The 113,873-nt window shown below is 69.3% G+C and carries 101 protein-coding genes and 4 pseudogenes (2 of these 105 cut by a window edge); 74 read left to right on the forward strand and 31 right to left on the reverse strand.

What is annotated here, in order from left to right; all coding sequences use genetic code 11:
* The 8 genes and pseudogenes from AC3ERS_RS25890 to polA form a co-directional block, all read left to right on the forward strand.
* Positions 1–570, forward strand: the 3' portion of a protein-coding gene (locus tag AC3ERS_RS25890; protein ID WP_431970823.1) for a branched-chain amino acid ABC transporter substrate-binding protein. The gene continues 507 nt to the left of window position 1, outside the view; the window shows 570 of its 1,077 coding nt (coding positions 508–1,077); its start codon lies beyond the left edge, outside the window; the stop codon is at positions 568–570.
* 86 nt (positions 571–656) lie between these two features.
* Positions 657–1,694 carry a branched-chain amino acid ABC transporter permease gene (locus AC3ERS_RS25895; RefSeq protein ID WP_431970689.1) on the forward strand — a complete coding sequence of 346 codons (1,038 nt, stop codon included), beginning with the start codon at positions 657–659 and terminating at the stop codon, positions 1,692–1,694.
* Positions 1,691–3,094 (forward strand): branched-chain amino acid ABC transporter permease, encoded by a 1,404-nt coding sequence (locus AC3ERS_RS25900; RefSeq protein ID WP_431970690.1) that lies wholly within the window; start codon positions 1,691–1,693, stop codon positions 3,092–3,094. Before AC3ERS_RS25895 ends, AC3ERS_RS25900 begins: the two co-directional genes overlap by 4 nt.
* Positions 3,091–4,116, forward strand: a pseudogene (locus tag AC3ERS_RS25905) (ABC transporter ATP-binding protein); the annotation flags it as partial. The gene AC3ERS_RS25900 and the pseudogene AC3ERS_RS25905, both read left to right, overlap by 4 nt.
* Before the next feature lie 174 nt (positions 4,117–4,290).
* Complete coding sequence (locus AC3ERS_RS25910; protein ID WP_431970824.1) at positions 4,291–4,986, forward strand: ABC transporter ATP-binding protein; 696 nt, start codon at positions 4,291–4,293, stop codon at positions 4,984–4,986.
* 504 nt (positions 4,987–5,490) lie between these two features.
* On the forward strand, positions 5,491–7,161 hold the full coding sequence (locus tag AC3ERS_RS25915) for a DUF885 domain-containing protein (RefSeq protein WP_431970691.1): 1,671 nt from the start codon (positions 5,491–5,493) through the stop codon (positions 7,159–7,161).
* A 99-nt stretch (positions 7,162–7,260) separates the two neighbouring features.
* Positions 7,261–8,220 carry a neutral zinc metallopeptidase gene (locus AC3ERS_RS25920; RefSeq protein WP_431970692.1) on the forward strand — a complete coding sequence of 320 codons (960 nt, stop codon included), beginning with the start codon at positions 7,261–7,263 and terminating at the stop codon, positions 8,218–8,220.
* Positions 8,221–8,337: 117 nt separating this feature from the next.
* Complete coding sequence (polA, locus tag AC3ERS_RS25925; protein WP_431970693.1) at positions 8,338–11,064, forward strand: DNA polymerase I; 2,727 nt, start codon at positions 8,338–8,340, stop codon at positions 11,062–11,064.
* Between the two features lie 90 nt (positions 11,065–11,154).
* Here the strand turns inward: polA and AC3ERS_RS25930 are convergent, their stop codons facing one another.
* Positions 11,155–11,754 carry a TetR/AcrR family transcriptional regulator gene (locus tag AC3ERS_RS25930; RefSeq protein WP_431970694.1) on the reverse strand — a complete coding sequence of 200 codons (600 nt, stop codon included), beginning with the start codon at positions 11,752–11,754 and terminating at the stop codon, positions 11,155–11,157.
* 65 nt (positions 11,755–11,819) lie between these two features.
* On the opposite strand from AC3ERS_RS25930, the gene AC3ERS_RS25935 reads away from it, so the two are divergent.
* The gene (locus AC3ERS_RS25935; protein ID WP_431970695.1) at positions 11,820–13,124 is read left to right on the forward strand and encodes a YhgE/Pip domain-containing protein; all 1,305 of its coding nucleotides are present in this window, start codon (positions 11,820–11,822) and stop codon (positions 13,122–13,124) included.
* A gap of 968 nt (positions 13,125–14,092) precedes the next feature.
* On the opposite strand, the gene AC3ERS_RS25940 is transcribed toward AC3ERS_RS25935, so the two are convergent.
* Entirely contained in the window at positions 14,093–14,407 is a 315-nt protein-coding gene (locus AC3ERS_RS25940) for a DUF6191 domain-containing protein (RefSeq protein ID WP_431970696.1), read from the reverse strand.
* A gap of 413 nt (positions 14,408–14,820) precedes the next feature.
* Here AC3ERS_RS25940 and AC3ERS_RS25945 point away from each other — a divergent pair, with 413 nt between their 5' ends.
* Entirely contained in the window at positions 14,821–15,246 is a 426-nt protein-coding gene (locus AC3ERS_RS25945; RefSeq protein ID WP_431970697.1) for a 2-isopropylmalate synthase, read from the forward strand.
* A gap of 69 nt (positions 15,247–15,315) precedes the next feature.
* On the opposite strand, the gene trxA is transcribed toward AC3ERS_RS25945, so the two are convergent.
* The gene (gene trxA, locus AC3ERS_RS25950) at positions 15,316–15,687 is read right to left on the reverse strand and encodes a thioredoxin (protein WP_431970698.1); all 372 of its coding nucleotides are present in this window, start codon (positions 15,685–15,687) and stop codon (positions 15,316–15,318) included.
* A gap of 49 nt (positions 15,688–15,736) precedes the next feature.
* Positions 15,737–16,258, reverse strand: coding sequence for a 2'-5' RNA ligase family protein (locus tag AC3ERS_RS25955; RefSeq protein WP_431970699.1), 522 nt, complete (start codon positions 16,256–16,258; stop codon positions 15,737–15,739).
* A gap of 79 nt (positions 16,259–16,337) precedes the next feature.
* Here AC3ERS_RS25955 and AC3ERS_RS25960 point away from each other — a divergent pair, with 79 nt between their 5' ends.
* On the forward strand, positions 16,338–17,423 hold the full coding sequence (locus AC3ERS_RS25960; RefSeq protein WP_431970700.1) for an isocitrate/isopropylmalate dehydrogenase family protein: 1,086 nt from the start codon (positions 16,338–16,340) through the stop codon (positions 17,421–17,423).
* A gap of 18 nt (positions 17,424–17,441) precedes the next feature.
* Here AC3ERS_RS25960 and AC3ERS_RS25965 read toward each other — a convergent pair whose 3' ends face one another.
* A complete protein-coding gene (locus AC3ERS_RS25965; protein WP_431970701.1) occupies positions 17,442–17,777 on the reverse strand; it encodes a hypothetical protein in 336 nt (111 codons plus the stop codon).
* 49 nt (positions 17,778–17,826) lie between these two features.
* Here AC3ERS_RS25965 and AC3ERS_RS25970 point away from each other — a divergent pair, with 49 nt between their 5' ends.
* From AC3ERS_RS25970 to AC3ERS_RS25990, 5 genes are all read left to right on the forward strand, one after another.
* On the forward strand, positions 17,827–18,666 hold the full coding sequence (locus AC3ERS_RS25970; protein WP_431970702.1) for a TetR/AcrR family transcriptional regulator: 840 nt from the start codon (positions 17,827–17,829) through the stop codon (positions 18,664–18,666).
* 79 nt (positions 18,667–18,745) lie between these two features.
* A complete protein-coding gene (locus AC3ERS_RS25975) occupies positions 18,746–21,193 on the forward strand; it encodes a molybdopterin oxidoreductase family protein (RefSeq protein WP_431970703.1) in 2,448 nt (815 codons plus the stop codon).
* A gap of 508 nt (positions 21,194–21,701) precedes the next feature.
* Positions 21,702–22,622, forward strand: coding sequence for an ABC transporter substrate-binding protein (locus AC3ERS_RS25980; RefSeq protein WP_488186286.1), 921 nt, complete (start codon positions 21,702–21,704; stop codon positions 22,620–22,622).
* A gap of 3 nt (positions 22,623–22,625) precedes the next feature.
* Positions 22,626–23,585 carry an amino acid ABC transporter permease gene (locus tag AC3ERS_RS25985; protein WP_431970704.1) on the forward strand — a complete coding sequence of 320 codons (960 nt, stop codon included), beginning with the start codon at positions 22,626–22,628 and terminating at the stop codon, positions 23,583–23,585.
* Between the two features lie 38 nt (positions 23,586–23,623).
* Positions 23,624–24,376: an amino acid ABC transporter ATP-binding protein gene (locus AC3ERS_RS25990; protein ID WP_431970826.1), complete on the forward strand. Its 753-nt coding sequence runs from the start codon at positions 23,624–23,626 to the stop codon at positions 24,374–24,376.
* A gap of 84 nt (positions 24,377–24,460) precedes the next feature.
* Here the strand turns inward: AC3ERS_RS25990 and AC3ERS_RS25995 are convergent, their stop codons facing one another.
* Together AC3ERS_RS25995 and AC3ERS_RS26000 are read right to left on the reverse strand one after the other, a co-directional pair.
* Positions 24,461–24,979 (reverse strand): DUF8020 domain-containing protein, encoded by a 519-nt coding sequence (locus AC3ERS_RS25995; protein ID WP_431970705.1) that lies wholly within the window; start codon positions 24,977–24,979, stop codon positions 24,461–24,463.
* 313 nt (positions 24,980–25,292) lie between these two features.
* Complete coding sequence (locus tag AC3ERS_RS26000; RefSeq protein WP_431970706.1) at positions 25,293–26,204, reverse strand: LysR family transcriptional regulator; 912 nt, start codon at positions 26,202–26,204, stop codon at positions 25,293–25,295.
* A gap of 71 nt (positions 26,205–26,275) precedes the next feature.
* Between AC3ERS_RS26000 and AC3ERS_RS26005 the strand changes: the two genes are divergently transcribed.
* The 3 genes from AC3ERS_RS26005 (at position 26,276) to AC3ERS_RS26015 (ending at position 28,787) form a co-directional block, all read left to right on the forward strand.
* The gene (locus AC3ERS_RS26005) at positions 26,276–27,649 is read left to right on the forward strand and encodes an FAD-binding oxidoreductase (RefSeq protein WP_431970707.1); all 1,374 of its coding nucleotides are present in this window, start codon (positions 26,276–26,278) and stop codon (positions 27,647–27,649) included.
* A gap of 85 nt (positions 27,650–27,734) precedes the next feature.
* On the forward strand, positions 27,735–28,619 hold the full coding sequence (locus tag AC3ERS_RS26010; protein WP_431970708.1) for an SPFH domain-containing protein: 885 nt from the start codon (positions 27,735–27,737) through the stop codon (positions 28,617–28,619).
* Between the two features lie 9 nt (positions 28,620–28,628).
* Positions 28,629–28,787 carry a type II toxin-antitoxin system antitoxin gene (locus AC3ERS_RS26015; protein WP_141812733.1) on the forward strand — a complete coding sequence of 53 codons (159 nt, stop codon included), beginning with the start codon at positions 28,629–28,631 and terminating at the stop codon, positions 28,785–28,787.
* Positions 28,788–28,842: 55 nt separating this feature from the next.
* Here AC3ERS_RS26015 and AC3ERS_RS26020 read toward each other — a convergent pair whose 3' ends face one another.
* The gene (locus AC3ERS_RS26020) at positions 28,843–29,739 is read right to left on the reverse strand and encodes an SDR family NAD(P)-dependent oxidoreductase (protein ID WP_431970709.1); all 897 of its coding nucleotides are present in this window, start codon (positions 29,737–29,739) and stop codon (positions 28,843–28,845) included.
* Between the two features lie 43 nt (positions 29,740–29,782).
* On the opposite strand from AC3ERS_RS26020, the gene AC3ERS_RS26025 reads away from it, so the two are divergent.
* On the forward strand, positions 29,783–30,373 hold the full coding sequence (locus AC3ERS_RS26025) for a TetR family transcriptional regulator (protein ID WP_431970710.1): 591 nt from the start codon (positions 29,783–29,785) through the stop codon (positions 30,371–30,373).
* Between the two features lie 46 nt (positions 30,374–30,419).
* Here the strand turns inward: AC3ERS_RS26025 and AC3ERS_RS26030 are convergent, their stop codons facing one another.
* The 3 genes and pseudogenes from AC3ERS_RS26030 to AC3ERS_RS26040 all read right to left on the reverse strand — a co-directional run bounded on the left by AC3ERS_RS26030 (position 30,420) and on the right by AC3ERS_RS26040 (position 33,178).
* Positions 30,420–31,466: a LuxR family transcriptional regulator gene (locus tag AC3ERS_RS26030; RefSeq protein WP_431970711.1), complete on the reverse strand. Its 1,047-nt coding sequence runs from the start codon at positions 31,464–31,466 to the stop codon at positions 30,420–30,422.
* 56 nt (positions 31,467–31,522) lie between these two features.
* Positions 31,523–32,298, reverse strand: a pseudogene (locus AC3ERS_RS26035) (aspartyl/asparaginyl beta-hydroxylase domain-containing protein).
* Positions 32,299–32,323: 25 nt separating this feature from the next.
* Positions 32,324–33,178: a class I SAM-dependent methyltransferase gene (locus tag AC3ERS_RS26040; protein ID WP_431970712.1), complete on the reverse strand. Its 855-nt coding sequence runs from the start codon at positions 33,176–33,178 to the stop codon at positions 32,324–32,326.
* Between the two features lie 313 nt (positions 33,179–33,491).
* On the opposite strand from AC3ERS_RS26040, the gene rpsA reads away from it, so the two are divergent.
* Positions 33,492–34,958, forward strand: a complete 1,467-nt coding sequence (rpsA, locus tag AC3ERS_RS26045) for a 30S ribosomal protein S1 (RefSeq protein ID WP_067793196.1) — start codon at positions 33,492–33,494, stop codon at positions 34,956–34,958.
* Positions 34,959–35,144: 186 nt separating this feature from the next.
* Here rpsA and AC3ERS_RS26050 read toward each other — a convergent pair whose 3' ends face one another.
* The gene (locus AC3ERS_RS26050) at positions 35,145–35,825 is read right to left on the reverse strand and encodes an NAD(P)-dependent oxidoreductase (protein ID WP_431970713.1); all 681 of its coding nucleotides are present in this window, start codon (positions 35,823–35,825) and stop codon (positions 35,145–35,147) included.
* A gap of 89 nt (positions 35,826–35,914) precedes the next feature.
* Here AC3ERS_RS26050 and AC3ERS_RS26055 point away from each other — a divergent pair, with 89 nt between their 5' ends.
* Complete coding sequence (locus AC3ERS_RS26055; RefSeq protein ID WP_431970714.1) at positions 35,915–36,613, forward strand: TetR/AcrR family transcriptional regulator; 699 nt, start codon at positions 35,915–35,917, stop codon at positions 36,611–36,613.
* A gap of 56 nt (positions 36,614–36,669) precedes the next feature.
* Positions 36,670–37,242: a TetR/AcrR family transcriptional regulator gene (locus tag AC3ERS_RS26060; RefSeq protein ID WP_431970715.1), complete on the forward strand. Its 573-nt coding sequence runs from the start codon at positions 36,670–36,672 to the stop codon at positions 37,240–37,242.
* Here AC3ERS_RS26060 and AC3ERS_RS26065 read toward each other — a convergent pair.
* Positions 37,188–39,455: an MMPL family transporter gene (locus tag AC3ERS_RS26065; protein WP_431970716.1), complete on the reverse strand. Its 2,268-nt coding sequence runs from the start codon at positions 39,453–39,455 to the stop codon at positions 37,188–37,190. The genes AC3ERS_RS26060 and AC3ERS_RS26065 overlap by 55 nt on opposite strands.
* 263 nt (positions 39,456–39,718) lie before the next feature.
* On the opposite strand from AC3ERS_RS26065, the gene AC3ERS_RS26070 reads away from it, so the two are divergent.
* The 3 genes from AC3ERS_RS26070 (at position 39,719) to AC3ERS_RS26080 (ending at position 42,780) form a co-directional block, all read left to right on the forward strand.
* On the forward strand, positions 39,719–41,131 hold the full coding sequence (locus AC3ERS_RS26070; RefSeq protein ID WP_431970717.1) for an SPFH domain-containing protein: 1,413 nt from the start codon (positions 39,719–39,721) through the stop codon (positions 41,129–41,131).
* A 160-nt stretch (positions 41,132–41,291) separates the two neighbouring features.
* The gene (locus AC3ERS_RS26075; RefSeq protein ID WP_431970718.1) at positions 41,292–42,287 is read left to right on the forward strand and encodes a zinc-binding dehydrogenase; all 996 of its coding nucleotides are present in this window, start codon (positions 41,292–41,294) and stop codon (positions 42,285–42,287) included.
* Between the two features lie 49 nt (positions 42,288–42,336).
* Positions 42,337–42,780: a MarR family winged helix-turn-helix transcriptional regulator gene (locus tag AC3ERS_RS26080; protein ID WP_431970719.1), complete on the forward strand. Its 444-nt coding sequence runs from the start codon at positions 42,337–42,339 to the stop codon at positions 42,778–42,780.
* A 61-nt stretch (positions 42,781–42,841) separates the two neighbouring features.
* Here the strand turns inward: AC3ERS_RS26080 and AC3ERS_RS26085 are convergent, their stop codons facing one another.
* Positions 42,842–43,054, reverse strand: a complete 213-nt coding sequence (locus tag AC3ERS_RS26085) for a hypothetical protein (protein WP_431970829.1) — start codon at positions 43,052–43,054, stop codon at positions 42,842–42,844.
* 303 nt (positions 43,055–43,357) lie between these two features.
* Here AC3ERS_RS26085 and coaE point away from each other — a divergent pair, with 303 nt between their 5' ends.
* Complete coding sequence (coaE, locus tag AC3ERS_RS26090; protein ID WP_431970720.1) at positions 43,358–44,548, forward strand: dephospho-CoA kinase; 1,191 nt, start codon at positions 43,358–43,360, stop codon at positions 44,546–44,548.
* A 175-nt stretch (positions 44,549–44,723) separates the two neighbouring features.
* Positions 44,724–45,005, forward strand: a complete 282-nt coding sequence (locus AC3ERS_RS26095; RefSeq protein WP_431970721.1) for a hypothetical protein — start codon at positions 44,724–44,726, stop codon at positions 45,003–45,005.
* 103 nt (positions 45,006–45,108) lie between these two features.
* Here AC3ERS_RS26095 and AC3ERS_RS26100 read toward each other — a convergent pair whose 3' ends face one another.
* Both AC3ERS_RS26100 and AC3ERS_RS26105 read right to left on the reverse strand, forming a co-directional pair.
* Positions 45,109–45,633, reverse strand: coding sequence for a ribonuclease FAU-1 family protein (locus AC3ERS_RS26100; protein WP_431970722.1), 525 nt, complete (start codon positions 45,631–45,633; stop codon positions 45,109–45,111).
* Between the two features lie 57 nt (positions 45,634–45,690).
* The gene (locus AC3ERS_RS26105) at positions 45,691–46,317 is read right to left on the reverse strand and encodes a ribonuclease FAU-1 family protein (protein WP_431970723.1); all 627 of its coding nucleotides are present in this window, start codon (positions 46,315–46,317) and stop codon (positions 45,691–45,693) included.
* 410 nt (positions 46,318–46,727) lie between these two features.
* Between AC3ERS_RS26105 and uvrB the strand changes: the two genes are divergently transcribed.
* Positions 46,728–48,893 (forward strand): excinuclease ABC subunit UvrB, encoded by a 2,166-nt coding sequence (uvrB, locus tag AC3ERS_RS26110; protein WP_431970724.1) that lies wholly within the window; start codon positions 46,728–46,730, stop codon positions 48,891–48,893.
* 24 nt (positions 48,894–48,917) lie between these two features.
* Here uvrB and AC3ERS_RS26115 read toward each other — a convergent pair whose 3' ends face one another.
* Complete coding sequence (locus AC3ERS_RS26115) at positions 48,918–49,388, reverse strand: VOC family protein (RefSeq protein WP_431970725.1); 471 nt, start codon at positions 49,386–49,388, stop codon at positions 48,918–48,920.
* A gap of 70 nt (positions 49,389–49,458) precedes the next feature.
* Here AC3ERS_RS26115 and AC3ERS_RS26120 point away from each other — a divergent pair, with 70 nt between their 5' ends.
* Together AC3ERS_RS26120 and AC3ERS_RS26125 are read left to right on the forward strand one after the other, a co-directional pair.
* Positions 49,459–50,319 (forward strand): DUF6597 domain-containing transcriptional factor, encoded by an 861-nt coding sequence (locus AC3ERS_RS26120; RefSeq protein ID WP_431970726.1) that lies wholly within the window; start codon positions 49,459–49,461, stop codon positions 50,317–50,319.
* A 535-nt stretch (positions 50,320–50,854) separates the two neighbouring features.
* Entirely contained in the window at positions 50,855–51,307 is a 453-nt protein-coding gene (locus tag AC3ERS_RS26125; RefSeq protein WP_431970727.1) for a universal stress protein, read from the forward strand.
* Positions 51,308–51,448: 141 nt separating this feature from the next.
* Here AC3ERS_RS26125 and AC3ERS_RS26130 read toward each other — a convergent pair whose 3' ends face one another.
* The 3 genes from AC3ERS_RS26130 to AC3ERS_RS26140 all read right to left on the reverse strand — a co-directional run bounded on the left by AC3ERS_RS26130 (position 51,449) and on the right by AC3ERS_RS26140 (position 55,534).
* Positions 51,449–53,758 carry a HelD family protein gene (locus AC3ERS_RS26130; protein WP_431970728.1) on the reverse strand — a complete coding sequence of 770 codons (2,310 nt, stop codon included), beginning with the start codon at positions 53,756–53,758 and terminating at the stop codon, positions 51,449–51,451.
* Positions 53,759–53,834: 76 nt separating this feature from the next.
* Positions 53,835–54,182, reverse strand: coding sequence for an antibiotic biosynthesis monooxygenase family protein (locus AC3ERS_RS26135; protein WP_431970729.1), 348 nt, complete (start codon positions 54,180–54,182; stop codon positions 53,835–53,837).
* Between the two features lie 14 nt (positions 54,183–54,196).
* Positions 54,197–55,534: a diguanylate cyclase domain-containing protein gene (locus tag AC3ERS_RS26140; RefSeq protein ID WP_431970730.1), complete on the reverse strand. Its 1,338-nt coding sequence runs from the start codon at positions 55,532–55,534 to the stop codon at positions 54,197–54,199.
* A gap of 261 nt (positions 55,535–55,795) precedes the next feature.
* Between AC3ERS_RS26140 and AC3ERS_RS26145 the strand changes: the two genes are divergently transcribed.
* Entirely contained in the window at positions 55,796–56,971 is a 1,176-nt protein-coding gene (locus tag AC3ERS_RS26145) for a beta-ketoacyl synthase N-terminal-like domain-containing protein (RefSeq protein ID WP_431970731.1), read from the forward strand.
* Between the two features lie 14 nt (positions 56,972–56,985).
* Here the strand turns inward: AC3ERS_RS26145 and AC3ERS_RS26150 are convergent, their stop codons facing one another.
* Positions 56,986–58,725, reverse strand: coding sequence for a sensor histidine kinase (locus tag AC3ERS_RS26150; RefSeq protein ID WP_431970732.1), 1,740 nt, complete (start codon positions 58,723–58,725; stop codon positions 56,986–56,988).
* A gap of 204 nt (positions 58,726–58,929) precedes the next feature.
* On the opposite strand from AC3ERS_RS26150, the gene AC3ERS_RS26155 reads away from it, so the two are divergent.
* Positions 58,930–59,658 (forward strand): sigma 54 modulation/S30EA ribosomal C-terminal domain-containing protein, encoded by a 729-nt coding sequence (locus AC3ERS_RS26155; protein ID WP_431970733.1) that lies wholly within the window; start codon positions 58,930–58,932, stop codon positions 59,656–59,658.
* 87 nt (positions 59,659–59,745) lie between these two features.
* Here AC3ERS_RS26155 and AC3ERS_RS26160 read toward each other — a convergent pair whose 3' ends face one another.
* A complete protein-coding gene (locus AC3ERS_RS26160) occupies positions 59,746–60,378 on the reverse strand; it encodes a response regulator (protein WP_431970734.1) in 633 nt (210 codons plus the stop codon).
* A gap of 226 nt (positions 60,379–60,604) precedes the next feature.
* Between AC3ERS_RS26160 and AC3ERS_RS26165 the strand changes: the two genes are divergently transcribed.
* Complete coding sequence (locus AC3ERS_RS26165) at positions 60,605–62,689, forward strand: amylo-alpha-1,6-glucosidase (RefSeq protein WP_431970735.1); 2,085 nt, start codon at positions 60,605–60,607, stop codon at positions 62,687–62,689.
* 124 nt (positions 62,690–62,813) lie between these two features.
* Positions 62,814–65,867 (forward strand): excinuclease ABC subunit UvrA, encoded by a 3,054-nt coding sequence (uvrA, locus tag AC3ERS_RS26170; RefSeq protein WP_431970736.1) that lies wholly within the window; start codon positions 62,814–62,816, stop codon positions 65,865–65,867.
* 566 nt (positions 65,868–66,433) lie between these two features.
* On the opposite strand, the gene AC3ERS_RS26175 is transcribed toward uvrA, so the two are convergent.
* Positions 66,434–67,141, reverse strand: coding sequence for an alpha/beta fold hydrolase (locus tag AC3ERS_RS26175; protein WP_431970737.1), 708 nt, complete (start codon positions 67,139–67,141; stop codon positions 66,434–66,436).
* 126 nt (positions 67,142–67,267) lie between these two features.
* Positions 67,268–67,609, reverse strand: coding sequence for a DUF1844 domain-containing protein (locus AC3ERS_RS26180; RefSeq protein WP_431970738.1), 342 nt, complete (start codon positions 67,607–67,609; stop codon positions 67,268–67,270).
* Positions 67,610–67,982: 373 nt separating this feature from the next.
* Between AC3ERS_RS26180 and infC the strand changes: the two genes are divergently transcribed.
* From infC to AC3ERS_RS26260, 16 genes are all read left to right on the forward strand, one after another.
* Positions 67,983–68,636: a translation initiation factor IF-3 gene (gene infC, locus AC3ERS_RS26185; RefSeq protein ID WP_084483526.1), complete on the forward strand. Its 654-nt coding sequence runs from the start codon at positions 67,983–67,985 to the stop codon at positions 68,634–68,636.
* 73 nt (positions 68,637–68,709) lie between these two features.
* Entirely contained in the window at positions 68,710–68,904 is a 195-nt protein-coding gene (gene rpmI / locus AC3ERS_RS26190) for a 50S ribosomal protein L35 (RefSeq protein ID WP_040706116.1), read from the forward strand.
* 98 nt (positions 68,905–69,002) lie between these two features.
* The gene (gene rplT / locus AC3ERS_RS26195) at positions 69,003–69,383 is read left to right on the forward strand and encodes a 50S ribosomal protein L20 (RefSeq protein WP_039797323.1); all 381 of its coding nucleotides are present in this window, start codon (positions 69,003–69,005) and stop codon (positions 69,381–69,383) included.
* A gap of 14 nt (positions 69,384–69,397) precedes the next feature.
* A complete protein-coding gene (locus tag AC3ERS_RS26200; RefSeq protein ID WP_431970739.1) occupies positions 69,398–70,231 on the forward strand; it encodes a TrmH family RNA methyltransferase in 834 nt (277 codons plus the stop codon).
* A 9-nt stretch (positions 70,232–70,240) separates the two neighbouring features.
* The gene (locus AC3ERS_RS26205; protein WP_431970740.1) at positions 70,241–70,768 is read left to right on the forward strand and encodes a hypothetical protein; all 528 of its coding nucleotides are present in this window, start codon (positions 70,241–70,243) and stop codon (positions 70,766–70,768) included.
* Between the two features lie 211 nt (positions 70,769–70,979).
* A complete protein-coding gene (gene pheS, locus AC3ERS_RS26210; protein WP_431970741.1) occupies positions 70,980–72,056 on the forward strand; it encodes a phenylalanine--tRNA ligase subunit alpha in 1,077 nt (358 codons plus the stop codon).
* A gap of 48 nt (positions 72,057–72,104) precedes the next feature.
* Positions 72,105–74,636: a phenylalanine--tRNA ligase subunit beta gene (gene pheT, locus AC3ERS_RS26215; protein ID WP_431970742.1), complete on the forward strand. Its 2,532-nt coding sequence runs from the start codon at positions 72,105–72,107 to the stop codon at positions 74,634–74,636.
* Positions 74,637–74,800: 164 nt separating this feature from the next.
* Positions 74,801–75,091 (forward strand): DUF427 domain-containing protein, encoded by a 291-nt coding sequence (locus AC3ERS_RS26220; RefSeq protein WP_431970743.1) that lies wholly within the window; start codon positions 74,801–74,803, stop codon positions 75,089–75,091.
* Between the two features lie 117 nt (positions 75,092–75,208).
* Complete coding sequence (locus tag AC3ERS_RS26225; RefSeq protein WP_431970744.1) at positions 75,209–75,976, forward strand: alpha/beta hydrolase; 768 nt, start codon at positions 75,209–75,211, stop codon at positions 75,974–75,976.
* A gap of 129 nt (positions 75,977–76,105) precedes the next feature.
* Positions 76,106–76,612 carry a hypothetical protein gene (locus AC3ERS_RS26230; protein WP_431970745.1) on the forward strand — a complete coding sequence of 169 codons (507 nt, stop codon included), beginning with the start codon at positions 76,106–76,108 and terminating at the stop codon, positions 76,610–76,612.
* Between the two features lie 65 nt (positions 76,613–76,677).
* The gene (locus AC3ERS_RS26235) at positions 76,678–77,706 is read left to right on the forward strand and encodes a hypothetical protein (protein WP_431970746.1); all 1,029 of its coding nucleotides are present in this window, start codon (positions 76,678–76,680) and stop codon (positions 77,704–77,706) included.
* Between the two features lie 797 nt (positions 77,707–78,503).
* A complete protein-coding gene (locus tag AC3ERS_RS26240) occupies positions 78,504–81,101 on the forward strand; it encodes a sensor histidine kinase (RefSeq protein ID WP_431970747.1) in 2,598 nt (865 codons plus the stop codon).
* Between the two features lie 19 nt (positions 81,102–81,120).
* Positions 81,121–81,552: a roadblock/LC7 domain-containing protein gene (locus AC3ERS_RS26245; protein WP_431970748.1), complete on the forward strand. Its 432-nt coding sequence runs from the start codon at positions 81,121–81,123 to the stop codon at positions 81,550–81,552.
* Positions 81,549–81,989 carry a DUF742 domain-containing protein gene (locus AC3ERS_RS26250; protein WP_431970749.1) on the forward strand — a complete coding sequence of 147 codons (441 nt, stop codon included), beginning with the start codon at positions 81,549–81,551 and terminating at the stop codon, positions 81,987–81,989. Before AC3ERS_RS26245 ends, AC3ERS_RS26250 begins: the two co-directional genes overlap by 4 nt.
* A 28-nt stretch (positions 81,990–82,017) precedes the next feature.
* The gene (locus tag AC3ERS_RS26255; protein ID WP_431970750.1) at positions 82,018–82,593 is read left to right on the forward strand and encodes a GTP-binding protein; all 576 of its coding nucleotides are present in this window, start codon (positions 82,018–82,020) and stop codon (positions 82,591–82,593) included.
* Between the two features lie 58 nt (positions 82,594–82,651).
* Positions 82,652–83,188 carry a sugar O-acetyltransferase gene (locus AC3ERS_RS26260; RefSeq protein WP_431970827.1) on the forward strand — a complete coding sequence of 179 codons (537 nt, stop codon included), beginning with the start codon at positions 82,652–82,654 and terminating at the stop codon, positions 83,186–83,188.
* 14 nt (positions 83,189–83,202) lie between these two features.
* On the opposite strand, the gene AC3ERS_RS26265 is transcribed toward AC3ERS_RS26260, so the two are convergent.
* Positions 83,203–83,703 (reverse strand): nitroreductase/quinone reductase family protein, encoded by a 501-nt coding sequence (locus AC3ERS_RS26265; protein WP_431970751.1) that lies wholly within the window; start codon positions 83,701–83,703, stop codon positions 83,203–83,205.
* 233 nt (positions 83,704–83,936) lie between these two features.
* On the opposite strand from AC3ERS_RS26265, the gene ppc reads away from it, so the two are divergent.
* Together ppc and AC3ERS_RS26275 are read left to right on the forward strand one after the other, a co-directional pair.
* Positions 83,937–86,711 (forward strand): phosphoenolpyruvate carboxylase, encoded by a 2,775-nt coding sequence (ppc, locus tag AC3ERS_RS26270; RefSeq protein WP_431970752.1) that lies wholly within the window; start codon positions 83,937–83,939, stop codon positions 86,709–86,711.
* Between the two features lie 180 nt (positions 86,712–86,891).
* Positions 86,892–88,196, forward strand: a complete 1,305-nt coding sequence (locus tag AC3ERS_RS26275) for a type III PLP-dependent enzyme domain-containing protein (RefSeq protein ID WP_431970753.1) — start codon at positions 86,892–86,894, stop codon at positions 88,194–88,196.
* 135 nt (positions 88,197–88,331) lie between these two features.
* Here the strand turns inward: AC3ERS_RS26275 and AC3ERS_RS26280 are convergent, their stop codons facing one another.
* Positions 88,332–89,297 (reverse strand): helix-turn-helix transcriptional regulator, encoded by a 966-nt coding sequence (locus AC3ERS_RS26280; RefSeq protein WP_431970754.1) that lies wholly within the window; start codon positions 89,295–89,297, stop codon positions 88,332–88,334.
* 62 nt (positions 89,298–89,359) lie between these two features.
* Here AC3ERS_RS26280 and AC3ERS_RS26285 point away from each other — a divergent pair, with 62 nt between their 5' ends.
* Both AC3ERS_RS26285 and AC3ERS_RS26290 read left to right on the forward strand, forming a co-directional pair.
* Positions 89,360–90,895 (forward strand): epoxide hydrolase family protein, encoded by a 1,536-nt coding sequence (locus tag AC3ERS_RS26285; RefSeq protein WP_431970755.1) that lies wholly within the window; start codon positions 89,360–89,362, stop codon positions 90,893–90,895.
* A gap of 42 nt (positions 90,896–90,937) precedes the next feature.
* Positions 90,938–91,258, forward strand: coding sequence for a hypothetical protein (locus AC3ERS_RS26290; protein WP_431970756.1), 321 nt, complete (start codon positions 90,938–90,940; stop codon positions 91,256–91,258).
* A 203-nt stretch (positions 91,259–91,461) separates the two neighbouring features.
* Here the strand turns inward: AC3ERS_RS26290 and AC3ERS_RS26295 are convergent, their stop codons facing one another.
* Positions 91,462–92,439, reverse strand: a complete 978-nt coding sequence (locus AC3ERS_RS26295) for a helix-turn-helix transcriptional regulator (protein ID WP_431970757.1) — start codon at positions 92,437–92,439, stop codon at positions 91,462–91,464.
* A gap of 63 nt (positions 92,440–92,502) precedes the next feature.
* Between AC3ERS_RS26295 and AC3ERS_RS26300 the strand changes: the two genes are divergently transcribed.
* Positions 92,503–92,991, forward strand: coding sequence for a pyridoxamine 5'-phosphate oxidase family protein (locus tag AC3ERS_RS26300; protein WP_431970758.1), 489 nt, complete (start codon positions 92,503–92,505; stop codon positions 92,989–92,991).
* A gap of 55 nt (positions 92,992–93,046) precedes the next feature.
* On the opposite strand, the gene AC3ERS_RS26305 is transcribed toward AC3ERS_RS26300, so the two are convergent.
* Together AC3ERS_RS26305 and AC3ERS_RS26310 are read right to left on the reverse strand one after the other, a co-directional pair.
* Entirely contained in the window at positions 93,047–93,382 is a 336-nt protein-coding gene (locus tag AC3ERS_RS26305; RefSeq protein ID WP_431970759.1) for a transglycosylase family protein, read from the reverse strand.
* Positions 93,383–94,081: 699 nt separating this feature from the next.
* Positions 94,082–94,858, reverse strand: a complete 777-nt coding sequence (locus AC3ERS_RS26310; RefSeq protein ID WP_431970760.1) for an isocitrate lyase/PEP mutase family protein — start codon at positions 94,856–94,858, stop codon at positions 94,082–94,084.
* 254 nt (positions 94,859–95,112) lie between these two features.
* On the opposite strand from AC3ERS_RS26310, the gene fdxA reads away from it, so the two are divergent.
* From fdxA to AC3ERS_RS26355, 9 genes are all read left to right on the forward strand, one after another.
* A complete protein-coding gene (gene fdxA, locus AC3ERS_RS26315; protein WP_431970828.1) occupies positions 95,113–95,448 on the forward strand; it encodes a ferredoxin in 336 nt (111 codons plus the stop codon).
* Positions 95,449–95,642: 194 nt separating this feature from the next.
* Positions 95,643–96,188, forward strand: coding sequence for an RNA polymerase sigma factor (locus tag AC3ERS_RS26320; RefSeq protein ID WP_431970761.1), 546 nt, complete (start codon positions 95,643–95,645; stop codon positions 96,186–96,188).
* An 85-nt stretch (positions 96,189–96,273) separates the two neighbouring features.
* Complete coding sequence (locus tag AC3ERS_RS26325; protein WP_431970762.1) at positions 96,274–96,747, forward strand: peroxiredoxin family protein; 474 nt, start codon at positions 96,274–96,276, stop codon at positions 96,745–96,747.
* A gap of 838 nt (positions 96,748–97,585) precedes the next feature.
* Entirely contained in the window at positions 97,586–98,641 is a 1,056-nt protein-coding gene (gene argC / locus AC3ERS_RS26330) for an N-acetyl-gamma-glutamyl-phosphate reductase (protein WP_431970763.1), read from the forward strand.
* The gene (gene argJ / locus AC3ERS_RS26335; RefSeq protein ID WP_431970764.1) at positions 98,638–99,870 is read left to right on the forward strand and encodes a bifunctional glutamate N-acetyltransferase/amino-acid acetyltransferase ArgJ; all 1,233 of its coding nucleotides are present in this window, start codon (positions 98,638–98,640) and stop codon (positions 99,868–99,870) included. Before argC ends, argJ begins: the two co-directional genes overlap by 4 nt.
* Positions 99,867–100,793 (forward strand): acetylglutamate kinase, encoded by a 927-nt coding sequence (argB, locus tag AC3ERS_RS26340; RefSeq protein WP_431970765.1) that lies wholly within the window; start codon positions 99,867–99,869, stop codon positions 100,791–100,793. Before argJ ends, argB begins: the two co-directional genes overlap by 4 nt.
* Positions 100,790–101,989, forward strand: coding sequence for an acetylornithine transaminase (locus tag AC3ERS_RS26345; protein ID WP_431970766.1), 1,200 nt, complete (start codon positions 100,790–100,792; stop codon positions 101,987–101,989). The genes argB and AC3ERS_RS26345 overlap by 4 nt, the downstream gene beginning before the upstream one ends.
* 76 nt (positions 101,990–102,065) lie before the next feature.
* On the forward strand, positions 102,066–103,007 hold the full coding sequence (gene argF, locus AC3ERS_RS26350) for an ornithine carbamoyltransferase (RefSeq protein WP_431970767.1): 942 nt from the start codon (positions 102,066–102,068) through the stop codon (positions 103,005–103,007).
* Between the two features lie 188 nt (positions 103,008–103,195).
* On the forward strand, positions 103,196–103,708 hold the full coding sequence (locus AC3ERS_RS26355; protein ID WP_431970768.1) for an arginine repressor: 513 nt from the start codon (positions 103,196–103,198) through the stop codon (positions 103,706–103,708).
* A 170-nt stretch (positions 103,709–103,878) separates the two neighbouring features.
* On the opposite strand, the gene AC3ERS_RS26360 is transcribed toward AC3ERS_RS26355, so the two are convergent.
* Positions 103,879–104,910, reverse strand: coding sequence for a YVTN family beta-propeller repeat protein (locus AC3ERS_RS26360; protein ID WP_431970769.1), 1,032 nt, complete (start codon positions 104,908–104,910; stop codon positions 103,879–103,881).
* 295 nt (positions 104,911–105,205) lie between these two features.
* Between AC3ERS_RS26360 and AC3ERS_RS26365 the strand changes: the two genes are divergently transcribed.
* The 9 genes and pseudogenes from AC3ERS_RS26365 to AC3ERS_RS26405 all read left to right on the forward strand — a co-directional run bounded on the left by AC3ERS_RS26365 (position 105,206) and on the right by AC3ERS_RS26405 (position 112,858).
* On the forward strand, positions 105,206–106,216 hold the full coding sequence (locus tag AC3ERS_RS26365; protein WP_431970770.1) for an acyl-CoA dehydrogenase family protein: 1,011 nt from the start codon (positions 105,206–105,208) through the stop codon (positions 106,214–106,216).
* 221 nt (positions 106,217–106,437) lie between these two features.
* Positions 106,438–107,028 carry a Uma2 family endonuclease gene (locus AC3ERS_RS26370; RefSeq protein ID WP_431970771.1) on the forward strand — a complete coding sequence of 197 codons (591 nt, stop codon included), beginning with the start codon at positions 106,438–106,440 and terminating at the stop codon, positions 107,026–107,028.
* Between the two features lie 358 nt (positions 107,029–107,386).
* A pseudogene (locus AC3ERS_RS26375) lies at positions 107,387–109,049 on the forward strand (ISAzo13 family transposase).
* A 44-nt stretch (positions 109,050–109,093) separates the two neighbouring features.
* The gene (locus AC3ERS_RS26380) at positions 109,094–109,249 is read left to right on the forward strand and encodes a transposase (RefSeq protein WP_431970773.1); all 156 of its coding nucleotides are present in this window, start codon (positions 109,094–109,096) and stop codon (positions 109,247–109,249) included.
* Entirely contained in the window at positions 109,246–109,995 is a 750-nt protein-coding gene (locus tag AC3ERS_RS26385; protein WP_431970774.1) for an IS701 family transposase, read from the forward strand. Before AC3ERS_RS26380 ends, AC3ERS_RS26385 begins: the two co-directional genes overlap by 4 nt.
* 611 nt (positions 109,996–110,606) lie before the next feature.
* Positions 110,607–111,320 (forward strand): YbaB/EbfC family nucleoid-associated protein, encoded by a 714-nt coding sequence (locus tag AC3ERS_RS26390; RefSeq protein WP_431970775.1) that lies wholly within the window; start codon positions 110,607–110,609, stop codon positions 111,318–111,320.
* Between the two features lie 56 nt (positions 111,321–111,376).
* Positions 111,377–111,622 (forward strand): hypothetical protein, encoded by a 246-nt coding sequence (locus tag AC3ERS_RS26395; protein ID WP_431970776.1) that lies wholly within the window; start codon positions 111,377–111,379, stop codon positions 111,620–111,622.
* A 17-nt stretch (positions 111,623–111,639) separates the two neighbouring features.
* A complete protein-coding gene (locus AC3ERS_RS26400) occupies positions 111,640–112,470 on the forward strand; it encodes a hypothetical protein (RefSeq protein ID WP_397095952.1) in 831 nt (276 codons plus the stop codon).
* Between the two features lies 1 nt (position 112,471).
* Positions 112,472–112,858 (forward strand): hypothetical protein, encoded by a 387-nt coding sequence (locus AC3ERS_RS26405; protein ID WP_431970777.1) that lies wholly within the window; start codon positions 112,472–112,474, stop codon positions 112,856–112,858.
* 116 nt (positions 112,859–112,974) lie between these two features.
* On the opposite strand, the pseudogene AC3ERS_RS26410 reads toward AC3ERS_RS26405, so the two are convergent.
* Positions 112,975–113,873 (reverse strand): annotated as a pseudogene (locus AC3ERS_RS26410) (ISAs1 family transposase); its annotated part runs 283 nt beyond the window's last position; the annotation flags it as partial.

Raw genomic sequence — 113,873 nt, forward strand, 5'->3', positions numbered from 1 at the left:
GTGGTGCAGGACAACACCGACTACGGTGTCGGCCTGGCCAAGAGCGTCACCGAGGGCCTCGGCGCCGCCGCCGATCCGGCGTGCTCGGCCAGCATCAAGAAGGGTGACAAGGACTTCTCGGCCACCGTCACCAAGATCGCGGCGGCGGCGCCGGACGCGGTCTTCTACTCGGGCTACTACGCCGAGGGCGCGCCGCTGGCGCAGCAGCTGAAGTCCGGTGGCGTGAAGGCCGTGTTCGTCGGCCCGGACGGCGTCAACGACCCGCAGTTCATCTCGCAGGCGGGCAGTGCCGCCAAGGGTGCGAGCCTCACCTGCCCGTGTGGTCCGGCTCCGGAGAAGTTCGCCAAGGATTACGAGGCGCTCAACGGACAGGCGCCCGGCGTGTACTCGGTGGAGGCCTACGACCTGACCGCGATCCTGGCCAAGGGCATCGATGGCGGCAAGGTCACCCGCCCCGATCTGCTCGAGTTCGTGCGCTCCTACGACGGCCCCGGCCTGGCCCGTAACTACAAGTGGAGCCAGAACGGCGAGTTGGCCAACGCCCAGATCTGGATCTACGAAGTCAAGTAAGACCGCGAACCCAGCACGTACGGGGGTGCCCGTAACGCCCCCGTACGTGCTGTGTCATGAGGGGCACGGGTGAGGGCACTATTCGAATGACAGCATCAGCACTGGCCGGCGTGGCATACCTCGCCGACGGCTCGATCGACTTCAACTATCAGGGAGTGATCGATCAATTCTGGCGACTGACCGTCGACGGAGTTACCTACGGATCCATCTACGCCTTGGTCGCGGTGGGCTATACCCTGGTCTACGGCGTACTTCGGCTCATCAATTTCGCCCATTCGGAAATATTCATGTTGGGCATGTTCGGTCAGTTGATCGGACTGATGCTGTTCGGTTTCGCCGCCAGCCCCGATGTCTACAACCAGGGCGTGCTACTGACGGTCGTCTACATCGGTTTGGCGATGATCGTCGGCATGCTGGTGTCCGGCGGCGCGGCGGTCGGACTGGAGCGGGTCGCCTATCGCCCGCTGCGCAAACGCGGGGCCAAACCGCTGTCGTTCCTGATCACCGCGATCGGCATGTCGTTCGTGATCCAGGAGTTCGTGCACTTCATCCTGCCGAAGATCAATCCCGATCTGGGCGGCACCAACGCCCAGCAGCCGGTGCAGCTCGTCGAGCCGACGGTGCAGTTGAGCTTCGGCGGCGCCGACGTCACCAATATCGCGATCCTGATCGTGGTGTCCGCCGTGGTGCTCGCGATCGCCACCGAAATGCTCATCAACAGAACGAAATTCGGCCGCGGCATCCGCGCCGTGGCGCAGGACCCGGACACCGCGACGCTGATGGGCGTCTCCCGTGAACGCGTCATCATGCTGACCTTCCTCATCGGCGGCGTCCTCGCGGGTGCGGCAGCGACGCTGTACGCGATCAAGATCCCACCGGCGATCATCTACTCGGGCGGCTTCATCCTCGGCATCAAGGCGTTCAGCGCCGCGGTGCTCGGCGGCATCGGCAATCTGCGCGGCGCGCTGCTCGGCGGTCTGCTGCTCGGGGTCGTGGAGCAGTACGGGCAGATCCTGTTCGGCATCGAATGGCGCGACGTGGTCGCGTTCGTCGTGCTGGTGGTGGTGCTGATGGTCCGGCCGACCGGCATCCTCGGTGAGAGCCTCGGGAGGGCCCGCGCATGACCGACCTGACCAAGACGGCGCCGAGGCAGGGCGTCGGCGACGCGCTCCGCACCTGGTGGGAGGGGCTGTCGCGGCCCGCGCAATGGGCCGTCGGCGTCCCCGCGATCTTCGCCCTCGCGCTGCTTCCGCTCTTCCCGCCGCCGATTCTGGACACCCCCGCCTACAACTTCGGCCTCGTCATGGCCGAGTTCGCGATGTTCGCGCTGATCGCCATCGGCCTGAACGTCGTTGTCGGACAGGCGGGTCTGCTCGACCTCGGCTACGTCGGCTTCTACGCCATCGGCGCCTACACGGTGGGCCTGCTGACCAGTCCGAACAGTCCGTGGAACCAGACCGACGGCGGCTGGCTCGATCCGGAGTGGGCGTGGCTCGCCTGTCTGCCGATCGCGGTCGCGGTGACCGCGCTCTCGGGTCTCATCCTCGGCTCGCCGACGCTGCGGCTGCGCGGGGACTACCTGGCGATCGTCACGCTCGGCTTCGGTGAGATCGTCCGACTGCTCGCCGACAACCTGCACGAGCTGACCAACGGCAGCCTCGGGCTGTCGGGGGTGGCGTACCCGCACGTGGGCGAGTCGGCGGAGAAGCCCAACGGCGTGTTCTCCGCGGGCAACACCGGCGATCCGGACAGCGCCAACCTGCTCGACCGGGCCAGCTACGGTACCTACTGGTTCTGGCTCGGCATGGTGCTCGTCATCATCGTGCTGCTGATCGTCGGCAACCTGGAGCGCAGCCGGGTCGGCCGCGCCTGGGTGGCCATCCGCGAGGACGAGGACGCCGCCGAGATCATGGGCGTGCCGACGTTCAAGTTCAAGCTGTGGGCGTTCCTGATCGGCGCCGCGGTCGGCGGGCTGTCCGGCGCGATGTACGCGGGCCAGGTGCAGTTCATCAACCCGACCGGGTTCAACATCATCAACTCGATGCTGTTCCTCTGCGCCGTGGTGATCGGTGGCCAGGGCAACAAGCTCGGAGTGATCTTCGGCGCGTTCATCATCGCCTACCTGCCCAAGCGGTTGACCTCGGTGCAACTGGTGGACGACGAGTCGACCGGCTACGTGCTGCTGATCGCCGATGTGGCGCTGTTCGTCGGCCTGCTGGTGCTGTGGCGGTACAAGGGTCGCGAGTTCGGTGCCTGGCCGCGCCGCGGATTGATCACCGGCATGGTGTTCACCGGCGTCATGGCGGCGCTGCTGCTGGGCAGTGTGCTGCTGTTCCGCAAGGGCGGCGCCCAGTCGCTCGGCGACCTCAAGTATCTGTATTTCGGAATCGCGTTGGTGGTGATGATGATTCTGCGGCCGCAGGGTCTGTTCCCGGTCCGGCAGAAGCTGCTCACCTACGGTAGACAGGTGTACCAGGCCGTGCGCAGACCCACGGTGGGCGAGCCGATCGGAGCGGCGAAATGACCGGGCCCGGCGCGGGCGACGCGCTGTTCGACAACGAGGACATGGCGGCGGGCTACGCCGCGCCACCGCAGGAAGCGAAGAGCGCGGGCGAGGTCGACGTCACCGCGGTGATTCCGGAACTCGGCGACAAGGAGACCGTCGCCGAGGTGGTCGCGCCGCACCGCACGATCGAGACCGAGGTCGGCGCGCCGCTGTTGAAGACCGAGGAACTGACCGTCAAGTTCGGCGGACTCACCGCGCTGGACAAGGTGAGTTTCGAGATCCGCCGCGGCGAGATCCTCGGGCTCATCGGTCCCAACGGCGCGGGCAAGACCACCTGTTTCAACGCGATCACCGGCGTGTACAAGCCCGCCTCCGGTCTGGTGTATTTCGACGGCCAGCCGCTCACCAAGACCAAGCGCAACGCCATCACCCGGCTCGGCATCGCCCGGACCTTCCAGAACGTGCGGCTCTTCGGCGAGATGACCGCGTTGGAGAACGTGGTGGTCGGCACCGACGCCAGGCACAAGACCTCGGTGCCCGGCGCGGTGTTCCGCAGCCCGCGGCACCGCCGCGAGGAGCGCGACGCCATCGAGCGCGGAATGGCGCTGCTCGAGTTCGTCGGTATCGCGCCGCGCGCGGTGGAGAAGGCGCGCAACCTGTCCTACGGCGATCAGCGTCGGCTGGAGATCGCCCGCGCGTTGGCCACCGAACCGAAACTGCTGTGCCTGGACGAGCCCGCCGCGGGCTTCAACCCCAGCGAGAAGTCGGCGCTGATGGATCTGATCCGCAAGATCCGCGACGACGGGTTCACCGTGCTGTTGATCGAGCACGACATGCGACTGGTCATGGGCGTGACCGACCGGATCGTGGTGCTGGAGTTCGGCCGCAAGATCGCCGACGGGCTGCCCGGCGAGATCCGTGATGATCCCGGGGTCATCGCGGCATACCTCGGCGTGCCCGATGCGGAGGCGGAATCGAAGCCTGCGTCCTCGGCGGACGAGGGCGCCTCCGGCCCTGGCGCACCCGGTTCGGAGGGCGAAGGCGAATGGGGCTCCGGCGCAACGGAGTCGGCGGACGAACCGACCAGGAAGCTGCCGATCACGCCGCCGGGCGGGCCGTCGGTGAGCGTACGGAAGGAGCCGGGGGCGGAGGGAGAGCAGACTCCACCCGAGCGCGATTTCAGCGACGCGCCCGCGTTGCTCGAGGTCGACGACATGGTCGTCAACTACGGCAGAATCCAAGCGCTGCACGGCGTGTCGCTGCGAGTCGCGGAGGGCGAGCTGGTCACCCTGCTCGGCGCGAACGGCGCGGGCAAGACCACCACCATGCGCGCGCTGTCGGGACTGCTGCCCCTGACGCGTGGGCGGATCAGGTTCGAGGGCCGCGACATCACCACGATGAAGGCGCACGAACGGGTGGTCGGCGGGTTGATCCAGGCGCCGGAAGGCCGAGGCGTTTTCCCCGGCATGACGGTGCAGGAAAACCTCGACATGGGCTGCTACGGGCGCACTTTCGCGCAGAAGGCCGAATACCAGCAGACCCTGGACTGGGTGTTCGACCTGTTTCCCCGGCTGCTGGAGCGGCGCAAACAGGTCGGCGGCACGCTCTCCGGCGGCGAGCAGCAGATGCTGGCCATCGGCCGCTCGCTGATGGCGCGACCGCGCCTGCTGCTGCTGGACGAACCGTCCATGGGCTTGGCGCCCATGGTGATTCAGCAGATCTTCCGCATCATCGGGGAGATCAACCGGCAGGGCACCACGGTGCTGCTCGTCGAGCAGAACGCCCAGCAGGCGCTGGCCCGCAGCGACCGCGCCTACATCCTGGAGACCGGCGGCGTCACCAAGACCGGAAGCGGCAGCCAGCTGCTCACCGACCCCGCGGTGAAGTCGGCTTACCTCGGAGTCGGATAAAGGCGCACCGCCTGCGACGGCACCCGCGGTTTCCCCGAGGGTGCCGTCCCGCACTCCAGCCGGTCGGATCTGGTCGGCTCGCTGGCCGTGGCCAATTGGCGCGGCTCGTCCGCACTACGGACTCCGGCGGACTTCATCCAGCTGGCCCGCACATCCACGCACTCCCAACCACCCCGAGGGCGAGTCTTACGAGCCCGTTCGCGGCCGTCTCGCTTCCGAGCGATCGAAGCGCATGCGACGAAGTCGCGAGTCTCGATCGTTGGCAAGCGATACGAAGGCGACTGCAAAGCGCTGCGCGCACTGGCTGCCATATCTGGGGACAAACGGGCCGACCCCGCATTTCCAGCCACTCCGAGGGCGAGTCTTACGAGCCCGTTCGCGGCCGTCTCGCTTCCGAGCGATCGAAGCGCATGCGACGAAGTCGCGAGTCTCGATCGCTCGGAAGCGAGACATAAGGGCCGCGAACACCCGCGCGCGCCAGCGCGCCAAAGATACAGTGCGTTCATGGACGAGGAGCTGCTCGGGCTGGCCGACCGGTATTGGGACGAGACGTTGGCGGCGGCGCCCACCCTGGCGACGCTGCTGGGTGACCACCGTTTCGACGATCGCATCGAGGATCTCTCGCTCGACGCCGAACAGCGTCGGCTCGATTCCTTGCGCGATCTGCTCGGCCGGGTCGACGCGCTCGACCCGGCCCAGCTCTCGCCCACCAACCGGGTGACCCGCAGTCTGTTGCGCGCGGAATTGGCCACGGCGGTGGATCATCTGGGCTGGCGGCCGTTGGAGATGGCCTCCGATCAGATGGACGGCGTGCACGCGGCGTTGCTCACCACGGCGCCGCAGATCAACGCGCCGCAACCCGAGCACGCGCGGGCGCTGCTGCGGCGGCACGAACAGCTCGGCGACATGCTGAGCCAGGCGGTGGACCGTTTCCGCGACGGTCTGGCCGCGGGCCGCGCGCCCGCCAGGATCACCATCGAGCGCTCGCTCAACCAGCTGGACGGCTACCTGGCCTCCGATCCGGCGCGCGATCCGTTCGTCACCTTCGCCGGACCGCAGGACTGGGACGGCGAGGCCCAGTGGCGCGCCGACCTGGCGCAGGTCGCCGGTGACGTGATCCGGCCCGCGTTCCGGCGGTACCGCGACGCGCTGGCCGACGAGCTGTTGCCCGCCGCCAGGCCCGACGAGCGCAGCGGTCTGTGCTGGCTCGGCGACGACGGCGCCGAGATCTACCGCAGCCTGCTGCACCACCACACCACGCTGCCCGATCTGGGCGCGGAGGAGATCCACGAACTGGGTCTTTCCGAATTGGCTTTGTTGCGTGAGGAATACGCGCGGGTCGGCGCGCGGCTGTGGGGCACGTCGGATCTCGCGGAGATCTTCGGCAAGCTGCGCGACGATCCCGAGCTGTGTTACCGCGACGGCGAGCAGATCATGATCGACGCCAAACGCTGCCTCGACGCCGCGACCGCCGAGATGGGGAACTGGTTCGGCAGGCTGCCCCGCCAGTCCTGCGACATCGTGCCGGTGCCGGACTTCCTGGCCGCCGACGCCCCGACGGCGTACTACTTCCCGCCCGCCGCGGACGGTTCCCGGCCGGGAACGTATTTCGTCAACCAGCACGAGCCGCAGGGGCGTGGACGCTTCGAGACCGCCGCGGTGGCCTACCACGAGGCGATCCCGGGACACCACTTGCAGCTCACCATCGCCAACGAGCTCGAACACCTGCCGCGCTTCCAGCGGCAGTCCTTCGCCAACACCGCGTTCGTGGAGGGCTGGGCGCTCTACACCGAGCGGCTCGCCGACGAGATGGGTTTGTACGCCGACGATCTCGACCGGCTCGGCATGCTGGCGGGCGATTCGTGGCGCTCCTGCCGCCTGGTGGTGGACACCGGCATCCACGCGAAGGGCTGGAGCAGGCAGCGGGCCATCGACTTCATGGTGGCCAACGCACCGGTGGGGTTGACCGAGATCACCGTCGAGATCGATCGCTACATCGCGATTCCCGGCCAGGCGGTGTCCTACAAGGTGGGCCAGCTGGAGATCCGGAAGCAGCGGGCGCTGGCCGCCGAACGGCTGGGGGAGCGCTTCGACATCAAGGCGTTTCACGATGTGGTGCTCGGCTCGGGCTCGGTGAGCCTGCCGGTGCTCAGGGAGCTGGCCGGCACGCTGTGAGCGCTCGGCTCGGAACACTCGAGTTGCGGGTGGCCGTCGCGTCCGGTTCCATGAAGGTGCGTTGACGAAGCACGGTCAGGGGGGACGATGAACCGGCTCTTGGCAACTCGAATCCGAAGACGGATCCTGATCGCGCTGCTCTGCGGTGCGGTCGTCCTCGGCGCGGCGGCGAGTATCGCCGCGGTGAGCGGTTCGCCCGCGGACGCGGGCGAGCTGCGGACCGGGAAATCATCGGTCTCGACCGGCCCCGGTTTCGCCGGATCGGTCGGCGAGGAGACGAATCCGGCGCGCGACGCCGCGCCGCCGATCGCGCCCGCACCGCTGGCCGGGCTGCCGCTGGCGGGCTCGCACGTCTCGGTGAGCCGCCCGGTATACGCGCTGACGGACCATCCGCTGTTCGCCCAGCACGTCGGGCTCGGACGGGTCGACTGCGAACTGCCCGAATGGCGCGACGAGCCCGAGGCGGCGCGGGTGTTCTATCGCGCCGCGGTCCGCTGTCTCGACGCGGCGTGGGAGCCGACGCTGCGCGGCGCCGGACTGCCGTTCCGCCCGGCCCGGCTGGACGCGCCCGCGACCGTCGACGCGGTGCGCAGCCCCTGCCCGCAGGACGGGCGGCCCGCGTCGTACTGCGATACCGACGAGACGATCGTCATCCCGTACGACGCCGCGGGAGCCGCTACCGCGCGTTCGCGCCGCGGCGCGCAGCTGGCGCTGCTCGCCCACGAGTACGGCCACCACATCCAGCAGGTGGTCGGCGTCCTGCGCGCCTACACCGACCGGCGTACCGAAGCGGGCTGGCAGACCGCGGCGGGCCTGGAACTGAGCAGGCGGCTCGAGCTGCAAGCCGGGTGCTTCGCGGGCATGTTCTTCGGCATCAGCCACGGCCGCGGCGACATCGATCAGCAGACCTGGGACGAGGCAGCCGACCGGGCGCGCGCCGCGGGCGATCGCCCCGGCGCAACCCGGGTGCGCGGCGCGGGCCACAACGTGTGGGGCTGGTGGAAGTGGGGCTCCGACAAAGGCGACACCTGGGAGTGCAACACCTGGTACGCCGAGTAGAAGAACGTCGAATAGGTCCGCGCCGCTGCGGCCTCGTCATGCCTCCCCGCGCCGGTGCGGCGCGTGTCCCGGTGTCGGCGTATCGGCTTGTCGGTGCCGGTCCCTAGACTCTGGGGCGTGAGCTCACCCACGACTGCCTCGCGTCCCACCGCCGCCGCCCCCGGCGACCGGCCGACACTGCTGTTGCTGGACGGGCATTCGCTCGCCTATCGCGCCTTCTTCGCGCTACCCGCGGAGAACTTCAAGACGGTGACGGGGCAGACCACCAACGCGGTGTACGGGTTCACCGCGATGCTCATCAATCTGCTGCGCGACGAGAAGCCGAGCCACGTCGCCGCGGCCTTCGATGTGTCCCGCAAGACCTTCCGCACCGAGGCGTACCCGGAGTACAAGGCCAACCGCAGCCAGACGCCGGACGAGTTCCGCGGCCAGGTGGAGCTCACCAAGGACGTGCTCGGCGCGCTCGGCATCCCGGTGATGGCGATCGACGGCTTCGAGGCCGACGACGTGATCGCCACCATCACCACCCAGGCGCAGGCCGAGGGCTTCCGGGTCCTCATCGTCACCGGTGACCGCGACTCGATCCAGCTGGTGAACGACGAGGTCACCGTGCTGTATCCGCGCAAGGGCGTCTCCGACCTGACCCGGTTCACCCCGGACGAGGTGATGGCCAAATACGGCCTCACCCCGATCCAGTACCCGGACTACGCGGCGCTGCGCGGTGACCCGAGCGACAACCTGCCCGGCATCCCCGGCGTGGGAGAGAAGACCGCCGCCAAGTGGATCCGCGAATACGGCGATCTGGCCAGCCTGGTCGAGAAGGTGGACCAGGTGAAGGGCAAGGTGGGCGACGCGCTGCGCGCCAATCTCAGCAGCGTGGTGCTCAACCGGCAGCTCACCGAGATGGTCAAGGACGTGCCGCTGCCCTACACCCCCGACCAGCTGGCGCAGGCGCCGTGGGACCGGGAGAAGATCCACCAGCTGTTCGACGACCTCGAATTCCGAGTGCTGCGCGACCGGCTGTTCGAGACCCTGGCCCCGCCGGAGCCGGAGGCCGAATCCGGTTTCGAGATCTCCGGCGGCGCGCTGGCCGTCGGCGCGGTCGGCGAGTGGCTCACTGAGCACGCGAAAGCCGGTGTCCGGCACGGTGTTTCGGTGGTCGGCACGGGAGCGCCCGGCAACGGCGACGTGAAGGCGATCGCGATCGCGGCCGCCGACGGCGAGGGCGGCTACATCGATGTCACCGTGCTGGCCCCCGAGGACGAGGCCGCGCTCGGCGCCTGGCTCGCCGATGCCACGGTGTTCAAGGCTCTGCACGAGGCCAAGTCGGCCGGGCACGCGCTGCGCGGACGCGGCTGGACCCTGGCCGGACTGACCAGCGACACCGCGCTGGCGGCCTACCTGGTCCGTCCCGGCCAGCGCAGCTTCAACCTCGACGACCTCTCGCTGCGTTACCTGCACCGCGAGCTGCGCGCGGAGACCGATGTGACGCCGCAGCTCTCGCTGCTCGACGACGAGGACACCGTCGACGCCGAATTGGCGCAGGCCGAGATGCTGCGCGCCCGCGCGGTGCTCGACCTGGCCGCCGCACTCGACCAGGAACTCGAGCAGATCGAGTCCACCGCGCTGCTCACCGACATGGAGCTGCCGCTGCTCGGCGTGCTGTCCACCCTGGAGGACGCCGGCATCGCGGTCGACGTCGAGCTGTTGGAGACGTTGCAGCGCCGGTTCGCCGACAAGGTGAGCGAGGCGGCCGAGGCGGCCTACGGCGTGATCGGCAAGCAGATCAACCTCGGCTCGCCCAAGCAGCTGCAGGTGGTGCTGTTCGACGAGCTCGACATGCCCAAGACCAAGCGCACCAAGACCGGCTACACCACCGACGCCGACGCGCTGGAATCGCTGTTCGAGAAGACCGAGCACCCGTTCCTCGAGCACCTGCTCGCGCACCGCGACGCCACCCGGCTGAAGGTGACGGTGGACGGGCTACTGAAGTCCGTCGCCGAGGACGGGCGCATCCACACCACGTTCAATCAGACCATCGCGGCCACCGGACGCCTCTCCTCGACCGAGCCGAACCTGCAGAACATCCCCATCCGCACCGACACCGGACGCCAGATCCGCGACACCTTCGTGGTCGGCGCCGGGTACGCGGAGCTGATGACCGCCGACTACAGCCAGATCGAGATGCGGATCATGGCGCACCTGTCGGGCGACGAGGGCCTGATCGAGGCGTTCAACTCCGGGGAGGACCTGCACAGCTTCGTCGCGTCCAAGGCTTTCGACATCCCCATCTCCGAGGTCAGCCCGGAACTGCGCAGGCGCATCAAGGCCATGTCGTACGGCCTCGCCTACGGGCTGAGCTCCTATGGTCTCTCGGCGCAGCTGAAGATCAGCACCACCGAGGCGAAGGAGCAGATGGACATCTACTTCTCCCGCTTCGGCCGCATCCGCGACTACCTGTACGAGGTCGTCGAGCAGGCGCGCAAGGTCGGCTACACCGAGACGCTCTTCGGCCGCCGCCGCTACCTGCCCGACCTGGATTCCAGCAACCGGCAGCGCCGCGAGGCCGCCGAGCGGATGGCGCTCAACGCGCCCATCCAGGGCACCGCCGCCGACATCATCAAGGTGGCGATGATCAACGTGCACAGCGCGATTCGCGACGCGGGCCTGCGCTCGCGGATGCTGCTGCAGATCCACGACGAGCTCGTCTTCGAGGTCGCCGAGGGGGAGCGGGAGGCGCTGGAGCGGCTGGCCCGCGAGCAGATGTCCAGCGCGATCGATCTCTCGGTACCGCTGGATGTGTCGGTCGGCACCGGGCGCAGCTGGGATTCCGCCGCGCACTGATCGTCGGCCCCACACATCTCCCGCCCGCCGCACAGAGGCATTGACTGTGTGAAGCGTGCGAGGGGTGTGTGGAAAGCCGGTCCGACCGGGTCACCGTCGCGGGCGCAGCCCGTCCAGCATGTGGCTGGTCATCTCGTCCAGTAGTTCGTCGGCGGCGTCGGCGGCGATCACACCGGAGCCGACGAACGTGGCCAAACCTTGCAGGATGGCGACGGCGGACAGGGCGATGCGCCGGGGTTCGCCCGCGATCACCTCGCCGCGCGCCTGTGCGTTCGCGATGAGCGCGACCGGCGCGGCGAAGGCCCGGTCCACCGCCTCGGACATCGCGTCGCCCGCGGCCGGGCTGTGCCTGCGGGCGAACATCAGCGCGAGCAGGGCCGAGTTCTCGGTGGCGAAGCGCAGGTAGGTCCGCGCCATGTCGCGGATCGGGCCGCCGACCGAATCGCAGACCGCGGTCGTCTCGAGCGCGGTGCCGAGCTGCTGAAACCCCGACACCGCGAGTGCGTCGAGCAGCGCCTGCTTGTCCTTGAAATGCCTGGTCGGCGCCGCGTGGCTGACGCCGATGTCGCGCGCCAATTGCCGCAGCGACAGGCCGTCGACGCCGGACTCCCGCAGCGTGGTCTCGGCGCGCTGCAGCAACTCGGCGCGCAGGTCGCCGTGATGGTAGGCGCGTGTTCGGGTTCTCGGCATGGTGTATGCAGGATAACAAAATGTAGGCATTGACTACTTTGTAGGCACTGCCTACATTTTTCGGTATGACGGTTCGGACCTTCACCGCCCCGATCGCCGTGTTGATGGTGTTCGCGGGGCTGCTCGCCACCATGTACCTCGGCTACGCCAGCAATACCGAGAAGAACCTGCACGACTTTCCCGTCGCGCTGGTCAACCAGGACGTCGGCGACACCCGCGACGGCAAGCCCGCGAACATCGGCGCTCAGGTCACCGACGCGCTGGTGGCCGGAATCCCCTCGGACACCGTCGATCTGCGCGTCGTCGGCATCGCCGAGGCGCGCAACCAGCTGCAGAACGGTGAGGTGTACGGCGCCATCGTGATCCCGTCGGACTTCACCAAGCGCCTCGCCATTCTCGGCGCGGCCGCGGTGGTGCCCGGCGAGATCGAGCGACCGGTCATCACGGTGCAGACGAATCCGCGCATCGGGCCCTACACCACCGGCATCATGCAGCGCATCGCCGACCGCGCGCTGACGCGCGTGAACGAGACCGTCGGCAAGAATCTCACCGATCAGGTGAACGCCGCGCTCGCGAACGGCGCTCCCGTCGAGATGAGCGGCGCCGCAAGGCTTCAGCTGACCGACCCGGTGCAGATCGTCACGGCTCCCTACCGGCCGATGGACGACGGCGCGGGGCAGGGTCTCGTCGCCTTCTTCTACACGCTGATCCTGCTGCTCGCCGGATTCACCGGCGCCATGATGATCCACACGCTCATCGATTCGGTGCTCGGCTTCACGCCGACCGAGTACGGCCCCTGGTTCGTGCAGCCGCCCGCCACGGGCGTCTCGCGCCTGCGCACCCTGCTGATCAAGTGGGGCGTCATCGCCACGGCGGCGCCCATCCTGTCCGCGATGTTCCTCGGCGTCGCAACGGCATTGGGCATCCCGCTCGGTAACGGGCCGCTGCTGTGGCTGTACGGGACCCTGGCCATCATCGCCGTCGGCATCACCGCGCTCGCGGTGCTCGCCGCCTTCGGCACCGCGGGCCTGCTGGTCAACCTGATCCTGTTCGTGGTGCTCGGCCTGCCCTCGTCGGCCGCCACCGTCCCGCTGGAGGCCACGCCCTCCTACATCTCGAATCTGGCGGCCTTCGAACCCATGCACCAGATCTACCTGGCCGTGCGCGCCATCCTCTTCTTCGACGCCCGCGCCTCCGCGGGCCTCGGCCATGGCCTCTGGATGACCTTGCTCGGCCTGGCCATCGGCCTGATCCTCGGCGTCCTCGCCACCCACCTCTACGACCGTCGCGGCCTGGACCGCGCCACCGCCTCGGATCTGTCGCCGGTGGCGGCTCCGTCTCCGGTCGCGATCCCTGTCGCGGCGGGCTGAGACCGAGGCGTGCACGGCGGCCGCGGACCCCGACCATCGGGGTGAGCGACCGCTTTGCGGACCGCGTCGGTTGGGTTGGCCGCGATGGAGGGAATTTCGGCAGTCGCGCCGGGTGCGGGCACGGCGTTGAGTACACCGCCTTGCAGTTGTTCGTAGTACTCGACTTTCCGTTGCAGATACTGAGCGTTCTCGGTTGCCAATTCCAGTTGGTGCAGCATCTCGTTCTGATCGACCTGCGGACCACGACGGTTGGCTCCCTACCCGAGGGTTCGTCGCGGTGGACAGCATTTTCCGCACGAGCCGCGGCGCCGCCGGAGCGAGAGTTCGCAGATTGGGGTTGTCGCCGACGGCAGAGAGGTCGGTCCATACGAAACCAGTACCGGTCGCGGGCTCCTGCCAAACTCGGAGCGTTATCTTCCAGCGCACTCCGTCCGACCTGACTTCCGCCATGGCGGTTCGCAGCGCCGTGATCGAAGCATCGTGCGCGCCGGCTTGTTCGACCATGATGTCGACCGAGCAGTCCGACGCTCCCTCTCGAATGGTGGCTGCGACGTAGCCCGTCTCTGGAACGTCGATCTGATCGTGGCACTTCTCCGAAATCCAGGTACGCATGTCGGTCAATGCGTGTGCGCACAACTCATCTCGATCGTCCTGCCAGATGGCCCGGTACACCAGCGACATCGAGATCCCCTTTCGGCACCCCGCCGCACACTGGACGCGCTGTCGCCATCACCTGTCGCAGCGTGGATGTTTCAAGTCTGCGCTGTTTGCTCCGGCTGAGTGGTCCGAATCGCAGTGCTTTCTGTCGCTCGTGGCCATAGCTCCCCTGAACGGATCACCGAGGCCCCGGCCGTGCCGTGCGGTGCGACGAAACATGTTGTGCCACTGACAACTCGGGGGTTCGAGCCGCAACATCGCTGGAAGCCGCTGCTGCGGGGCAGGATCGGCTGCACCGAGGATCGAACGGGTCAGTGCGACGGTGACCGGCGGACCAATCGCGCCGCGCCGGTGATCAGATCCACCTCGTCCCGCGGCGGCGCGCCGTCGGACTTCGTCTCCCGATGCATGAGGGTGGTCTGGCGCTGTTCGAACTCGTAGTGCTTGGAGCCTTGGAAGGCCGCGGTCACCTCTTCGAAGCCGGTGGCCGCGACCGGGTGACCGGAGCGGCGTTTGGTCCAGGGCAGGAAACGACTGCCGGTGAGGCGGTTCCAGAGGACTTCGGCGAACGCGAGGAGGATCAGCAGCAGGGCGAGTCCGGGGATGGTCATGGCGAGGAGACCCATGCCACGACGTTACCCGCGGCACGGGCGGTGTGAGCTGCGGCGATGATACCCGCGAGTAGACGAAACGTAGGTGCGAAAAGGTTGCTATCGGGCCACGGAATGCCTATCCTCGATGCCGTGCCGAATCCCGCCGACCACCACAGCGCAGCGCTTCGTGTCGCAGACCGCGACCGCGCTGGGTTGAACTCGGTGCACACCGGGTCCTCCGTGGTTACGCAGGCTACCGCCTCCGGGCCTGAGGTGCGCACCGGGCTAATTCCGCTTACCGCGGTGGTGGCGCAGGCGCGACTTCTCGTAGTAACCCGCCGTAGCGGGGTCTGATTCGGACCGGCCCCCTCGCTGCGGGCTGTTGAATGTGTTGACGCTGGTCCCCTCCGCCGACATTTTTCGGGAAGACCTACCCCACAATGACCATGCTGACTCTTGATACTCAGACATTCATCGCCGCCGCGCCCAAGGGGCTGCGCGCGGAAGCCGCCGGGATGAGCCCGGCGGAATTCTACGACCACTACTGCGGGCACGCCGGTCCGATCCGGCTCAGCGAATTCGCCGCCGGTCACCGCAACGCCGAGTGCACCGCGACGCTCGAGTTCGCCGACCACCTCCGCACGGTGGCCACCACCGGCAGCCCGGTCGCGGCCCTCACCTCGGCCCTCTACGAGGAGGGTTATCCGGTGGAGATCCTGCAGTTCCACCAGCGCCGCACCGCGGGCGGCACCGCGACCTTCGTCCGGTGCGAGCTCGACGGCAAGCGCGGATGGGGCGCGGCGTTCGCCGACGACGGCGCCGAATCCATCGTTCGCGCAATGCTTTCCGGGATCAACCGACTCGGTTCCTGAATCGCGCCGTTCCTGAAACGCACGTCGGGCCGGGCCCCAGCGGGGTGCCCGGCCCGACGTGTGTGCGTCTTATTCCGAAGCCGACTGCTGCTCGGCGAGCTGCTTGCGGACCTCGTCCATGTCGAGGGCCTTCACCTGGGTGACCAGGTCCTCGAGCGCGGCCGGCGGCAGCGCGCCCGGCTGCGCGAACACCAGAACGCCTTCGCGGAACGCCATGATGGTCGGGATGGAACGGATGTTCGCGGCGGCGGCGAGGCCCTGCTGGGCTTCGGTGTCGACCTTGCCGTGCACGACGTCGGGGTGCTTGGCCGAGGAGGCCTCGAAGGTCGGCGCGAAGCTCTTGCACGGGCCGCACCAATCGGCCCAGAAATCGACGAGTACCACGTCGTTTCCGGTGACTACCTCGTCGAAATTCTGCTCGGTCAGCGTCTGGGTGGCCATGACGTCCTCTCGTATCGAATGTTGCCAGCTGTAACGCCGGGCTCGGCTCTTATCTTCCACGGCCCACCGGCCACTCGCGCCGCTGGTCGCCGTCCCACCGACGGATACCCGCGATCGTGGCGGGGAAATCACGATCGGCCGCCACGGAATGCACCGCGTCACCGAGCAGACGGACCGGTACCCGGCGGGCCAGCGTGATATGCGGCGTCCAGGCGTCCGGACGCAGGTTGGCGGGCGCGCCAGGACACGGCGACACGATGTCGTATACCCGCCTCTGCAGCGTGAGCAGCTGTTCGGAGGGTACGACCAGCCGGACCAGGATCGGGTGTCGTGCGCCGAACACCAGGACGCCGCCGAGCCGCACCGGGAACGGGCGGAAGATCAGCTCGTCGAGGGCGTGGTCGATGCGCGGCCAGATCTGTCTGGCCACCGCGATCGTGATGTGCGGGCGGTGGGTTTCGATCGCCTTGGCCGTGACACTGGGCAGCCCGGCCTCGGCGAGCAGCGTCCACTGCCGCCGAATCTCGGCCTCGGCCGCGTCGTCCACCAGCAATTCGACCGACTGCACCATGATCTTCTCAACGTAGCCGCACGGCCGGGGATGGCGGGCCGGTTCCGGTGCGGCGAGGCGTCGGCGAGAGGATTGCCCGGTGAACGAGGTGAGGACAGCGGTGCGACTGGGGCTGATCGAGGGTGACGGGATCGGTCCCGAGGTGGTGCGCGCGACCAAGACGGTCGTCGACGAGGCGCTGGCCGCGGCGGGCGCGGCCGCGGTGAAGTGGGTGCCGTTGCCGATGGGGCATCGCGCCATCGAGGAGTTCGGCACCGCGCTGCCGGAACACACGCTGCGCGGGCTCGAGGAACTCGACGCCTGGATCCTCGGGCCGCATGACAACGCGTCCTATCCGGCCGAGCACCGCGGCGCGGTGGCGCCCGGTGGCGCGATCCGCAAGCAGTTCGGCCTGTACGCGAACATTCGCCCGGCCCGCGCGTTCCCGGGCGTCCGCTCTGCCGCGTCGGACATCGACCTGGTGATCGTGCGCGAGAACAGCGAAGGGTTCTACGCCGATCGCAATATGTTCGCCGGCTCGGGGGAGTTCCAGCCGACCCGCGACATGGCGATGTCTGTCGGCGTGGTGACTCGGCGCGCCTGCGAGCTGATCGCGCACGAGGCCTTCCGCCTGGCCTCGGCGCGTCGCAAGCGGGTCACCATCGTGCACAAGGCGAATGTGCTGCCGATGACCATGGGTCTGTTTCGCGATGTCTGCTACGAGGTGGCGCGCGCGTACCCGGGCGTCGAGGTGGACGACGAGCACGTGGACGCGACGGCCGCGCATCTGGTCCGCGCCGCAGGCGATTTCGACGTGCTGGTCACCGAGAATCTGTTCGGCGACATCCTGTCCGATCTGGCGGGCGAATTGAGCGGTTCGCTCGGCATGGCCGCCTCGTTGAACTGCTCGGCGACCCGCGCGATGGCGCAGGCGGTGCACGGCGCCGCGCCGACCCTGGCCGGGCACAACCGCGCCAATCCGGTCGCATTGCAGCTGTCGGCGGCGATGTTGCTGCGCTGGTTGGGAACTCGCGACGCGGATACCGCGCTGCACGGCGCGGCGGATCGCATCGATCGGGCGGTGGCGGCGACCTTCGCGGCGGGCATCGCGACCGCCGATCTGGGCGGTCAGGCCTCGACCGGCGAGTTCACCGAGCAGGTGTGCGCCAGGGTGCACCGGCGCTGAATCGGCTCGGTCCGCGGTTCAGGACAGTCCGGTGGCGAGCTTGACGACGACCTTCTCGTTGGTGACCTCTTGCACTGTCACGTTGAGGCCGTCGGCGGGCTGGGTCTCGCCGACCGGGACGTCGACCTGCTGACCGCCGACCCTCAGGGTGACCGTGTTCCCGTTCACGGCGACGAGTTCCGCGTCGACGCCGAGAATGTTCGCCTTGGCGTCCACGCCGCGGTCGAAGGTCACGGTGCACCCGCCGACATTGCATTCGGACTTGGTACCCGCCCCCTCCACGGTGCAGGCGGCCGCGCCGAGCGGGGCGAGCAGGGCCACAGAAGACAGGATGATCAGCCGTCGAACACGCACGCGCCCAGTGTAGGGGGATTCGGACATCTCCGGCGAGCTGCGGGAACGGTTGCGCGCCGTCGGCGCCCAGCTGGCCGCGCTGCTGCGGGTGCGCCGCCCCGACCTGGATCCGTCCAGGGCCGACCTGCTCGCCTGGTCGACCCTGGCGGTGGCGACCAGCGTCTCCTTCCACCGGCTGCGGCTGCCCGGCGACCGCTTCCGCCAGCTGCTCGCCGAGATGATGACGGCGGTGTCCGATGCCGAGATCCCGGCGCTGAGACGCGGCGCGGTCGGCGCCGTCGATGCGACCGACCGGTGGTATCCGTCGCGGCGCGCCGCGATTCTCGACCAGGCGACCCGGCTGTTCGATCGGTACGGCTTCGCCGGGGTCGGCATCGAGGACATCGGCGCCGCCGTCGGCATCGCGGGCCCCAGCGTCTACAACCGCTTCTCCAGCAAGGCCGAGATCCTCGTCGAACTGTTCGCCCGCGCGAACCTCATCCTGCAAGCCGATCTGCAACGCGACCTCGCCCGCGCGACCAGCGCCGCGGACGCGCTGCACCGGTTGATCGGCAGCTACACCGCGTACTCGCTGGAGAACCCGGCCCTGATCCGGCTGCTCATCACCTCCGAAGCCGACCAGCTCGGGCCCGAGGAGAGCCATCGATTGCGCGGGACACAGCACGGGTACGTCGCCGAATGGGGGGGACTCGTGCGCGGGCACCACCCGGAGATGGATCCGACGGAAGCGCGCATCCGCGTGCACGCGGCGCTCGGCGCCGTCAACGACATCGCGGCGACACCGCATCTGCGCGCGTCCGCGGGCATCGAGGCAGCCGCCGGGATCGTTTGCGGCGCACTGCTCCGCATCGACCCGCCCCGCGCCCGAGCGCGCCGAGGCCGCGGGTAGCCGCGGGCCGGTCGCGACCGCCGGATAAAACCGCAGCGCAGGCCGGGTTGCCGCGCCGGGCGACGGGTACGCGGGCGGTATGGAGAGGCAAGATCGAATAGCGGAACCCTGGGGTCGCAGGCTCGCGTACGGGCCGGGACAGCGGTGGCCCGAACGGGTGGACATGTATCTGGTGGCGGGGGTCGAGCCCGAGGACGTGCAGCGGTGGGTGCCGTCGGCCTCGATATTGAGCTCCAACGGCGACGCGTTCGACATCGCGGTCGTGGACGGCCGGATGGTCGGTGTCCGCGGCCGCGCCGTGGACCGGGTGAATCGCGGCAGGCTCGGCCCGAAGGATCTGTTCGGCTGGCAGGCCAACGCCTCGCCGGACCGGCTGACCCGCCCGCTCGTCCGCCAGGACGGCGAGCTCGTCGAGACCGATTGGGACACCGCCATGGACCGCGTCGTGCGGCACAGCAAGGCGCTGCTCGAGCGGCACGGTCCCGAGTCGATCGGGTTCTACACCTCGGGCCAGCTGTTCCTGGAGGAGTACTACACGCTGAGCGTGCTCGCCCACGCGGGCATCGGCACCAACCACGTCGACGGGAACACCCGGCTCTGCACGGCGACGGCCGCCCAAGCGCTGAAGGAGTCCTTCGGCTGCGACGGTCAGCCGGGCTCGTACACCGACGTCGACCACGCCGACGTCATCGCGTTGTTCGGGCACAACGTCGCCGAGACGCAGTCGGTGCTGTGGACGCGGATCCTGGACCGGCTGGCCGGGCCGAACCCGCCCGCGATCGTGTGCGTCGACCCGCGCTACACCCCGGTCGCCGCGCACGCCACCGTCCACCTCGCGCCCCTGCCCGGCACCAATGTGGCGCTGATGAACGCGCTGCTGCACGAGATCGTCGCCAACAACTGGGTGGATCTGGACTACATTCACGAGCACACCGTCGGCTTCGACGAATTGCGCTCTCAGGTCAGCGAATTCTTCCCGGAGCGGGCGGCCAGGATCTGCGGTGTCGCGGTCGAGGACATTCGCGAGGCGGCCCGGCTGCTCGGCACCGCCGCGCGTCTGTTGTCCACGGTGCTGCAAGGCTTCTACCAATCCCATCAGGCGACCGCGGCGGCGGTGCAGGTCAACAACGTCCACCTGATCCGGGGAATGCTCGGGCGGCCCGGCTGCGGGGTATTGCAGATGAACGGTCAGCCGACGGCGCAGAACACGCGCGAATGCGGCGCCGACGGCGAGATGGCCGGCTTTCGCAACTGGGCCAACGACGCGCACGTCGCCGAGCTGGCCGAGCGGTGGCAGGTCGAGCCCGAGCGGATCCCGCACTCCGGGCCGCCGACCCACGTCATGCGGATGATCCGGCTCGCCGAGCAGGGCGACATTCGGATGCTGTGGGTGAGCGCCACCAACCCGGCGGTGTCGCTGCCGGAGCTGGCGCGCGTCCGGTCGATCCTCGCGCGCGAGGACCTGTTCCTCGTGGTGCAGGACATCTTCCCGACCGAGACCGCGGCCATGGCCGATGTCGTACTGCCCGCCGCGGCGTGGGGCGAGAAGACCGGCGCCTTCACCAACGCCGACCGCACCGTGCACCTCTCGGAGCGGGCCGTCGACCCGCCCGGTGAGGCCAAGTCCGACCTCGACATCTTCCTGGACTACGCCCGCCGCATGGATTTTCGCGACCGGGACGGCGGCCCGCTGATCCACTGGCGCGATCCGGAGTCGGCGTTCGAGGCGTGGAAGGCGTGCTCGGCCGGACGCCCGTGCGACTACAGCGGCCTGACCCACGCGAGGTTGAGTGCGGGCTCGGGCATCCAATGGCCTTGCGACAGTGCGCATCCGGACGGTACGGAGCGCCTCTACACCGACGGACGGTTCTGGACCGCGCCCGACGACTGCGAGTCCTACGGCAAGGATCTGGTCTCCGGGAAGCCGGTCGAGCTCGCCGAGTACCGCGCGCTGAACCCGGACGGTAAGGCGATCATCAAAGCGGCCGACTACGTCCACCCGCACGAGGAACTCGCCGCCGACCGTCCGTTCGCGCTGGTCACCGGGCGAACGCTGTACCACTTCCACACCAGGACCAAGACCGCACGGGTACCGCAGCTGGACGCGGCCGCGCCGGAGGTCTGGGTCGAGATCTCGCGCGCCGACGCCGAACGCGCGGAGATCGGCGAGGGCGACCTGGTGGAGGTCTCGACGCGGCGCGGGTCGGTGCGGGCCCGCGCCCGCATCGGCCGGATCCGCCCCGGCGTGCTCTTCCTGCCGTTCCACTACGGCTACTGGGACCGAGGCGACGGCGCGCACGACCGGGCGGCGAACGAGTTGACCCCGACCGACTGGGATCCGGCGTCCAAACAGCCGCTCTTCAAGACCGCGGCGGCGAACCTGCGGCGGGTGGCGCATGGCGCCCACCCGGCCCCCGCGCCGACGACGACCGCGTCCGCCCCGGTCGATGACTCCGTGGCCGCCACCACCGGTGGTCCCGCGGCGTTCGCCGACGAACTCGAATCGTTCGATGGCGGCTCGACCTGATCGGCAGGCCGTCGAGGATGCGTGCGAAATCTCCTGTGCCGGAATCTTTTCCATGCGATGTCGGAGCGGCTCGGGTCCCGCGAGGCTCGCTGAGCACGGTGCGCGCGCCTCGGACTCCGGGCGGCGGACGAGCGATGATGCCGCGTCGAGTAGCTAATGCCCAGCGATGCCGCGCTGCGACGGTTTCGTCAGAGCGGGTCCCGCGACCTCCCGACGGGACGTGGCGCGCGTCTCGGCTTCGGTGCTGGTGTGGGCATCGCTTCGCTTCGGCTTGTGCGCCGGAGTGAAGCGTGGACGACAACTGCCTGGACAGGATGGCAATCATGCGGCAACCCACAAGAGTGGGCGAATCGGCGCGGGGGTATGGTGTCCCGTCGGCGCACCGGCAGCCTGTACCGCGTGGAGTCCGCAACGAGCCGATGTGGAATTCCATTACTGTCCAGCACGAAACGTCTCGGTCGCTTAGATTGCCAAACGGGTGGTGACACCCGGGTTTCTCGTAACCGAAATGTGGAGGGCTGCTGTGTCTGATCGATCCAAGCCTGGCAGGCGTGCCCTGCGAGCGATGTGCGCGCTCACCGGCGCCGCACTCGTGCTGGCGGGCTGTACCACCAACACCGAGGAAACCGGACCGGCGGTCTCCAAGGTGCAGGTGGACAAGGTAACCGAAATCGCCGATCAACTGCCCGACAAGGTCAAGCAGTCCGGCAAGCTGGTCATCGGCGTGAACGTGCCGTACCAGCCCAACGAGTACAAGGACGCCAGCGGCAAGATCGTCGGCTTCGACGTCGACATGATGGATGCGGTCGCCTCCGTGCTCGGGATCAAGGCCGAGTACGTCGAGTCGGCGTTCGAGAAGATCATTCCGGCGATCCAGGCGGGCACCTACGACGTCGGCATGTCCTCGATCACCGACTCGAAGGAACGCGAGCAGCAGGTCGACTTCACCACCTACTTCAGCGCGGGCATCCAGTGGGCCCAGCAGACCGGCAAGCCGGTCGACCCGAACAATGCCTGCGGCAAGAAGGTCGCCGTACAGGCCACCACCGTCGAGCACACCGACGAGGTGCCCGCCAAGAGCGCCAAGTGCGTCGCGGAAGGCAAGCCCGCCATCGACATCAAGCCGTTCGACGAGCAGAGCGCCGCGACCAACGCGCTGGTGCTCGGCCAGGTCGACGCGATGTCGGCCGACTCGCCGGTGACCGCCTACGCCATCAAGCAGAGCAGCGGCAAGATCGAGACCGCGGGCCCGGTGTTCGACTCCGCGCCCTACGGCTGGGCGGTGCCGAAGGGCTCGCCGCTGGCCAAGGTGCTGCAGGCCGCGGTCAACCATCTGATCCAGAACGGCCAGTACAAGCAGATCACCGAGAACTGGGGCGTGCAGGACGGCGCGATCACCCAGTCGGTCGTCAACGGGGCCGTGAGCTGACCCATGTCCGACAACGACACCACCGTCGTGCCCGGCGATCCCGGGCCCGGCGGCGTCCCCGCGCCTGCCGAGCCGGAGCCGATCAAAGCGGTTCCGCTGCGCAGGCCGGGCCGATGGATCGCCGCGGCCGTCATCCTCGTGCTGCTCGGCCTTTTCGTCTACGGCGCCGCCACCAATGACGCCTACCAGTGGAGCACCTACTGGAAGTACCTGTTCGACAGCCGGATCGTGGCGGGCGCGGTCGTCACCCTCGAGTTGACGGTGCTGGCGATGGCCATCGCGATCGTCCTCGGCACTGTGCTCGCGGTGATGCGCCTCTCGCCGAACCCGGTGCTGCGCTCGACCGCCTGGGTGTATCTCTGGATCTTCCGCGGCACACCGATTTTCGTGCAGCTGGTGTTCTGGGGCCTGGTGCCCTCGCTATACCAGCAGATCCATCTCGGTGTGCCATTCGGGCCGCAGTTCTTCGAGCTCGACGTGCAGGAGTTGCAGGCGGCGTTCACGTTCGCCGTCATCGGCCTGGGCCTCAACGAGGCCGCCTACATGGCCGAGATCGTCCGCGCGGGTATCAATTCCGTGGGCGAAGGGCAGCGCGAGGCGTCGGTCGCGCTCGGCATGTCCTGGACCCAGACCATGCGGCGCACCGTGCTGCCGCAGGCCATGCGGGTGATCATCCCGCCCACCGGCAACGAACTCATCGGCATGCTGAAGACCACCTCGCTGGTCACCGCGATCCCGTTGAGCACCGACCTGTTCGGACGGGCCCGCGACATCTACGGCGTGAACTTCCAGCCGATCCCGCTGCTGCTCGTCACCGCGACCTGGTATCTGGCCATCACCAGCGTGCTGATGGTGGGCCAGTTCTATCTGGAGCGGTACTACTCGCGCGGCGCGTCCCGGCAGCTGACCGCCAAGCAGCTACAGGAACTGGCCGACGCACAGAGCGTGGTGAAGGCGAAATGACGGTTTCCACGAACAAGGACGAGCAGGCCGCGCCGCGAATGATCGTCGCCGACCGGGTGTGCAAGAACTTCGGCGCGCTCCAGGTGCTCAAAGGCATCTCGCTGGAGGTGGCGCGCGGTGAGGTGCTGTGCCTGATCGGCCCGTCCGGTTCCGGCAAGTCCACCTTCCTGCGCTGCATCAACCACCTCGAACAGGTGAACGCGGGCAGGCTGTACGTGGACGGCGAACTCGTCGGGTACCGCCAGAAGGGCGACAAGCTCTACGAACTGCACCCGCGCGATGCGGCGAGGCAGCGCCGCGATATCGGCATGGTGTTCCAGCACTTCAACCTGTTCCCGCACCGGACGGCGCTGGAGAACATCATCGAGGCGCCGACGCAGGTCAAGAAGGTGCGCAAGGCCGACGCCGTGGCCCGCGCGCACGAACTGCTCGATCGAGTCGGCATGGGCGACAAGGCCAATGCCTACCCGGCTCAGCTGTCCGGCGGTCAGCAGCAGCGCGTCGCGATCGCCAGGGCGCTGGCCATGGATCCGAAGCTGATGTTGTTCGACGAGCCGACCTCGGCGCTGGATCCGGAGCTGGTCGGCGAGGTCTTGCAGGTGATGCGGGAGCTCGCCGAGAGCGGCATGACCATGGTGGTGGTGACGCACGAGATGGGCTTCGCCCGCGAGGTCGCCGACCAGCTGGTGTTCATGGACGGCGGCGTGGTGGTCGAGGCGGGCGTGCCGCGCGAGGTGCTCGCGAACCCGAAACACGAACGCACCAAGGCATTCCTGTCGCGGTTGCTCTGAGCCGCGACAGCAGTGGGCCGGGCGTCCGAGGGGCGCCCGGCCCGATGTGTCAGTGTCTATCGACTACTTCCGCTCGGTGAACGATCACGGGAACGGCGAGAAGAAGCCGAGGGCGGCACCGGCCACTGCGCCGATGGCGCATCCGGGAATGGCTCCGACCACGAAGAACCAGATGCCGATCGCGGCACCGACCAGGCAGCCGATGGTGGCGCCGACGATGATCGAAATCGGGCCCACGGCCTGCTGTACGCCCGGCAGATCCCGGGAGAGGAGCGCATCGGTCGTCGGTCCGCCGATCGGGGTCAGCGACAGCTGGGTGCCTGCGGCATTGAGCGCGGGCGCGACGGCGAACTGCCCGAACGTTGTCGGGATGGCGCCGACGACCGTGCCGTCGTCCGCGAGAACCGTGACCGCGTCGGGTGTGATGGCGAACTTGCCGGAGGCGAGATTCACCACGGCGCTCGAGTGGTCGGCCGCGAGTATCGCCGTGTAGCCGACGGCGCCGTCCGTGCCGCTGAAGCTGACGTCCGCCAGACCGGCCTCCCCGTGTCCGGTAGCGGTGGCTACGCCGGTGGCCGCGATGGCCATGAATGTGGTAGCCACCAGTTTCTTGATAAACATTGGACTCCAATCCGTGCTTGCCGATTTCCTTTGACGTTCCCCCGGCGAACGGCACCGGATAAGAAATATGATGGGTGCCGACGCATTATTCGGGTTCCCGGCTTGTTTTTCACTGACGGGTAATGCGGGAAGTGCGAGGTTCAGCTTGCCCTGACAAGGGCGTCGACCAGTGTAGATGGAAGCCGTGACCGGAGTGGGCACTTCCGTCGATAGTGTCGGAGGAATGGCGAGTGTGCCACCCGCGCAGGTCACTTCGCAGAATTGCCGGTCACCATTCTTCGGACTCCGCCTGCGATCACGGGCGAGCGCCGGAACGATCGCCGAGGGCGATTCGAAGCTGGCCGAGGAGCACCTTGGTGGCCGGCGCCGCGGGATGGTCGGTGCGCCAGACCAGCGCGAGTTGCCCGCGCAGTTCCGGCTCGACGATCGGCAACGCGCGCACGTCGTGGGCGGCGGCCTCCTCCTCGGTGAGCGCGGGCACGACGGCGACGCCGAGCCCGCGTGCCGCGAGCCGCAGCAGCAGGGGCGGTGCGGCCGCCTCGAAGGCCACTCGCGGCTCGAAACCGGCTGCGGCGCAGGCGCGTTCGAGGACGCCACGCAGTCCGGTGCCCGAGGGCAGGCAGATCAGCGGATGGTCGCGCAGCGCGGCGAGCGGGATGGTCGCCCCATGGGAGTGGTCGTCGGCGGCGACCGCGGCGACCACCGCGGTGTCCAGCACCACCTGCTTGCCGAGCCCGGGATCGAGGCCCGCGCCGCTCAGCCCGACCAGGGCGATGTCGAGTTCGCCGCGGCCGAGGGCGGCGAGCATGCGTTCGGAGGTGTCCTCGGTCAGGCTGATGCCGACTTCCGGGTGGTCGTTGTGGAAATCGGCGAGGACCGCCGCGACGTCGAATTCCTCGGGGGCCGCGCCGGAGATGAGTCCGACTCGCACGTGACCGCGCAGCAGGCCGGTGAACTCGTCCACCGTGTCCACGATGCGCTGGGTCGCGGCCAAAGCAGCCTTGGCGTGCGGCAATACTGCCGCGCCTACCTCGGTGAGCGTTACCGTGCGCCCGCCACGGTCCAGCAGCGGCTGGCCGAGTTCCCGTTCGAATTGCCGGATCTGGGCGCTCAGTCCCGGCTGGGTCAGGTGCAGGCGCGCTGCGGCGCGGGTGAAGTTGGCTTCTTCCGCCACGGCGACGAAGTAGCGCAGGTGGCGCAGTTCCATAACTGGCGATTCTAGTATCGATAGAAACTATCTGTTGTACTTATCATTCTGGGCCGGGCATCGTCGATGGCATGGCAGACAACGCAACGCAGACCACCGATTTCGCCGTCTTCACCGGCCCGGTCTTCCGCCCGGGCGAGTCCGGGTACGAGGTGGAGATCGCCGGGTTCCAGACCGCCTACACCCACCGGCCCGAGCTCGTGGTCGTCGCCGCGCACGGCGAGGATGTGCGCGCCGCGGTGGAATACGCCGCGCGCCACGGACTTCCGGTGGCCGTGCAGGCGACCGGGCACGGGCTCTCGGTGGCGGCCGAGGGCGGGGTGCTGATCAGCACCGCCCGCATGACCGGCATTCGGATCGACCCCGAGGCGCGGACCGCGCGGGTCGCCGCGGGGGTGCGCGCGGGCGCGCTGGTCGAGGCGGCCGCGCAGTTCGGGCTGGCGCCGCTGAACGGCTCCTCGCCGTCCGTCGGCGTGATCGGCTACACGCTCGGCGGCGGACTCGGCCTGCTGGCAAGGGAATTCGGCTACGCGGCCGATCACGTGCGGATGATCGAACTGGTCACCGCGGACGGCAGGATGCGCACGCTGCGCCCGGGCGACGAACTGTTCGGCGCGGTGCTCGGCAGCGGCGGCAACTTCGGCGTGGTGACGGCGCTGGAGCTCGACCTGGTTCCGGTGCGGACGGTCTACGGCGGGCAGCTGGTGTTCGACGAGCCGCTGGCGGGCGCCGCGCTGGAGGCTTGGCGGCAGTGGACCGCGACGGTGCCCGAGCGGCTGACCTCGAGCGTCGCCACGCTGACCTACCCCGACATTCCGCAGGTGCCGGAGATGCTGCGCGGCCGATACGTCGCCTCGATCCGCGTCGCGTTCGACGGTCCCGCCGACGAAGGCGAGCGTCTGGTCGCCCCGTTGCGCGCGGTCGGCGCACGGCTGCGCGACGATCTGCGCGAGCTGCCCTACACCGAATCGCACACCATCCACAGCGATCCCGACCACCCGCACGCCTACGCCGCGACCAATGCCGTCCTCGGCGAACTCACCGGCGACGCGCTGGCCGCGCTGGCCGCCGCCACCGGTCCCGGCGGGTCGATTCCGGCCGTGGTCGACATCCGTCACCTCGGCGGCGCGCTCGGCAGGCCCGGCCCGGCCGGTGTCGCCGTCGATCGGCGGGAGGCCGCGTACGTGGTCCGCGTGATCACCATGCCCGCGCCCGGGGCGGGTGCGGGGGTGCCCGCCGAGCACGTCGCGGTACGAGAGGTGTTGGCGCCGTGGACGATCGGTCACAGCCTGGCCTTCCTCTACGGCGCGGGCGACGGGGCGGACGACGCGCAGACCCGCGCGGGATACGCGCCGGACACCTACGCGCGGCTCGCGGCGCTGAAGGCGAAGTACGACCCGCACAACATGTTCCGCTTCAACCGCAACCTCCGGCACGCGGCCTGAGCGCGTGCGGTGCGCCCATCGGCGGTTGGCCGGTGGGCGCCCGGGTGCTATCTTCGTGATATCACTCTGATACCGGGAGGATGTCATGAAGCTCAGGCCCGCATTCCACGTCAACGGCTTTCTGGTGCTGTTGGCCTGGTTGGTGCTGACCCTCGTCTTCGGTGGCGCGGCCGCCGTGGGGTACGTCGCGGCGGCCAAGGACGGGAACACGCCCGCGCTGATCGCGGCGATCGCGGCGACTGTGGTCGTGGTGGCGCTCGCGCTGTCGACCACCGGGTTGGTGATCGTCGACCCGAACGAGGCGAAGGTGGTGCAGTTCTTCGGCCGCTACATCGGTTCGGTGAGCGAGCCGGGCTTCTTCTCGGTGGTGCCGCTGACCGACCGCAAGAGCATCTCGCTGCGGGTGCGTAATTTCGAGACGCAGAAGCTGAAGGTCAACGACGCCGACGGCAACCCGGTGGAGATCGCGGCGGTGGTCGTCTACCGGGTGGTGGACAGCTTCAAGGCCGCGTTCTCCGTCGACGACTACGAGGAGTACGTGGAGACCCAGTCCGAGGCCGCGGTGCGGCACCTGGCCACCACGCATCCCTACGACGCGCACGACGCCGGACGCACCAGCCTGCGTGACGGCGCCGAGGTCGCCGAGGAACTGACCGTCGAACTGCGGGACCGCACCGAGATGGCGGGCATCGAGGTGCTCGAGGCCAGGATCACCCACCTCGCCTACGCGCCGGAGATCGCCCAGGCCATGCTGGTTCGCCAGCAGGCCGCGCAGGTGGTGGCCGCGCGCACGCAGATCGTGGAGGGCGCGGTCGGCATGGTCGGCCTGGCGCTCGATCGCCTGACTCAGCAGGGTGTCGTCGAACTCGACGAGGAACGCCGGGCCGCGATGGTGTCCAACCTGCTCGTGGTGCTGTGCGGCGATCGCGCGACCCAGCCCGTGGTCAACGCCGGAACGCTGTACAGCTGAGCCGCGCTCATGGTCGAACGCAAGAAGCTGCTGCTGCGCCTCGATCCGGCCGTCCACGAGGCGCTGGCCAAATGGGCGGCCGACGATCTGCGCAGCATCAACGCTCAGATCGAGTACGCATTGCGCCTTGCGCTCGAACAGGCGGGCCGCAAACCGAAGTCCAAGTGAGACGAAAGCGCCTGGAATGCAGCGCCTTCCGTGAGGGAGGCGCTGCTTCGGTGTGTCAGTGGACGAGCTCGGCGATCAGGCGCACGCTGTCGTCGTAGAGCGCCCGCTGGGCCTCGCGATCGTAGGAGGCCGCGGAGGACGGGCGCTCGGTGCGGCCGACGAAGTGGCGGCCGGTGGTCGCCGCGAGGGACGAGTCGGTGATCAAGCGGGCGAGATCCGCGCCGGACCTCGAAGGCGTGTGGACACCGGGCAGCAGTACCAGGGCCTTGGCCGCCGAGCCCCACAGCGCCTGCGCGAATCTGCCCGCGTCCCTTGCCAATCCCGTGCCGGGCATCAGGCCGGGGTCGAACGCGTTCACCGTGACGCCGTCGTCGGCGAGCCTGCGCGCCAACTCGTAGGCGGTGTGCAGATTCGCGAGCTTCGAGGTGCTGTAGCGGCGGCGGCCGTCGCGGTGCGCCGGTTCCGTCGCGGCGGGCGGGTGGGCGAGTTCGCGCGCGGAGGCGGTCAGCGGGTGCGGCATGCCGGTGAAGCGGCGCGGGTCGTGCGTCCCCGAGGTGACGAACACGATCCGTGCGGGCGCGACCAGATCGGCGCGCAACTCCTGCACCAGCGCGAGGTGGCCGAGGTGGTTGACGCCGAAGGTGGCCTCGACGCCGTCGGCCGTGTAGGCGCGGCGGGTGAATTGCAGCCCCGCGTTACAGACCAGGCCGCGCAGCGGAGGCAGGCCCGCCGCGCGCAGTTCCGCCGCGAAGTCCTGAACCGAGGCGAGCGAGCCCAGGTCCAGGGCCATGCCGCGGGCGCCGGCTGCGGCGGCTTCCCGCTCGGCGCGCTCGGCGTCCCGGCCGGTCACGACGACCGTCCAGTGCGGATCGGCGGCCAGCGCCCTGGCGCATTCGCGGCCGAGTCCGCTTGTGCCGCCGGTGATCACCACAGTTCTGTCACTTATTGTCATATGGCACAGTGTGCCACTTTGTGCCATGCGTGACAATGCTTCCATGTCGTTGCGGGATCGGAAGAAGGAACGCACCCGGCGCGCGATCGCCGAGGCGGCGCTGCGGTTGTTCGCCGAGCGGGGGTTCGAGGCGGTGACCATCGCCGACATCGCCGCCGCGGCCGACGTGGGCACCCGGACGCTGCACCGGTACTACAGCGGCAAGGACGAACTGCTCTTCGCCGACGACGACGAGCACCGCGCCGAACTCGCACGTCTGCTCGCCGAGCGCCCGGCGGGGGAGGACCCGGAGCAGACGCTGGCCACCCTCATCGGGCCGATGGTGGTGCATTTCGCCGACCGGCTCGACGAGTTGCGCACCCGCGACGCGCTGATCGCCGCCAACCCGGCGCTACAGGCCCGCGATCTCGCCAAGCGCAGCGCTATCGAGGCGCTGCTCGCCGAGCACCTGGCCCGGCAGATGGGCGTCGACCCGGCCGCGGACGTGCGCCCGCTGCTGTGGGCCAAGGTCGGCATGGCCTGCTTCTTCGCGGGCTATGAGATCTGGCTGCGCACCGGAGGGGAACTCGCCGACCACGTCACCGCCGCGCGCGCCGCGTTGGTCGACGAACTCGGCGCCGCAGGTCGCGGCTGAACTGTCAGCAGACCGTCCGTCGATGGGGCTCGCTTCGAGTACGAGGTCAGGTGATTCCGAGCGCCCGATCGAGAAGCCCCTGCCGGGTGCGCACACCGGATTTGGCAAGTATCGCCTTGACGCGATCAAGGACCGCGGGCTCGGAGATCCCCAAATCGCCTGCCATGCGGTGTGATTCGAGGCCGGCGGCGAGCAGGTCGAGCACCTCGGTCTCGCCGGCGGAGAGCGCGTGCGTCCGTGCGAACAGGTCCAGACGCTCGGCCGGGGTGCTGGGTGTCAGCGAGACCGCGATGTCCTCGGTGCCGACCCGGTCGGCCCGCACGGTGAGCCAGCGCGCGCCGCCGAGATGGACGCGCGACCACGGCGGTCCGACCGGAGTGCCGTGCTCGGCGGCCAGCAGCGCGGCGCCCGCGTTGTAGACCGAGTTCGGGATCGGCGGCATCGCCTCCTGCGGTGGATTCAGCCGGAGCAGCGCCGCCGCGGCGGCCGGGGTCTGGCCGCGCATCCGAAGGTCCGGTCCGAGGACCACGGTCGCGGGCCCGGCCGGGGCGAGCCCGCCCGCCTCCGCGACGAAGGTGCGGCCGAGCGCGGCCCGCAGCCCCCGCGCGATCGGCGCCGCCAGCGCGGCCAGGGTGGTGAGCTGGGTGGGGTCGAAGGCGCGCGGGATTCTGCGCAAGAGCTCCAGGAAGCCCCAGCAGCCGTAGCGGTCGCCGAATACCACGGTGGCGGTGTCGAAGACGCCGAGCTCGCGCTGCACCTCGCGCCACACCCGCGAGCGCGCGGGATCGCCGCCGGTGGCGATGCGTAAGGAGGTCGCCGCGGTGCCCCGCTCGAGCAGATCGCTCCAGCGGGTGAACTCCGTCAGATACCGCAACCGGACCAGCTCGGGCAGCCGTGACCAGGGAAGACCGGGCAGGTCGGCCACCGGTGATGTCCCGATCCTGGTGACCGGGTCGGTGAGCATGAAGACGTGCCCGTCGAAGGAGACGGCCGTGCGGAGATCGGCGAGCACCATTTCGCGCAGCCGCTTGGCCGTCTGTTCGGCAAGGCAGTGGCGCTCGACGCGATCGAGGAGCTCTCGCGCACTGGGCACCGGCCAAGTCTAGGGCGAAAACCCCTGGCTCCGGGACGTGTCGGCGCGTAGGAGCCTCAGTTCGGGGTGCCGACCTCGGCGGTGAAGCCGCGTTCCCAGGCGTGGTGCTTGCGCCCGGCGTCCAGGACGAACGGCGAGATCGACGCCGCCCCGACGAAAGCGTTGTTGACCCACGACCCCGGGAAGCGGCAGGGCCGGAGCACATCGAGGAAGAGCACCACGCGGGTGCTGTCGGAATCGTTCCATGCGCTGTGCTCGTAGGAGTCGTCGAACAGCAGGCTCTCGCCCTCGCGCCAATGCCGCGTCAACCCGCCGACCCGGATGCCGCACCGCTTCGGATCGCCGATGCGCAGCCCGAGGTGGTAGCGGAGCACCCCGTTCCACAGCCCGCGGTGCGGCGGGATGCGCTTGCCCGGCGTCAGGATGGAGAACATCGCCGTGACGAGCCCGGCACCTGGTCGAGCAGCGCCGCCGTCTCGGGGCAGCGGGCCCGGTTGGCCTCCGACCGGACGCCGTAGCCGCAGAAGAAGAAGGTGCGCCAGCGTTCGTCGGAGATCGAGGCGACGTCGCTGGAGATCTCGTGAAAGGCGGGCAGGTCGTCGCAGTGCACCAGCACAGCGTCCATCTCCGCTCTGATGGTCCGCCAGTTCTCCTCCCGGAGACGCGACCACGAGAACTGGCCGGGATCGAGGAACGGCTCCGTACTGACGAGGGACGTATGAGCGACGACCCGCTCGAGCGGGGACAGCAGCCGCATGGCGGCGTCATACGTGTGGTCGCGAAGACTCTTGGCCATGGCAGCGAGAATAGAAGTGAAATCGCTCGCCGACATGGTCCGACACGACGATAAGCGCAGGTCAGGGCCCCGGCTTTTCGGTGACGAAGATGGCCGTGCCGGGGAACAGCTCGCCGCGCAGCGGGCTCCACTGACCCCATTCCCGGTCCAGCCACTCCGGCCAGTCGGGTTCGACGATGTCGCGCAGCACCAATCCCGCGGCGACGATCTCGCGGACCCGGTCGCCGATGGTGCGGTGGTGCTCGACGTAGGTCGCCGCGCCGTCGGCGTCCACCTCTACATAAGGGGTGCGATCGAAATAGGGAATGGACGCGGTGAGGCCCGCCGGGCCGGGGTCGTCGGGGAAGATCCAGCGCATCGGATGATTCACCGAGAAGACCCAGCGTCCGCCGGGCCGCAGCACCCTGGCCACCTCGCGCATCAGCAGCGCGGAGTCGGCGACGAAGGGCACCGCGCCGAACGCCGAGCAGGCCAGGTCGAAGGACGCGTCCGCGAACGGCAGCGCTTCGGCGCCCGCCTGCACCAGCGGGACCCGCGGCCCGCCGCGCGCCATCGCGGCCAGCCCGCGCTCCAGCATGCCCATCGAGAGATCGAGCCCGACCGGCAGCGCGCCCTGCCCGGCCAGCCAGCGCGCGCACGGGGCCGAACCGCAGCCGATCTCCAGGACGCGCTTGCCCGCCAGGTCCTCGCCGAGGAAGTGCATATCGCCCTCGTGCAGTCCCTCCGGGCACCACACGAACTCGCCGCCGGGGGAGTCGACGCCGAGGAAATCGGCGTGGGTCTGGTGATACTGATCGGCGTCGGCGTCCCACCAGCGCCTGCTGGCGCGTTGACTGTCGGCCGAACTCAGCCGGCTTCGAGTGGTTCCGGCGGTTCCGAGCAGGGCGTTCGCTTGGGCATGGCGATCTTCCGACACGCGCGTGAGCTTAACGATTGCGGCGCACCGGAAACGCTCCGGCGTGGCGTGCAGACCGGTTTGCCCGTGCGGACCAAGGTCGCGTACGCTGAACGCGCGAGTGTCTGCTGTACTGACGTACCGGTGTACCGAAGTAACGATCTACCGACGTATCAGCGTACTGAAATAACAGAGCGCCCGTGCTGAGTTTCACAAGTGGATGAGTGCGGTACGTTCCTCTGTGTCCGTCGTCGCATCGTCGCGGTGATTTCGCAGCGTACCGAAAGTTCCAATGTCCGCAACCGACCACAATCCGTCCGGAGCAAACCGACACATGCCCACCACCGTCACCTCGCCGCAGGTAGCCGTCAACGACATCGGCTCCGCCGAGGACTTCCTCGCCGCCATCGACGCCACGATCAAGTACTTCAACGACGGCGACATCGTCGAAGGAACCATTGTCAAGGTCGACCGCGACGAGGTCCTGCTCGACATCGGTTACAAGACCGAAGGCGTCATCCCCTCCCGTGAACTCTCCATCAAGCACGATGTCGACCCGAACGAGGTCGTTTCCGTGGGCGATGAGGTCGAGGCCCTCGTTCTCACCAAGGAGGACAAGGAAGGCCGCCTGATCCTGTCGAAGAAGCGGGCGCAGTACGAGCGTGCGTGGGGCACCATCGAGGAGCTCAAGGAGAAGGACGAGGCCGTCAAGGGCACCGTCATCGAGGTCGTCAAGGGCGGCCTGATCCTCGACATCGGCCTGCGCGGCTTCCTGCCCGCCTCGCTCGTCGAGATGCGTCGCGTCCGCGACCTCCAGCCGTACGTCGGCAAGGAGATCGAGGCCAAGATCATCGAGCTGGACAAGAACCGCAACAACGTGGTTCTGTCCCGCCGCGCGTGGCTGGAGCAGACCCAGTCCGAGGTGCGCTCCGAGTTCCTGCACCAGCTGCAGAAGGGCCAGGTCCGCAAGGGTGTGGTCTCCTCGATCGTCAACTTCGGCGCCTTCGTCGACCTGGGCGGCGTGGACGGTCTGGTGCACGTCTCCGAGCTGTCCTGGAAGCACATCGACCACCCGTCCGAGGTCGTCGAGGTCGGCAACGAGGTCACCGTCGAGGTTCTCGACGTCGACCTGGACCGCGAGCGCGTCTCGCTGTCGCTCAAGGCGACCCAGGAAGACCCGTGGCGTCAGTTCGCCCGCACCCACGCGATCGGCCAGATCGTGCCGGGCAAGGTCACCAAGCTCGTTCCGTTCGGTGCGTTCGTGCGCGTCGAAGAGGGCATCGAGGGCCTGGTGCACATCTCCGAGCTGGCCGAGCGCCACGTCGAGGTCCCGGACCAGGTTGTCGCGGTCGGCGACGACGCGATGGTCAAGGTCATCGACATCGACCTGGAGCGTCGCCGGATCTCGCTCTCGCTGAAGCAGGCGAACGAGGACTACCACGCCGAGTTCGACCCGTCGAAGTACGGCATGGCCGACAGCTACGACGAGCAGGGCAACTACATCTTCCCCGAGGGCTTCGACCCCGAGACCAACGAATGGCTCGAGGGCTTCGACAAGCAGCGCGAGGAGTGGGAAGGCCGCTACGCCGAGGCGGAGCGTCGCCACAAGATGCACACCGCGCAGATGGAGAAGATGGCGGCCGACGCCGCGGCCGAGGCCGCGAACGGCGGCGGCGCGTCGAACTACTCCTCCGAGAGCGGTGCGCAGTCCTCCTCCAGCCAGGCCGAGCCCGCTGGCGGTTCGCTGGCCAGCGACGCCCAGCTGGCGGCTCTGCGGGAGAAGCTCTCCGGCAACGCCTGATTCGGGTAGAGCACGCGCGAAGGCCCCGGTCCCCACGGACCGGGGCCTTCGCCCTTTTGGGGGTAAGTTCGTCGGACGAACAAAGGGGGCGCACGAGTGCGAGGGATTCGGCCGCGGCGGCAAGACCGCAGCCGATCTGCTGCGGGAGTGGTTTCCCACCGCGCGGGGACCGACGCCGGTCGCGACTCAGGCGGCGGCGACGGTGAAGCGGCGCTGCGGGAAGCGCGGATTCTCCGTTTCGTCGAGGAGGGCGACGGCCAGGTCCTCGGCGGAGATGTCGGTGTCGGCGATCAGGAGTTGATCTCCGCCCACGCGGTACCGGCCGGTGCGCGCGCCGCGCTGGATCAAGCCCGACGACGGGCTGAGGTAGGTCCAGTTGCGGTTGGAGACGCGATAGACGTTCAACGCGTCCCCGAGCGCCAGCACCACGTCGCGGTATTCGGCAGGTACGCCGAGGTCCTCGGTGAGGATGCGCGTGAATTCCGTTCCGGTGTCGACGAGTTGGCGACCCGGCGCGACCTCCAGGCTGCCCGCGCCGCCGACCGTGAGCAGCCGGATGTCCGGGTGCCGTTGCAGCGCGCCCACCATGGCGTGCGCGCCAGTGACGAAGTCACTCGCGTTGGCGATGGTGTCGGCGATGCCGTGCCCGGCGTTCACCGCGCTGATCACCACGTCCAGGCCCGCGATGGCCGTGGCGATGCTGTCGGTGTCGAGCCAGTCCGCCACCACCCAGCGCACCTCGCCCCGGTCGGCGGGGAAGCGGGCGGAGTCGCGCGCGAACGCGGTCACGTCGTGCCCGCGCCGCCGTGCTTCCTGAACCACCCGGCCGCCGATGACGCCGCTCGCGCCGAAAATTCCGATCTTCACGATGCCCACCTTCTAAACGCTGTTCGTTTACTACACGCCGTTCAGTAACGACACGGCCGATAGTAGTCAAACGCTGTAGAGTGTCAACCGTGGTCGAGGTGAAGAGCCGTCGGGAACGATTGCGCCAGGAGGCGACGGAAGAGATCAAAGCCATCGCGTTGCGCCTGCTCGCCGAGGGCGGTCCGGACGCGATCTCGCTGCGCGCCATCGCCCGCGAGATGGGCATGACCGCGGGCGCGCTGTACGGCTATTTCGCCACTCGCGACGAGCTGATCACCACCCTCATCTCCGACGTCTACACCGGACTGGTCGACCAAGTGGAGGCCGCGCGGGACACGGTGCCCGAAGACGACCCCGGCGGACGCATCGTCGCCTGGGGAGAGGCCGTCCGGGAATGGGCCGTCGCGAATCCCGAAGGGTTCCGGTTGATCTACGGCGACCCGGTGCCCGGTTACCAGCCACCGCCGGAAGGCCCGGCGCGCGAGGCGGAATTGCGCGCCTGCGACGGACTCGTCGGACTCGCCGCGGCCGCGTGGCCCCGCGCCGCCGCGGCGCAGACTCTCGGGGATTCGACGTGGTCGGACTTCGACCCGGCACTGGTCGAGCACGTGCGCGCCGACTTCCCCGACTTGCCGCCCGCCGCGCTTGCCCTGGCCTTGCGCATGTGGGGCCGCATGCACGGCCCGATCGCGCTGGAGGTCTACGGCCACCTGCGCCCTCAATCGCAGGACCCGGCAAAGCTTTTCCGCATCGAGATGCTCGATCTGGTGCGGGCGGTGGGCTTGTGACAGCTACGCACGGCCGGCTTCCCGCCACCGTCTGGGAGCGAAGGAGAGTCGAGGCCATGAGCCGGATCCAGCGGGTGGCGCTGGATCTGTTCGACGAGCACGGATATCGCGAGGTGACCGTCGAGCGGGTGGCCGCCGCGGCCGGGGTGTCGCCGAGTTCGGTCTACCGCTATTTCGGTACGAAGGAGATGCTCGTCCTCTACGACGAGGCCGACCCGCAGCTCTTGGAGGTGCTGCGCACTGCCGGTGACCGCGAAACCCTCGGTCCCGCAGCGCTTCTCGCGGTGGCACGCCCCTTGGTGCCGGTGATGATCGCCGCCCTGGTCACCCCGGACTCCGAACGCCGCATCGCGCGACGGCTCCGGTACGTGCGCGCGTTCCCCGAGGTGCGAGACGGCCAGACCCGGCAGATGCGCGAGCTGGAGGAACAGTTCCGGCTGCTGTTCGCCGAGCGCTGCGGGCGCGAGCCCAACGATCTGCGGATGCGGATGGCCGCGTCCACCGCGATCTGGGGCGGGGTGGCCGTCCTCGACCATTGGGCGGGAGAAGGTTTCGCCGGACGGCTGAGCGAGATCTACGCCCCGGCGGTGGAATCGATCATCGACGCGCTGGAGGCGATCATCCGCTGACGCGGGCCGCGAGGCCACCGCGGCAGCCACCAGTTCCACCGGCCGAACAGCCGCATGAAGGCGGGCACCAGGATCAGCCGCACCACGAGGGCGTCGATGGTGATGGCGACCGCCAGCGCGAACCCGATCTGCTTGAGCTCCAACACCTCCGCGGTCACGAAGCTCGCGAACACGGCGACCATGATGGCCGCGGCGGCGGTGATCGGGCGGGCGGTGCGCTGCAATCCCTCGGCGACCGCGGCGGCGTTGTCCGGGTGACGGTCCCACGCCTCCTTCATGCGCCGGATGAGGAACACCTCGTAGTCCATCGAGAGGCCGAAGAGCACCGCGAACACCAGCATCGGCAGATACACCTGGAGAAAGCCGGTGCTCTGGAAACCGAGCACGGATTCGCCGATGCCGTCCTGGAATACGGCCACGGTGATGCCCATTGCCGCACCGGTGGCCAGCAGGTTCAGCAGGATCGCCTTGACCGCGAGCACGATGCTGCGGAACGCCAGGATCAGGAAGGCCAGCGAGATGGTGAGCACCAGGGCGACCACCCAGGGAAAGCGGCCGGTGATCCGTTCGGAGACCTCGGCGAAGGTCGCGGGCGTACCGCCGACGCGCACCTCGGCGCCCTCGACTTCCGCTGCGCGAGACTGGATCTCGTCGGTGAGCTCGGAGACGGCGGTGGAGTCGAAGGATTCCCGCGGCACGACGGCGATCATGATGCGCCCCTCGGACTGCTGGGGCAGCACCGTCGCGACGCGCGGGTCGTGGGAGATCTCGTCCGCGAACGCGCGCACCTCCGACTGCGCCGCGCTCAGCAGGGGCCCGTCGTCGGGCCCGGTGGCGAGCACCGACAGCGGGGCGAGCAATCCGGGGCCGAAGTTGTCCTCCACCAGGCGGGTCGCCGCACCGCTCGGCCGATCGCCGAGCGAACCGAGACCCATGTCGATGCCGTACCGGATGCCGGTGATCGGCGCCGCGGCGACGGCGAGGACGGCGACGCCGACCAAGCCGAACACGACCGGCCTGCGCATGACGAGGTGCGCCCAGCGCGCCCACGCGCTCGACGCCGCGGTCGAGCGCGTCTCCGCGGGACGCCACCGCGCGGGCAAGGCTCCGCGGTTCACGGCGGGCCCGAGAGTCGCCAGCAAGGCGGGCAGCAGCGTGACGGCCGCGCCGAGTGTGGCGAGCACCGCCGTCACCACGCCGATCGCGACGCCGTCGAGCATCGGAATACCCACGGCGGCCAGCGAACACAGCGAGATCAGCACGATGAGGCCGGAGGCGAGCACGGTCCGCCCGGTGGTGTCCAGCGCGACGGCGACCGCGGCATCGATCTCCGCGCGCGCCGAACGGTCTCGCACCCCGCGCCGGGTCAGTTCCTCGTTGAACCGGCTGACGATGAACATGGCGTAGTCGATCGCGGTGCCGGTGGCGATCATGGTGGCGACCGAGAGCACCAGCGAGTCGAAGGTCAGGAAGGTGGTCAGGCCGAACAGGCCGCCGACGGCGAGGGCGATGCCCGCGGCGGTGATCGTGATCGGCAGGGTCGCCGCGGCCACCGCGCCGAGGGCGAAGACCAGTACGGCGGCGGCGACCGGCAGGCCGATTGCTTCCGCTCGCTGCATGTCGGCGGTTTCGATGTCCATGAGATCGGCTTGCGCCGCACCGTATCCGGTGACCGCGACGCGGATGTCGGCGTCGGAGATCGCCGTGACGGCCGACTGCAACCGGGTGGCGATGGCGACCCGTTCCGACATGTCGCCCTCGAGGCCGACGATGCCGAACGCGGTGTGCCGGTCGGCGGAGATCTGCGCCGCGGCGTTGCCTTGGAACGGTCCGAGCGCGCCGGTGACGCCCGACGTCTCGCGCGTGGCGACGAGCGCCCGATCGATGGCGGCGCGGAATTCAGGGGCGTCGGCGGTGAAGCGCTGCGAGTGGAAGACCAGCAACTCCTGTTCCGCGCCGAACTGCGCGAAGTGTTGCGCCGCAAGGCGATCGACCTCGCTCGACGCCGAGCCCGGCACGGTGTAGTCAGGCGCGCCGAGCCGGTCGTGCAGCAGGGGATAGGCGGCGGCGCCGAGTATCGCGAGCAGCAGCCAGACGCCGAGCACGATTCTGCGGTGCCGCGCCATCGTCGCGCCCCAGCGCCCGAGCGTGCGCAGCGGCGGCGGCGGGGCGGCGGGGCGGCTCGGCTCCTTGGTCAGGGTCGGTAGCGTCATGTCCCCTCCGGGGGCGTCGAGTACCTGAAAGTCACTATCAGATCTGTCTGCAACTGTAAGTTCCTACAACCGGCTTCTGCAAGTGACTGTCAGGTGTGGGGGTGGTCACGTGCACCCGGCGCTGGTCCAGCGCAGCTTCCGGCGGTGCGTCGGTGCGGTGGGCGAGCGCACGCCGGAGGGCGCTGTCCGCGGCGAGCCGAGCCCGGCTCCGCGCGGGCGAAAGCTGTTGGGGGCGGCGGCATTCGCCGGTAGTGTGCCCGGCCATGGGGAGCAATCCGGGCAAGAACACTTATCTCGATCAGGTCGTCGCCCAGCAGGCGGCGCTGGAGGACGATCTGCGCACGCGAAAGCCGCTCGCCGCGGCCGCCCCGGCGCCGCAGGCTCCGGGCGCTCCGCCGCTGCCTCGAGGCGCGCTGGCGAAACGGGCCGAGCGAGTCGGCCAGAGCGCGCAGGGGCAGGGGCCGGGACCGGTGGAAGTCCGGGTCACCGGCTTCTGGCGGTGGCGCACGGTTCTGGTGCCGCCCAACGCTTTCGTGGTGCACACCAGGCGCGGGCGCGCGCAACCGCTGCACATCGGGCTCGGTGTGTCGTTCCGGTACAACCCGGCCACCGACTCCTACCTCGTGGTGCCCGGCGCGATGCAGACCATCCTGATCAACGCGTACTGCATCTGCCGGGAATTGCAGGGTGTGCTGGTGCAGGGCTACGTGCAGTGGATCATCGAGGATTTCGGCACCGCGTACCGCAAACTCGACTTCTCCGACGATGAGGATCCCATGCGGCTGGTCAACATTCAGCTGCGCGAACAGGCCGAGGCGGCCATCAAGGACAAGGTGTCCACGATGGGCGTGCGCGATGTGCTCAGCGACAAACAGCCGATCATCGAGGAACTCACCGCCCGGTTGCGCGCGGTCGCGGAGGGTAGCGGCGACGCGCGGACCGGCGACGCCGATCGCGGTCTCGGGCTGCGCATCGTCACCGTGCAGATCAAGGAGGCGGTGGTGAGCTCGTCGACGCTGTGGGAGAACCTGCAGAAGCCTTACCGCACCGAACAGAACCAGGTCGCCCGGCTGGCGGAACTCACCGCGCAGGAAGCGATTTCGGCCAGGGAGGCCGCCGCGCAGCGGTCGAGCGAGGAACGCCGCATCGAGAACGAGCGCGAACTCGCGCAGCTGCGCGACCGGAACGACGCGGAGCGCTTCGATCGCGAGACGGCGGAGAGGATGCGGCGCACCACCCGCGAGCACGACGACGAGCGCGCGGTCGCCGAGCTGGCGCAGCAGACCGCGCTGCACGCCGTGCGCTTGGAACGCGAACAGCACGCCGAACAGCTCGAGAACCTGCGCAGGCGCCAAGAGCTGCGGAGCAAGGAGGTGGACGGCGAACTGGCGCTGACCACGGCGCGGCAGCGGGCCGAGCACGAGGGCGAGCTGCTGATCGTGCAGTTGGAGCGGGAACGGGTCGCCACCGCCAACGCGCAGAACGACGCGAGCATCCAGGCGAACCTGGTGGCCAGCCTGCCCGAGATCGTCGAGAAACTGCCCGCGCCCGCCGAGCTGCGGTCCTACCAGATCGGCGGCGATCTGTCGGGACTGGCGTCCGTGGTGGCCCAGCTGAACGGCGTGGTCGACGCGTGGACCGCGCGCCGGGCCGCCGGGGATTCGGCCGCGGACTGATCGGTCTTCGGTCGCGTCACCCGCGCCGGGCTCCCGGGTGACACGGCCTGCGGACCTGTCACGAGCGCGTGACATAACGCACGCCCAATTTGATTGGACACAATTCAGTTGCGTTCTACTCTGGATGCGGTATCGCCGTCGAACGAGCAGAGGAGGCATGATGCGAGCGGTCGTCATCGAGGAATTCGGAGAGCCGAAGGACGTGCTGACCACGGCGGATCGGCCGGTGCCCGAACCGGGACCCGGTGAGGTGCGGATCGCCCTGGATCTGTCCCCGATTCACAACCACGATCTCGCGATCATCCGCGGCGTCTACGGCTACCGGCCGTCGCTGCCCGCCATCCCGGGCACCGAAGGCGTCGGGCGGATCGACGCGGTCGGCGCGGGCGTGACCGACCGGGCGGTGGGCCAGCGGGTGGCGGTCTCCGGCGCGACTGCGGTGTGGGCCGAGTACTTCGTGGCGAAGGCGGCGCAGGCGCTGCCGGTGCCCGACTCGGTCGACGACGAGACCGCGGCCCAGTTGCTCGCGATGCCGTTCAGCGCCGCGGTGCTGCTGGACGATCTGCGCGTTGCGGCAGGGGACTGGCTGGTGATCAACGCCGCGAACGGCGCGGTGGGACGGCTGATGAACCTGCTGGCCCGGCGGCGCGGCGTGCGGGTGCTGAATCTGGTGCGCGGCCAGGCGTCGGTGCGGGCGCTGCGTGATCTCGGCTACGAACCGGTCGTCGACACCGAGGCCGACGACTGGCTCGCACAGGCAGCCGCGGCCACCTCGGGTGCGCCCATCGTGCGCGCCGTGGATCAGGTCGGCGGACGCGCGGGCGCGGACCTGCTCGAGCTGCTCGCGCCGAACGGCGAGCTGGTCTCGTTCGGTGCGCTCTCCGGTCAGCCGTGGACTCTCTCGCCGGGCACGCTCATCTTCAAACAAGCCGTCGTGAAGGGCTTTTGGGGAGCGAAGCGGGCCGAGGAGATCGGCGCCGCCGAGCGCATCCGGGTGCTGCGCGAACTGGTGGAGCTGGCCGCGAGCGGCGAACTGCGACTGGCGGTCGCGGCGGTCCACCCGCTCGACCGTGCGGCCGAGGCGGCGGCCGCCAGCGAACGCCCCGGGCGCAACGCCAAGATCGCCTTGGCGCCCGCACCCGATCGCGCCGGGTGAATTGCAGGCCACTGAATCGGCTACTACCTTCGAAAAAGAGGTGGTGACCATGACACAGACGACCGAGCTCCAGCTCGACAACCAGGTGTGCTTCGCGCTGTACGCCGCCTCGCGGGCGCTCACGCGGCTCTATCGGCCGATGTTGGACGACCTCGGGCTGACCTATCCGCAGTACTTGGTGATGCTGGTGCTGTGGGAGCGCGAAACCGTGACGGTGAAAGAGCTGGGCGAGGCGCTCGACCTCGACTCGGGGACGTTGTCGCCGTTGCTGAAACGGTTGGAGACGACGGGTTTGATCACCCGGGTGCGCTCCGCGGAGGACGAGCGGTCGGTGCTGGTGCGACCGACCGAAGCGGGTGCGGCGCTGCTCGAGCGCGCGCGGGACGTCCCGCGGCGAGTGGCCGACGCCACCGGCCTCGACCGGGACGGCCTCGCCCGATTCCGTGCCGAGGTGCGGGAATTCACCGCGGTCGTGGAGAGCGCCCAGCTCTGAGCCGTGCCCGGCGCACGATAATGGCCCAGCCGGGAGGCTGGGCCATTATCGTCTGGCAAGCTCAGCCGGCGGTCGCCGGTACCCAGTAGGCCGTGGCCATGGTGGAGCGTTTTCGCATGGCCGCGAAACTGTGCCGGGCGGGACTGATCAGTGCGGTGAACCATGTACGGCGGTGCTCGGCGAGCGCGGCCGCGACGGCGGGGATCTGGGTGCAGTGCACGCCGCCCGCCATACCCAAACGGTGGCGACCCGTTTGGTTGATTCTGGTGCCCAATGGTCTTCCTTTGCTTGCTGGTATTGGCCTGGATCGCCACGGCGAAGATTAGCGGAACGAAACTGCCGAACACAGTATTTTGCGGAAGTAATTGCCTCGGCGTGTCGGAAACTTGTCGGGCCGCTGTGCGGTCCGACTGTAAATGTTGCGAATTGGTCTCGACCGCGTCACGGAACGGGCAATTGGGGCCGTCGCGCGTGGAATGCGAGGGGCGAGTGGGTAATCGATGGCATTGGCGCGCCACCCCGGGAGCCGAGGCCGGGCGGGCGGCCGGCCGGGGGCGGCGGATGCGAAACTGAACGAATGTTGCGGATCGGCCTCACCGGAGGCATGGGAGCTGGCAAGTCGACGGTGGCGCGGATCCTCGCCGAATGCGGCGGGGTGATCATCGATTCCGACCTGATCGCCAGGGAGGTGGTCGCACCGGGCACCGAGGGGCTCGCGGCCTTGGTCGAGGCGTTCGGCCCCGGCATACTCGCCGCGGACGGCAGCCTGGATCGGCCCGCGCTCGCCGCCGTCGCGTTCGCCGACGACGCAGCCCGCGCAACCCTGAATTACATTACCCACCCGCTCGTCGGAAAGCGCACCGCGGAATTGATTTCGGCGGCCCCGGCGGACGCCATTGTGGTGCAGGATATTCCGCTGCTGGTGGAAAACGGCTTGGCGCCGTTGATGAATCTGGTGGTGATCGTCGACGTCGACGCGGAAACTCGAATTCGCCGTCTCGCGGAATTTCGCGGCGTTTCGGAATCCGATGCGCGGGCCCGAATTTCGGCGCAGGCGACGGACGAACAGCGGCGCGCGGTGGCCGACGTCCTGCTGGACAACAGCGGCCCCGCTGGCGTGATCGACGCCGCGGTGCACCGGCTGTGGGAAGAGCGGCTGAGGCCGTTCGAGCGCAACCTGCGCACCGGGACGCCCGCGGGTCCGCGGGAGCTGCGGCTGGCGCCGCACGATCCGGAATGGGTCGCGCAGGCGCAGCGGCTCATCGCGCGACTGTGGGTGGCCTGTGGCGCCGCGGCCTCCCGCATCGACCACATCGGTTCCACGGCGGTGCCTGGCCTGCCCGCCAAGGACGTGCTGGATCTGCAGATCACCGTGGCCGATCTCGCGGCGGCCGACGGGCTGCGCGACGCGCTGGGCGCGGCCGGGTTCCCGGTGAAAGCCGTTGTCGCACACGACAATCCGAAGCCGACCGAGGGCGACCCGGACGGGACCGACCTGGCCCGCTGGGCCAAGCGGCTGCACGGCAACGCCGACCCTGGCCGTCTCGCCAACGTGCACATCCGCGTGGACGGGTCGCCCGGCCAGCGGTTCGCGCTGGCCTTCCGCGACTGGCTGCGCGGCGACGCGGCGGCGCGTGCGGAGTACCTCGCGGTGAAGCGCGAGGCCGAGGCCAAGGCGAGCGGGCTCACCGGAGAGGCCGCGTCGGAGGCGTACTACGCGGTGAAGGAGCCGTGGTTCGACGGGGTCTACCTGAGGGTGCTCGACTGACCCGCCCGATTGGGCGCGAACCACCCATTTCGGACGATTTCGCCGGAAATATTTCGGAATACCGAGAGGCGTGCTTCGGGATCGGAGAGTGGCGGCCGTCATATCGGGTGGCTGGTTGGTATCGATGCCGCGGTGCGGTATCGGATTCCGATGGGCGGACGCCATTCTTTCGATCTTGATCGGTGCACGTCTCAGCCGACCGAACGGCCGTCCCAGAATTTCCGGCATTTCTCCTCGAAGTGAGCGCGCCACCTCGGCATCGCGCCCCCGGCGACGGGCGGGCAAGCGCGCCGCAAACGGCGCGGCACAGCCGGAGGGCAGGCACAAACGGGAGGCCAGTCAGCTGCTGATCAGCGGCTCGGTGACGGTGAACGTCGCCGAACGCGGCGGCGGCACCGGAAGCGCGGGCGGATGCGGCGGCGGACTCGGCGGGCTGCTCCCCGGTCTTGCGGGCTGAGCGTCGCCGCTGCCGGGCTGCGTACCGGCATTACGCACAGTCGAGGGCGATCGCCCGGCGGGAATACTCCCGCCGGGCGATCGGCGTTTCGGGGTCTGCGCGGTCAGAGCCAGGTCAGCTCGATGTCGTGGGTGGCGAGCCAGCGATCGAGGGAGTGGCCGTGCGCCGCGATCCCGTCGATCGCGGCGGTTGCGTGGTGGATGGCGGCCTGCGCCTCGGCCGTGCCGATCAGGCCCGCGGCGTGCGCGGCGAGCAGTTCGTCCACGTCGAGGAGCTCGGTCTCGCGCTCGGAGCGCACGACGATGTCGAGATAGTGGTCGACCGACCGCCACTTCTTCGGTTCGACCCTGGTGAATTCGCCGAGGTCGAGATAGTAGTCCTGGTCGCGGCGGTGGGCCGGGTTGTAGTGGAAAACGGTGGTGCGCAGCCCGAGTTCGGGTAGCAGCCAGGACTCCACGTAGTGGAACTGCGGGTGGTCGGCGGTACGCGCCATGTACAGGCCCCACGGCTCGACGCGATAGCGCTCGACCGGCCGCACGTATCCCTTGGGATCCGTGTTGGTCAGGCTCGCGACGTCGAAGTACTCGACCTTGGGTCGGTGCACGTTCACTGCTGGTGCCTGTGTCATGCAGTCAGAATCTACCGTCGCGGCCGTTCCGTCGAGCGCTGGCGAGAAGTGCGGTGGTCACATCCAGGTCAACGTGATGTCGTGGGCGGCGAGCCAGAGCTCGACGTCGTGGTCGTGCGCCGCGAGTCCGTCCAGCGCGGCGGTGGCCCGCTCGACAGCGCGGTGCGCTTGCGCGGTGTCCACCAGGCCCGCCGCGTGCGCGGCGAGCAGGTCGCCGACGCCGCGCAGGCGCGTCGAACGACGATGGCGGACAACGACATCCAGGTACTGATCGACGGCTTTCCAGCGCCGCGGCGCGATCTTGGTGAACTCGCCGACATCGAGCAGGTAATCGCGGCTGCGGTGCTGTCCGGCCCGCGTGTGGATCACGGTCGCCCGTACCGACAGGTCGGGCAGCAGCCAGGACTGCAGATAACGAGACCCGTCGACCATGCGCGCCATGTACAGGCCCCACGGCTCGACTTGGAAGCGCTCGACCGGCCGGACGAAGCCTTTCGCGTCGGTGACGGTGAGCTCCGCGAGGTTGAAGTACTCCACCAGCGGCCGGTGCGGCGGCGGCGCGGCGGTTCCTGTGGACGTGGCGGGTGTGGCGGCCGGCACGGCCGCTCGCAGATCGCGAGCGAGGTATCCGGCGATACCCGTGACGGCGGGAGCGGCGACGAACAGCGGCAGCAAAGTGCTCATGGCGACGTCCTTACCTAGTGCAGCGCCAGATCAGGTTACACCCGGGTCGCGGGCTCGGCTCGGCATGAAAAGTTGCGGTTCGATGCCCAATTACCCTGCGGGAATGGGCAATTCGGACATCGGTGACAGGTCCGGCGGCGGCGCGGTCCGCGGCCTTCGTGGAGCGGGGCACGCCAGCGGCCGTGTCGGCCGTCGGCGGGTAATTGAAAATTGAAATTACAAGATTTGCCAATGGATAGCTGCTGTCGATATTCTGGACGGCGGCCCAGGCACGAGTGTTCCGTTCGGTTTCCGCTCCGCCGGGAGTGGGGCCGAGCAGGAGGGGAGTTCGGCCCCACTTGCAGGGCCGTCCCGCCTGCCGCGTCACCGAGCCGCGAAATCTGTCGGTGCCTGCGCCTACGCTGGTTGTCATGGCTTTCGCTACCGAGATTCCCGCCGAGGGAGAGACGCCCCTCGCGCATTCGGAGTTCCGTCCCGTCGGCGCCATCGAGCGCGCCGACGGGCGCTTCCAGGTGGTCAGCGAGCATCGGCCCGCGGGCGACCAGCCCGCGGCCATCGCGGAACTGGAGCACCGGATCAAGGTGGGCGAGCGCGACGTCGTACTGCTGGGTGCCACCGGCACCGGCAAGTCGGCCACCACGGCCTGGCTCATCGAGAAGTTGCAGCGCCCGACGCTGGTGATGGCGCCGAACAAGACGCTCGCCGCGCAGCTGGCCAACGAACTGCGTGAGATGTTGCCGCACAACGCGGTCGAGTACTTCGTCTCGTACTACGACTACTACCAACCCGAGGCGTACATCGCCCAGACCGACACCTACATCGAGAAGGACAGCTCGATCAACGACGACGTGGAGCGGCTGCGTCACTCGGCGACCTCGAGCCTGCTGTCCCGGCGCGACGTGGTGGTGGTCGCCTCGGTGTCGTGCATCTACGGCCTCGGCACGCCGCAGTCCTACCTGGACCGCTCGGTGCAGCTCGAGGTCGGCACCGAGATCGACCGCGACGCACTGCTTCGGCTGCTGGTCGACGTGCAGTACACCCGCAACGACATGGCCTTCACCCGCGGCTCGTTCCGGGTACGCGGCGACACCGTCGAGATCATCCCCTCCTACGAGGAGCTCGCGGTGCGCATCGAGTTCTTCGGCGACGAGATCGAGGCGCTCTACTATCTGCACCCGCTGACCGGTGACGTGGTGCGCCAGGTGGACACGGTGCGCATCTTCCCGGCGACCCACTATGTGGCGGGCCAGGAACGTATGGAGCGCGCCACCCGCGACATCGAACAGGAGCTCGAGGAGCGCCTCGCCGAGCTGGAGCGTCAGGGCAAGCTGCTGGAGGCGCAGCGACTGCGCATGCGCACCCAGTACGACCTGGAGATGATCAGGCAGGTCGGATTCTGCTCCGGCATCGAGAACTACTCGCGCCACATCGACGGCCGCCCGGCCGGATCGGCCCCCGCGACGCTGCTCGACTACTTCCCCGAGGACTTCCTGCTCGTCATCGACGAGTCGCACGTCACCGTGCCGCAGATCGGCGGCATGTACGAGGGCGACATGTCGCGCAAGCGGAACCTCGTGGAATACGGCTTCCGGCTGCCGTCCGCCGTCGACAACCGCCCGCTGACCTGGGAGGAATTCGCCGATCGCATCGGGCAGACGGTCTACCTGTCCGCGACCCCCGGCCCGTACGAACTGGGGCAGGCGGGCGGCGAGGTGGTCGAGCAGGTCATCCGCCCGACCGGCCTGGTCGACCCGCAGGTGGTGGTGAAGCCGACCAAGGGCCAGATCGATGACCTGGTGCACGAGATCCGGCAGCGCACCGACCGCGACGAGCGGGTGCTGGTCACCACGCTCACCAAGAAGATGGCCGAGGATCTCACCGATTACCTGCTCGGGCTCGGCGTGCGGGTGCGGTACCTGCACTCGGAGATCGACACGCTGCGCCGCGTCGAGCTGCTGCGCCAGCTGCGCCTCGGCGAGTACGACGTGCTGGTGGGCATCAACCTGCTGCGCGAGGGCCTCGACCTGCCCGAGGTCTCCCTCGTCGCCATCCTGGACGCCGACAAGGAAGGCTTCCTGCGCAGCAGCACCAGCCTCATCCAGACCATCGGTCGCGCGGCGCGCAACGTCTCCGGTGAAGTGCACATGTACGCCGACAAAGTCACCGACTCCATGCGCCACGCGATCGAAGAGACCGAGCGACGCCGGGCCAAGCAAGTCGCCTACAACGAGCAGATGGGCATCGACCCGAAGCCGTTGCGCAAGAAGATCGCCGACATCCTGGACCAGGTGTACCGCGAGGCCGACGAGGTCGAGGTCGGCGGCTCCGGCCGCAACGTCAGCCGCGGCCGCCGCGCCCAGGGCGAGCCGGGCCGCGCGGTGAGCGCGGGCGTCTACGAGGGCCGCGACATCAAGGCGATGCCGCGCGCCGAACTCGCCGATCTGGTCAAGGAACTCACCGCGCAGATGATGAACGCGGCCCGCGAACTCCAATTCGAGCTGGCGGGCAGGCTGCGCGACGAGATCGCCGACCTGAAGAAGGAACTGCGCGGCATGGATGCCGCCGGACTGAGCTGAGTCGCGGTGGCGTCCGCCGTGGCCTCAGCTCTGCGTCGCCATCCACTCGTCGACCCGGCGCTGGGCCTCCTCGCGCGAGACGTCCTCGACCCGCGTCATCACCGCCCAGCGGTGGCCGAACGGGTCGATCACGACGCCGAAGCGGTCGCCGGTGACGAAGGTCTGCGGTTCCTCGGCGCTGCGGGCGCCGTGCTCGACCGCGCGCTGGATGACGGCGTCGACGTCGGGGCAGTAATGCACGATCGAGGTGTGCACCCACTCGCCGTTCGGGGCCTGGACCCCGTTGGCGGGCATAGGCATACCGAGTTGCAGTGTCGAATCGCCGATCTCGAGTTCGGCGTGCGCGGGCTGGCCGTCGGGCAGGTCGCTGCGGCTGACCACCTTCGCGCCGAAGACCGAGGAGTAGAACTCGATGGCCTTGTTCGCGTCGGCGACCGCGAGGAAACAGGTGATCGAGTGGTAGCCGGAGGGGATGGGATTCACCGATGTCGTCATGGCTTCCACCCTGTCAGGGCGGGCGCGCCCGATCTTGTAAGAAAGCGACACCCGTCGAGGAGAAGGCGTGATGGCCACTGAGGGACGGACACCGCCCGACAGCGAGAAGGGAATTCTGCACCCGAGGGAGCAGTCCCGGCACCGGAGCCTGGCCCGGCTCACGGCGGGGCCGGGGGTCGGCGAGTTCGTGGATTGGTACTGGGTGGTGCGCTGGGATCTGCGCGGCTGCCCTCCGTATGTCGCGGAGGTGCTGCCTTTTCCGTGCGTGAACGTCACTTTCGAACAGTCCGAGCAGCGCACCGGCGGCTTCGTCACCGGCGTGTGCACCACGAAATTCACCCGTGAGCTGGCGGGGCTCGGGATGACCTTCGGCGCCCGGTTTCGGACGGGCGGGTTCGGCGCCTTCACCGGATTGGACGTCGCGTCCCTGCGCGACCGGTCGTTGCCGCTCGCCGAGGTGTTTCCGGACGCCGCCGACCTCGCCGAACGGGTGCTCGCCGCCGCGTCCGCCGAGGACCGCCGCGCTCTGGTCGAGAAGTTCCTCGCGCCGCGCGCCGGCGGTCACGACCCCACGTTCCTGCTGGTGACGCAGATCGTGCACGACATGGAGCACGACCGGTCGCTCACCCGGGTGGATCAGGTCACCGAGCGATTCGGCGTCCCTGTCCGCACCCTGCAGCGGATGTTCCGGCGCTATGTCGGCGCGGGGCCGAAGTGGGTGCTGCGCCGCTACCGGTTGCAGGACGGCGCGGAACTGCTCGCCAACGGGCGGCACGCGGATTTGGCCGCGCTGGCCGTCGAACTCGGCTATTTCGATCAGGCGCATTTCTCCCACGAGTTCACCGCGGAGATCGGAATGGCGCCGCTGGAGTACGCGCGGCATTCGCGTGCGGCGTCCGATTTGGTCGCGGCGTCCGGGCCCGCCGGGTGAATCCGGCCGATAAACGGTCGTTATTCGGAAGGTGCCGGGCCGCGGACGGATATCGGCTCCACGGCGGGGAGCCCACCGTGGCTGGCTGCAACGCAACTGGTCAAGGGCTCATCAGAGCCGTAGCCGCGCCCGTGCGGCGCCGCGTTGCGGCGCGGCGGCGCGCCGAGAACGGTATCTTGTGATGAATATCCCAGGCACAGAAGAACGTTCACCGCTGTTGTGACGTATCACAGGTTTACCGGCGCGAAATAGAATCCGCGCTGGTCGGTAAGGCCCTGCGACATTCGATGTGCGAACGCTGGGCGGAAAGCCCGACATCGGCGAGTGTGATGTGTTGCGATTTCTGCTGTTTCCGCCGTGATTGCGGCTATGGTCGAGCGCAGTCGCCGCGCCGGTGCCCGACATGCCGGGACGCCGGACGCAGGCACCCGACCCGCATAGTTGGAGGAAAGACCGTGAGCGAGCGAAGCGAGCGAACCAAAGACACAGCGCCACAGCCGGCCATGCCGGCGCCGAGCGCTAGCGAGGTGGAGGCATGACCGCCTACCGGACCATTGTCGTCGGTACCGATGGATCGGAGTCGTCGTACGTAGCCGTCGAGAAGGCAGCGTCGTTGGCCGCCGATGCCGGCGCCACCCTGATCGTGGCCTGCGCCTACTATCCGACCGATGATCGCGACGTCGCGGCCGCGGCCGATGTGCTCAAGGACGAGGCCTACCAGGTGCGCGGCTCCGCCCCCACCAACGAGATCCTGCGCACCGCCAGGGACAAGGCGGCCGCCGCGGGCGCCGAGGAGATCGTCGAGCGCGCCATTGTCGGCGAGCCGGTGGAGTCGCTGCTGGGCCTGATCAAGGAGACCCAGGCGGACCTGCTGGTCGTCGGTAACCGCGGCCTGAACACCCTCGCGGGTCGCCTGCTCGGCTCGGTGCCTTCCGACGTGGCGCGCAAGTCCCGCTCGGATGTACTGATCGTGCACACCGTCCGATAGGAATTCCTCGCGAGAGCTCCGTATCGCCCCTCCGGCGCGATGCGGAGCTTTCGCGCATTCGGCCGAGGCCGTAAGCGTTGCGGTCCGCCGGTCGCCGCCCTTCCCGATCCGGCGACGACCCGCGAAACCCGCCCGCGCCGATCAGCCTTGGACCGACCGCTCCAGCGTCGCCAGCACCTCGGGCAGGTCCTCGCTGTGCACCACCGTGAGCCGCTGGGTGGCCCGCGTCAGCGCCACGTACAGGTCGTTCATCCCGCGCGGTGATTCCGCGAGAATCCGTGCGGGTTCCACCAGGATCACCGCGTCGAACTCCAGCCCCTTCACGTCGTGCACCGTCAGCACCCGCACCGATTCCGCGGCCAGTTCGGCCAGCTTGGCAACCCGTGGGTGCGGCGCGATCACCGCGGTGGTGCCCGGTCCCTGCTCTGCGGCCACCAAACTCTCCACCACGCCGGGCAATTCGGCCGCGCCGACTCGCTTGGCTCGCGGCGGATTCCCGGACTCGCGCACCGAGCGCGGCACCTTGGCCTCCGGGTCGATAACGGCGAGCACCTCGGCGGCCACCGCCATGATCTCGGCCGGGGTGCGGTAGTTCACCGTCAGCTCGGTGCGCTTCCACCGTTGCGCCACATAGGGTTCCAGCATCCGCTGCCAGGACGACGCGCCCGCCGGGTCACCGGTCTGGGCCACGTCGCCGACCACGGTGATCCACCGGTTCGGAATGCGCCGCATCACCATGCGCCACGCCATCTCCGAGAGCTCCTGCGCCTCGTCCACGATGACGTGCCCGTAGGTCCAGGTGCGGTCGCCCGCGGCGCGTTCGGCGGTGGTCTGCCTGGCGCGCACGTCCTGGCGCTCGGCCAGCTGGCTCGCGTCGATCAGGTCGTAGGCCATCAGGATCTCGGGGTCGAGCTCGTCCTCGAGATCCTGCGGCGCCGAGCCGGTGAGGATGTCCAGCGCGTCCTGCGCCTCGGCCAGCTGAGCGCGCCAGCGGCGGCGGGCACGCTCCCGCTCCTCGGCGTCGTCGACGCCGAGCAACTCGGCCAGCTCGTCGAGCAGGGGCGCGTCGGCGGCGCTGAACTCGCCGTCGTCGGGGCGGACCAGCTCAGCACGGTCCTCGGGAGACAGGCTCGCCGCCACGCGGTCCAGCCGCTGTGGGTCGGCCAGCAGATCGGCCAGTACCTCCTGCGGGGTCAGGATCGGCCAGAGCCGCCCGATGGCCGCCTGCACCCCGGGATCGGACTTCATCTCGTCGCGGATCTCGGCGAGATCGGTGCGGCTGAGCAGGCTCGGACCGCCGGAGAGATCGGCGCCCATGGTCTGGGCCAGCTGGTCGGTGAGCGCGTCGATCACCGAACTGGCGAAGATCGGCCTGGCCAGGTTGTGCGGGCGGCGCGACGAGCGAGCCCGGCCGCGGGCCTTGGTCGCGATCTTCTTGTCCAGCGTCACCGGATAGCCGTCGAAACTCAGGCGGACCGGTTCGGCGGGCACCTCCTGCCGGTCGCGCACGGCCTGCTTGAGCACGTCGAGAATGCTCAACGCGCCCTTGATCTCACCCGCGCGCAGCGAATCCTCGCGGGTCGCCTTCACTCCTGGGTACAGGTTGCCGATGGTGGACAGCAGCACGCCGGTCTCGCCGAGCGAGGGCAGCACCTGGCCGATGTAGTCGAGGAAGGTCGCGTTCGGGCCGATGATCAGCACGCCGCTCTTGGCCAGCTGCTGGCGGTAGGTGTAGAGCAGGTAGGCGGCCCGGTGCAGTGCCACGGCGGTTTTGCCGGTGCCAGGCCCGCCCTGCACCACCAGCACGCTCTTGTGCTCGGAGCGGATGATCGCGTCCTGCTCGCTCTGGATGGTCTCGACGATGTCGTTCATGTGACCGGTGCGGGCCGCGTTGAGCGCCGCGAGCAGGGCGCTCTCGCTGCCGACGCCGCCGTCGGACTCGACCCTGCCCGCCTGTTCGGCCGCCGTCAGGTTCAGGTATTCGTCGTTGACCGCGGTGACCCGGCGGTTGCGGGTGCGGATGTGGCGGCGCCGGCTCACACCGTCCGGCGTGGCGGTGGTGGCCAGGTAGAACGGGCGGGCCAAGGGCGCGCGCCAGTCCAGGAGCAGGGTCGCGTAGTCGTCCTTCTCGTCCAGAATGCCGAGACGGCCGATGTAGCGCGGTTCGTCGCCGTCGAGATCGATGCGGCCGAAACACAGACCGTGTTCGGCGGCATCGTATTTGGCCAGATCCTCGGAGTACAGCTGGCTGAACGACTCGCGCTCGCTGCGCGCCTGCGGGGTGCCCCCGGTCTCCAGCAACACGGTGCGCAGCCGGTTCTTGGCGTATGCGCGCATTCCGTCGAGCCGGTCGTAGAGCACCGACAGGTAGGCCTGCTCCTTCTCGATTTCGCGGGTCCGCGCGACCGCGCCGTCGGTGACGGCACGGTCGTGGGCGAGGCGGTCGGGCAAACTGGACTCCTTGTCACCGCGATGGGGCGAACGCGCGCCGATCCCGTGCGCGCGTCGGAAAACAGAGTTGTCGAGTCTACTGCGAGTTCGGCACGCCCGCCGTAACCGCAGGTGGGGCCCCATAAGTGGGGTCGGTGAGCATCGGTTCGAAGTGCTCGACCACCGGGAACGGTTCGTAGAAGTGGTGCAGCAGCGCCTTCCACTGCTGGTACTCCGGTGACCCGCGGAACCCGTCGACGTGGTCGCTCAGCCGCTCCCATTCCACCAGCAGCAGGTAGACGCCCGGCGACTCGACGCAGCGCGAGAGTGACAGCGAGCGGAAGCCGGGCATCCCCGCGATGAGCGGCCTCGCCTCGGCGAAGGCGGCCTCGAAGGCGGCGGCGAGTTCCGGGCGGACGGGCAGCAGGGCGTGTTCGACGATCATGCGGTGACTTTCATTCAGGACGCGTGCGTGTTGTTGGTGCGGCCCTTGCCGACACCGGTGTCGCGATGGGGCGGCTTGGCGCGGTACATGGCGACATCGGCGTCGTGCAGTACGGCTTCGGGTGTGCGGCGGTCGCCGGGATCGAGTTCGGTGACGCCGATGGAGGCGTCCACCGCGATCCGGTGCCCGCGCGCGATGATCGGCTCGGACATGGTGGAGCGCAGCCGATGGACCAGCCCGTCCACGTCGACGTGGCGGCCGCGGCCGGAGAGCAGGACCAGGAACTCGTCGCCGCCGAGCCGCCCGACCAGGTCGTCGGCGCGCAGCGCGCGCTGCAGGCGCTGCGCCACGATCTGCAGCACGGTGTCGCCGATGGCGTGGCCGAGCGTGTCGTTGATGGACTTGAAGCCGTCGAGATCGATGAACAGCACCGTCGAGTAGGGCAGGTCCGCGCTGGTGGCCAGCGCGCCAGCCAGCTGGGACAGGATGAGCGAGCGGTTGGCCAGGCCGGTCAGCGAGTCGTGCGTCGCCTGGTACTCCAATTGGCGTCGGCTGGCGCGGAATTCGGTGATGTCGGCGAAGGAGGACACCGCGGGGGAGTCCGGGTCGCCGGGGTTGAGCAGCCTGCTGCTGCCGGAGAGCCAGCGGCGCTGACCGTCCCTGCGGTCGACGCCGAAGATGTAGCCGGTGACCGTCTCCCCGGTGGCCAGCGTGCGCGCCATCGGATGCCTGCTCGGCGGCAGCGGCTGGGCGTTGGCGTCGAGCAGCACCATCGGCAGCTCGCCGATGGTGCGGCCGACGATGTCGTCGTGCCGCTCGTCGGTGCCGAAGATGCGCCGGGCGGCCGGATTCGCCGACTCGATGCGCCCGCCGCGGTCGATGACGACCACGCCCTCCTCCAGCTGGGAGACCACCGTGGTGAAGTGCTGTTCGGCGCGGCGCTGGGCGTCCTCGGCGGCCCGCTGCGCGGTCAGATCGTGGATGACCACCTGGTAGGCGAAGTGGTCGTGCCACGGGGTGAGCACCGAGACCGTCTCGACCGGTACTGTCTCGCCGTTGGCGCGCATCAGCAGCATCTCGGTCGGCACGGAGGCGGTGCCCTTGCTGGTCAGCAGTTCGATGCGTTCGCGCATCGCCGGGATCGAGTCGGGATGCACGAAGCGGGTGAGCGGCTGGCCGACGACCTCGTCGGCGCTGTGCGCGTCGAGCAGCCGGACGGTGGCCTGGTTGACGTAGACGATGACGCCGTTCTCGTGCACGCAGATCCCGTCCGGCGTGTGCTCGACCAGTGACCGGTAGCGCTGCGCCAGCTGCTCGGCGTCGACGGTGACGCCCGTCGTCTCCTCACCCACTCGCAAACCCCCGATCGTCGACCGACCTATGGCCATTGGAACATGGGATTATTCTGGTGTCGACGCGCGCGAGCTCTCAGCGTCGACGCACTTGCTTCGATCACGGTTCGGGCACTCCATCGGGCTCTATCCGGTGATCATGACAGACTCCGGTTCCTCCCGGAACAGGCCCGACCGAGGGTGTTCGGCCCGGGGATCCGGTGAAGGAGCGATGCCATGCCGGGCGCCATTCCGGAGCACAGAGATCGGTCTCGAGATCATATGTCCATCGCCGGGGTCGGTGCGGTGACCGGCTACGGGTGGGGGCGCGAGTCGCTGTGGCAGGGCCTGCTCAGCGGCAAGTCCGCCGCGCAGCTGCAACCCGGGTACGGGCCGGGCCGCGACGAGCACGCGTGGGTGACGCTGGTGCCGAACGGCGGCGACGAAGCCGTCAGCCCCAGTCGCTACGGCCGCGCCATGCACGAATCGGCGCGCGAGGCGATCGCCGACGCCTGCGCGCGTGGCTGGCGGCCCGGCCGCACGGTGGGCCTGCTGCACGCGATCGTGCTCGGCGACGTGGTGAACTGGCGCGATTTCTACCAGATCGACGAGGGCCACCGCCGCTCCCGCGACTACCTGCGGCTGCTGCCGTCCACGCCGATCTCGGTGCTGATGCAGGAGTTCGGCTTCCACGGTCCGTCGATGAACGTGTCGGCGGCGTGCAGTTCGGCCAACGTCGCGATCGTCACCGCCGAACTGTGGCTGGACAGCGGCATCGCCGACGACGTGATCTGCGTGGCCACCGACATGTCGGCGACGCCGGACATGGTCGAGCACTTCGTCCAGCTCGGCGCCGCGATCACCGACGCCGAACCGCTCGACGCGTGCCGCCCCTTCCAGGAGGGCAGCCGCGGCTTCGGCTTCGCGGAGGCCTCGGTGGCGTTCGTGCTGACCCGCGCTGTTGATCGGCCGTACGCGGCGGTGCTCGGCGGCGGCATGACCAACGACGGCTACCACGTGGTCTCGGTGGAACCGGAGCACGCGCAGATCATCGACTGCGCGCGCCGCGCCCTGGCCCAGGCCGGGGTGAGCCCGGACGAGATCGCGTACTTCAACGCGCACGGCACCGGAACGCGGCAGTGCGAGCTGGCCGAGCGCGATCTGGTCGCCCAGGTGTTGGGCGATCGTCCGCACGTGTACGGGCTCAAGCCGCTCACCGGACACAGCCAGGGCGCCGCGGCGGGCGTGGAGGTGGCCGTCGCGGCGATGGCCTACCAGCGCGGCGTGCTGCCCGCACCGCCGATCGTGGCCCCGGCGCATCCGCGGCTGCTGGACGGTCCGACGCCGTTCGAGGGCGGCCTGACCCTGAAGTCCTCGCTGGGTATGGGCGGGCACAACTCGATGCTGGTGCTGGGGCCCGCGGCCGGCAGGTCAGGCCGCGGGGGACGGGCCGGATGACGGTCCGGTCCGCGTCAGTCCGCGGGTAGCGGCACCGACCAGCGCAGCCGCGTCCCCGGCAGTCCAGCGCTGTCGGCCGGCGTGCCCGCGGGGCCGACCACGAAGCTGCCGTCGGCTTTCTCGGCCCGCTGCTCCAGATTCCGCAGCCCGCTGCGGATGACGTGGTGCGGTACGCCCCAGCCGTTGTCGGTGACCACGATCGTCAGGTCGTCGGCCACGCTGATGTCCACCGCGATCGTGTCGGCGCCCGAATGTCGTACCGCGTTGCTCACCGCCTCGCGCACCACGGCCTCGGCGTGATCGGCGAGTTCGGCCTCCAGCACGGAGAGCGGCCCGCTCACCTGGACGGTGGCCTTCAGCGGGGTCTCGGCGGTCTGCTGGCGCACCGCGCGCTCGATGCGCTGCTGCAAGCCCGCACTGTGCCCGTCGCCGCCGTGCAGGTCGAAGATGGAGGTGCGGATCTCCTGGACCACTTCCTGCAGCTCGTTGATCGAGGTCGACAACCGTTGGCGCACTTCGGGAACCACCGCCTTCGGCAGCGACCCTTGCAGCGTGAGGCCGATGGCGAACAGCCGCTGGATGACATGATCGTGCAGATCGCGGGCGATGCGGTCGCGGTCGGCGAGGATGTCGAGTTCGCGCATCCGCCGCTGGGCGTCGGCCAGCTGCATGGCCAGCGCGGCCTGATCGGTGAACGCGGCGGTGAGTTCGACGAGTTCGTCGGGATAGGGCGCCGATCCGATCGGCCGCACCGCGACGAGCACGCCGAGCGTGGCGTCAGGGGTGCACAACGGCAGGATCAGGGCGGGGCCGACATCGGCCAGCGGCACACCGAGATCGATGCGCGCCGCGTCGTCGAAGCGCAGCGGGGTGCGCCGGGTGAACGCCTCGCCGAGCGCGGTGCCCTCGGTCGAGGCCAGCCAGCCCTCGTGTCCGGCGCCGGGACCCGACCACTGGGTGAGCACGAGTTCGCCGATCTCGCCGGGCGATACGCACTCGTCGAGCCGGGCGAGGAAGCAGCGGTGCGAGCCGGTCAGGGTGCGCGCGTGGTCGACCACGTGCGCGAGCACGTGCTCGGATTCGGTGCCCGCGAGGAATTCGGTGGCGATGTCGCGGGTGGCCTCGATCCAGGCCTGCCTGGTGCGGGCCGACTCGTAGAGGCGCGCGTTGTCGACCGCGATGCCCGCCGCCGCGGCCAGCGCCTGCACCAGCACGTCGTCGTCCTCGGTGAACGGTTGCCCGCCCGCCTTTTCGGTGAGATAGAGGCTGCCGAACACCTCGTCGCGAATGCGCACCGGCACGCCGAGGAAGGTGTGCATGGGCGGATGCCCCGGCGGAAAACCCACGGACTCCGCATGTTCGGTGAGGTCGTCCAGTCGCAGCGGCTTCGGGCGATTGAACACCACGCCGAGCACGCCGTGTCCGGAGGGCAGCTGTCCGATGCGCTGCCGGACCACCTCGTCCATGCCCTCGTCGATGAACTGGACCACCTGCCGGTCGTGCCCGCGCACCGCGAGCGCGCCGTATCGGGCGTCGACCAGGCTGGTCGCGGTGCGGACTATGGCGCGTAGCGTGTCGTCCAGATCGAGGCCGGAGGTGACGGTGAGCATCGCCTCGACCAGGCCGTCCATCCGGTCGCGCGAGTCGATGATCAGCTCGACGCGCTCCTTGACCTCGCTGAGCAGTTCGCGCAGGCGCAGTTGCGAGAGCGTGTCGCGCACCGAGTACAGGCCGTTACCGCTGTCTTCGGTCATGTCGGTTCCTGTTCAGGTGGGCGCGTGAACAGCGCTTCAGCCAGTCTAATTCGCGGATCGGGGACTTTTGGCCCTGTTCGCGGTGCCGTTGCGGCGGTGGGATATCGACACTGGGTGAATTGAGAGTAGAGGTGTCCTATGAATTCGTCGCAATCGTTGTACTCCTCGGAACACTGGTCCAGCGCCGCGGATCCGGAGCTCGCTGTGACCACTCGCGGGGCCGTCCCGCCGGCCGACGTGACGCGGGCCGTCCGCGCCATCGGCCGGGTGCTGCGCCGCCACCACTTGGATGTTCCTGCGCGGGTGCGGGTTACGGCCCCGCGGGATAGGGAGGAACCCACGGTGGTGCAGGCCAATGTACGGCTGCACGACACACCGACCCGGGTGCAGGTCACCGGGCCGCGCGGGTTCGCGGTGACCTTCGCCGTCGAGCGGCTGGATCGCCAGCTCAGCAGGTTGGTCGCCAATCAGTCACGGGCGTGGCCGGATCCGGCGCGGCCACCGCTGGCGAAGGTCACCGAGCAGCGGCCGATCATCCGCCGCAAGCACTGTGAGCTGCTGACCGGAACGCCCGCCGAGGCGACCGCCGTGATGGACGCGATGGACTACGACGCGTACCTGTTCACCGATGCCGAGACCGGTGAGGACGCCATCGTGCACTGGGCGGACACGCTCGGCGTGCGACTCGTCCGCCAGTGGACCACCACGACGCCTGCGGAGCGGACACAACAGCCGCTCAGCGTGAATTCCCTACCTCTGACCGTGCATTCGGAGCCCAGCCCGCTGCTCGGCGAGTCCGAGGCGGCGACCGCGCTGTGCCGCGGCGGCCTGCCCTACCTGTTCTTTACCGATCGCGAGTCGGGCCGCGGCCAGCTGCTCTACCGTCGCTACGACGGGGACCTGACCATCGTCGCGCCGACCGAAACCGCCTGATTCCCAGTACGGTTCCGATGGGAGCAGCGTGGCTCCCCTGGCACGCCGCCCGGCTCGGCGCCGCGCAGCCGAGGTCGTCGAGCCGCTTCACGGCTCGCGCAGGCGGGAGGCCAGCACCGCGGCCTGAGTGCGCCGCTCCATACCCAGCTTGGCCAGCAGCCGCGATACGTAGTTCTTGACCGTCTTCTCCGCGAGGAACATCCGCGCCGCGATCTGGCGGTTCGTCAGGCCTTCGCCGAGCAGTGCGAGCAGCTTGCGCTCCTGTTCGGTCAGACCGGCCAGCGGACCGTCGGCCTCGACGCTGTTGCGTAGTCGCGCTTTCAACGCGGTCGCCGCCCGGTTGTCCAGCAGCGAGCGGCCAGCCCCGACCGCCTTGATGGCCTCGGCCAGCTCCATGCCCTTGATGTTCTTCACCACGTATCCCGAAGCGCCCGCGAGGATCGCGTCCAGCATCGCGTGCTCGTCGGTGTAGGAGGTCAGGATCAGGCAACGCAGCCTGTCGAATTCGGCGAGCAGATCACGGCACAGTTCGATGCCGTTGCCGTCGGGCAGTCGCACGTCGAGCACCGCGACATCGGGCCGCGCCGCGCGAATGCCCGACATCGCCTCTGCGACATCGCCCGCCTCGCCGATCACCGCGAGCTCGGGATCGCTCTCCAGCAGATCCGTCAGGCCACGCCGGACGATCTCGTGGTCGTCGACCAGGAACACCTTGATCATCGCGGCCCCTCCTCGCGCACCGGGTCCCACCGCGGATCCGGCCACCGAATCTCGCCGCAGCGAATGCGTAGCGAACGGGACTGACCGAAAAACGCTGGGCGTATTGATGTTCCGAGTATGCTGGATTTCTGGACCGAACGCGTGAAAGTTGTCGAACGATGACCGATTCAGCGACACCGGGACGACCCGCCGCACGACGAGCCGCCGACCAAGGGCGCGTGACGTAATGGACCCCTGGGGCAGCGGACCTGCGCACCACGGAACGGCGAGCGCCGTGACGCTCGTCGAGGGATCCACCTTCTGCCTCAGCGACTCCGGCGGCGCGATCGAGCCGGGCCGGGCGCAGGGACTGTTCGTCCGCGACACCCGAGTGCTCTCCCGCTGGCGGCTGACCGTCGACGACCACGCGCCGCAACCGCTCAGCGTGCAGTACGCCGACCCCTACAGTGTCACGCTGCTCGCGCGCACCGCACCGCCGCCCGACCGCGCCGACAGCACCGCGCTGGTGATCGTCGGACGACACGTCGGCGACGGCATGCGCGAGGACCTGACCGTGCGCAACCTCTCCGGGGAGTCCGTCGACTTCGCGATCGCGCTCGAGGTCGACGCGGATTTCGCCGACCTGTTCGAGGTCAAGGACGGCCGGGTCGGTGAAGGGCAGGCCATCGAGCACCGCGCGGTCGACGGCGGCCTCGAAATCGCCGCTCCCGCACTCGGTGTCGCGGTCGCGGTGCGCGCCGCGGAAGCGACCGCGGACGGCCGCCGCCTGCGCTGGCACGTCCGGCTGCCCGCCCGCGGTTCCTGGTCGACGTGCGTGCAGTACCTCCCGCTGCTCGGCTCGGCCGAGGTCACGCCGCGGCACACGTGCGGCAGCTCGGTCGCGCACAGCGCGCCCGCCAGCAGGTTGCGCGCCTGGTACGAGAACTCGCCGAGGGTGCGCACCGGCGACCCGACGCTGGCCGCGGCGCTGCGCCGCGCCGTCGCCGACCTCGGCGCGCTGCGCATCTTCGACCCGGCCAGTCCCGGCCGCGCGGTGGTCGCCGCGGGCGCGCCGTGGTTCATGGCGCTGTTCGGCAGGGACTCGCTGCTCACCTCGTGGATGGTGCTGCCGGTGGATCGCAGGCTGGCCATCGGCACTCTGCAGAGCCTGGCCGACCTGCAAGGCGTCCGCGAGCACATCGCCACCGAGGAACAACCGGGCCGGATACCGCACGAGATCAGGTTCGGCAGGGCCGCGACGCGGCTGCTCGGCGGCGACACCGTGTACTACGGCACCGCCGACGCCACCCCGCTGTTCGTCATGGTGCTCGGCGAGCTGCACCGCTGGGGACTCGACGACGCCACCCGCGACGAACTGCTGCCGCACGCCGACCGCGCCATCGAGTGGATCCAGCGCTACGGCGACGCCGACGGCGACGGGTTCGTCGAGTATTGCCGCCGCGCCGAGCACGGGCTGGACAACCAGGGCTGGAAGGACTCCTGGGACGGGGTGAACTTCGCCGACGGCACCCTCCCCGCACCGCCCATCGCGCTCGCCGAGGTGCAGGGCTACGTCTACGCGGCCTACCTGGCCAGGGCCGAGCTGGCCGACGACCTCGGCGACCGCGCCACCGCGGACCGGCTGCGCGCCGCGGCCGCCCGGCTGAAGGCCGAGTTCAACGCGAAGTTCTGGCTGCCCGAGCGCGGCTGGTACGCGGTCGGCCTGGACCGGGACAAGCGGCCGATCGACGCGCTCACCTCGAACATCGGCCACTGTCTGTGGACCGGTATCGTGGACGAGGACAAGGCGGCGCTGGTCGCGGACCGGTTGCTCGCTCCCGACATGTTCACCGGCTGGGGCATTCGAACCCTGGCCAGCGGCATGGGCGCCTACAACCCCGTCAGCTACCACAACGGTTCGGTGTGGCCGCACGACAACGCGATCTGCGCGGCCGGACTGATGCGCTACGGGTTGACCGAGCACGCCACCCGGGTCATCGACGCGGTGCTCGACGCCTCGGTGCGGTTCGGCCATCGGCTGCCCGAACTGTTCTGCGGTTTCGACCGCGCCGAGTTCGACGCGCCGGTGCCGTATCCGACCTCGTGCTCGCCGCAGGCCTGGGCCGCCGCCGCGCCGCTGCTGTTCCTGCGCAGCCTGGTCCGGCTGGAGCCGGGGGCGGCCGTCGCGGAGGTGGCGCCCGCCGTGCCCGAGCGCTACCTGCCGCTGCGGATCAGCGGACTGCGGGTCGGGTCGGAGGTGTTGACCGTCACGGTGGACGCGCACGGATGGCAGGTCACCGGGCGGTCGGAGGGCACGCGCCGGGCCGGCTGACGCTCCGGCGCGGCCTCGTCCGCGCGGGTGGACAGCCGCTCGGACGAAACTTGTCGGTGCTCGCGCTTAGCATGGCGAGCGGGGGTCTGTCTGCACGTCAACACGATCGAGAAGGGACACATCGGTGGCGGAACGCCTCACCGTGCGCGGAGCTCGGGAGCACAACCTGAAGGGGATCGATCTCGATCTGCCCCGCGACAGCTTGATCGTGTTCACCGGACTGTCCGGCTCGGGCAAATCCAGCCTCGCCTTCGACACCATCTTCGCCGAGGGCCAGCGCAGGTACGTGGAATCGCTGTCGGCCTACGCCAGGCAGTTCCTCGGCCAGATGGACAAGCCCGACGTCGATTTCATCGAGGGCCTCTCGCCCGCGGTGTCCATCGACCAGAAGTCCACCAACCGCAACCCGCGCTCCACCGTGGGCACCATCACCGAGGTCTACGACTACCTGCGTCTGCTCTACGCGCGCGCGGGCACGCCGCACTGCCCGGTCTGCGGCGAGCTGATCGCCAAGCAGACACCGCAGCAGATCGTCGACCAGGTGCTCGCCATGGCGGAGGGCACCAAGTTCCAGGTGCTCGCGCCGGTGGTGCGTACCCGCAAGGGCGAGTTCGTCGACCTCTTCGACCAGCTCAACTCCCAGGGCTACTCCCGGGTGCGGGTCGACGGTGTGGTGTATCCGCTCACCGACCCGCCGAAACTGAAGAAGCAGGAGAAGCACGACGTCGAGGTCGTGGTCGACCGGCTCGCCGTCAAGCCGAGCTCCAAGCAGCGCCTCACCGATTCGATCGAGACCGCGCTGCGGCTGGCCGACGGCATCGTTGTGCTCGACTTCGTCGATCGCGACGAGCACGCCCACGACCGGGAACGCCGCTTCTCCGAGCGCCTGGCCTGCCCCAACGGGCACCCGCTCGACATCGAGGACCTCGAGCCGAGGTCGTTCTCGTTCAACTCGCCCTACGGCGCCTGCCCCGACTGCACCGGCCTCGGCATCCGCAAGGAGGTCGACCCCGATCTGGTGGTCCCCGATCCCGAGCTCAGCCTCGCAGCGGGTGCCATCGCGCCCTGGTCGCGCGGGCAGACCGCGGAGTACTTCACCCGGCTGCTGTCGGGTCTGGCCGAGACCATCGGCTTCTCCATGGACACCCCGTGGCAGGACCTGCCGCTCAAGGCGCGCAAGGCCGTGCTGGAGGGCAGCCCCGACCAGGTGCACGTCTCCTACACCAACCGCTACGGACGCAAGCGCTCCTACTACGCCGACTTCGAGGGCGTGATGCCCTTCCTGCAGCGGCGCATGGAGAACACCGAGTCCGAGCAGATGAAGGAGCACTACGACGGGTACATGCGCGACATCCCGTGCCCGGTCTGCTCGGGCGCGCGGCTGCGCCCGGAGATCCTGGCCGTCACCATCTCGGCGGGCGAGGACAAGAAGTCCATCGCCGACGTCAGCGATCTGTCCATCGGCGACTGCTCGAAGTTCCTGAACTCGCTGACGCTGGGGGAGCGCGAGGCCGCGATCGCCGGGCAGGTGCTCAAGGAGGTCCAGGCGCGGCTCGGGTTCCTGCTCGACGTCGGCTTGGAGTATCTGACGCTGTCCAGGGCCGCCGCGACCCTGTCCGGCGGTGAGGCGCAGCGCATCCGGCTGGCCACCCAGATCGGCTCCGGGCTGGTCGGCGTGCTGTACGTGCTGGACGAGCCGTCCATCGGCCTGCACCAGCGGGACAACCGGCGGCTCATCGAAACCCTCACGCGGCTGAAGAATCTCGGCAACACGCTGATCGTCGTCGAGCACGACGAGGACACCATCCGCGCCTCGGACTGGGTCGTCGACATCGGCCCGCTCGCGGGCGAGCACGGCGGCCGGGTGGTGCACAGCGGCCCGTATCAGGAGTTGCTCACCGACCCCGATTCGCTGACCGGCGCGTACCTTTCGGGCCGCGAGCGGATCGAGGTGCCGATGGTGCGCCGCCCGATGGACAAGAAGCGCAAGCTCACCGTCGTCGGCGCGACCGAGCACAACCTGCAGGGCATCGACGTCTCGTTCCCGCTCGGCGTGCTCACCGCGGTGACCGGCGTCTCGGGCTCGGGCAAGTCGACGCTGGTCAACGACATCCTGGCCACCGTGCTGGCGAACAAGCTCAACGGCGCCCGTCAGGTGCCGGGCAGGCACACCAGGGTCAACGGCCTGGATCACCTGGACAAGCTGGTACAGGTCGACCAGTCCCCGATCGGGCGGACGCCGCGCTCCAACCCGGCCACCTACACCGGCGTATTCGACAAGATCAGGACGCTGTTCGCGGCGACCACCGAGGCGAAGGTGCGTGGCTACCAGCCCGGCCGGTTCTCGTTCAACGTCAAGGGCGGCCGCTGCGAGGCGTGCTCCGGCGACGGCACGCTGAAGATCGAGATGAACTTCCTGCCCGACGTGTACGTGCCGTGCGAGGTCTGCCACGGCGCGCGCTACAACCGGGAAACCCTCGAGGTGCACTACAAGGGCAAGACCATCGCCGAGGTGCTGGACATGTCCATCGAGGAGGCCGCGGAGTTCTTCGAACCGGTCACCTCGATCCACCGCTACCTCAAGACCTTGGTCGACGTCGGCCTCGGCTACGTGCGACTCGGCCAGAGCGCGCCGACGCTGTCCGGCGGCGAGGCCCAGCGCGTGAAGCTGGCGGCCGAACTGCAGAAGCGCTCCACCGGCCGCACCGTCTACATCCTCGACGAGCCGACCACCGGTCTGCACTTCGAGGACATCCGCAAGCTGCTCGGCGTCATCAACGGTCTGGTCGACAAGGGCAACACCGTCATCGTCATCGAGCACAACCTGGACGTCATCAAGACCTCCGACTGGGTCGTCGACATGGGCCCCGAGGGCGGTTCCGGCGGCGGCACCGTGGTGGCCGAGGGCGCGCCGGAAGACGTCGCTGCCGTGCCGCACAGCTACACGGGCCAGTTCCTCGCCGAGGTACTCGCCCAGCCCGCCGCGTCGGCTCCGCTGAAGCGGGCCCCGGCGAAGAAGGCGGCGGCCAAGAAGACGGCGTCCAAGGCGGCGGCCAAGCAGACTCCGGCGGAGCCCGCGGCGGCGAAGAAGGCCCCTGCCGACAAGGCGGCGAAGAAGGCCCCTGCGGAGACGGCCGCGGCCAAGCGTCTGGCCAGGAAGGCCGCCGCGCTGCGTTGATCGAGGGCAGAGGCTGGTCGAACGCAGCGGTTGATCCGGGCAAAAGGTCGATGTGGAGCAGCGGGTCGATCTTCGACAATTGAACCTGAAACGGCGAGTGGCCGCGTCACAAGGCGCGGCCACTCGCCGTTTCGGCCTGCGCGGGTTTTTCGGGTCCCGAAAACGCGGGAAAAAGTGAAATGGGCGTGTGTAAGATCTGCCTCACCGTGTCCGGGCGTGGCCGGGACAGTAACGGTGAGTGCACCGGACCGCGGCGCTAGCACGCCCGAAACCCGGTGGGAGAGAAAGGAACACACCCATGGAAGGCGTGGACATCGCCGCGCTGGTCGCGCAGATCCTCACGTTTCTCGGCAGTGGATCGTCCATCAACTACACCCCGGGCGCCTGAGCGCGCCAGACAGTGAAAGGAACGCCATGGACAGCGGAAGCGCCGGGCTGACCAGCCTCTTGCAGGCCATCGCCACCATGATCGCCACCGGCTCGTCGATCTCGGTCACCCCCGGGCAGTGATCGCGCCGGGCGGGGCCGGTCGAGTGTCGGCCCGCCCCGTCTCGGCCGCGCGGCGCTCAGTTCGCCGCGGCGCCCGCGATGATCTCGGCCAGCTCCGCGGGTTTCGACCACATCGGCCAGTGGCCGGTCGGCAGGTCGATCAGCGTCGCGTCGAAGCGGGCGATCTCGCTGAACACCGGCGCCTCACCGCTCAGGCTCAACTGCCGCACCAGCTCCGCGGTGATGCTGGTGCACACCACTGTCGTCGGCACCGCGAGCCGGGCGGGCGAATCGCTCAGGCGCAGTGGCGCACCCGCGATGCTCGCAGGCTCCGACACCGCGCGCTCCCGGAATCGGGCCAGCTGCGCCGCGTCCAGCCCGACCAGGCTGTCGCCCTCCTCCGCCAATTGCTCCCAGCTCGGTAGCGGAAACTCGCGCGCCGATCCGAGCGAATCGTTGAGCACGAACCCGTCCGGCACCGGCGCGCAGTCGACGTACACCGCGTGCCGGAAGCGCCCCGGCGCGACATCGGTGGCCAGGTAGCCCGGCGCCGCCCCGCCCGAATGGGCCACCAGCACAGCCGATTCCGCGGGGTCGATGGCCGCGAGGATGGCGCCTGCCTGTTCCTCGATGGTGGCCGCGAACCGATCCTCGTCGTCGGGATCCAACCCGGGCAGGGTCAGCGCGCGCACCTCGAAGCCGCTGCCGCGCAGTTCCTCGGCCACCTCGTCCCACGCCCACGCGCCGAGCCAGAATCCGGGAACGAGCAAGATCGGTGTCGCCATACTGCCAGCATGCCGCATCGAGCCGCGGCCGCGGCCGATTCGCGCCTGCCGCAGCGTGATCGGCGGGTCAGGCGGGTGACCGGCCGGCGAGCGTCGAGCCGTACCGGACCGGGTCGGGGAACCGGCTCAGTAGACGGGGCCGGTGTACTTCTCGCCCGGACCCTTGCCCGGCTCGTCCGGGTGGGCGGAAGCCTCGCGGAACGCCCGCTGCAGGGACTGCAAGCCCTCGCGGATGGGCCCTGCGTGCGGCCCGAGGTATTCGACCGAGGCCGTGACCAGACCCGCGAGCGCCGTGATGACGCGGCGTGCCTCGTCCAGGTCGCGGTGCGGGCTGCTGTCCGGGTCCGGGTCGGCGAGGCCGAGCTTTTCCGCGGCCGAACTCATCAGCATCACGGCGGCGCGGCTGATCACCTCGACGGCGGGGATGTCGGCCAGGTCGCGCACGGAGGAGTCGAGCTCGTCAGTCATGCCCAACAGGCTAGCGAGGCCGCCAGGAGCAGTCGGAGCTGGCCGATCCCCGCGGCGGGCCGCGCAGCGCGTTTTCGGACCGATTCGGCGATAGCGGACGGCAATGCTAGACTTTCCGCTGACGACCGCCCCGAACCGCGTCGCCTGGTGCGACACGACCCGGGGCTGAATAAGTGGAGCCCGACTCCCACCGTTACCGACGAGCAATCGTACTGGTCAAACGGTCCGGTCGCCCGCCCTTGTGGCGGGTTTCTTGCGTGAGTGCCGTCTCGCGCGCAAGAGTCGATGCCTGGCATCGGCGATCGGTCGACTCGGGCCCCGTTGTGGTGAAATACCGCACCGGGGCTTTTGTGTTGAACAAGGGGTTGCAGTTATTGCCTGCGGTCGTCAGACGACACCGCTTGACCTAGGAGGCCCCATCAGCACTGAGACCCGCATCAACGATCGCATCCGAGTTCCCGAGGTCCGACTCATCGGACCTGGCGGCGAGCAGGTTGGGATCGTGCGTGTTGAAGATGCGCTACGCGTCGCCCTCGAGGCCGATCTCGACCTGGTCGAGGTGGCTCCGGATGCCCGTCCGCCGGTTTGCAAGATCATGGACTACGGCAAGTTCAAGTACGAGACGGCGCAGAAGGCGCGCGAGTCTCGGAAGAACCAGCAGCAGACCGTGATCAAGGAGCAGAAGCTCCGGCCCAAGATCGACGACCACGACTACGAGACCAAGAAGCGGAACGTCGTTCGCTTCCTCGAAGCCGGGTCGAAGGTCAAGGTGACGATCATGTTCCGGGGTCGCGAGCAGTCCCGGCCCGAGCTCGGGTTCCGGCTGCTGCAGCGGTTGGCCTCCGACGTCGCGGACCTGGGTTTCGTGGAGACCTCGGCCAAGCAGGACGGCCGGAACATGACCATGGTCCTCGCACCCCACAAGGGAGCGAAGACCCGCGTGAAGGCGCAGCAGGAATCGGCCGGACGGCCTGCCGCGAGCGCCGCGCCCGCCGGTGAGACCCCGGCCGCGGAGCAGGCCGAGTAGGCCACGCCCGCAGTTATACGAACAGACACCGGCGGTCGGAAACGGCCGCCGGGACGACCAGATAGAGGAATCCATGCCGAAGATGAAGAGCCACAGCGGCGCCTCGAAGCGATTCAAGGTGTCCGGTAAAGGCAAGCTGCTGCGCCAGCAGGCGAACCGTCGCCACCTGTTCGAGCACAAGCCCACCCGCCGGACTCGTCGTCTGGACGGCACGGAGGTCGTCGCGGCTGCCGACGTCCGTCGCGTGAAGAAGCTGCTGGGTATCTGATCCCCTAGGGCAGCACCGCGACCGGAGTTTCCGGACGCCACCCCCGACCAACCTCCCGGGCGCCGCACGCGCCCCCTATTCGATCAAGGACTGACCAAGTGGCACGCGTCAAGAGGGCCGTCAACGCTCAGAAGAAGCGCCGTTCCATCCTCGAGGCCTCCAAGGGCTACCGGGGCCAGCGCTCGCGGCTGTACCGCAAGGCCAAGGAACAGCAGCTGCACTCGCTCACCTACGCCTACCGGGACCGCCGGGCGCGCAAGGGTGACTTCCGCAAGCTGTGGATCGCCCGCATCAACGCCGCGGCGCGCATCAACGACATCACCTACAACCGCTTCATCCAGGGCCTGAAGGCCGCGGGTGTCGAGGTGGACCGCAAGATCCTGGCCGAGCTCGCCGTCTCCGACGCCGAGGCCTTCGCCGGTCTGGTCGCTGTCGCCAAGGCCGCCCTCCCGCAGGACGTCAACGCCCCGGCCGCCTGATCCGGCCGACCCTGTTGACCAAGGGACACCTTTCGGAACGACCCGCGGACGCGCTCTCCGAGCGCAATCCGCGGGTCGTTTCGGCTGTCAAGCTGCACCGCGCGCCGCAGCGCCGCAAGGCCGGACTCTTCCTCGCCGAGGGGGCGAATTCGGTCACCGCCGCACTGGAGACCGGGCGGGTGCGGGAACTGTTCTACTCCGCCGCCGCGGCGACGCGTGAGCACGAGCTGATCGCCGGCGCCTCCGCCGCGGGCGTGCGCACCACGCTGGTGAGCGACCGGGCCGCCGAGCATCTCGGCGAGACGGTCACCGCGCCGGGCCTGGTCGCGGTGTGCGAGCTGATCGACGTGCCGCTGACCGACATTCTCGACAAGCGGCCGCGGATGCTAGCCGTCCCGGTCGAGATCGCCGAGCCCGGCAATGCGGGCACCCTCATCCGGGTCGCCGACGCGGTGGGCGCCGACGGCGTGGTGCTGGCAGGCGACACCGTCGACCCGCACAACGGCAAGTGCGTGCGCGCCACCGCGGGCAGCCTGTTCCACGTGCCCGTCGCCCGCCACCACGATGTCGCGGAGACCCTGGATTCCCTTGCCGCCGCGGGCATCACACTGCTGGCCACCACCGCCGCGGGCGAGGTCGACCTCGACCAGGCCGACGAGCTCTTCCAGCGCCCGATCGCCTGGCTGTTCGGCAACGAGGCGCACGGCCTCGACCCCGCCGTCGCCGCCCGCGCCCACCACCGCGTCCGCATCCCCATCCAGGGCCGGGCCGAGAGCCTCAACCTCGCCGCCGCGGCGGCCATCTGTCTCTATGCCAGTTCTCGTGTGCGACACGCGGGGGCGTTCTAGGGTTCGATCATGAGCGCCGGGGACGAACTGCTGCGCCGGATCGAGGGCGATCCCGAGCTGGCCGGGCTGCTCGCCTGGCCGGGCGATTTCGATATCACGCGCCGGGAGCCCGTCGAGGACCTGCGGCTGCCGAGCGGTACGCCGCTCACGCCGATCGCGGGCGACAGCGCGGGCGGCACGTTCTTCCTGTGCGGCGCGGAGGGGACGGAGCGCCCGGTGCTGTACGCCGACTCCGAAGGCGGCGCGGTGCTGCTGGCCGCCGATCTGGTCGAGGCGGTCGCCTTGATCGCGACCTATCCGTACTGGCGCGATCTGGGCACGGGCCGTCCGGTGGCCGAGCTTGAGGAGCAGTTCGCCGTCGACCGGCCGGAGTTCCTCGAGGTGCGCGCCGAACTGCTCGACCGGCTCGGCATCGGCGCGCCCGGCGTGGCGGAGGCGGTGCGCAAGATGCGGGCCAGCGCCGCGCGGACCGTCCCGGATTTCCTGCCGGTCGCGCCCGATGTGGAGGGCGACGCGGTGTACGTACCGCTCTGGTGACCGGCCGCGCGAGGCGCGATACCTGCGCGGATGCCCGTTTTCCGGGTGTAGGGCGGCGGTGCGCGCGCTGCCCGGGCACGGGCGCGCGGCTCGCCAGCGGGTAATCCGCGTGAATCGGTCATGGCCGATCCAATAGGATTCCACCAGCAGCAATGTGGGTAGGCAATAAGCCGGACCCGCGAACCGATCCCCAGGGGAGAGACGAACGATCGTGGCCGACGACAACACCGGAGTCGAGCAGAACGCCGAGACGCACGCCGTCGCGCTGACCGAGGAGGCGCTGGCCGCGGCGGCGGCCGAGGCCGAGAAGGCGTTCGCCGCGGCAGCCGATCTGGACGCTCTCGCGGTGGCCAAGACCGAGCATCTCGGCGGCAAGGCGCCGCTCGCCCTCGCGCAGCGCGCGCTGGGCGGGCTGCCCAAGTCGGAGAAGGCCGACGCGGGCAAGCGGGTGAACGTGGCGCGGGCGCGGGTCTCCGACGCGTTCGAGTCCCGCCGCGCGGTGCTGCTCGCCGAGCGCGACGCGGCCGTGCTGGTGGCCGAGGCGATCGATGTCACGCTGTCCGCCCGCCGGGAACCGGTCGGCGCCCGGCACCCGATCACCGTCATCTCCGAGCAGATCGCCGACGTGTTCGTCGCGATGGGCTGGGAGGTTGCCGAGGGCCCCGAGGTGGAGACCGAGCACTTCAACTTCGACGCGCTCAACTTCCTGCCCGACCATCCGGCCCGCACGATGCAGGACACCTTCCACATCGCGCCGGAGGGTTCGCGCCAGGTGCTGCGCACGCACACCTCGCCGGTGCAGGTGCGCTCCATGCTCGAGCGCGACCTGCCGATCTACGTGGTGTGCCCGGGCCGCACCTTCCGCACCGACGAGCTGGACGCCACCCACACGCCGGTGTTCTCCCAGGTGGAGGGCCTCGCGGTGGACAAGGGCCTGACCATGGCGCACCTGCGCGGCACCCTGGACGCGTTCGCGCGCGCCCTGTTCGGGCCGGAGACGCGCACCAGGATGCGGCCGAACTACTTCCCGTTCACCGAACCCTCCGCCGAGGTGGACGTCTGGTTCCCGGACAAGAAGGGCGGCGCGGGCTGGGTCGAGTGGGGCGGCTGCGGCATGGTGAACCCCAAGGTGCTGATCGCCAGCGGCATCGACCCCGACGTGTACAGCGGGTTCGCGTTCGGCATGGGCCTGGAGCGCACCCTGCAGTTCCGCAACGGCATCCCCGACATGCGCGACATCGTCGAGGGCGACGTGCGGTTCACCCTGCCCTTCGGCATCCGGTCCTGAACCGGCCCGATTCCCGAACTCCCTTCGATCGAGAGAGCGAAACCTCAAGTGCGAGTAGCGCAGTCCTGGCTGACCGAGATCATCCAGCGCACCACACCCGAGTGGTCGGTGACGCCGGAGGAACTGGACGCCGGATTCGTCCGTGTGGGGCTGGAAGTCGAGGAGGTCGACAAGCTCCACCGGGTGAACGGCGACGCGGGTGCGAGCGGGGCGGGATCAGACGCCGCCTCGCCGCTGGTCGTCGGGCGCGTCGCCGAGATCACCGAGCTGACCGAGTTCAAGAAGCCGATTCGCTTCTGCAAGGTCGACGTCGGCAACCCAGAGTTGCAGGAGATCGTCTGCGGCGCACGGAATTTCGCCGTCGGCGACCTGGTCGTGGTGGTGCTGCCCGGCGGTGAGCTGCCCGGCGGTTTCAAGATCGCCTCGCGCAAGACCTACGGCCACGTCTCGCACGGCATGATCTGCTCGGTCGCCGAACTGGGCATCGGCAAGGACCACTCCGGCATCCTGGTGCTGGAGCCGGGCACCGCCGAGCCCGGCGCGGACGCCAACGAGCTGCTCGGCCTGAACGACACGGTCATCGAGCTGAACATCACGCCCGACCGCGGCTACTGCTTCTCGGTGCGCGGCCTGGCCCGCGAGCTGGCCTGCGGCTTCGATCTGGAGTACGCCGACCCGGCGGTGCGCACCCTGCCCGACGACGAGACCGACGCCTGGCCGGTGCAGCTCGAGCCGTCGTCGAAGTGCACCCGGTTCGCGGTGCGGCGGGTCACCGGCATCGACCCGAACGCGGTCAGCCCGTGGTGGCTGCAGCGACGGCTGCTGCTGTCGGGCGTGCGCCCGATCTCGCCCGCCGTCGACGTCACCAACTACGTCATGCTCGAGCTGGGCCAGCCGCTGCACGCGTTCGACGCCGACAAGCTCAACGGCGGTCTGGTGGTCCGCTCCGCGAACAAGGGCGAGACGCTGCGCACCCTCGACGAGGTGGAGCGCGTGCTCGACGCCGAGGACGTGGTGATCGCCGACGAGTCCGGCGTGGTCTCGCTGGCGGGCGTGATGGGCGGCGGGAGCACCGAGGTCGGCCCCGAGACCACCGATGTGGTGCTCGAAGCGGCCACCTGGAATCCGCTGCTGGTCTACCGCACCGCGCGCAGGCACAAGCTGGTGTCCGAGGCGGGCAAGCGCTACGAGCGCGTCGTCGATCCCGAGATCAACGTCGCCGCGCTGGACCGGGCGGCCACCCTGCTCGCCGAGATCGCGGGCGGCATCATCGAGCCCGCGCTCACCGACGTGCGGGTGCCGACGCCGCAGGCGGAACCGATCCGCATCGACATCGACCTGGCCGATCGAGTCGCGGGCGTCACCTATCCGACCGGCACGTCGGCCCGCCGCCTCGCCCAGATCGGCTGCACCGTCGAGGTGTCGGTGAACGAGGAGACCGGGCACGGCCAGCTGGTGGTCACCCCGCCGAGCTGGCGGCCCGACCTGACCCAGCCCGCTGACCTGGTGGAGGAGGTGCTCCGGCTCGAGGGTCTGGAGCAGATCCCGTCGGTGCTGCCGACCGCGCCCGCCGGGCGCGGGCTCACCACCGCGCAGCGCCGCCGCCGCGCGGTCAGCAGGGCGCTGGCCTTCGCGGGCGGCATCGAGGTGCCGCCGCCGATGTTCCTGCCCTCGGGCGTCTTCGACACCTGGGGCCTGGACGCCGACGACCCGCGCCGCGTCACCACCCGGGTGCTGAACCCGCTCGACGTGGAGCGCGCCGAACTGGCCACCACGCTGCTGCCCGGCCTGTTCGAGGTGGCCGCGCGCAACATCTCCCGCGGCGCGCGCGATCTGACCGTCTACGGCATCGCCCAGGTGGTGCTGCCCGGCCCGAACACCAGGGCGGTCGAGGCGCTTCCGGTGGATCGCCGCCCGACCGACGAGGAGATCGCCGAGCTGGTCGACTCGCTGCCCGCGCAGCCGGTGCACGTCGGCGTCGTGCTCACCGGCCGCCGCGAGCCGCGCGGACCGTGGGGCCCCGGCCGTCCGGCCGAGGCCGCCGACGCGTTCGCCCTGGCCGATGCCATCGCGGATGCCGCGGGCGTGTCCATCGAGCGTCGCGCCGCCGCGCACCTGCCGTGGCATCCGGGCCGCTGCGCCGAGCTGGTGGTGGACGGCGAGGTCGTCGGCTACGCCGGCGAGCTGCACCCGGCCGTGCTGGAACGCTCCGGCCTGCCGCCACGGACTTGCGCGCTCGAGCTGAACCTCGACGCGCTGCCGCTGCGCGAGTCCCGTCCGGTGCCGGTGGTGTCGCCGTTCCCCGCGGTGCTGCAGGACGTGTCCGTCAGCGTCGAGAAGTCGGTGTCCGCGGGTTCGGTCGAGGCCGCGCTGCGCACCGGCGGCGGTGAGCTGCTCGAGGACATCGCCCTGTTCGACGTGTACGAGGGCGCCCAGGCGGGCGAGGGCCGCAAGTCCCTCACCTACGCGCTGCGCTTCCGCGCGCCGGACCGCACGCTGACCGAGGACGAGGCGAGCGCCGCCCGCGATGCCGCGGTGGCGTCGGCCGCCGACGCGGTGGGGGCGGTCCTGCGCGGCTGACAGAGCCCGCGACGACATCGAGACCCGTACGGCCGCAGCGCCGTACGGGTCTCGTCGCTTCCCGGCCGTGCGCGTCCCGGGTTGCGGCGCAGCGTTCCGGGCCGCCCGGCAATCGGGAGTAGCGTGGCGGTTGGCAGCTTTCGTCCGACGACTTGGGAGGTCCGATGACCGTACGAGCGGTATGGAACGAGACGGTGCTCGCCGAGAGCGACGACACCGTGGTGGTGGAGGGCAATCACTACTTCCCGGCGGACGCCGTGCGCCGTCGATACCTCGAGCCCAGCGATCAGCACACGGTCTGTCCGTGGAAAGGCACCGCCTCCTACTACACGGTGACCGTCGACGGTGCGAGCAATCCCGACGCCGCCTGGTACTACCCGACGCCCAAGCCGGAAGCCGAGATGGTGCGCGACCGCGTCGCGTTCTGGCGCGGCGTCGACGTGGTCGTCGACTGACCCTGGCCGACCAGCCGGTACCGCGTCACCGTCGCCGAAGATCGGAAGCCGGGGACGGCCGCGTCATCGCCGGGGCGGCGTCGAGCCGCCGTGCCCCGGCGGAGTAAGAACGTCTGCATGCGACACCCCGCGGCCCTGATTCTCAACGCGCTGACCTACCTGCCGGAGCGGCAGATCCTGCAGACGCCCGCCGCGGTCGGCCTCGACTACACCGACCTGTCCCTGCGCACCGAGGACGGCGAGACCTTGCACGCCTGGTGGCTGCCCGCGCGGCGGTCGATCGGGCACGTGCTCTTCGCGCACGGCAACGCGGGCAACCTCGGCGACCGGGTGGCGATCTACGCGCTGCTCGTCGACGCGGGTTTCGACGTGCTCGCCTTCGACTACCGCGGCTACGGCCGCAGCACCGGGCGGCCCAGCGAGCACGGCACCTACCTGGACGCGCGGGCGGCGCGTGACGCGCTGCTCGCCCGGCCCGGAGTGGACCCGAATCGGGTGCTGTACCTGGGCAAGTCGCTGGGCGGCGGCGTGCTGCTCGAACTCGCCGAGGCGCATCCGCCCGCCGGACTCGTGCTGATGTCGACCTTCACCGGCATCCGCGACGCGGCCGGGTCGATCTATCCGTTCCTGCCGCGTTCGCTGATCCCCGACGCCTACCCGAACCTGCGGCGAATCGGCAGGCTCGCCGCGCCCGTGCTGATCATGCACGGCGACTGCGACGAACTGCTGCCGGTGCGCAACGCCGAGCGGCTGTACGCGGCCGCGTCCGGACCCAAGCGGCTGGTGGTGGTGCCGGGCGCCGGGCACAACGACGTCATCGCGCTGCTCGGCGCCGACTGGCCCGCCACGCTACGGGCCTGGGCGACCGAGGTGCTCGCGGGCTAGCGGGGAAGCGCGAACAGGGCGAGCGGTCTGTTCGGGTGCGTAGCCTGGCGTTATGAGCGAACGTAGTGAGCGAATCGTGTGCCAGCGCGCATCGCGCGTGCCGGAGCCGAGCGTCAGCGAGGCGCAGGCATGAGCGATACGAGGGAAATCGTGGCGCGGCTCGCCGCCTTGCCGGACGCGGAGCTGGTGACCGTGTTGCGCGCCGCGGTCGAGGGGCGCTCGGCACTGTGGGCCGTGCGCGCCGCGCTGGACGAGCTGGCCGGGGCCTCTCATGCGACGACCGATCTTGATGTGAGTCCCGCCACGTCCGATGCCTCGGCGTATGACATCGGCGAGGGCGCGGCGGCATCCGGGCAGGTCGGAGGCGGTTTCCCGGTACCGGCGGTACCGGTTCAAGCGACCGGTATTCCGGCGACGCCCGAGACCGGCGGATATTCGCCGTCCGGGGTACCTACTTTCGAGTCGGTTCGCGATAAGGTCGAGCAGCGCTTCGGCACTGCGCAGGGGATGGGTGAGCTCGACCGGCAGACCCCGGCGGGCCGCAGCGCCGACGAGCGATTCGCCGCGCGCGAGAAGGCCGCGCGGGAACGCCTGGACCAGATTCGGAAATCGTTGCGCGACAAGGGCGCCGACTGACGTGCGCTGGTCCGCCGGGTGCCGCCGTCGAGCACTGAGCCGGACCGAGATGAATGGGTGAAACGATGACCGAGCCGCGTGAGATCGCCGAACGGCTCCTGGATGCTCAGGTGGAATTCCTGCTGGCCGAGGTGACCGGTGACCGTCTCGCCGAGGTCGTCGCGCGCGATGTCGAGGCGGTGCTCGGCGTGGCCGACACACTGCTGTTCCGCGAGGTGGTGGAGCTCGACCAGGCGAAGCAGACCGTGGCGGCGGTCGTCGACCTGGTCGGCGGCAGCCCCGTGCTGGCCGACATGGTCGGCGTGTTCGCCGATTCGATCTACGACCACATCGCCGCCAACCACGACTACACCCTGGGCGAGGTGGTGGAGCGCGAACCGGTGGAGGCGGTGCTGGAGAAGCTCTTCGGCATGCACCAGGCCCAGGAGCGCATCCTGGACCGGCTCACCGAGAGCCCGCTGGTGGCCACCGTGGCCTCGAAGTTCGTGGACAAGCTGATCAACGATTTCGTGCAGGCCAACCGGGAGCGCGCCGAGAAGATCCCCGGCGTCTCCTCGCTGATGTCGCTGGGCCAGTCGGCCGCCAACCGTGCCAGGAAGGCCGCCGACGGCACGTTCGTCGGCGATCTCGCGGGCAAGGGCGCCATGTTCGCGCTCAAGCGCACCAACAACGCGATCCGCGAGATGCTGCGCGACGCCCCCGTGCACTCGGCCGCCATGGAGTTCTGGGATCTGCACGCCGACGAGCCGGTCAGCGGCCTGCGCGAATATCTGACCCAGAAGGATCTCAACGAGCTGGTGCTGCTGTGCTACGAGATCGCGGTGACCACCCGCGAGAAGGAGTACTTCGGCCTGCTCGTCGACGAGTGCGTCGAGGTGTTCTACGCCAAGTACGGCGACTACACGCTCGCGGCCATGCTTCCGGAGCTCGGGCTTTCCGGTGACGACATCGCCACCGAGATCCTGCGCTACGGTCCCGCCGTGATCGAGGGCGCGAAGCGGAACGGCGTGCTGGCCAAGCTGATCCGGGAGCGCCTCGAACCGTTCTACGCCTCGGACGCCGTGCTCGGCATCCTCGCCGACACGGTCGGCTGAGTCCTCGGCGCGGTGGTCGAGAGCGCTGGCGTGGTTGTTCGCGTGCGCTGGTGTGGTGTTCGTAGGCGCTGGCGCCGTGGTTGGTGAGCGCTGGTGCGGTGTTCGTAAGTGCTGGTGCGGTTGTTGGTAAGCGCTGGTGTGGTGTTCGAGAGCGCTGGCGCGGTTGTTCGTGAGCACTGGCGCGGTGTTCGTAGGTGCTGCTGCAGTCGTTCGTAAGCTGGCGCGGTGTTCGGGAGCGCCGACGTGATTTTCGAAGGCGCTGACGCGTTTACGACGGCGCCGACGCGGGTAATCGAGGATGTCGGCAGGCGCGGGTGCGGTGTTTCACGGCACCCGCACGGCTCGGCAGGCGCCGTCGCGACGCTCGACGGTGCTGGTGCGGTATCAGCGGGATCCAGTGCGGTATGCGAAGGCATTGTCGCGGTGCGGTTCCAAGCATTCCGCGCGGTTTGCTGGGCCGTCGGCATGGCGTGATTCACAGGGGCGGCGGTCACCGTATGGTGCGGCGCGGTGTGAGCGGATGGAAACCGCGAAAATACTGGATTACCAGCATGTTTAGAATGCCTGCTCGCGTCCGATTTGTCGGATTTTCGCGTTGACACCGCCCGCGCGCTGTGACAGCTTGCTCCTGATTCCGCGCATTCGTCCCCGAATCGTCGCGGTCGCTGTTCGCGAGGAACGGGGTGGTGCGTGTGCGTTGGAGGCCGCAGGCAGGCGGCGCGGCAACGGTTTCGGCCGCCACACCGGATGCGTCCGGTGTCGGCAGAATAGTTCGGCCGCGCACTATTCGTGGCCGTTTGGCCAGAATCCTGTTCGTTTCGCTGACCCTGGTGCTCACGCTGCTCGGCATCACCCTCGCCAGGGAGATCCAGGCGTTCCAGCGCAGTGGCGACACGGTGGACGCAGTCTCGCTCGCCTTGGTGGTGCAGGACCTGCTGCACGAGACGCAGCGCGAGCGCGGTCTGAGCAACGGCCTGCTCGGCGGCGACGTCCGGCTGTACCAGGCCGTCGCGGACCAGCGCGGGGCGACCGACCGGGCGCTGCGCGCGCTCGATGCCGAATTGTCCGGCGGTGCGGACGGTTCCGGTGAGATCCGCGCCGCGGTCGGTCAGCTCGCCGGCCTGCCCGCGGTCCGCGCCCAGGTGGACGCGGGCCGGATCGGGCGGGCGGCCGCGTTCCAGTTCTACACCGACGCGATCGACGCCCTGAACCGTCCGCGGCTCGGCCTGGACCAGGCGCGCGACGCCGAGGTGCGGCACGGTCTGCTCGCGCTGTACGCGCTCGGCGAGGCGAAGGAACAGACGGCGCGCGAGCGCGGTTTCCTCAACGGCGTCTTCGCCGCCGACGGCTTCGATCCCGGCGAATACGTCCAGTTCCTCGACATCCGCGCCGCCAAACAGGCCGGGCTGGCCGCGTTCGCGCGCGACGCCACCACCGCGCAGCGCGACCTGCTCGACGCCGCGATGCGCGGCGCCGACGGGATGCGGGCGGCCGAATCCGAGCGCGTCGCCATCGATTCCAGCGCGGGCCCGCTGGTGCGGTCGGTGGATCCGAGCCTCTGGTGGGCGCAGATGACGGCCGTCATCGACGAGCAGCGCGCCGTGCAGCAGACGGTCGGCGACGCGGTGCGCCAGCGCGCGGCCGAACTGCGGCAGGTGGCGGCGGTGACTCTCGCCGGGTTCCTGATCGCCGCGCTGATCGCGATGGCGATCGAGATCGTGCTGGTGGTGGCGGGCGTGCGCGCCATCGTGCGCCCGCTGGCCGCGCTCGCCGCCGAGGCCGACGATGTGGCGGGGCGGCGGCTGCCCGAGGTGATCGCCGCCTGGCACGCCGGTGGCGACACGCAGCCGCCCCGTCCGCAGCCGGTGCGGACGCCGCCCGGCGCCGCCGTCGAGATCGCCGCCGTCGCCACCGCTTTGGACCGGGTGCAGGCCACCGCCTACGACCTGTCCTCGGAACAGGCGCTGCTGCGCCGCAACAGCACCGAGTCGATGGCGAACCTGGCCAGGCGCAACCAGAACCTGGTGCGCCGTCAGCTGGGGCTGATCAGCGAATTCGAGCGCGAGGAGCTCGATCCCAAGGCGCTGTCGAATCTGTTCGAGCTCGACCACCTCGCCACCCGCATGCGCCGCAACGCGGAGAGCCTGCTGGTGCTGGTCGGCGAGGCCAGCCCGCGGCGCTGGGCCGAACCGATCGCGCTCACCGACGTGATCCGCGCCGGCCTGTCCGAGGTGGACGACTACCGCAGGGTCGTGCTGCGCCGGATCGACGACGTCTCGATCGCGGGCGCGGTGGTCAGCGAACTGGCGCACATGCTCGCCGAGCTGATCGAGAACGGACTCGCCTTCTCCCCACCGGATCTGGAAGTCGAGATCTACGGCCGCAAAGTGGCCGCAGGCTACCTGCTCGCGGTCGTCGACCACGGCGTCGGCCTGCCCCCCGACCAACTGGCCGAGGCCAACGCCCGCCTGCGCGGCGACCGCGACTTCCTGGTCGCTCCGACCCGCTACCTCGGGCACTATGTGGTCGGCAGGCTCGCAGGCCGGCTCGGCATCGACGTCGAATTGACGATCGCGCCGGTGAGCGGCGTCGTGGCCCGGCTGCTGCTGCCGACGGAACTCCTCGGCGGGCAGCAGAATCCGCCCGCGACGCCAGGCGGCGCGGCGGCGCGAAACGGTGTTCTTCGCCCGGAACCGGATGTGGCGGGCTCGTCTCTCGAACTCGTCGGAGCATCGAGTGGATTCGGGCCGGCCCGCGACGGTGCGGCGACCGATGGACCACCGCTGTCCGCCCAGTGGTCGGCCCCGTCCGGCTCACCCCGCGAATTGCCCGGTGCGTCACTGGAGTTCCGCACGAACGGCGTCGGCGCGCCCGACCACGGGCGACGAGCCGCCACGCACGTCTCGCGTTCGCCGATCGAAACGATCGACACGACAGGGGAATTCCGCTCGGATCCCGCCCTCGGGTCGCACGCGCGCCGCGAGGCGACCGCAGGACGCGAGTCCGGATCGAACGAGCGCGACCATCGTGCCCGCCACGCATCCAATGGGAACGGCCGAGGACCGGGCCCGGCCCACGCCGCCGCCGGCGAATCCCCGTGGTTCCGCACCGCACCGGGCGACGCGCAGCCGCCGGTGCAGCAGCGCACCCGCAACGGACTCGTCAAGCGCACCAAAAGAACTCGCTCCGCCGAAGCCCTCGCGACGCAGCGCCCGTCGGCCCCGCGCCCGCCCGTCGCCCCGGCCGTCGAGCGATCGCCGGAGGAGGTGCGCGGCATGCTGTCGTCGTTCCGCACCGGGCACCAACGCGGCGGCGCGCCCGCCCGCCGCCCCGCCGACCCGGCCGAGAACGTCACGTACGACGCCGATCTGGCCCAGACCACCGCAGAGCAATGACCACCGCGAAGGGGAGCCCGTGACCACACACCTGCAACAGACCGCCGACCCGCACACCTTCAACTGGCTGCTGGCCAATTTCGTCCGCAACACCGACGGCGTCCGCGACACCGTCGCGGTCTCCTCCGACGGCCTGCTCATCGCTATGTCGGAGGGCCTGGACCGCACCGGAGCCGATCGGCTGGCCGCCATGGTGTCGGGACTGGCCAGCCTGGCGAGAAGCGCCTCGCGCAGCTACGAGTTCGACGGCCTGAAACTGATCATGATCGAGATGAAGCGCGGCTTCCTGCTCGTCTCCGCGCTCGGTGACGGCAGCTGCCTCGGCGTGATCGCCGAGGGCGGCTGCGACGTCGGACTGGTGGGCTACGAGATGGCGGTGCTCGCCGAACGGGCGGGCGCCCTGCTCGATCCGGCCCTGATCTCCGAGCTGCGAGAGACGTTGCGCAGATGAGAGATCCGGACCGGCCGCGGCTGCCGGACCCGCGGATGATCCCGGTGACCGAGTCGTTCGGATGGTTCGACCCGAGCCGTCTCGCACCGACCCGTCCGGCCGAACCTGTCGCAGGCGCGGACGACTTCGTGCGTCCGTTCGTCGTCACAGCGGGGCGCACCACCCCGCTGCTGGACGGCCTGCGCATCGAAACCCTGGTGCAGTCGCCGCCCGCCGCGCTCTCGGCCCCGCTGCGCTTCGAACAGCGCACCGTGGTGGTGCTGTGCCAGCGGCCCCATTCCATCGCCGAGATCGGCACCGCGCTGCGGGTGCCGGTGGGCGTCGCGACAGTGATCGTCAGCGATCTCGCGACCGCGGGCCACGTCACCGTCCGTGACGCACCGGAGCTCTCCACCGCAGCCATCGAGAGGATCAGGGATCTTGTACGGGCACTCTGACTTGCGGGTACCTCCCGCAGACCCGGCCATGCCTTCGTCGGTGAAGATCGTCGTCAGCGGCGGTTTCGGCGTCGGGAAGACCACCTTCATCGGGGCCATCTCCGAGATCGAGCCCTTGGTCACCGAGGCCGCCATGACCGAGGTGGCGGTCGGCGTCGACGATCCCGGCCACCGCGCGGACAAATCGCAGACCACCGTGGCGCTCGACTTCGGCCGCATCACACTGGACAGCTCGCTCATCCTGTACCTGTTCGGCACACCGGGCCAGGACCGTTTCGTCTTCCTCTGGGACGACCTGGTGGACGGCGCGCTCGGCGCGGTGATCGTGGTGGACACCGACCGCGTCGAGGACTGCTATCCGGTGCTGGACTACTTCGAGGAGCACAACACCCCGTTCGTCGTGGTGGTGAACCGTTTCGAGCTCGGCCCACGCTTCGAGCTCGACGAGGTGCGCGAGGCGCTCGGTCTCGACGACTGGATTCCGATCCTGGAATGCGATGCGCGCCAGCGTGATTCGGTCAAGGAGGTGCTCGTCGGCCTGCTGGAGCAGGTGCTGATGCACCGCTTGGCGGCGCCGCATCTGGCGGCGCGCGAAGTCGGCTGAGGCGGCCGGGCGCGCCCGCTCGGCTAGCGTGGTCGAGGTGGGCGAGCACAAGCAGCGGATGCTGAGCGGGGAGTTGTACAAGGACAGCGATCCGGAACTCGTCGCCGAGCGCCGGCGCGCGCAGTCGCTCTGCGACGAGTTCAACCGGACCGGCCCGGAGGAGACCGAGCGGCGCGAGCAGGTGCTGCGGCAGTTGCTCGGCAAGCTCGGGGAGGGGTCCTGGATCATGCCCCGATTCCAGTGCGATTACGGCTATCTCATCGAGATCGGCGCCAACAGCTTCCTCAACTACGACGCCGTCCTGCTCGACTGCGCGCCTATCGTCATCGGCGACGACGTCTCCATCGGACCGCGCTGCCAGCTGCTCACCGCCCTGCATCCGATGACCGATCACGAGGCGCGGCGGCAGCGCTGGGAGTCCGCGGCGCCGATCGCGATCGGCGACAACGTGTGGTTCGGCGGCGGCGTCATCGTCTGCCCCGGCGTCACGGTCGGCACGAACACGGTGGTGGGAGCGGGCAGCGTGGTGACCCGCGACCTGCCCGACGGCGTGTTCGCGGCGGGCAATCCGGCGCGGGTGATCCGCTCGCTCTAGCGACGCGGGAGAGGTCAGTCCGCGGTGCGGGTGAGCACCGCGATCGGCAGCCGCCGCGAACTGAGCGCCTGGTAGGTGGCGAAATCCGGAACGCGGTCCACCAGCACCCGCCAGCGCGCCGCGTACTCGTCCGCATCGGTTACCACCCGCGCGGTCACCGGCCAGGACTCGTGACCGACCCGCGCCTCGCCGCCGCCCGCCGCGACCAGATTGCGCCACCAGCTCGGCGGCTCGGGGTGTCCGCCGAACGAGCCGCTGACCAGCAGATCGTCGCCGTCCGGGACGTACATCAGCACGACGGACCGCGGTGCGCCGGTCTTGCGCCCCCGCACGGTCAGCTGGAACACCGGCCGTCCCAGCCACTTGCCGAACCAGGTGCCGCCGAATCGGGCGTAGAGCCGACTGTGCAGGCGGCCCTGCAGCCTGGTGACCGCGTTCAACCTGGTGGCGCCGAAGTGGGTGAACCGGCCGGTGAAGCTGAGCCGGGCGGGCGTGCTCGGGGGCTGGTCGGCCATGAGAATCCTCCGGTTCGGTACCGTCGTGCCGCCCACGCTACCTGCGCGAACTCGTCGTGTCTCGCCCCTCGACGGCCGCGAGAGGAGCTGTGCGGCAAGTGTGATTCGGGCACTTCGTACCGCTGTTCGTCCGGTTGCGGCAGTAGGGTCGATGCCGTGAGCGAACGAAGTGAGCGAACCGTGTGTCAGCGTGCTTCGCGCATGCCGGAGCCGAGCGTCAGCGAGGTGTAGGCATGAGTGATCCGCGGATCGAGACCGAACAGGACGCGACCCGGCCGCTGCGCGATGACATCCGTTTCCTGGGTGGCGTGCTGGGCGACACCATCCGCGACCACGAGGGTCCCGAGGTTTTCGACCTGATCGAGCGGGTCCGCATCGAGGCGTTCCGGGTGCGGCGCGAGGAGGTCGGGCGCAGCGCCGTCGCGGAGATGCTGGGCGGGGTGGACATCGCGGTGGCGCTGCCGCTGATCCGGGCCTTCACCTATTTCGTGCTGCTTGCCAACCTGGCCGAGGACATCCAGCGCGATCGCCGCCGCGCCGCGCACACGACGGCGGGGGAGCCGCCGCAGGAGTCCTCGCTGGCCGCCACCTACCGCAAACTGGACGCCGCCGCGCTGGCCGGTGCCGAGGTCGCCGATCTGCTCACCGACGCGCTGGTCTCGCCCGTGATCACCGCGCACCCCACCGAGACGCGCCGCCGCACCGTGTTCGACGGGCAGACCAAGATCACCGAGCTGATGCGAAGGCGCCAGCGCTACGCGGACACCGAGCCCGAGCGCGCCGACCTGGAGCTCGGCATCCGCCGCCAGGTGCTCTCGCTGTGGCGCACGGCCCTGATCCGTTTGGCGCGCTTGCGGATTCAGGACGAGATCGCCGTCGGCCTGCGCTACTACGAGCTGACCCTGCTCGACGTGATCCCGGCGATCAACGCCGAGGTGCGCGCCGCGCTGCGCTCCCGCTGGCCGGGCGTGGAGCTGCTCGACCGCCCGATCCTGCGACCCGGCTCCTGGATCGGCGGCGACCGGGACGGCAATCCCAATGTCACCGCCGACGTGGTGCGGCACGCGGCCGCGCAGGCCGCGGGGGTGGCGTTCGGTCGCTACCTGCGGGACCTGGTCGAGCTGGAGAAGACGCTGTCGCAGTCCGCGCGCCTCGTCCAGGTGACGCCGGAGGTGGCCGCGCTGGCCGCGGCGGGCTACGCCGATCCGGCCGCCCACGCCGACGAGCCGTATCGGCGTGCGCTGCATGCCATTCGGGCCCGGCTGTCGGTCACCGCGACCGCCGCGCTCGGCGCGCTGCCCGCCGACGGCATTCCGGACGCCGACGCGTCGCCGTATCCCACGCCCCGGGCGCTGCTCGACGATCTCGACGCCGTCGACGCCTCGCTGCGGGCCAGCGGCGACGGCCTGCTGGCCGACGACCGGCTCGCGGCGCTGCGCCACGCCGTCGAGACCTTCGGCTTCCACCTCCAAGGCTTGGACATGCGGCAGAACTCGGAGGTGCACGAGCAGGTCGTCGCGGAGCTGCTGGCCTGGGCGGGCGTACACGCCGACTACCCGAGCCTGCCGGAGAGCGAACGGGTGGAACTGCTGGCCGCCGAACTGCGCACCCGGCGGCCGCTGCTCGGCCCGCACGCCCGGCTCAGCGATCTGGCCGCCGGAGAAGTGGCGATCGTGCGGGCGGCCGCCGAGGTGGTCGGCACCTTCGGCGCGGAGGCCGTGCCGAACTACATCATCAGCATGTGTACCTCAGTCAGCGACATGCTGGAGGCGGCGCTGCTGCTGAAGGAGGGCGGACTGCTCGATCCCGGCGAGCCGGACGGCCCACCGCACTGCTCGGCGAACATCGTCCCGCTGTTCGAGACCATCGAGGATCTGCGCGCGGGCGCGGACACGCTCGCGGCGGCGCTCGAGGTGCCGGTGTATCGAGAGCTGGTGTCCGCCAAGGGCATGCGGCAGGAGGTCATGCTCGGCTACTCGGATTCCAACAAGGACGGCGGCTATCTGGCCGCGAACTGGGCGCTGTATCGCGCGGAGCTGGATCTGGTCGACGTGGCCCGCAAGGCGGGAATTCGCCTGCGGCTCTTCCACGGTCGCGGCGGCACTGTCGGTCGCGGCGGCGGCCGCAGCTACGACGCCATCCTCGCCCAGCCCGCGGGCGCGGTGCACGGTTCGCTGCGGCTCACCGAGCAGGGCGAGGTGATCGCCGCCAAGTACGCCGAATCCGGTGCGGCGCACCGCAATCTGGAATCGCTCATCGCGGGCACCCTGGAGTCGACGCTGCTGGATGTCGAGGGGCTCGGTGCCGACGCCGAACCGTCCTACGAACTCATGGACGATCTCGCCGCGCGGGCGCGCGCCGCGTATGCGCGGCTGGTGCACGAGACTCCCGGCTTCGTCGAGTACTTCCGGCAGTCGACGCCCGTCGCGGAGGTCGGCGACCTCAACATCGGCAGCAGGCCCGCCTCCCGCAAACCCACCAATTCGGTGGCCGACCTGCGCGCCATCCCCTGGGTGATGTCCTGGAGCCAGGCCAGGGTGATGCTGCCCGGCTGGTACGGCACCGGGAGCGCACTGGAGGAATGGGTCGCCGGCGACCCGGACCGGCTGGCAACGCTGTCGGACCTGTACCGGCGCTGGCCGTTCTTCCGGACGGTGCTGTCGAACCTGGCGCAGGTGATGGCCAAGAGCGATCTCGACATCGCCGCGCGCTACGCCGAATTGGTCGACGACGTCGCGCTGCGCGAACAGATCTTCGGCATGATCCGCGACGAGCACGCCAGGACCCTGCGCATGCACGCCGCCATCACCGGGTACGACGAGCTGCTCGCGGACAACCCGTCGCTCGCGGAATCCATCCACAACCGCTTCCCGTACCTGGAGCCGTTGAACCAGATGCAGGTCGAGTTGCTGCGCAGGCTGCGCGCCGGTGACGACTCGGAGCTGGTCAAACGTGGCATCCTGCTGACGATGAACGGCCTGGCCACGGCGCTGCGTAACTCGGGGTAGGTAACTCGGGAAAGGCACAACTCGGGGTTGCCGAAACGTCGCGACGCGAAGTTTGTTTCGCGACGAGTCGAGGCACGGACCACGACCGGCCGTCTTTTCGTGTGGCCGCCGCGACGCCCTCTCGGCACAGGTCCGGACGACGCGGACTCGCGACGGCGCGGGCCCGAAGGAAGGAACACCGTGGCGATCGACGAGAAAGCCGTTGCCGCACTGTCCGATCGGGTCCTCGGTCCGGAGCACAAAGGGCTGCCGCCCGGCGCGTGGGGGCGGACCGCCCGCGAGTTCCTGGCGACCGAGCCGTTCCTCGACGAGTTCGAGACCCCGCTGCTGACCTTGGATCGGGACGCGCTGTCGACCAACCTCTCGGTGATGGGCGACTGGGCTCGTGCGGCGGGTGTGCGACTGGCCCCGCACGGCAAGACCACCATGGCGCCGCAGCTGTGGTCCGAGCAGCTGGACAGCGGGTGCTGGGGCATCACGCTGGCCACCGTCTGGCAGGTGCAGCTGGCGCGCGCGTTCGGGGTGTCGCGCATCGTGCTCGCGAACTCCTTGGTGGATCCGGTCGGATTGCGCTGGGTGGCAGCGGAGTTGGCGCGCGATCCGGATTTCGAGTTCTGCTGCTGGGTGGACGGCGTGGCCGCCGTGGCATTGATGGACGAGATCCTGGCGGGCGAGCCGGACGCCGCCCGCGTTCCGGTCGTGGTCGAGCTCGGCGGCCCGCACGGACGCACCGGAGCGCGTACCGGTGCGGACGCGCACGCGGTCGCCGACGCGGTCCAGCGGTCGCGCCGGTTGACGCTCGCCGGTGTCGGAGGCTACGAGGCCGCACTGGCCCACGATCGCGGTGCGGAGGGCCTCGCCGCGGTCCGCCGCTACCTCGACGAGCTCGTCCGGCTGCACCGTGCGTTCGCGGACGCCGGACGCTACGCAGGGCGCGCGATCGTCACCGCGGGCGGCAGCGCCTATCAGGACCTGGTGGTCGAATATCTGGCGGAGCTCGCGGACGAGCAAGGGGCACAAGGCATTCCGACCACGGTGGTGCTGCGTTCGGGCGCCTACCTGATCCACGACGACGGCTTCTACGCGGGAATCTCCCCGCTCGCCGCCGACCGCGCCGACCGGCCGCTGCGCTCGGCCATGCACGTGTGGGCCCGCACCGTCTCCCGTCCGGAGGCGGAGCTCGCGTTGCTCGATGCGGGCAAGCGCGACATGCCGTTCGATCTGGGTCTTCCCGTCCCGCACTATGTCGCGGGACGGGATTATTCGTCGCTGCCATCCGGCGCGACGATCAGCGCGCTCAACGATCAGCACGCTTTCGTGCGCCTGCCCGGCGGCACGGTGGACGATCTGCCGGTCGGCTCGGTGGTGCGGCTCGGTCTCTCTCATCCGTGCACGGCCTTCGACAAGTGGCGCCTCATCCCGGTCGTCGACGACGCGGACGCCGCACGCCCGCGCGTGGTCGACCTGGTGCACACCTTCTTCTGACGGACCGCACGGCGCTCGGTCTCATGGACCCCGCTGCGCTCGCTCTGGTGGACGGCACGGGGCTTGGTCTGGTGGACGGCACCGGGCTCGGCCTGGCGGACGGCACCGCGCCTGGTCCGACGGACCGCACCGCGCTCAGGCGGAAAAGTCCCGCACCGCGCCGGTGCAGCGGGTGGCTTGGGCGCGTAGCGCCGCGACGAGCTCCGGTGGTCCGCTCACCAGGGTGAAGTCGAGATCGACGGAAGTGATCATCCAGGTCAGCGCCTCCGGTGTGTCCGCACCGACGTGCAAGCGGCAGCGGTGTTCGTCCACGGCCTCGACGACGCCCGTGCCCGGCCAGATTCGGGGACCGGCGTCCTCGGCCGAGGCGTGCAGCAGCACGATCGCACGCCAGGGCCAGGCGCGGTCGGACAGCCGCATCGAAAGATAGGTCGCCGCATCGCCTTCCGGCAGTTCGCGCGGTGTGAAGCGCGGGCCGGTGGGGGTGCGCGGGGTGAGCCGATCCACCCGGAACGTGCGCCAGTCGGCGCGAACCACGTCCCAGGCGACCAGATACCAGTGGCGGCTGAAATGCACCAGACTGTACGGTTCCACTTCCCGCGGTCCCGTCGACCCGTCGTGTGCGCGATAGTCGAAGCGCAACCGCTCCCTGCGCTGACAGGCGTCGGCGATGGCCATGAGTGTGTCCGGTTCGACCGTCACCGTGGGCGCGCCGACCCGGACGGTGGCGGCGCGCCAGGTGCGCACGCGGTGGCGCAGCCGCGGCGGCAGCACCTGCTCCAGCTTGGACAGCGCGCGCAGCGCCGCCTCCTCGATGCCCGCGACCGTCCCGTCGGAGGCGCCGCGCAATCCGACCGCCACGGCGATGGCCTCCTCGTCGTCGAGCAGCAGCGGCGGCAGCGACGCGCCCGCGCCAAGCCGGTAGCCCGCCGTCCCGCGCGTGGCGTGCACGGGGTAGCCGAGTTCGCGCAGCCGGTCCACATCGCGGCGGACCGTGCGACCTGTGACGCCGAGCCGCTCGGCGAGTTCGGCCCCCGTCCAGTCCCGGTGGGTCTGCAACAGCGCGAGCAGTCTCAGCAGCCGCGCCGAGGTCTCCAACATGAGAAGAGAATGCCATCCACTTAGGAATGGAACTGTCCTAAGCGGCTCCTAGCGTGGCTCACATGACGACCGAACAGGACATCCGCCCCTTCCGCATCGAGATTCCGCAGGCACAGCTCGACCAGCTGCACACCCGCTTGGCCGACACCCTGTGGCCCGAGGAGCTGCCCGGCGTCGGCTGGGACAAGGGCATGCCGGTCTCCTACCTGAAGCCGCTGGCCGAGTACTGGCGCACCGGCTACGACTGGCGCGCCGTGGAGGCGAGGCTCAACGAGCTGCCGCAGTTCGTCACCGAGATCGACGGCGAACGGGTGCACTTCCTGCACGTGCGCTCGCCCGAGCCGGACGCGCTGCCGCTGGTGCTCAACCACGGATGGCCCGGCACGTTCATCGAATTCCTCGACGTCCTCGGCCCGCTCAGCGATCCGCGCGCGCACGGCGGCGACCCCGCCGACGCGTTCCACCTGGTCGTCCCGTCGCTGCCCGGCTTCGCCTTCTCCGGCGTCGGACCGAAGGTGGGGCAGGGATCCACGGAGCACTACGCGCAGGTGGTCGCGCAGCTGATGGCGCGACTCGGCTACGACCGGTACGGCGCGCAAGGTGGCGACGCCGGCTTCTTCGTCGCCACCGAGCTGGGGCGCATCGCGACCGATCACGTCGTCGGCATCCACGTCAACGGACCGATCACGCTGCCGTCCTGGGACGCCGAATCCTGGGACGGCGAAGCGGCCGACGGCGGTGCGTCTTGGGGCGGCGAAGCGGCCGACGGGAGCGGGTCCGGGGAGTCCTCGGGTGCGAAGGGCGGCGGCGCGCAGTCTTGGGGCGCGGGCGGCGATCAGTCGTCGCGTGGTGCGGAGCGCGAGACCAGCGACGGTGGTGCGGACGGTGACGAGGGCGTGCACCTCCGGGGCGCGGGCGGCGACCAGTCGTCGGGCGGTGCGAAGAGCGAGGCCGGCCACGGCGGTGCCTACGGTGACGGGGGCGCGCAGTCCCGGGGTGCGGCCGAGGGCGGTAACCAATCTTGGGACGATGCGAAGAGCGAGGGCGGCGGTCAATCCTGGGGCGGGGGCGATGGGGCGGCTTGGGGCGGCGGGCACTCCGCATACAGCCCCGAGGACCAGGCGAAGCTGGCGAAGCTGACCGGCGAGGAGAGCTTCACGCGCTACGGCTACGCCATGGTGCAGGCGGGCCGCCCGCAGACCCTGGCCATCGGCATGCACGATTCGCCAGCGGGCCTGCTGTCCTGGATCGTGGACATGTTCCAGCGCTGGACCAACCCGGCCATCGAGCTGCCCGAGGACGCGGTGGATCGCGACGCGCTGCTCACCAACGTCAGCCTCTACTGGTTCACCAAGACCTTCGCCTCCTCGATCCGGCTGTACGGCGAGGGCGAGGCGTGGGGCGGCGCGGCGAAGAACTCCGGTGTCCCGACCGCCGCGGCGATCTTCCCCGGCGACCTGTCGATCCGCCCGATCGCCGAGGAACAGCACACCATCGTGCGCTGGACCGAGTTCGACCGCGGCGGCCACTTCGCCGCCATGGAGGCGCCGGACCTGCTGACCGCCGACGTGCGCGCCTTCTTCCGCGACGTGCGCTGATCCGACGCGCGTTCCCGCGGGCCTCGGTCGGCGGGAACGCGCGTGTCGGTTGACCTCGAGCGGGTCGGCGTCGGCGTCGGCCGCATCGAGCAGGAGCGGGAGGTTGTCCTCACTGAGTTCGATCAGCTCGGCGACCGGTGCGGCGCGCTCGCACCGGATCGTGTCGGCTCGCTCGAGATGCTTCGGCGACCAGAAGGCGGCCCAGTCGGCGTCCTGGCCGAGCCCGCGGCGAATCGACAGCACCCGATCGACGAGAACGACCAGATCGGCGAGGGCGCGCTCGCTCTCGGCGCGGTCCACGAAGCCCATGTGAACGGCGGAATCGCGCACCGTGACGATCCGCGCGAGCAGCTCCTCCGGTAGGTGGACGTCGGCGGGTGTGGCGCGGCGTCAGATCCGCACTGCGTCGATTCGGTGCTGTGTCGGTTTGTTGCCGGGTCGATTCGGTGGCGCGTCAGATCGGCGCCGCGCGGTAGCGGTCGGCCGCCGCCGCGGTGCTGTATCGGTTCGTCGCCGCGTCGAATCGGTGCCGAATCAGATCGACGCCGCGCCGAATCGGTGCCGAATCAGATCGACGCCGCGCCGTACCGGTCCGCCATCGCCGCCGCGGTGCGTGCGAGCTGGGCGCGCAGCTCGGGCGGATCGAGGATCTCGGCGTGCTCGCCGAGCGGCAGGATCCCGTGCATCAGGACCGGATACGACTCGGCGGCCAGCGTCACGGCCACCCAGCCCTCGGCGTCCGGCTCGCTCATCGAGGCCAGCGCCTCGGCGACCGCAGCGGGTTCGAAGCCGAGTCGCAGCAGCCGCACGTGCTTCGCGTCGATCCGGCAGCGCGCCCGCACCCGCAGCATCGACCGCGCGAACTCGTGCTGCGCCGCCGCCCAGTGCGCGGCCAGCTCGAAATCGTCCGGCCTGCCGAAGAATTCGCCGGTCGGTGCGGCCTCGAGAATCCGGCTCACCCGGTAGGAGCGAATGTCGGCGCCCTGACGGGCCACGAGGTACCAGGTGCCTGCCTTGGACACCAGCCCGAGCGGGTCGAGCAGCCTGCGCACCTCGCCGTCCTTGCGTCCGTAACGGATGGCCAGCCTGCGGTCGTGCCACAACGCGTCGGCGATGGTGGCCAGGGTCGGCGTGTCCTCGGGGCGGTGGAACCAGCCCGGCGCGTCGATGTGCACCCGTTCCGCGATCCTGGTCGCCCGGCCGCGCAGTTCGGGCGGCAGCGCCGCGAGCACTTTGAGCTGCGCCGTGGCCAGCACGGTGCCGAGACCGAGGTCGGCGGCTGCGTCGGGCAGCCCGGCCAGTAGCACCGCGTCGGCTTCCTCCGAGGTCAGGCCGGTCAGCCGGGTCCGGTAGCCGTCGACGAGCCGGACACCGCCGCCGCGGCCCGGCTCGCTGTACACGGGGACGCCCGCCGCGGAGAGCGCCTCGACGTCGCGGTACACCGTCCGGACCGACACCTCGAGCTCGGCCGCCAGCTCGGGCGCGGAGACCCGCCCCCTGGTCTGGAGCAGCAACAACAGCTGCACCAGTCGACTCGCTCGCATACCCAGAAGACTAGCCGGAAACCTTGACGCGACCTGTCAGGTTTCGGGCGTAGCGTGCCCGGCATGACCTTTTGGACCCAGTTCACCGAAGAAGCGCCGAAGATCTCGACCGTCTTCCGCCGCCGCCACAAAGCGACCGGCAACCTGTGCATGCTGGCCACGCTCCGGGCCGACGGCTCGCCGCGGATCAGTCCCGTAGAGCCGAGGATCTTCGAGGGCATGCTGGTCGTCGTCGGCATGCCGGGCACCACCAAGTTCAAGGACCTCGCCCGCGACCCGCGGTTCTGCCTGCACACCGCGACGGTGGACACGATGGTCGGCGACGGCGACGCGAAGCTGTTCGGCGCCGTCACCGATCTGCCGGACCGCGACCTGCACGCGCGGTTCGCGCAGAACCTGTTCGAGGAGAGCGGTTTCGATATCCGCGGCCAGGAGTTCGACCATTTCTATGTCGCCGACCTGACCGGGGCGTCGTGCGTGGAGATCGCCGACGATCAGCTCGCCATCACGATCTGGAAACCGGGCCAGGGCGAGCGCGTGGTGCGTAAATAACGCGACGGCCCTGTCACCCGGGCGGGTGACAGGGCCGTCGAAGTCGGCGTTACGCTCAGAGGTAGGCGCCGCAGACCGGCCAAGCGCCTGCGCCCTGCGTGGCGAGCACGTTCTCGGCGACGCGGATCTGCTCCTCGCGGCTCGCGTTGGACGCATCGCCGGAGCCACCGTTGGCGGCCCAGGTGCTGTCGGTGAACTGCAGGCCACCGGAGAAGCCGTTACCGGTGTCGGTCGACCAGTTGCCGCTGCTCTCGCACTGGGCGACGGCGTCCCAGTTGTGGCTGGAGGCGGAAGCGGTGGACGTTGCCAGACCGAACGGGACGGCAACGAGGGCGCCCAGGGCAACGGTGAAGCCGGCGGCACGGGTGCTGAACTTACGGGTCTGAGACATGTGGTATTCCTGACTGCGCCCGCCGGCTCGACCAGCGATCGGTCGAGTCCCTGTCCCCAGTGAATGTCGGGGGTCTCGAACCGCGGGACAGGGTTGCCGGTGTTCGGCGGTTCGAGCTCGAGCCCGTCGTGTTCGATCGGGCCGTCACCGACGATAACGAATCAATCTCGTCAGATCACGTGGCAATAACGTCCGAGTTGTCAGAACGCTCGGTCGTACATGTCGGCATTCGCGCAGTTGAGGCCCGTGAAATGGGTAATCGCGCCGATGTGATTCCTAAACGAAAATGTGTCCCGGATCACTGAATAATTGTGGTAACGGTCTCGTTCACCGGAACGATTTGCGAGGTTTCGCGGTTGTCGCGGGTCGCTATCGGGCCGTGATAGGCGTGGCGTGATTGCGATGAAATACCAGGTAGATCCATATTTGCGCCGCTGTGACCCGCCTTGGAGGGCTCGGATGCTTCCGAAAGAGACCGGCATCACAGTTTTACATGTAGGCGCATCAGAAATGGTGTTCGGGATTGTTTCAGATTGTCGCGCTCGCCGATTCGTGGGTGTGTGCGTTCCCCTCCGTCGGATCGGTGTGTGGCGGGGTTGATTCGGGGAAATTGCATGGCGTGCGCGGTATTTCGGCAGAAATGATCTTCGCGTTGGTGGGCGCCGTTGGGGGAGTGTGGATTTCGGTGGGCGCGCCACCTCACGGCAACGAGTTCGCCTGAATGTCGCGATAGCTCGGGATGCCCGCGGCGACCGGTCGTCCCGCGCGCACCGCGTCCGCCACGTCGACGGCCGCCGCCAGCGCCGCCCGGTAGAGCAGGGAGCCGGTGCTGATCCGCCGCACACCGAGCTCTGCCAGCTCGGCGACCGTGGGGCCACCGACGGAGTACAGGATGTTGACCGGGAGCGGCACGGACGCGACCATCCGCCGGATCGCGTCCGGCTCGGTGAGTCCGGGAACGAAGAGCCCGTCGGCGCCCGCCCGCGCGTACCGGCCCGCCCGCTCCAGCGTGGACTCGGGGTCGATGCCGAGCCAGTGCGTGTCGACCCGCGCGTTGACGAACACCGTGGGCGTGCGCTCCTTGATCGCGGCGATCAGCGCGGCCTGATGTTCGGGGTCGGCCAGTTCGGTGTCCGCGCGCCCGTCCTCGATGTTGACGCCCGCGATGCCGAGCGCGTCGAGCGCCGCCACGAACTCCGCGACCTCGCCCGGTTCGTCGCTGAAGCCGCCCTCGATGTCGACGGTCACCGGCACGGCGAGCCGCGAGAGCCGCCGCGCCAGCGCCAGGGTCTCCGCACCGGTGACGCCGGTGCCGTCGGGCACGCCCGCGGCGGCCGCGACACCCAGGCTGGTGGTGCCGATCGCCGGGAACCCCTCGGCGGCCAGCACGGCAGCCGACGCGAAGTCCCACGCGTTCGGCAGCACCAGCGGGATCGCGCGATGGTGCAGATCGTGGAATGCCGTCACCTTGTCCATACCGCCGACGGTATCCCTCGAGCGCGGGCCCGGCCGGATTTCCCGGTCGCCGCCGCCACGGCCCCGACGCGCTGTTGTCCGCTGTGAGGCGCGCCGTGGCATGGCTGCGCGGCGGCGGTCCCGAGCGCGATCGCCACCGCATAAGGCCGCCTTATGGGGTGATCGGCATTGGACCACTACCCGCCGACGCGAGCGAGCGCAAAGATCATGAACGCCCCAGGTCGCGGGCCACAGGAACAGCAGAGGAGAAGATCGTGACGTTCGTTGTCGGTGCCGCCTGCGTCGATGTGCTGGATCGGGCCTGCGTCGAGGAGTGCCCGATCGACTGCATCTTCGTCGGCGATCGGATGGCGTACATCCAGCCCGACGAGTGCATCGACTGCGGGGCCTGCGAACCGGTCTGCCCGGTCGAGGCGATCTACTTCGAGGATGACATTCCGCCCGGGCAGGAGCAGTTCGTCCTCGAGAACGCGCGGTTCTTCAGCGAGCCGCTGCCCGGACGGCCAACGCCGCTCGGGCAGCCGGGCGGCGCGACGGGGATCGGAGCGTTGGGAGTCGATACGACCTACGTGCAGGAGTATCGGTCGTGAACGCGTGCTCGACGTGCGGCGGCGCGGTCGGCAACTCTCGATAGTCCGGCGCGCTGGCACCGGTTCGAATCCTTTCTCGGGCGGGGACGCTCTTATGGTCGTGACAATCGAACCGAGACGAAGGACCAGGGTGGATGTCCGCGTGGTCCTCTCCGCACCGCAATCGTCGGACACCGCGTCGGACGGTCGAGGAGGTGAGCGGAGTGGAACGCGGGTGGGCCGGTGAGCAGCTGGTGGCAGCGGCCCAGCGCGGTGACCAGGAAGCGATCTCCGCGATCGTGTACGGGGCCCATCCGCACGTGCGGCGCTTCGCGCACCACCTGTGCGCGTCCTCCGACGACGCCGAAGAGGCCGCCCAAGAAGCGTTGATCACCCTGTATCGCAAGATCGGGACGCTGCGCGCCACGACAGCCCTCGCGTCGTGGATGTTCCGCATCGTTCGCAACGAATGCCTGCGGCGCGCCCGATACCTGCTCGACCCCGGACCGCAGACCGCTGCCGACGCCGACGTCGTCGCCTCCGCCGAGGACGAAGTCTTGCGCAGGCTCGACGCCGACGAGCTCGCTCAGGCGATCGCCGTGCTACCCGATCTCCAGCGCAGAGTCCTGATCATGCGCGATGTGCTCGGCTACCCCGGGCGCACGACCGCCGACGCGCTCGGCCTGAGCGTCGCGGCGATGAAATCCCAGCTCCACCGCGCCCGCGCCGCGATCCGGCACAGCCTCCGCCACCATCCGTGACCTCGGCTGCCGCCGGACGCGACAGCGACTCCGCGGCCATCGATCGAACGACCACCGCCCTCCCGAATCGAAGGGAAGTCCCGCCATGCTCACCTCCGGATCCCCCGCGCCGGAATTGGAACTCGAAGACACCGCCGGTCAGGCTTGGCGTCTGTCCGACTACCGCGGAGCGCACAGCGCACTGCTGTACTTCATGCGGTCGACGTCGTGCCCGATGTGCAACCGGCATGTTCGCGATCTCATCGCGCACCGGAACGAGTTCGACGCCGCCGACGTCCGTGTCCTCGTCATGGTGCCCGAGGGTCGCGACGCGGGCCTGGCGTGGCAGACCGACAACGGCATCCCGTTCCCCGTCCTCGTCGGCCCGGCGGGAACTCCGCACGAGGCGGTCGGCCTGACCCGCAAAGTCTTCGGTTCGATGCAGCAGTCCGGCACCCTCCTCGTCGACCCGGACGGCATCATCCGCCACGCGCATGGCGCCACTCTGCCCACCAGCAGCTACGACAAGAAGGGCATCCTCGCGGCCGTCCACTCCCTGCGCAGCCGCGCAAACCCCTGACACTCGGCCGGTATCGGCTGGCGGGCCCGCCCCCGCCGATGCCTGCGCTCGGTTGTCGAGCGCGCACCGCATACGAGGGGGGCGTCGTGCCGGGGGGGGGGGGGGGGGGGGTCCCGCCCCCCCCCCCCCCCCCCGCCCCGTCCTGCGCTGCCCGCCCCGTCCTGCGCTGCCCGCCCCGTCCTGCGCTGCCCGTCCTGCGCTGCCCGCCCCGTCCTGCGCTGCCCGCCCCGTCCTGCGCTGCCCGCCCCGTCCTGCGCTGCCCGCCCCGTCCTGCGCTGCCCGCCCCGTCCTGCGCTGCCCGCCCCGTCCTGCGCTGCCCGTCCTGCGCTGCCCGCCCCGTCCTGCGCTGCCCGCCCCGTCCTGCGCTGCCCGCGTCGTCTCGCGCTGCCCGCGTCGTCTCGCGCTGCCCGGTCCTGCGTTGTCTTGCGCTGCCCCGGCCCACGTCGTCTCGCGCTGCTTCGTTTCGTCTCGCGCTGCTGCTCAGGCCGGGTGCACCATCTGGGAGACGCCGGTATCGTGGTCCCGGACTCCGCCCGCTCACTAGCGCAGCCGGCGCTCGCAGCCGCACCAGCGGCTACCCCGAGGCCCACTCCAGGCTGGAGACCATCGGCTCCGGCGTTCTCGATCCGATCTTCGTCGGGTTTCCAGAATCGGGTCGATTTTTCGGCCGTGCTGGGTAACACAGTGCTGTGGGTGTCGTTCGGGCTGTTCATCGCGGTGGCGAGGGTGCCGGTCGGCCCGCTGCCCGCCCCGTCGGTGGGGCGCTCGGCACCGCGAGTTCGAACGCTTGTCGCACCCCGTCCATGAATGGGATTGCATAGTCGTGCATAATCATTTCATGGCTGATTCGGATGCGCCCCCGTTGCGGGTTGCTGTTGCCGGTGCGAGCGGGTACGCGGGCGGCGAGGTGCTGCGCCTGCTGCTCGGGCATCCACGCTACCGAGCCGGGCGCCTCGAGATCGGGGCGCTGACCGCGGGTTCGAACGCCGGAACCACCCTGGGCGAGCACCAGCCACATCTGCTGCCGCTGGCCGACCGGGTGCTCGCCCCGACCACCGCCGACGAACTGGCAGGCCACGACGTGGTCTTCCTCGGCCTGCCGCACGGCCAGTCCGCCGCCATCGCGCAGGCGTTGCCCGAATCCACCGTGATCATCGACTGCGGCGCGGACTACCGCCTCCGCGACGCCGCCGCCTGGGAGAAGTACTACGGCAGCGCGCACGCCGGCAGCTGGCCCTACGGCCTGCCGGAACTGCCCGGCGGGCGGGACGCGCTGCGCGGCGCGACCAGGATCGCGGTGCCCGGCTGCTACCCGACCGTCGCGAGCCTGGCCATGGCGCCCGCCGTGGCCGCCGGGATCATCGAGCCTCAGGTGACGGTGGTCGCGGTGAGCGGCACCTCGGGCGCGGGCCGCAAACTGGACGTCGGCCTGCTCGGCTCGGAGGTGATGGGTTCGGCCCGCGCCTACAACATCGCGGGCGCGCACCGGCACACCCCGGAGATCGCGCAGAACCTGAAGGCCGCGGGCGGCGTGGACGTCGCGGTGTCGTTCACCCCGGTCCTCGCCCCGATGCCGCGCGGCATCCTCGCCACCTGCACCGCGCCGACCGCGGTGGACGCCGCGCAGGCCCGCGCCGTCTACGAGAAGGCCTACGCCGACGAGCCTTTCGTGCATCTGCTGCCCGAAGGCGTGCTCCCGCAGACCGGTTCGGTGCTCGGCTCCAACGCCGTCACCCTGCAGGTCGCGGTGGACGCCGACGCGGGACAGCTCGTGGTGATCGGCGCGATCGACAACCTGACCAAGGGCACCGCGGGCGCCGCGGTCCAATCCATGAACCTGGCCGTCGGATTCGACGAGACCGAGGGCCTCACCACCGTAGGAGTGGCACCGTGACGACAACCGCTGGGACCTCGACCGAGAGCGCGAACGGCAAACTCGTCCGCAGCCAGGGCGTGACCGCGCCGCTCGGCTTCCGCGCCGCGGGCATCGCGGCGGGTATCAAGGCGAGCGGCAAACCCGATCTGGCGCTGGTCTTCAACGAGGGCCCGGAATACGCCGCTGCCGGGGTTTTCACCCGCAACCAGGTCAAGGCCGCGCCGGTGCTGTGGTCCCAGCAGGTGCTGAAGTCCGGCAGGTTGCGCGCCGTGGTCCTCAATTCCGGCGGGGCCAACGCCTGCACCGGTCCCGGCGGCTTCCAGGACACCCACCAGACCGCCGAGAAGCTCGCCGAGGCGCTGAGCAACTGGGGCACCGAGACCGGCGCGGGCGAAATCGCCGTCTGCTCGACGGGTTTGATCGGCGATCGGCTGCCGATGGACAAGCTGCTGCCCGGTATCACCGAGATCGTGCACGAGATGGGCGGCGGCATGTCCGGTGGCGCCGACGCGGCTTACGCCATCATGACCACCGACACCGTGCCCAAGGAGGCCGCCTTCCACCACCGCGACAAGTGGAACGTGGGCGGCATGGCCAAGGGCGCGGGCATGCTCGCGCCCTCGCTGGCCACCATGCTGGTCGTGCTGACCACCGACGCCGCGGTGAGCGCCGAACAGCTCGACAAGGCGCTGCGCAACGCCACCCGGCTCACCTTCGACCGGCTCGACGTGGACGGCTCCTGTTCCACCAACGACACCGTGCTGTTGCTGGCCAACGGCGCCAGTGAGGTCACCCCGTCGCAGGAGGAGCTCGACGCCGCGGTGCTCGCGGTCTGCGACGACCTGGCCGCCCAGCTGATGGCCGACGCCGAGGGCGTCACCAAGCGGGTGACGATCACCGTCACCGGCGCGGTCGACGAGGAGCAGGCGCTGATCGCGGCGCGCGCGGTGGCCCGCGACAGCCTGGTCAAGACCGCGCTGTTCGGCTCGGACCCGAACTGGGGCCGGGTGCTCGCCGCGGTCGGCATCGCGCCGATCACGCTGGACCCGAACCGGATCTCGGTGTCGTTCAACGGGAATCCGGTCTGCGTCGACAGCGTCGGCGCGCCGGGCGCGCGCCAGGTGGACCTGTCCGGCGCGGACATCGCCGTGCTCGTCGAGCTGAACGTCGGTGACGGCACGGCCGTGGTCCGCACCACCGACCTGTCGCACGGTTACGTCGAAGAGAATTCGGCCTACAGCTCATGACGAGTCCGGCGATTCACGAACTCTCGGCGCTGGACAAGGCGCACGTCCTGGCCGACGCACTGCCCTGGTTGCAGAAGTTCCGCGACAAGATCGTCGTGGTGAAGTACGGCGGCAACGCCATGATCGACGACGAGCTCAAGCGCGCCTTCGCCGCGGACATGGCGTTCCTGCGCACCGTCGGCGTGCATCCCGTGGTGGTGCACGGCGGCGGCCCGCAGATCAGCGCGATGCTGAAAAGGCTTGGCCTGCAAGGGGAATTCCGCGGCGGCTTCCGCGTCACCACGCCCGAGGTGATGGACGTGGTGCGGATGGTGCTGTTCGGTCAGGTCGGCCGCGAGCTGGTCGGGCTGATCAACGCGCACGGGCCCTACGCGGTCGGCATCTCCGGCGAGGACGCCGGACTGTTCACCGCGACGCGGCGCACCGTCGACGTGGACGGCGAGGCGACCGACATCGGCCTGGTCGGCGACGTCACCGAGGTCAACCCGGAGGCGGTGCTCGATCTGATCGGAGCCGGACGCATCCCGGTGGTCTCCACCATCGCCCCCGACGCCGACGGCGTGGTGCACAACATCAACGCCGACACCGCGGCGGCCGCGCTCGCCGAGGGCATCGGCGCGGAGAAACTCGTGGTGCTCACCGACGTGGAGGGCCTGTACACCGACTGGCCCGACCGGTCCTCGCTGACCAGCCACATCGACGCCCACGAGCTGGCCGCCTTGCTGCCGAGCCTGGATGCGGGCATGGTGCCCAAGATGGAAGCCTGCTTGCGCGCCGTGCTCGGCGGTGTGCCGACCGCGCACGTGATCGACGGACGGGTCCCGCACTCGGTCCTGCTCGAGCTGTTCACCGGAGAAGGAATCGGAACGATGGTGACGCCCGTCCCGGCTGGGACCGGCGCACCGAACGGAACGAAATCATGAGTACTGTCGACGAATTGCAGCAGCGGTGGTCCGCCGCGATGATGAACAACTACGGCACGCCGAGGGTCGCGCTGGTGCGCGGCGCGGGCGCCGTGGTCTACGACGCGGACGGCAAGCGCTACGTCGATTTCCTCGGCGGTATCGCGGTCAACAGCCTCGGCCACGCCCACCCGGCGATCCTCGCCGCGGTCACCCAGCAGCTGGGCACCCTCGGTCACGTCTCGAATCTGTATGTCAGCGAACCGGTCGTCGAACTGGCCGAGCGGCTGCTCGCGCACTTCGGCGACGGCGAGGGCAAGGCGTTCTTCTGCAACTCGGGCACCGAGGCCAACGAGGCGGCGTTCAAGATCGCCCGGCTGACCGGGCGGCACAAGATCGTCGCCTGCGAGGAGGCGTTCCACGGCCGCACCATGGGCGCGCTGGCGCTCACCGGCCAGCCGTCCAAGCGGGCGCCGTTCGAGCCCATGCCGCCCGGCGTGGTGCACGTGCCCTACGGCGACGCGGCCGCGCTGGAGGCGGCGGTCGACGACGAGACCGCCGCGGTGTTCCTCGAACCCATGATGGGGGAGAGCGGCGTGGTGGTCCCGCCGATCGACTACCTGGTCAAGGCGCGCGAGATCACCGCGCGGCACGGCGCGCTGCTGGTGCTCGACGAGGTGCAGACCGGCATCGGCCGCACCGGAAAGTTCTACGCGCACCAGGCCGTCGGCATCGTGCCCGACGTGATCACGCTGGCCAAGGGGCTCGGCGGTGGTCTGCCGATCGGCGCGGTGCTGGCCAACGGCCGGGCGGCCGAGCTGCTCACGCCCGGCCTGCACGGCACCACGTTCGGCGGCAACCCGGTGTGCGCCGCGGCGGCGCTCGCGGTGCTGCGCACCATCGACGAGACCGATCTGCTCGCCCACGTCGAGTCGGTCGGCAAGCGGCTCAGCGACGGCATCGAACTGCTCGAGCACCCGCTGATCGATCACGTGCGCGGCGCCGGCCTGCTGCTGGGAGTCGTGCTCACCCAGGACGTTTCGGCACAGGTCGAGGCGCGGGCGCGGGAAGCGGGGTACTTGGTGAACGCGCCCAAGCCGAATGTCATCCGGCTGGCGCCCCCGCTGGTGCTCACCGAGACCCAGTCGGACAATTTCGTCGCCGACCTGCCGGAGATACTGGACGGCGCCGCGGCGGACGCGAAGGAGGCCCGGTAATGAGCGAACGAAGTGAGCGAATCATGTGCCAGCGCGCCCCGCGCATGCCGGAGCCGAGCGGCAGCGAGGCGCAGGCATGAGCGAGCTGCGGCACTTCCTGCGCGACGACGACGTCTCGCCCGCCGAGCAGGCCGAAATCCTCACGCTGGCGGCGGAGCTCAAGAAGAACCCGTTCGCGCACCGCCCCCTGGAGGGCCCGCGGGGTGTCGGGGTGATCTTCGAGAAGAACTCCACCCGCACCCGCTTCTCCTTCGAGATGGGCATCGCCCAGCTCGGCGGACACGCCGTGGTGGTGGACGGCCGCGACACCCAGCTCGGGCGCGAGGAGACCCTCGCCGACACCGGCCGGGTGCTCTCCCGCTATGTCGACGCCATCGTCTGGCGCACCTTCGAGCAGGTCCGCTTGGACGAAATGGCCTCGGCGGCAACGGTTCCGGTGGTGAACGCGCTGTCCAACGAGTTCCACCCCTGCCAGGTGCTCGCCGACCTGCTCACCCTGCGGGAACGCAAGGGCGATCTGACCGGGCGCAACCTCGCCTACTTCGGCGACGGCGCGAACAACATGGCGCACTCGCTGCTGCTCGGCGGCGTCACCGCCGGGTTGAACGTGACCATCGCCGCGCCTGCGGGTTTCGAGCCGCTGCCGTGGATTCTGGAGGACGCGCGCAAGCGGGCCGCCGAGACCGGGGCGACGATCACCGTCACCGGCGACCCGGTGGCCGCCGCGGCGGGCGCGGACGCGCTGGTCACCGACACCTGGACCTCCATGGGCCAGGAGAACGACGGACTGGACCGGGTGGGCCCGTTCCGCCCGTTCCGGCTCGACGACGCGCTGCTGGCCAATGCCAAGCCGGACGTCGTCGTGCTGCACTGCCTTCCGGCGCATCGCGGCGAGGAGATCACCGACGAGGTGCTCGACGGACCGCACAGCGTGGTCTGGGACGAGGCGGAGAACCGCCTGCACGCGCAGAAGGCGCTGCTGGTGTGGCTGCTGGCCAGACGCGGCGGTGCGGCGTGATCGGGCGACGTACCGTGCCGGTGCGGGAGGGGCGACGATGAGCGAACGCGGTAGCGAATCACGTGCCCGCGCCTCGCGCATACCGGAGCCGAGCATCGGCGAGGTGCGGGCATGAGCGAACGCAGTGAGCGAATCATGTGCCAGCGTGCGACACGCATGCTGGAACCGGGCGTCAGCGAGGTGCAGGCATGAGTGTCGACGCGACGGTGCCTGGCAAAGGTCCCGCGATCGCCCGAACCCGCGCCGGACGGCAGTCGCGCATCGTCGAACTGCTGTCCGCGCACTCGGTGCGCAGCCAGACCGAACTGGCCGCGCTGCTGTCCGCCGAAGGCATCGAGACCACTCAGGCGACCCTGTCGCGTGACCTCGACGAGCTGGGCGCGGTGAAGCTGCGCGCGGCCGACGGCGGCGCGGGCGTCTACGTGGTGCCCGAGGACGGCAGCCCCGTCCGCGGCGTGACCGGCGGCACCGACCGCCTCTCGAAGCTGCTCGGCGATCTGCTCGTCTCGACCGACGCCAGCGGCAACATCGCCGTCCTGCGCACCCCGCCGGGCGCCGCGCACTACCTGGCCAGCGCCCTCGACCGTGCTGCCCTGCCTTACGTCGTGGGCACCATCGCGGGCGACGACACCATCGCCGTCATCGCCCGCGAGCCCCTCACCGGGGCCGAACTGGCCACCCGCATAGAACAACTCGCGTAAGCGGGGTCGCTCGACTCACCGGGCAGGTCTCGATGGTCAGCACCCGGACCTCCCGGGGTCGGCGAGCCGTACCGGTCCGCCGCCACGTACTTCTCCTGTTGTCGAACGATTGCGTCCGGCGTCGCAGCTCGTGACCGACGGTGACCGGTGGCGTGACCGACCAGGACTACTCACTCGGGTGCGAGGACCCGCACGGTTCGGTCCGATTCGCAAGTGACATAGACGTGATGAGTTGTCGTGTCCACAGCGATGCCCTCCGTGCAGGAGGGGGACTTTGCCAAGCGGCGCGAGGCGGTGACTTTGCGGACAATGGTGTCGATCATCGTGACACTTTCGAACGCACCGGAGGTGACGTACACGGTGTGCTCGGTGGGATCGATCGCCACGCCGAGGGAAACGTCCATTCCCAGCTCTATCTTGCCTGCGGCAGTGCGTTTTTCGGTATCGATGAGCGTCACCGAGTGCCCTTCCATGCGGGTGACGTAGGCGGTGCGCGAGGCCGCGGCGATGGCGATGCCCTGCGGTGAACCATCCACCGGGATCGTCGCACTCACGGTGTAGGTGCCGGGGTCGACGACGGTGACGCCGTTCTTGGTGACGACCCAGAGCTGGTGGGAGTTCGGGTCGACCGCCACTGCGGTCGGCTCGCCGCCGACCGGGATGGTCGCGACGATGGCCCGGGTACCGGTATCGATCGCGGTCACGGTCCGGTGGTAGCGGTTGGCGACGTACACGATGTGGCGCTCGGGGTCGATGGTGACGGCGCTGTGGTCGCCGCCCGCCTCGATCTTGTCGATGACGGACCGGGTATTCGGATCGATGATCACCAACTCACGATCCGAGCCGTTCAGGATCAGGTAGACCAGATGAGTGGCCGGGTCGATCGCCATCGGCTGGAGGCTTGTCGTGGGCACCCCGATCTCTACAGTGCCGGTAACCCTCTGGGTGGCCGTATCGACGATGTACACCGACTCGTCCGCGCTGCTGGTGATGTAGGCATGCCCAAGCCCGGAATCGATCGCGACACTCTGCGGATCGTCGATGGTCTCCAGGCTCGCCAGAATTCGATACGAACCGGGGCCGACGTCGGCATACGGGTTCGTGGCGGGGTCGGTCGTGGTCGGAGTCGTGGTCGAGGTGGTCGGGAACGTCGTCGCGTGCCGGGGAGAGGCGCAGCCGCTGACGAAAATCCCGACAGCCACCGCAAGGCCCACACCCCCGATTAGCCTTGTCCTGAAACGCATTCACAAAAATCTAGCACCGCCGAGCCGAAGTGATCGCCCGCCGCGCTCTCCGTGCACCGCGGTCTGCCAGGCTCGATCGGGGCCATTCTGCCGTCCGATCACCGCGGCGGTTGTGCGGAATCGAGAATGGGGCAACTCGCCTGACGGTCGGCGGTTGTCGCCGCCCGGCCGCATTCGCCGCGGGCACGTAGCATCGGGGCGTCGCGAAGATCGTTGGGCGCCTTGATCAATGGCGTGACCGGAAAGTGGGCGAATGGTCGAGAACTGGGTGCGTGCAGCGGAGTTGTTGGTCGAGGAGGTCCTCGATCGCGCCGCCGGGGAGGTGGATCGCAGCGGGGTGATTCCGGCGAGCCATTTCGACGCGCTCGCGGAAGGCGGGTTCTATGGGTTCCCGCTCTCGGCGGGGATGACGCCCGGCACGCTGATCGACACTGCCGCGACCCTCATCGGCGGTTGTCTGGCAACGGGTTTCGTGTGGGCGCAGCATCTGGGCGCGTTGCGCGCGGTCGCGGTCGCCGACAATGCCGCCCTGCGCGAGCGCTATCTGGCGCGAATGACGGCAGGGACGTACCGGTGCGGTGTGTCGTACGCGGGCGCTCGGTCGGCGCCGACGCTGTTCGCCGAAGCCGTCGACGGCGGCATGGCGATCAGCGGCACCGCGCCGTTCGTCACCGGATGGGAGTACGTCGACGCGGTGGTCGTGTCGGTGCGCACCACCGGAAACGGCTCGGAATCCGTTGCGACGGTGCTGGTTCCGACGCGGGACCTGGAGGGCGTCGCGGTCGAGCGAATCCCGCTGATCGCCGCGGATGCCAGCGCCACCGTGCGGATCACCTTCGAGCGGGCGTTCGTGCCCGACGAGAACGTCCTCGGGGTGAAATCGCTCGACGAGTTCCATTCCGGCCGTGGCAGCCTCACCGACTGGATCAACGGCGCACTCGCCCTCGGCGTGCTGTCGCGCTGTGTGCGCGAGCTGAAGGGACTCGGAATTGATGCCCACGACGACCGATACGCCGCGCTGCGCGAGCGATTCGCCACCGTGATGGGCGATGCCGAAGCGACCTACGCCTTGCGCGCCGACATCGCGCAAGCGGCGGTGCTCGCCGCGGCCGCGGGCGTCGTCGCGACAGGCAGCCGCGCCACCCTCGCCCACACCACCGCCGAGCGACTGATGCGGCAGGCGAGCTTCGCACTCGTCTGCACCACCCGCGAACCGATCAAGGACGCGCTGCTGGACCGCTTGCGTCCGGCCGACCTCGGTTGAGCCGCGACCGATCATCTGTCAGTACTTCGTGCTGGTGGGCACCGCTTCCGCGAACACCGAGTTCGCGACCGCGGGCACATCGAGCCCGGTGTCGAGCATGTCGACCGAGACAGCTCGGATAGCGGAGCCCTGGGGAGGCCCGACGCCAATCAGCACAGGCGGGACAACCACGAAAGCCGGGTCCGTGGTCGAGTCCGGTTCGAACTGCAATGATGTCCGGTATGAGCGCTCCCGACGAGCTGCGTGTGACGGCCGAGGAGTTCGCCGAAGGGGCGACTGCCGAGCTCGGTGACATCGAGATCGTCGATGGGCGCGTGGTCCGGCTGGTGGCTCAGAGCCCGGCGCACAGCCGCGTGGTCCGGCGACTGGCAGGGATGCTGGAGGCAGCCCGGCGCGACGGCGGGCCGTGCATGGTGGTGGACTCCGACGTTGCCGCACGATTCGCCGACGCGGAATCCGCAACAGTGGATCGGCGGTTGAACATCCGCTACCCCGATATCTGGATCCGGGACACCGAACCCTACGACGTCGACACCGTGCGTGAGCACATCCTGCTGGTGGTCGAGTTCACCTCCGAGTCGACCATCGATGCCGATATCAACGACAAGCGAATTCAATACGCAACGGCAGGAATTCCTCGGTACCTGATCGTCCGGCTGGACCAGAAGGAAGAACGCATCGAAGAGATCGAGGAATACCGTCTCGACTGGTCCGGTCGCCGCTACGCTGCCCACACGGTCCACCGACGTGTACTGCTCCTCGACGACCCGGTCGAGGCGACCGTTCCATTCGACGTACTGGAACAACCGTAGCGACCAGCCGCTCAACCCCTGGGCGCGGAATCGCAAAATCCGCCCGCTGGCCGCGGCCTCGCCGCTCGCGAGTCCGGTTGCTGCTCGTAATTCGGCTTTTCACCTTCGACATCGGGGGCGGTCGCTGCTCCGTGGTGTCGTAGCGTGCACGGACGATCGCCTCTGGTACTTCGTCGCAGGTGATGCTCGGTCGGCGTGACCGGCAGGGCCGGGATCGCACTGTTCGATCCCCGTCGGCGCGGGCCGTGCGTGGCCCGGCAGTATTCGGGCACACTCGGGGCTTGTCCGTAAATTACTGTCGGAGTTGATCTTTGGGTCGACGTGCCGGGTGGCAGCGGGAAACTTGGGTATGTGTCGTCTGCGAGATTGTCTATCCGCTGCCGAGTTGCGGGTCAAGTTCGAACGGCTCCTGCCGCATCTGGATGAACGCCGTCGTCGGCTCTACCTGGCCAGCGAGGCGATTGCGATGGGCCACGGCGGATTACCGTGGTGGCCGCCGCCTCCGGCGCCAGCACCGCTACCGTCACGCGCGGCATCTGCAAACTGACTGCGAATCCCGCACCGCCCCAACGCGTCCGGGCTCCGGGCGCCGGTCGCAAGCCGCTGGTGGTGACCGACATTGGCCTGCTGCCGGCGTTGGAGGCACTCATTGAGCCGCATACGCGCGGCGTCCGGTTTCTGCGCTGCGCTGGACCACGCTGTCGCTGCGCACCTTGGCTGCGGCGCTGACCGACCAGGGACACCCGGTCGGCGCCACGACAGTCGGGCACCTGCTGCACGCACAGGGATACCGTCTGCAAGGCACTGCCAAAATCAACGAAGGCGCCTGCCATCCAGACCGCGACGCGCAGTTCGCACACATCAACGCGACCGCCACCGCCCTCCTCGACGCCGGACAGCCGGTCATCAGCGTCGATACCAAGGCCAAGGAGTGGATCGGCAACCGCGACCGTCCCGGACGCACCTGGCGCCCGGGCAAGAACCCGATCAAGGTGGACTGCCACACCTTCGTCACCGACGATCAGCCGGTGGCCATCCCCTACGGGATCTATGACATCGCCACCAACACCGGCTGGGTCAACGTCGGAACCGACCACGAAACTGCCGAATTCGCGGTGGAATCCATCCGCCGCTGGTGGCGGCGCTGCGGGCGGCAGCAGCTACCCGGACGCGACCCGGCTGCTGATCACCGCGGACGCCGGTGGCTGCAACGACCCCCGCCGCTGGACATGGAAGAAGCACCTGCACGCCTTCGCCATCGACAGCGGCTTGGAGATCATGGTCTGCCACTACCCTCCCGGAACTTCGAAGTGGAACAAGATCGAGCACCGGATGTTCTGCCACATCACCGCCAATTGGCGCGGCCGACCGCTGACCAGTTATCAGGTCGTCATCGAGACCATCGCCGCGACAACAACGAGCACCGGATTGACCATCGGCGCCGACTTGGACACCAGCAGTTACCCACTCGGCGGCACCGGCACCTCCGCCGAGTTCCACGCCCTGCCAATCACACCCGACGCCTTCCGCGGCGACTGGAACTACAGCGTGGCCCCCTGCGCGCCGCGCCCGGCCGAGCAAGCCCCGACCCACCGCAGGCTCGATCCCGCCGTGACCGACATGCTCACCGATCCGGCTCTGACCGGTATGTCTCGAGCGGACTTCGCGCACCTGGCAGCGGTCTCGGAACCGTATTGGGACGCGCTGGCAGAAGCGGCCTTCCAACGTCGCTTCCACCGCCCCCGCGGCTATCTGCATCCGCAAACCAGCAGCGTCGACCATTTCCACCGGCTCCTGACAGCCTTGCTGCGGCGGCGAAGAGCCGCCACCAGCACGCTGCTGGCCCAACTACTCGGCATCACGCGCACCAATCTGTCCAACCAGTTCCGCGACGGCCACCGGATACTGGACCTGCACCGGATCGACGTCTCACCGATGCCCGGATCTCCCGCCCGCACCCTCGAGCAGCTACAGGCACGCCTCACAATCGCCACCCAACCCAAGATCAACTCCAACAGTAATTTACGGACAAGCCCCGGGCCGGATCGAGAATTGCCAGGTCGCGGTGTTCCTCACGGATGCCACCTGCACTGGGCACGCGTTCCTGGATCGGGCGTTGTATCTGCCGCAGTCGTGGGCCGGTGACCCGGACCGCCGCGACGAGGCTGGCGTACCCGAGGATGTGCATTTCCGCACGAAACCGGTGCTTGCGAGCGCTTGATCACCGATGCCCTCGATGCCGGGAACCCGGCGCGGTGGGTGGCCGGGGACGAGGTTTACGGCAACGACCCGAAGCTGCGGAAGGCAATCGAAACCCGCAGCGTTGGTTATGTTCTCGCGATCAGTTGTAGTCATCGGGTCACCACCGCTACCGGGAAGATCCGCGCCGACATCCTGACAGCCGGGCTGCCGAAACGGGCCTGGCAGCCGCGCTCGGCCAGCGACGGTGCCAAAGGGCCGCGGATCTATGACTGGGCATGGATCGAGATCGCCGGCGACGACGACAAGCACACGACCGGCTGCCGGTGGCTGCTGGTGCGCCGCAACCAGCACAGCGGGGAGTTGGTGTTCTACCGGTGCTGGGCACCCGGCCCGGTGACCCTGGCCCAACTGGTGAAAGTCGCTGGTCGCAGGTGGTCGATCGAGGAGAATTTCCAGACCGCCAAGGGCCTGACCGGGCTCGACCAGCATCAGGTCAGGCACTGGCGGTCTTGGCACCGCTGGACGCTGCTGGCCATACTTGCCTACGCCTTCCTGTCCATCCTCGCCGCCGGTCAACGCGAGCTGGAAAGACCCAGCGACGGGTTGATCGCGTTCATCCGCAACGAGATTCGTCACCTCTACGCGGTACTGATCCAGCCAGCCCACACGATCAGGCACCGACTGCACTGGTCCACCTGGCGCCGCCGACACCAGCACCGCGCCCCCACCAGCCACTACCAGCGCCGATCCCAACTCACACCATGATCACGAAATCCGGCTGGAGTATTAGAGCCCGGTCATAACCTTCTGCGCATCGTCGCGGCACCACCGCGCAGGAAGTTGATGACGAACACCGATAATCGAGCCCTCCCCCTGGGAATACTTATCCACATTTCACCGGCTACCCGATCGGCCACCGCGTCCCGCTGGCAGTGGTCCGAGTCACTCTGCTCAGCAAAAACTGAGTTGGGCAATAAATTCCGACTTTGGCACAAGCGCGATCCTCATAGCCAACCGCTACCAATTCCTCGAACAATGAGCTCATCTGGCAAGAATGATCATTCATTTTCGGCCCCGTGCCCCGGCGCGGCACCCCTCCCGCTGATGCGCGCGAGTCCGCCCGCGCGGTGGCGATCCGGCAGCACCCTTCTCGCGGGCGGCCGCTCGACCGTTGCGCGGCGGACGTCGGATGTCGGGGAGGGCTGTGCGTAGAGGGGGTGTGCGTCGGGAAGCGCGCCCTGTTAGCCTGTCTCGACAGGGGATCTGGATGGGAGCGGAATCGCATTGTGCTGTAGTTATTTACGAACGATGTATCACCCGGGGGCTTGCGGCGATCATCGTCCGGCGTATTGCGATAGGAAGGCAAGAGGATACCGATGAAAGACGATCTGCCAACCGCATTCGGTCGGCTGCATGCCTTCGCGCAAACCCTTTCGGGCCTCATGAAAGAGGCGCAGGAAGCGGGTGCCGAACAAGCGACCGGTCGCGACAATACCGACTGTGTCACGGTGACTATAGATCGATCGGGCGCATTGCTGTCCATTGATGTCTCGGACAACTGGGCGCAGAAGCTGGATCCCAAAGATATCGGCCCGGCGGTGCTGCGCGCGGTACAGGATGCGCGGGTGCGGCAGCTGGAGAGCTCGATGGATTCGGTGGCCGAGAGTGGGCTGCTGGCAAAGATCGAGTCACTGAACATCGAAGATATGACGCCCACCGATATCGAGCCGCCGCGCCCCTTGCGCGGACCGACAGTTGCTCCCGGCCAACTGGTCGACGAGATCCTCCAGGCGATCGAGAGTGGCGGTACGCAGGCGCGGCCGGCCACATTCGTCGGCACCGAGGATGTCGACGACGACATCGCGGCGCGGGTGGAGCTGGATTCCACGGGGATCATCGACTGCTCCGTCGGTATCGCCTGGGGAAAGAGCGTCGGGGGAAGCACCATAGCCTGGGCCGTGCGGCAAGCGTATGACAAAGCCTACGAGGACGTGCTGGCTTCGGCCGCGCGCGGAACGGGCCCGCAAGGTGGCTTGTTCTCGGAAGCGCTTCAGGTAATCAATTCATTGCAGACGCCGCGAGGACAGTAATGGGCCAAGAAGTATCGGTAGCCACGGACACCCTTCGTAAAGAGGGGAAGGTCTGGATGAACGAGTCCGACTCGCTGGAAAAGGTCAAGGGCGATATCGAATCCATCGGATTCAACAGGGTGGAAGCCGGGATATTCCAGGCGATCGTCGACGCGCACGCCAAGATAATCGAGAAGATGATGACGCTCTCCGGGCAGGGGGCCATGCGCTTCGACCAGGTCGGCGAAGTCTTGCAGAAATGCGCGGATACCTACTATGCCGAAGATGCCGCGGGGAAGCACAGGATCGACAACCTCTGGTGAGGTGAAAGGTTTCCGTAATGTCGAACGAATTCGATAGCGCTGCCTACCAGCAGATCTGGGACAAGCTGGTCGGGTATGCGCAGGACGTCGATACGCTGTTCGCGCAGAGCGCGCCGAACGCGATAAACGACGGGCTGAACACCCCTTACGCCGACTGGATTCCCGGTCTAGCCAATCTGATCAAGACCGCGGGCCGCAAGATGCTCCAAGCACTCAAGTGGCTCTGGGAGAAGATCATGGATCTCCTGGAAGGGGTGGCCGCCCCGCTCTTCATGGCGCAGCGAGCGTTCGAGTGGTCCGATGCGAAGGGTGCTTTCGCGGATATCTCGTCCGCGATCAACCCGGATCTGCTGCTCGCCCCGAAGGAATGGAAGGGCGATGCCGCGGACGAGTATGTGAAGACCGTCGGAAGTCAGCGGACCGCGATCGGCAAGATGGAAGAGATCTGCGAGACCTGCAGGAACCATCTCATCGCCGCGGCGATCGCGGGATTCGTACTCTATGCGGGCGTCGCGTCTGTAGTTGCTCAGTTCCTCACGGCCGTCGCTGTCGAGCTCGGCCTGATCGCGGCAGGCTTCACCGCAGCGGGAGGCTTCGCCGCATTCTGGGCGACGACCGGTATCACCGCGGCCGAACTCAGTGCCGCCGCGGGCGTGGCAGTTGTCTTCGTCGGAGATCAAACGAAGGCATGGAACGATATCGACGCGGCGGCCAACAACAACTCCGGCTTCCAGAAGGACCCGGACAGTGGAGCGGTCAACTGGCCGGACCCGAACACCAAGTACTTCGACGATGCCTCCGTGGACGATGACAACGAATCCAAATGGCGGTTGAATCCTGACAAGTGACGTGGCGGGGAAAATCGTGCGTGACAGTAAGAAGGCCCGGCGCGGCACCCTGCTCCAAGTGGGTGTCTCCTCGATGATCCTCAGCGGCGGATTGGCCTCCGTCGCATTACTTCTCGGCGAATCCGGTGCTCCGGTGGTAGCGGCGGTCATGTCGGTGACCTTCGTCGTACAGTTGATCGGCATCGTGGTCGGGTGGCGTTCGGCTCCGACCGGGGCGGTGCGCGTGGCGATATGCGGTGCTTTCGTCGCGGTGGGGCTGGCGATTCTAGGGCTGGTGGTCGCCGCCTTACTGAAAGCGATCAGCCTGTTCATGCCGGGTATGTACCTCGCGGCCCTGTTCCTGCTGTTCCTGCAGGGCTACCAGTGCGTGTGGCGAGGCCGTGCATGAATCGATCCTCTACAGATCCACGATCTTCCAGATCGCTCTGTCGGCTTCGGCAGAAGGAATACCGCTTCTGCCCCAGGGCTACGGCGTTCTCGCTGAATGCCTCGTGGCCTGCGGGTTTCCGGGTTGAGTAGGTGGATGCCGCGGTGGGGGTGGAATGCGGTGTCGCGGATTGCTTCGGCGATGTTGGCGGCTCCGGCGAGCCGGTGGAGATTGAGCGCGGTGCTTCTCATGGTCGCCATGACTTGCGGCCCGCTGCGAACAGCTGCCCTTGAGCGATCCTCGTCGTAGGTGACATCACGCACCCAATGGATGGAATTTTCAATCCCCCAGTGCGACCTGATCCAGACGGCGATCTGGGCGGGTTTGGCGTGTTCGAACGGCAGGCTGCAGACCGCGTAAATGATCTCGGAACTGGCCTTCCCGGTGGCGATTTCGAGACGCTCGCGGGTTATGCGGATGACCTGTTTCGCATACGGCCACCGGATGCCTCGGGGTGCGGTGACGATCTGGAATCTGCGGTGCTCGTCGCGGCCGTGCCCGTGAGTGTCGTCGGTCGCGGCGACGGGAATATCGTGCCAGGGCAGGGCCGAAACCCGTGCCAGCAAACCGGCCTGGTTGGCCTTCACGACCATCACGTAGTGCGATTTCAGGGTGCGGCAGATCAGCTTCGCGGTCGCTGTCTGGGTATGGATCGCATCGGTCACCACCAGCAGCGGGACGCGCGGGAATCGTTTGAGAAGCGTTCGCAAACAAGGTATTTCGTTGCTCTTGGCGTCGATGGCCAGCTGTCCCAGCACCAGACGGGTGTGGTGGGCCAACATCGATACCAGATGCGAGGCGAGTGCGCCGGCTTTGCGGGCACCCTCGAGGGTCTTGCCGTCCAGCGACACCGCCAGCAATCCGTTCCCCTCGGCAGCGGCCACGGCCAGCTCGGTGAAGTACACGCCCAGCCGCCGGTCCAGATCTGCGGCATCGAGCATCGACAGCACCCGCCGCAACGTCTTCTCGCTCGGGC

Source organism: Nocardia sp. bgisy134 (assembly GCF_057708325.1).

Excerpts from the sequence above, each read along its gene's own strand:
- AC3ERS_RS25895 (WP_431970689.1), top strand. The coding sequence starts at position 657 with ATGACAGCATCAGCACTGGCCGGCGTGGCATACCTCGCCGACGGCTCG.
- AC3ERS_RS25900 (WP_431970690.1), top strand. The coding sequence starts at position 1,691 with ATGACCGACCTGACCAAGACGGCGCCGAGGCAGGGCGTCGGCGACGCG.
- AC3ERS_RS25910 (WP_431970824.1), top strand. The coding sequence starts at position 4,291 with ATGGTCGTCAACTACGGCAGAATCCAAGCGCTGCACGGCGTGTCGCTG.
- AC3ERS_RS25915 (WP_431970691.1), top strand. The coding sequence starts at position 5,491 with ATGGACGAGGAGCTGCTCGGGCTGGCCGACCGGTATTGGGACGAGACG.
- AC3ERS_RS25930 (WP_431970694.1), bottom strand. The coding sequence starts at position 11,754 with ATGCCGAGAACCCGAACACGCGCCTACCATCACGGCGACCTGCGCGCC.
- AC3ERS_RS25935 (WP_431970695.1), top strand. The coding sequence starts at position 11,820 with ATGACGGTTCGGACCTTCACCGCCCCGATCGCCGTGTTGATGGTGTTC.
- AC3ERS_RS25940 (WP_431970696.1), bottom strand. The coding sequence starts at position 14,407 with ATGGGTCTCCTCGCCATGACCATCCCCGGACTCGCCCTGCTGCTGATC.
- AC3ERS_RS25945 (WP_431970697.1), top strand. The coding sequence starts at position 14,821 with ATGCTGACTCTTGATACTCAGACATTCATCGCCGCCGCGCCCAAGGGG.
- trxA (WP_431970698.1), bottom strand. The coding sequence starts at position 15,687 with ATGGCCACCCAGACGCTGACCGAGCAGAATTTCGACGAGGTAGTCACC.
- AC3ERS_RS25955 (WP_431970699.1), bottom strand. The coding sequence starts at position 16,258 with ATGGTGCAGTCGGTCGAATTGCTGGTGGACGACGCGGCCGAGGCCGAG.
- AC3ERS_RS25975 (WP_431970703.1), top strand. The coding sequence starts at position 18,746 with ATGGAGAGGCAAGATCGAATAGCGGAACCCTGGGGTCGCAGGCTCGCG.
- AC3ERS_RS25980 (WP_488186286.1), top strand. The coding sequence starts at position 21,702 with ATGTGGAGGGCTGCTGTGTCTGATCGATCCAAGCCTGGCAGGCGTGCC.
- AC3ERS_RS25985 (WP_431970704.1), top strand. The coding sequence starts at position 22,626 with ATGTCCGACAACGACACCACCGTCGTGCCCGGCGATCCCGGGCCCGGC.
- AC3ERS_RS25990 (WP_431970826.1), top strand. The coding sequence starts at position 23,624 with ATGATCGTCGCCGACCGGGTGTGCAAGAACTTCGGCGCGCTCCAGGTG.
- AC3ERS_RS26000 (WP_431970706.1), bottom strand. The coding sequence starts at position 26,204 with ATGGAACTGCGCCACCTGCGCTACTTCGTCGCCGTGGCGGAAGAAGCC.
- AC3ERS_RS26005 (WP_431970707.1), top strand. The coding sequence starts at position 26,276 with ATGGCAGACAACGCAACGCAGACCACCGATTTCGCCGTCTTCACCGGC.
- AC3ERS_RS26010 (WP_431970708.1), top strand. The coding sequence starts at position 27,735 with ATGAAGCTCAGGCCCGCATTCCACGTCAACGGCTTTCTGGTGCTGTTG.
- AC3ERS_RS26015 (WP_141812733.1), top strand. The coding sequence starts at position 28,629 with ATGGTCGAACGCAAGAAGCTGCTGCTGCGCCTCGATCCGGCCGTCCAC.
- AC3ERS_RS26020 (WP_431970709.1), bottom strand. The coding sequence starts at position 29,739 with ATGACAATAAGTGACAGAACTGTGGTGATCACCGGCGGCACAAGCGGA.
- AC3ERS_RS26025 (WP_431970710.1), top strand. The coding sequence starts at position 29,783 with ATGTCGTTGCGGGATCGGAAGAAGGAACGCACCCGGCGCGCGATCGCC.
- rpsA (WP_067793196.1), top strand. The coding sequence starts at position 33,492 with ATGCCCACCACCGTCACCTCGCCGCAGGTAGCCGTCAACGACATCGGC.
- AC3ERS_RS26060 (WP_431970715.1), top strand. The coding sequence starts at position 36,670 with ATGAGCCGGATCCAGCGGGTGGCGCTGGATCTGTTCGACGAGCACGGA.
- AC3ERS_RS26065 (WP_431970716.1), bottom strand. The coding sequence starts at position 39,455 with ATGACGCTACCGACCCTGACCAAGGAGCCGAGCCGCCCCGCCGCCCCG.
- AC3ERS_RS26070 (WP_431970717.1), top strand. The coding sequence starts at position 39,719 with ATGGGGAGCAATCCGGGCAAGAACACTTATCTCGATCAGGTCGTCGCC.
- AC3ERS_RS26075 (WP_431970718.1), top strand. The coding sequence starts at position 41,292 with ATGCGAGCGGTCGTCATCGAGGAATTCGGAGAGCCGAAGGACGTGCTG.
- AC3ERS_RS26080 (WP_431970719.1), top strand. The coding sequence starts at position 42,337 with ATGACACAGACGACCGAGCTCCAGCTCGACAACCAGGTGTGCTTCGCG.
- coaE (WP_431970720.1), top strand. The coding sequence starts at position 43,358 with ATGTTGCGGATCGGCCTCACCGGAGGCATGGGAGCTGGCAAGTCGACG.
- AC3ERS_RS26100 (WP_431970722.1), bottom strand. The coding sequence starts at position 45,633 with ATGACACAGGCACCAGCAGTGAACGTGCACCGACCCAAGGTCGAGTAC.
- AC3ERS_RS26105 (WP_431970723.1), bottom strand. The coding sequence starts at position 46,317 with ATGAGCACTTTGCTGCCGCTGTTCGTCGCCGCTCCCGCCGTCACGGGT.
- uvrB (WP_431970724.1), top strand. The coding sequence starts at position 46,728 with ATGGCTTTCGCTACCGAGATTCCCGCCGAGGGAGAGACGCCCCTCGCG.
- AC3ERS_RS26115 (WP_431970725.1), bottom strand. The coding sequence starts at position 49,388 with ATGACGACATCGGTGAATCCCATCCCCTCCGGCTACCACTCGATCACC.
- AC3ERS_RS26120 (WP_431970726.1), top strand. The coding sequence starts at position 49,459 with ATGGCCACTGAGGGACGGACACCGCCCGACAGCGAGAAGGGAATTCTG.
- AC3ERS_RS26125 (WP_431970727.1), top strand. The coding sequence starts at position 50,855 with ATGACCGCCTACCGGACCATTGTCGTCGGTACCGATGGATCGGAGTCG.
- AC3ERS_RS26135 (WP_431970729.1), bottom strand. The coding sequence starts at position 54,182 with ATGATCGTCGAACACGCCCTGCTGCCCGTCCGCCCGGAACTCGCCGCC.
- AC3ERS_RS26145 (WP_431970731.1), top strand. The coding sequence starts at position 55,796 with ATGTCCATCGCCGGGGTCGGTGCGGTGACCGGCTACGGGTGGGGGCGC.
- AC3ERS_RS26150 (WP_431970732.1), bottom strand. The coding sequence starts at position 58,725 with ATGACCGAAGACAGCGGTAACGGCCTGTACTCGGTGCGCGACACGCTC.
- AC3ERS_RS26160 (WP_431970734.1), bottom strand. The coding sequence starts at position 60,378 with ATGATCAAGGTGTTCCTGGTCGACGACCACGAGATCGTCCGGCGTGGC.
- AC3ERS_RS26165 (WP_431970735.1), top strand. The coding sequence starts at position 60,605 with ATGGACCCCTGGGGCAGCGGACCTGCGCACCACGGAACGGCGAGCGCC.
- AC3ERS_RS26175 (WP_431970737.1), bottom strand. The coding sequence starts at position 67,141 with ATGGCGACACCGATCTTGCTCGTTCCCGGATTCTGGCTCGGCGCGTGG.
- AC3ERS_RS26180 (WP_431970738.1), bottom strand. The coding sequence starts at position 67,609 with ATGACTGACGAGCTCGACTCCTCCGTGCGCGACCTGGCCGACATCCCC.
- rpmI (WP_040706116.1), top strand. The coding sequence starts at position 68,710 with ATGCCGAAGATGAAGAGCCACAGCGGCGCCTCGAAGCGATTCAAGGTG.
- AC3ERS_RS26205 (WP_431970740.1), top strand. The coding sequence starts at position 70,241 with ATGAGCGCCGGGGACGAACTGCTGCGCCGGATCGAGGGCGATCCCGAG.
- AC3ERS_RS26220 (WP_431970743.1), top strand. The coding sequence starts at position 74,801 with ATGACCGTACGAGCGGTATGGAACGAGACGGTGCTCGCCGAGAGCGAC.
- AC3ERS_RS26225 (WP_431970744.1), top strand. The coding sequence starts at position 75,209 with ATGCGACACCCCGCGGCCCTGATTCTCAACGCGCTGACCTACCTGCCG.
- AC3ERS_RS26230 (WP_431970745.1), top strand. The coding sequence starts at position 76,106 with ATGAGCGATACGAGGGAAATCGTGGCGCGGCTCGCCGCCTTGCCGGAC.
- AC3ERS_RS26235 (WP_431970746.1), top strand. The coding sequence starts at position 76,678 with ATGACCGAGCCGCGTGAGATCGCCGAACGGCTCCTGGATGCTCAGGTG.
- AC3ERS_RS26250 (WP_431970749.1), top strand. The coding sequence starts at position 81,549 with ATGAGAGATCCGGACCGGCCGCGGCTGCCGGACCCGCGGATGATCCCG.
- AC3ERS_RS26255 (WP_431970750.1), top strand. The coding sequence starts at position 82,018 with ATGCCTTCGTCGGTGAAGATCGTCGTCAGCGGCGGTTTCGGCGTCGGG.
- AC3ERS_RS26260 (WP_431970827.1), top strand. The coding sequence starts at position 82,652 with ATGCTGAGCGGGGAGTTGTACAAGGACAGCGATCCGGAACTCGTCGCC.
- AC3ERS_RS26265 (WP_431970751.1), bottom strand. The coding sequence starts at position 83,703 with ATGGCCGACCAGCCCCCGAGCACGCCCGCCCGGCTCAGCTTCACCGGC.
- ppc (WP_431970752.1), top strand. The coding sequence starts at position 83,937 with ATGAGTGATCCGCGGATCGAGACCGAACAGGACGCGACCCGGCCGCTG.
- AC3ERS_RS26280 (WP_431970754.1), bottom strand. The coding sequence starts at position 89,297 with ATGTTGGAGACCTCGGCGCGGCTGCTGAGACTGCTCGCGCTGTTGCAG.
- AC3ERS_RS26285 (WP_431970755.1), top strand. The coding sequence starts at position 89,360 with ATGACGACCGAACAGGACATCCGCCCCTTCCGCATCGAGATTCCGCAG.
- AC3ERS_RS26295 (WP_431970757.1), bottom strand. The coding sequence starts at position 92,439 with ATGCGAGCGAGTCGACTGGTGCAGCTGTTGTTGCTGCTCCAGACCAGG.
- AC3ERS_RS26300 (WP_431970758.1), top strand. The coding sequence starts at position 92,503 with ATGACCTTTTGGACCCAGTTCACCGAAGAAGCGCCGAAGATCTCGACC.
- AC3ERS_RS26305 (WP_431970759.1), bottom strand. The coding sequence starts at position 93,382 with ATGTCTCAGACCCGTAAGTTCAGCACCCGTGCCGCCGGCTTCACCGTT.
- AC3ERS_RS26310 (WP_431970760.1), bottom strand. The coding sequence starts at position 94,858 with ATGGACAAGGTGACGGCATTCCACGATCTGCACCATCGCGCGATCCCG.
- AC3ERS_RS26325 (WP_431970762.1), top strand. The coding sequence starts at position 96,274 with ATGCTCACCTCCGGATCCCCCGCGCCGGAATTGGAACTCGAAGACACC.
- argC (WP_431970763.1), top strand. The coding sequence starts at position 97,586 with ATGGCTGATTCGGATGCGCCCCCGTTGCGGGTTGCTGTTGCCGGTGCG.
- argB (WP_431970765.1), top strand. The coding sequence starts at position 99,867 with ATGACGAGTCCGGCGATTCACGAACTCTCGGCGCTGGACAAGGCGCAC.
- AC3ERS_RS26345 (WP_431970766.1), top strand. The coding sequence starts at position 100,790 with ATGAGTACTGTCGACGAATTGCAGCAGCGGTGGTCCGCCGCGATGATG.
- argF (WP_431970767.1), top strand. The coding sequence starts at position 102,066 with ATGAGCGAGCTGCGGCACTTCCTGCGCGACGACGACGTCTCGCCCGCC.
- AC3ERS_RS26355 (WP_431970768.1), top strand. The coding sequence starts at position 103,196 with ATGAGTGTCGACGCGACGGTGCCTGGCAAAGGTCCCGCGATCGCCCGA.
- AC3ERS_RS26365 (WP_431970770.1), top strand. The coding sequence starts at position 105,206 with ATGGTCGAGAACTGGGTGCGTGCAGCGGAGTTGTTGGTCGAGGAGGTC.
- AC3ERS_RS26370 (WP_431970771.1), top strand. The coding sequence starts at position 106,438 with ATGAGCGCTCCCGACGAGCTGCGTGTGACGGCCGAGGAGTTCGCCGAA.
- AC3ERS_RS26390 (WP_431970775.1), top strand. The coding sequence starts at position 110,607 with ATGAAAGACGATCTGCCAACCGCATTCGGTCGGCTGCATGCCTTCGCG.
- AC3ERS_RS26395 (WP_431970776.1), top strand. The coding sequence starts at position 111,377 with ATGAACGAGTCCGACTCGCTGGAAAAGGTCAAGGGCGATATCGAATCC.
- AC3ERS_RS26400 (WP_397095952.1), top strand. The coding sequence starts at position 111,640 with ATGTCGAACGAATTCGATAGCGCTGCCTACCAGCAGATCTGGGACAAG.